The sequence below is a fragment of the Nocardia bhagyanarayanae genome (assembly GCF_006716565.1).
GTDB classification, from domain to species: Bacteria; Actinomycetota; Actinomycetes; order Mycobacteriales; family Mycobacteriaceae; genus Nocardia; species Nocardia bhagyanarayanae.
The window spans coordinates 575,719-691,061 of sequence record NZ_VFPG01000001.1 but is presented as its reverse complement, the minus strand read 5'-3'; the positions used below and the strand labels follow the sequence as shown (position 1 = coordinate 691,061).

Annotated in this window: 91 protein-coding genes, 2 tRNA genes and 1 pseudogene; 49 read left to right on the top strand and 45 right to left on the bottom strand. The window is 69.0% G+C overall.

From position 1 onward, the window contains the following. Window positions 1-211 precede the first annotated feature (211 nt). On the top strand, window positions 212-739 hold the full coding sequence (locus tag FB390_RS02490; protein ID WP_246123823.1) for an LppU/SCO3897 family protein: 528 nt from the start codon (window positions 212-214) through the stop codon (window positions 737-739). Here FB390_RS02490 and FB390_RS02485 read toward each other — a convergent pair whose 3' ends face one another. Continuing rightward, the gene (locus FB390_RS02485; protein ID WP_141807489.1) at window positions 740-3,037 is read right to left on the bottom strand and encodes a helicase-associated domain-containing protein; all 2,298 of its coding nucleotides are present in this window, start codon (window positions 3,035-3,037) and stop codon (window positions 740-742) included. 74 nt (window positions 3,038-3,111) lie between these two features. Here FB390_RS02485 and FB390_RS02480 point away from each other — a divergent pair, with 74 nt between their 5' ends. Further along, entirely contained in the window at window positions 3,112-3,300 is a 189-nt protein-coding gene (locus tag FB390_RS02480) for a hypothetical protein (RefSeq protein WP_067840224.1), read from the top strand. 144 nt (window positions 3,301-3,444) lie between these two features. Here FB390_RS02480 and FB390_RS02475 read toward each other — a convergent pair whose 3' ends face one another. Next, on the bottom strand, window positions 3,445-4,074 hold the full coding sequence (locus tag FB390_RS02475; protein ID WP_141807488.1) for a resuscitation-promoting factor Rpf1 domain-containing protein: 630 nt from the start codon (window positions 4,072-4,074) through the stop codon (window positions 3,445-3,447). 378 nt (window positions 4,075-4,452) lie between these two features. Next, window positions 4,453-4,695 carry a hypothetical protein gene (locus FB390_RS02470; protein WP_141807487.1) on the bottom strand — a complete coding sequence of 81 codons (243 nt, stop codon included), beginning with the start codon at window positions 4,693-4,695 and terminating at the stop codon, window positions 4,453-4,455. A gap of 203 nt (window positions 4,696-4,898) precedes the next feature. Here FB390_RS02470 and FB390_RS02465 point away from each other — a divergent pair, with 203 nt between their 5' ends. Further along, window positions 4,899-5,324 (top strand): cold-shock protein, encoded by a 426-nt coding sequence (locus tag FB390_RS02465; protein ID WP_185757196.1) that lies wholly within the window; start codon window positions 4,899-4,901, stop codon window positions 5,322-5,324. A 111-nt stretch (window positions 5,325-5,435) separates the two neighbouring features. Here the strand turns inward: FB390_RS02465 and FB390_RS02460 are convergent, their stop codons facing one another. The 3 genes from FB390_RS02460 to FB390_RS02450 all read right to left on the bottom strand — a co-directional run bounded on the left by FB390_RS02460 (window position 5,436) and on the right by FB390_RS02450 (window position 8,652). Beyond that, window positions 5,436-5,963 carry a DUF2771 domain-containing protein gene (locus FB390_RS02460; RefSeq protein WP_141807485.1) on the bottom strand — a complete coding sequence of 176 codons (528 nt, stop codon included), beginning with the start codon at window positions 5,961-5,963 and terminating at the stop codon, window positions 5,436-5,438. After that, the gene (locus FB390_RS02455) at window positions 5,960-7,789 is read right to left on the bottom strand and encodes an MFS transporter (RefSeq protein ID WP_246123822.1); all 1,830 of its coding nucleotides are present in this window, start codon (window positions 7,787-7,789) and stop codon (window positions 5,960-5,962) included. The genes FB390_RS02460 and FB390_RS02455 overlap by 4 nt, the downstream gene beginning before the upstream one ends. Window positions 7,790-7,878: 89 nt before the next feature. Continuing rightward, window positions 7,879-8,652 (bottom strand): glutaminyl-peptide cyclotransferase, encoded by a 774-nt coding sequence (locus FB390_RS02450; RefSeq protein ID WP_141807484.1) that lies wholly within the window; start codon window positions 8,650-8,652, stop codon window positions 7,879-7,881. A 17-nt stretch (window positions 8,653-8,669) separates the two neighbouring features. Between FB390_RS02450 and FB390_RS34705 the strand changes: the two are divergent. Next, window positions 8,670-9,557: pseudogene (locus FB390_RS34705) on the top strand (DUF3027 domain-containing protein); the annotation flags it as partial. A gap of 806 nt (window positions 9,558-10,363) precedes the next feature. Then, the gene (locus FB390_RS02440) at window positions 10,364-13,219 is read left to right on the top strand and encodes a sacsin N-terminal ATP-binding-like domain-containing protein (RefSeq protein ID WP_141807482.1); all 2,856 of its coding nucleotides are present in this window, start codon (window positions 10,364-10,366) and stop codon (window positions 13,217-13,219) included. A gap of 124 nt (window positions 13,220-13,343) precedes the next feature. Here the strand turns inward: FB390_RS02440 and FB390_RS02435 are convergent, their stop codons facing one another. Further along, window positions 13,344-13,958 (bottom strand): TetR/AcrR family transcriptional regulator, encoded by a 615-nt coding sequence (locus FB390_RS02435; RefSeq protein ID WP_246123821.1) that lies wholly within the window; start codon window positions 13,956-13,958, stop codon window positions 13,344-13,346. A gap of 126 nt (window positions 13,959-14,084) precedes the next feature. Between FB390_RS02435 and FB390_RS02430 the strand changes: the two genes are divergently transcribed. Further along, a complete protein-coding gene (locus tag FB390_RS02430) occupies window positions 14,085-16,127 on the top strand; it encodes a neutral/alkaline ceramidase (RefSeq protein ID WP_141807481.1) in 2,043 nt (680 codons plus the stop codon). Here FB390_RS02430 and FB390_RS02425 read toward each other — a convergent pair whose 3' ends face one another. Continuing rightward, the gene (locus tag FB390_RS02425) at window positions 16,128-16,370 is read right to left on the bottom strand and encodes a DUF2530 domain-containing protein (protein WP_141807480.1); all 243 of its coding nucleotides are present in this window, start codon (window positions 16,368-16,370) and stop codon (window positions 16,128-16,130) included. 27 nt (window positions 16,371-16,397) lie between these two features. On the opposite strand from FB390_RS02425, the gene FB390_RS02420 reads away from it, so the two are divergent. Next, window positions 16,398-16,871 carry a MarR family winged helix-turn-helix transcriptional regulator gene (locus FB390_RS02420; RefSeq protein ID WP_185756923.1) on the top strand — a complete coding sequence of 158 codons (474 nt, stop codon included), beginning with the start codon at window positions 16,398-16,400 and terminating at the stop codon, window positions 16,869-16,871. Window positions 16,872-16,912: 41 nt separating this feature from the next. On the opposite strand, the gene FB390_RS02415 is transcribed toward FB390_RS02420, so the two are convergent. Both FB390_RS02415 and FB390_RS02410 read right to left on the bottom strand, forming a co-directional pair. Beyond that, window positions 16,913-17,314 carry a YccF domain-containing protein gene (locus FB390_RS02415; RefSeq protein WP_141807478.1) on the bottom strand — a complete coding sequence of 134 codons (402 nt, stop codon included), beginning with the start codon at window positions 17,312-17,314 and terminating at the stop codon, window positions 16,913-16,915. Window positions 17,315-17,414: 100 nt separating this feature from the next. Beyond that, window positions 17,415-18,620 carry a GNAT family N-acetyltransferase gene (locus tag FB390_RS02410; protein ID WP_141807477.1) on the bottom strand — a complete coding sequence of 402 codons (1,206 nt, stop codon included), beginning with the start codon at window positions 18,618-18,620 and terminating at the stop codon, window positions 17,415-17,417. A gap of 136 nt (window positions 18,621-18,756) precedes the next feature. Between FB390_RS02410 and FB390_RS02405 the strand changes: the two genes are divergently transcribed. Both FB390_RS02405 and FB390_RS02400 read left to right on the top strand, forming a co-directional pair. Continuing rightward, complete coding sequence (locus FB390_RS02405; protein ID WP_425465836.1) at window positions 18,757-19,566, top strand: TrmH family RNA methyltransferase; 810 nt, start codon at window positions 18,757-18,759, stop codon at window positions 19,564-19,566. Window positions 19,567-19,577: 11 nt separating this feature from the next. Next, on the top strand, window positions 19,578-19,895 hold the full coding sequence (locus FB390_RS02400) for a DUF2537 domain-containing protein (RefSeq protein ID WP_141811496.1): 318 nt from the start codon (window positions 19,578-19,580) through the stop codon (window positions 19,893-19,895). Window positions 19,896-20,053: 158 nt separating this feature from the next. Here the strand turns inward: FB390_RS02400 and FB390_RS02395 are convergent, their stop codons facing one another. The 3 genes from FB390_RS02395 to serC form a co-directional block, all read right to left on the bottom strand. Beyond that, window positions 20,054-20,797 (bottom strand): DUF6928 family protein, encoded by a 744-nt coding sequence (locus FB390_RS02395; protein WP_141807475.1) that lies wholly within the window; start codon window positions 20,795-20,797, stop codon window positions 20,054-20,056. 265 nt (window positions 20,798-21,062) lie between these two features. Continuing rightward, window positions 21,063-22,178: a septation protein SepH gene (gene sepH, locus FB390_RS02390; RefSeq protein ID WP_141807474.1), complete on the bottom strand. Its 1,116-nt coding sequence runs from the start codon at window positions 22,176-22,178 to the stop codon at window positions 21,063-21,065. 391 nt (window positions 22,179-22,569) lie between these two features. Next, window positions 22,570-23,694, bottom strand: a complete 1,125-nt coding sequence (serC, locus tag FB390_RS02385) for a phosphoserine transaminase (RefSeq protein ID WP_141807473.1) — start codon at window positions 23,692-23,694, stop codon at window positions 22,570-22,572. A 155-nt stretch (window positions 23,695-23,849) separates the two neighbouring features. Here serC and FB390_RS02380 point away from each other — a divergent pair, with 155 nt between their 5' ends. The 3 genes from FB390_RS02380 to FB390_RS02370 all read left to right on the top strand — a co-directional run bounded on the left by FB390_RS02380 (window position 23,850) and on the right by FB390_RS02370 (window position 26,799). Continuing rightward, entirely contained in the window at window positions 23,850-24,542 is a 693-nt protein-coding gene (locus tag FB390_RS02380) for a hypothetical protein (RefSeq protein WP_141807472.1), read from the top strand. Window positions 24,543-24,622: 80 nt separating this feature from the next. Next, window positions 24,623-25,264 (top strand): TetR/AcrR family transcriptional regulator, encoded by a 642-nt coding sequence (locus tag FB390_RS02375; protein WP_141807471.1) that lies wholly within the window; start codon window positions 24,623-24,625, stop codon window positions 25,262-25,264. Window positions 25,265-25,359: 95 nt separating this feature from the next. Continuing rightward, the gene (locus tag FB390_RS02370; protein WP_425465891.1) at window positions 25,360-26,799 is read left to right on the top strand and encodes a lipase family protein; all 1,440 of its coding nucleotides are present in this window, start codon (window positions 25,360-25,362) and stop codon (window positions 26,797-26,799) included. Between the two features lie 90 nt (window positions 26,800-26,889). Here FB390_RS02370 and FB390_RS02365 read toward each other — a convergent pair whose 3' ends face one another. Next, entirely contained in the window at window positions 26,890-28,038 is a 1,149-nt protein-coding gene (locus tag FB390_RS02365) for a citrate synthase 2 (RefSeq protein WP_141807470.1), read from the bottom strand. Between the two features lie 157 nt (window positions 28,039-28,195). Here FB390_RS02365 and pdxH point away from each other — a divergent pair, with 157 nt between their 5' ends. From pdxH to FB390_RS02325, 8 genes are all read left to right on the top strand, one after another. Continuing rightward, a complete protein-coding gene (pdxH, locus tag FB390_RS02360; RefSeq protein ID WP_141807469.1) occupies window positions 28,196-28,951 on the top strand; it encodes a pyridoxamine 5'-phosphate oxidase in 756 nt (251 codons plus the stop codon). 67 nt (window positions 28,952-29,018) lie between these two features. Further along, the gene (locus FB390_RS02355) at window positions 29,019-30,302 is read left to right on the top strand and encodes an MFS transporter (protein WP_141807468.1); all 1,284 of its coding nucleotides are present in this window, start codon (window positions 29,019-29,021) and stop codon (window positions 30,300-30,302) included. 157 nt (window positions 30,303-30,459) lie between these two features. After that, on the top strand, window positions 30,460-31,761 hold the full coding sequence (locus FB390_RS02350; protein ID WP_141807467.1) for a citrate synthase: 1,302 nt from the start codon (window positions 30,460-30,462) through the stop codon (window positions 31,759-31,761). A 33-nt stretch (window positions 31,762-31,794) separates the two neighbouring features. Then, entirely contained in the window at window positions 31,795-32,157 is a 363-nt protein-coding gene (locus FB390_RS02345; protein ID WP_141807466.1) for an FKBP-type peptidyl-prolyl cis-trans isomerase, read from the top strand. Window positions 32,158-32,408: 251 nt separating this feature from the next. Then, window positions 32,409-32,987: a DUF3558 domain-containing protein gene (locus FB390_RS02340; protein ID WP_246123819.1), complete on the top strand. Its 579-nt coding sequence runs from the start codon at window positions 32,409-32,411 to the stop codon at window positions 32,985-32,987. 40 nt (window positions 32,988-33,027) lie between these two features. Beyond that, window positions 33,028-33,516 carry a hypothetical protein gene (locus FB390_RS02335; RefSeq protein ID WP_141807465.1) on the top strand — a complete coding sequence of 163 codons (489 nt, stop codon included), beginning with the start codon at window positions 33,028-33,030 and terminating at the stop codon, window positions 33,514-33,516. 2 nt (window positions 33,517-33,518) lie between these two features. Continuing rightward, window positions 33,519-34,667 carry a WXG100 family type VII secretion target gene (locus FB390_RS02330; RefSeq protein ID WP_141807464.1) on the top strand — a complete coding sequence of 383 codons (1,149 nt, stop codon included), beginning with the start codon at window positions 33,519-33,521 and terminating at the stop codon, window positions 34,665-34,667. A gap of 139 nt (window positions 34,668-34,806) precedes the next feature. Further along, window positions 34,807-35,607, top strand: coding sequence for an ESX secretion-associated protein EspG (locus FB390_RS02325; protein ID WP_141807463.1), 801 nt, complete (start codon window positions 34,807-34,809; stop codon window positions 35,605-35,607). Window positions 35,608-35,616: 9 nt separating this feature from the next. Here FB390_RS02325 and FB390_RS02320 read toward each other — a convergent pair whose 3' ends face one another. From FB390_RS02320 to FB390_RS02300, 5 genes are all read right to left on the bottom strand, one after another. Further along, a complete protein-coding gene (locus FB390_RS02320) occupies window positions 35,617-36,789 on the bottom strand; it encodes a YhgE/Pip domain-containing protein (protein ID WP_141807462.1) in 1,173 nt (390 codons plus the stop codon). A 73-nt stretch (window positions 36,790-36,862) separates the two neighbouring features. Continuing rightward, a complete protein-coding gene (locus tag FB390_RS02315) occupies window positions 36,863-38,248 on the bottom strand; it encodes a sensor histidine kinase (protein WP_246123818.1) in 1,386 nt (461 codons plus the stop codon). Between the two features lie 13 nt (window positions 38,249-38,261). Next, window positions 38,262-38,972, bottom strand: a complete 711-nt coding sequence (locus tag FB390_RS02310) for a response regulator transcription factor (protein WP_141807461.1) — start codon at window positions 38,970-38,972, stop codon at window positions 38,262-38,264. A 38-nt stretch (window positions 38,973-39,010) separates the two neighbouring features. Then, window positions 39,011-39,397, bottom strand: a complete 387-nt coding sequence (locus FB390_RS02305; RefSeq protein WP_141807460.1) for a hemophore-related protein — start codon at window positions 39,395-39,397, stop codon at window positions 39,011-39,013. Between the two features lie 206 nt (window positions 39,398-39,603). Beyond that, window positions 39,604-41,706 (bottom strand): AMP-binding protein, encoded by a 2,103-nt coding sequence (locus FB390_RS02300; RefSeq protein ID WP_141807459.1) that lies wholly within the window; start codon window positions 41,704-41,706, stop codon window positions 39,604-39,606. 317 nt (window positions 41,707-42,023) lie between these two features. Between FB390_RS02300 and FB390_RS02295 the strand changes: the two genes are divergently transcribed. The 6 genes from FB390_RS02295 to FB390_RS02270 all read left to right on the top strand — a co-directional run bounded on the left by FB390_RS02295 (window position 42,024) and on the right by FB390_RS02270 (window position 49,844). Next, a complete protein-coding gene (locus FB390_RS02295; RefSeq protein ID WP_141807458.1) occupies window positions 42,024-45,785 on the top strand; it encodes a sensor histidine kinase in 3,762 nt (1,253 codons plus the stop codon). Further along, window positions 45,782-46,195 (top strand): roadblock/LC7 domain-containing protein, encoded by a 414-nt coding sequence (locus tag FB390_RS02290; RefSeq protein WP_011207200.1) that lies wholly within the window; start codon window positions 45,782-45,784, stop codon window positions 46,193-46,195. The genes FB390_RS02295 and FB390_RS02290 overlap by 4 nt, the downstream gene beginning before the upstream one ends. Before the next feature lie 7 nt (window positions 46,196-46,202). Further along, the gene (locus tag FB390_RS02285) at window positions 46,203-46,577 is read left to right on the top strand and encodes a DUF742 domain-containing protein (protein WP_067785475.1); all 375 of its coding nucleotides are present in this window, start codon (window positions 46,203-46,205) and stop codon (window positions 46,575-46,577) included. After that, window positions 46,558-47,160: a GTP-binding protein gene (locus FB390_RS02280; protein WP_174414979.1), complete on the top strand. Its 603-nt coding sequence runs from the start codon at window positions 46,558-46,560 to the stop codon at window positions 47,158-47,160. Before FB390_RS02285 ends, FB390_RS02280 begins: the two co-directional genes overlap by 20 nt. A 95-nt stretch (window positions 47,161-47,255) precedes the next feature. Continuing rightward, window positions 47,256-48,854, top strand: a complete 1,599-nt coding sequence (locus tag FB390_RS02275) for an acetyl-coenzyme A carboxylase carboxyl transferase subunits beta/alpha (protein WP_141807457.1) — start codon at window positions 47,256-47,258, stop codon at window positions 48,852-48,854. Between the two features lie 138 nt (window positions 48,855-48,992). Next, a complete protein-coding gene (locus FB390_RS02270; protein WP_141807456.1) occupies window positions 48,993-49,844 on the top strand; it encodes an aldo/keto reductase in 852 nt (283 codons plus the stop codon). 118 nt (window positions 49,845-49,962) lie between these two features. Here the strand turns inward: FB390_RS02270 and FB390_RS02265 are convergent, their stop codons facing one another. Further along, window positions 49,963-51,078, bottom strand: coding sequence for an NAD(P)-binding domain-containing protein (locus tag FB390_RS02265; RefSeq protein WP_141807455.1), 1,116 nt, complete (start codon window positions 51,076-51,078; stop codon window positions 49,963-49,965). Between the two features lie 90 nt (window positions 51,079-51,168). On the opposite strand from FB390_RS02265, the gene FB390_RS02260 reads away from it, so the two are divergent. From FB390_RS02260 to FB390_RS33365, 5 genes are all read left to right on the top strand, one after another. Then, a complete protein-coding gene (locus FB390_RS02260; protein ID WP_141807454.1) occupies window positions 51,169-51,897 on the top strand; it encodes an enoyl-CoA hydratase in 729 nt (242 codons plus the stop codon). After that, window positions 51,897-53,039 (top strand): MBL fold metallo-hydrolase, encoded by a 1,143-nt coding sequence (locus FB390_RS02255; protein WP_141807453.1) that lies wholly within the window; start codon window positions 51,897-51,899, stop codon window positions 53,037-53,039. The genes FB390_RS02260 and FB390_RS02255 overlap by 1 nt, the downstream gene beginning before the upstream one ends. Window positions 53,040-53,090: 51 nt before the next feature. Then, a complete protein-coding gene (locus FB390_RS02250) occupies window positions 53,091-53,336 on the top strand; it encodes an antitoxin (RefSeq protein WP_141807452.1) in 246 nt (81 codons plus the stop codon). A 54-nt stretch (window positions 53,337-53,390) separates the two neighbouring features. Then, the gene (locus FB390_RS02245; protein ID WP_141807451.1) at window positions 53,391-55,787 is read left to right on the top strand and encodes an ATP-dependent DNA ligase; all 2,397 of its coding nucleotides are present in this window, start codon (window positions 53,391-53,393) and stop codon (window positions 55,785-55,787) included. 105 nt (window positions 55,788-55,892) lie between these two features. Then, entirely contained in the window at window positions 55,893-56,072 is a 180-nt protein-coding gene (locus FB390_RS33365) for an antitoxin (RefSeq protein WP_246123817.1), read from the top strand. A gap of 44 nt (window positions 56,073-56,116) precedes the next feature. Here the strand turns inward: FB390_RS33365 and FB390_RS02235 are convergent, their stop codons facing one another. Beyond that, a complete protein-coding gene (locus FB390_RS02235) occupies window positions 56,117-56,764 on the bottom strand; it encodes a cysteine hydrolase family protein (RefSeq protein ID WP_141807450.1) in 648 nt (215 codons plus the stop codon). Between the two features lie 186 nt (window positions 56,765-56,950). Between FB390_RS02235 and FB390_RS02230 the strand changes: the two genes are divergently transcribed. Further along, the gene (locus tag FB390_RS02230) at window positions 56,951-58,195 is read left to right on the top strand and encodes a lipase family protein (protein ID WP_141807449.1); all 1,245 of its coding nucleotides are present in this window, start codon (window positions 56,951-56,953) and stop codon (window positions 58,193-58,195) included. 178 nt (window positions 58,196-58,373) lie between these two features. On the opposite strand, the gene FB390_RS02225 is transcribed toward FB390_RS02230, so the two are convergent. From FB390_RS02225 to FB390_RS02210, 5 genes are all read right to left on the bottom strand, one after another. Continuing rightward, the gene (locus FB390_RS02225; protein WP_141807448.1) at window positions 58,374-59,009 is read right to left on the bottom strand and encodes a DUF8020 domain-containing protein; all 636 of its coding nucleotides are present in this window, start codon (window positions 59,007-59,009) and stop codon (window positions 58,374-58,376) included. A 377-nt stretch (window positions 59,010-59,386) separates the two neighbouring features. After that, the gene (locus tag FB390_RS34595) at window positions 59,387-59,521 is read right to left on the bottom strand and encodes a hypothetical protein (RefSeq protein WP_281292296.1); all 135 of its coding nucleotides are present in this window, start codon (window positions 59,519-59,521) and stop codon (window positions 59,387-59,389) included. A 57-nt stretch (window positions 59,522-59,578) separates the two neighbouring features. Next, window positions 59,579-60,316 (bottom strand): energy-coupling factor transporter transmembrane component T family protein, encoded by a 738-nt coding sequence (locus FB390_RS02220; RefSeq protein WP_141807447.1) that lies wholly within the window; start codon window positions 60,314-60,316, stop codon window positions 59,579-59,581. Further along, window positions 60,313-62,451 carry an ABC transporter ATP-binding protein gene (locus FB390_RS02215; protein WP_141807446.1) on the bottom strand — a complete coding sequence of 713 codons (2,139 nt, stop codon included), beginning with the start codon at window positions 62,449-62,451 and terminating at the stop codon, window positions 60,313-60,315. Before FB390_RS02215 ends, FB390_RS02220 begins: the two co-directional genes overlap by 4 nt. Before the next feature lie 45 nt (window positions 62,452-62,496). Further along, a complete protein-coding gene (locus FB390_RS02210) occupies window positions 62,497-63,963 on the bottom strand; it encodes a flavin-containing monooxygenase (protein WP_141807445.1) in 1,467 nt (488 codons plus the stop codon). Between the two features lie 85 nt (window positions 63,964-64,048). On the opposite strand from FB390_RS02210, the gene FB390_RS02205 reads away from it, so the two are divergent. Next, the gene (locus FB390_RS02205) at window positions 64,049-65,104 is read left to right on the top strand and encodes an AraC family transcriptional regulator (RefSeq protein WP_246123816.1); all 1,056 of its coding nucleotides are present in this window, start codon (window positions 64,049-64,051) and stop codon (window positions 65,102-65,104) included. 20 nt (window positions 65,105-65,124) lie between these two features. Here the strand turns inward: FB390_RS02205 and FB390_RS02200 are convergent, their stop codons facing one another. Both FB390_RS02200 and FB390_RS02195 read right to left on the bottom strand, forming a co-directional pair. After that, window positions 65,125-65,904, bottom strand: coding sequence for a metallophosphoesterase (locus FB390_RS02200; RefSeq protein ID WP_141807443.1), 780 nt, complete (start codon window positions 65,902-65,904; stop codon window positions 65,125-65,127). Window positions 65,905-66,097: 193 nt separating this feature from the next. Next, on the bottom strand, window positions 66,098-66,538 hold the full coding sequence (locus FB390_RS02195) for a MarR family winged helix-turn-helix transcriptional regulator (RefSeq protein ID WP_141807442.1): 441 nt from the start codon (window positions 66,536-66,538) through the stop codon (window positions 66,098-66,100). A gap of 52 nt (window positions 66,539-66,590) precedes the next feature. Between FB390_RS02195 and FB390_RS02190 the strand changes: the two genes are divergently transcribed. Further along, a complete protein-coding gene (locus FB390_RS02190) occupies window positions 66,591-67,235 on the top strand; it encodes a TIGR03086 family metal-binding protein (RefSeq protein ID WP_141807441.1) in 645 nt (214 codons plus the stop codon). An 11-nt stretch (window positions 67,236-67,246) separates the two neighbouring features. On the opposite strand, the gene FB390_RS02185 is transcribed toward FB390_RS02190, so the two are convergent. The 4 genes from FB390_RS02185 to FB390_RS02170 form a co-directional block, all read right to left on the bottom strand. Continuing rightward, complete coding sequence (locus FB390_RS02185; RefSeq protein ID WP_141807440.1) at window positions 67,247-68,014, bottom strand: RluA family pseudouridine synthase; 768 nt, start codon at window positions 68,012-68,014, stop codon at window positions 67,247-67,249. A 253-nt stretch (window positions 68,015-68,267) separates the two neighbouring features. Then, window positions 68,268-68,501 carry a hypothetical protein gene (locus FB390_RS02180; RefSeq protein WP_141807439.1) on the bottom strand — a complete coding sequence of 78 codons (234 nt, stop codon included), beginning with the start codon at window positions 68,499-68,501 and terminating at the stop codon, window positions 68,268-68,270. Window positions 68,502-68,740: 239 nt separating this feature from the next. Further along, complete coding sequence (locus FB390_RS02175; RefSeq protein ID WP_185757194.1) at window positions 68,741-69,742, bottom strand: adenylate/guanylate cyclase domain-containing protein; 1,002 nt, start codon at window positions 69,740-69,742, stop codon at window positions 68,741-68,743. A 141-nt stretch (window positions 69,743-69,883) separates the two neighbouring features. Beyond that, window positions 69,884-71,344, bottom strand: coding sequence for an aminotransferase class I/II-fold pyridoxal phosphate-dependent enzyme (locus tag FB390_RS02170; protein WP_141807437.1), 1,461 nt, complete (start codon window positions 71,342-71,344; stop codon window positions 69,884-69,886). Window positions 71,345-71,618: 274 nt separating this feature from the next. Here FB390_RS02170 and FB390_RS02165 point away from each other — a divergent pair, with 274 nt between their 5' ends. The 8 genes from FB390_RS02165 to FB390_RS02135 all read left to right on the top strand — a co-directional run bounded on the left by FB390_RS02165 (window position 71,619) and on the right by FB390_RS02135 (window position 91,852). Then, complete coding sequence (locus tag FB390_RS02165; RefSeq protein WP_141807436.1) at window positions 71,619-72,344, top strand: ParA family protein; 726 nt, start codon at window positions 71,619-71,621, stop codon at window positions 72,342-72,344. After that, on the top strand, window positions 72,344-73,363 hold the full coding sequence (locus FB390_RS02160; protein WP_141807435.1) for a hypothetical protein: 1,020 nt from the start codon (window positions 72,344-72,346) through the stop codon (window positions 73,361-73,363). The genes FB390_RS02165 and FB390_RS02160 overlap by 1 nt, the downstream gene beginning before the upstream one ends. Window positions 73,364-73,426: 63 nt before the next feature. Then, a complete protein-coding gene (locus FB390_RS33360; protein WP_185756921.1) occupies window positions 73,427-73,675 on the top strand; it encodes a hypothetical protein in 249 nt (82 codons plus the stop codon). A 280-nt stretch (window positions 73,676-73,955) separates the two neighbouring features. After that, the gene (locus FB390_RS02155; protein WP_425465890.1) at window positions 73,956-74,588 is read left to right on the top strand and encodes a C40 family peptidase; all 633 of its coding nucleotides are present in this window, start codon (window positions 73,956-73,958) and stop codon (window positions 74,586-74,588) included. A 117-nt stretch (window positions 74,589-74,705) separates the two neighbouring features. Then, window positions 74,706-75,527, top strand: coding sequence for a DUF1542 domain-containing protein (locus FB390_RS02150; protein ID WP_141807434.1), 822 nt, complete (start codon window positions 74,706-74,708; stop codon window positions 75,525-75,527). A gap of 68 nt (window positions 75,528-75,595) precedes the next feature. Then, window positions 75,596-75,668: transfer RNA gene (locus FB390_RS02145), tRNA-Arg, on the top strand. Between the two features lie 503 nt (window positions 75,669-76,171). Further along, window positions 76,172-91,600, top strand: coding sequence for a non-ribosomal peptide synthetase (locus FB390_RS02140; RefSeq protein ID WP_141807433.1), 15,429 nt, complete (start codon window positions 76,172-76,174; stop codon window positions 91,598-91,600). A 179-nt stretch (window positions 91,601-91,779) separates the two neighbouring features. Beyond that, window positions 91,780-91,852: transfer RNA gene (locus tag FB390_RS02135), tRNA-Arg, on the top strand. 178 nt (window positions 91,853-92,030) lie between these two features. Here the strand turns inward: FB390_RS02135 and FB390_RS02130 are convergent. The 3 genes from FB390_RS02130 to FB390_RS02125 all read right to left on the bottom strand — a co-directional run bounded on the left by FB390_RS02130 (window position 92,031) and on the right by FB390_RS02125 (window position 94,013). Next, window positions 92,031-93,230 (bottom strand): recombinase family protein, encoded by a 1,200-nt coding sequence (locus FB390_RS02130; RefSeq protein ID WP_185756920.1) that lies wholly within the window; start codon window positions 93,228-93,230, stop codon window positions 92,031-92,033. 8 nt (window positions 93,231-93,238) lie between these two features. After that, window positions 93,239-93,613 carry a recombinase family protein gene (locus tag FB390_RS33355; protein WP_185756919.1) on the bottom strand — a complete coding sequence of 125 codons (375 nt, stop codon included), beginning with the start codon at window positions 93,611-93,613 and terminating at the stop codon, window positions 93,239-93,241. 115 nt (window positions 93,614-93,728) lie between these two features. Continuing rightward, window positions 93,729-94,013 (bottom strand): hypothetical protein, encoded by a 285-nt coding sequence (locus tag FB390_RS02125; RefSeq protein ID WP_141807431.1) that lies wholly within the window; start codon window positions 94,011-94,013, stop codon window positions 93,729-93,731. Between the two features lie 294 nt (window positions 94,014-94,307). Between FB390_RS02125 and FB390_RS34805 the strand changes: the two genes are divergently transcribed. Further along, window positions 94,308-94,538, top strand: coding sequence for a hypothetical protein (locus FB390_RS34805; protein ID WP_246123815.1), 231 nt, complete (start codon window positions 94,308-94,310; stop codon window positions 94,536-94,538). Window positions 94,539-94,694: 156 nt separating this feature from the next. Here the strand turns inward: FB390_RS34805 and FB390_RS02115 are convergent, their stop codons facing one another. The 5 genes from FB390_RS02115 to FB390_RS02095 all read right to left on the bottom strand — a co-directional run bounded on the left by FB390_RS02115 (window position 94,695) and on the right by FB390_RS02095 (window position 102,519). Continuing rightward, window positions 94,695-98,087: a tetratricopeptide repeat protein gene (locus FB390_RS02115; protein WP_141807429.1), complete on the bottom strand. Its 3,393-nt coding sequence runs from the start codon at window positions 98,085-98,087 to the stop codon at window positions 94,695-94,697. Window positions 98,088-98,136: 49 nt separating this feature from the next. Then, the gene (locus FB390_RS02110) at window positions 98,137-98,463 is read right to left on the bottom strand and encodes a trypco2 family protein (RefSeq protein ID WP_141807428.1); all 327 of its coding nucleotides are present in this window, start codon (window positions 98,461-98,463) and stop codon (window positions 98,137-98,139) included. A gap of 416 nt (window positions 98,464-98,879) precedes the next feature. Further along, entirely contained in the window at window positions 98,880-99,860 is a 981-nt protein-coding gene (locus FB390_RS02105; RefSeq protein WP_221639200.1) for an alpha/beta hydrolase, read from the bottom strand. Window positions 99,861-100,627: 767 nt separating this feature from the next. Next, window positions 100,628-101,305, bottom strand: a complete 678-nt coding sequence (locus tag FB390_RS02100; RefSeq protein ID WP_141807427.1) for a response regulator transcription factor — start codon at window positions 101,303-101,305, stop codon at window positions 100,628-100,630. Continuing rightward, window positions 101,302-102,519, bottom strand: coding sequence for a sensor histidine kinase (locus FB390_RS02095; RefSeq protein ID WP_141807426.1), 1,218 nt, complete (start codon window positions 102,517-102,519; stop codon window positions 101,302-101,304). The genes FB390_RS02100 and FB390_RS02095 overlap by 4 nt, the downstream gene beginning before the upstream one ends. A 164-nt stretch (window positions 102,520-102,683) precedes the next feature. On the opposite strand from FB390_RS02095, the gene FB390_RS02090 reads away from it, so the two are divergent. From FB390_RS02090 to FB390_RS02080, 3 genes are all read left to right on the top strand, one after another. Next, a complete protein-coding gene (locus FB390_RS02090; protein ID WP_141807425.1) occupies window positions 102,684-103,112 on the top strand; it encodes a DUF6220 domain-containing protein in 429 nt (142 codons plus the stop codon). Next, window positions 103,109-105,070, top strand: a complete 1,962-nt coding sequence (locus FB390_RS02085; RefSeq protein ID WP_141807424.1) for a multicopper oxidase family protein — start codon at window positions 103,109-103,111, stop codon at window positions 105,068-105,070. The genes FB390_RS02090 and FB390_RS02085 overlap by 4 nt, the downstream gene beginning before the upstream one ends. A 124-nt stretch (window positions 105,071-105,194) precedes the next feature. Then, the gene (locus FB390_RS02080) at window positions 105,195-106,397 is read left to right on the top strand and encodes a family 20 glycosylhydrolase (protein WP_141807423.1); all 1,203 of its coding nucleotides are present in this window, start codon (window positions 105,195-105,197) and stop codon (window positions 106,395-106,397) included. Between the two features lie 38 nt (window positions 106,398-106,435). Here the strand turns inward: FB390_RS02080 and FB390_RS02075 are convergent, their stop codons facing one another. Then, on the bottom strand, window positions 106,436-107,047 hold the full coding sequence (locus FB390_RS02075; RefSeq protein ID WP_246123813.1) for a TetR/AcrR family transcriptional regulator: 612 nt from the start codon (window positions 107,045-107,047) through the stop codon (window positions 106,436-106,438). A gap of 54 nt (window positions 107,048-107,101) precedes the next feature. On the opposite strand from FB390_RS02075, the gene FB390_RS02070 reads away from it, so the two are divergent. Further along, complete coding sequence (locus FB390_RS02070; protein ID WP_141807422.1) at window positions 107,102-107,947, top strand: alpha/beta fold hydrolase; 846 nt, start codon at window positions 107,102-107,104, stop codon at window positions 107,945-107,947. A gap of 659 nt (window positions 107,948-108,606) precedes the next feature. Then, a complete protein-coding gene (locus tag FB390_RS02065) occupies window positions 108,607-109,812 on the top strand; it encodes an AI-2E family transporter (RefSeq protein WP_246123812.1) in 1,206 nt (401 codons plus the stop codon). Window positions 109,813-109,866: 54 nt separating this feature from the next. On the opposite strand, the gene FB390_RS02060 is transcribed toward FB390_RS02065, so the two are convergent. The 3 genes from FB390_RS02060 to FB390_RS02050 form a co-directional block, all read right to left on the bottom strand. Next, window positions 109,867-111,504, bottom strand: coding sequence for a long-chain fatty acid--CoA ligase (locus tag FB390_RS02060; RefSeq protein ID WP_141807421.1), 1,638 nt, complete (start codon window positions 111,502-111,504; stop codon window positions 109,867-109,869). A gap of 157 nt (window positions 111,505-111,661) precedes the next feature. Next, a complete protein-coding gene (locus FB390_RS02055) occupies window positions 111,662-112,597 on the bottom strand; it encodes a cation diffusion facilitator family transporter (RefSeq protein ID WP_246124222.1) in 936 nt (311 codons plus the stop codon). A gap of 218 nt (window positions 112,598-112,815) precedes the next feature. Continuing rightward, the gene (locus FB390_RS02050; protein WP_141807420.1) at window positions 112,816-113,208 is read right to left on the bottom strand and encodes an ArsR/SmtB family transcription factor; all 393 of its coding nucleotides are present in this window, start codon (window positions 113,206-113,208) and stop codon (window positions 112,816-112,818) included. Between the two features lie 115 nt (window positions 113,209-113,323). Between FB390_RS02050 and FB390_RS02045 the strand changes: the two genes are divergently transcribed. After that, window positions 113,324-114,787, top strand: a complete 1,464-nt coding sequence (locus FB390_RS02045; RefSeq protein WP_141807419.1) for a flavin-containing monooxygenase — start codon at window positions 113,324-113,326, stop codon at window positions 114,785-114,787. A gap of 115 nt (window positions 114,788-114,902) precedes the next feature. On the opposite strand, the gene FB390_RS02040 is transcribed toward FB390_RS02045, so the two are convergent. Further along, window positions 114,903-115,295, bottom strand: a complete 393-nt coding sequence (locus tag FB390_RS02040) for an SCO5389 family protein (RefSeq protein WP_097246832.1) — start codon at window positions 115,293-115,295, stop codon at window positions 114,903-114,905. Between the last annotated feature and the right edge of the window lie 48 nt (window positions 115,296-115,343).

Sequence of the window (115,343 nt, the reverse complement as noted above, 5' to 3'; positions counted from 1 at the left end):
CCGGTGAACTACTTTGGTCTGCAAATGCTCGGTCAGCTGCTCCCGCGTGTGCTGGGATTCGCCCTCCTCGGGATGTACGGCACCATTCTCTGAACCAGCTACGGCCTCGCGCGGGCCCCGCGCCGGACCGAGCTGATGCGGCCACCGCGATCGTGCGGGTATCCTCACCGCGTTCACGCCCGTGAACGTATTCGGTGAGAGAGGTTTTCCCGTGAAGTTCCCAGGAACGAGGCTGCTGGCACGTGTCGTGCTCGCCCTCCTGGCGGTGGCCGCCCTCGCGGCCGCGGTGACCGGCTGTTCGACGATCGACAACGCAACCAAGTCCGACGTGGCCAAGACGAAGGTCGGTGACTGCATCAACATCACCGACAACTCGCCCACCGCCACCGAGGGCGAGCCGGTCGAGTGCTCCTCGCCGAAGGCCGTGTACAAGGTGCACCAGAGCTTCGACCAGCAGACCGAATGCGCGTCGAAGGAATACACCAGCTACACCGAACAGCTGGCGGGCGGCGGCACCGCGTTCCTGTGCCTGGCGCCGAACTTCGCGCAGGGCAGCTGCTACAACGACGTGGGCACCTCGCCGTACAAGTGGGTCGACTGCTCTTCGACCGAGGCGACCTTCAAGGTTCTGCAGCGTGTCGACGGCCAGACCGACGAACTGCTCTGCGAGAGCGCCACGGAGTTCATCACCGTGTCCGACCCGAAGACCCTGTTCTGCGTGGGCAAGCCCAACAGCTGATCACTCCAGCAGCGCGACCGATGCGATCCGGTGCAACGTGAAGTGCCGGACCGCGCCCGTCACCGGGTCGAGCGCGTCGAGTTGCCCGTTGCCGACCTTCAACGGCTCGACGACGCGCTGGGACGCGACGCCCGAGGCGTCGACGTAGCCGATGTTGACCGGCCGCCGCACCCGTGCCGCCAATTGCAGCAGCGCGAGTGTGGCGGCCGTGCTCGTTCTGGTGCCGTCGGTTCGCACCGACTGACCCGAGCGGGCGCTCGCCGCCCGTTCTCCCGCCCTGAGTTCGGCGACGAGCAGCTCGAGTTGTTCGGTGCTCGGCGGTGACGGCCGGTAGGCCTGACGCGCGTTCGGCCGCACCGAGATCCGCGCGCCGCGCGTGCGCAGATCCACGATCGCGCCCGCCGAATCCTCGCCCGCAGGCGCGAATCCGGCCGCACGCAGCTGCTCGAGCACTTCGCCGAGCGGCGCCTGCGAGATCGCGACGGTCGGCGCCACCGCGCGCAGCGCGAGCGCGCCCGCGACCGGCGCCGCCAGCACCTGCGCGAGCAGCGTCGGGTCGTCGCTGCGCACGAACGATTGCGCCATGCCCGCGCGCAGCCTGCCGTGCCTGCGGGCCACGTCATCGATGAGATAGGTCAGTGCCTGCGGGATCGGCGTGCGGGAGTGCGTGGTGAACAGCGTGTGCAGCTCGGCGGCCGTCAGCCCGGCGTCGAGCGCGCGCCGCACCGAGTCCTCGCCGATGCGATAAACCGTTGCCGCACCCGCCGATTCGACGTCCGCGACGAGCGCGACCCGCTGTTGCAGCTCGGGTGTCAGCGGGCCGGGCGCGATCACCGTCAGGTCGGCCTGCACCAGGACGTGGTCGACCGGGGCGGGCAGCGCCTCCTCCATGGCGGCCTCGGCGTCCGCCGCGCTGGTCACTCCGCCGTGCAGCAGCGCACGGCCGGGCGAGCCGAGCGCGCCGCGTCCGACGAGACCGACCTCGGCCGCCTCGCGCACCGTGTTCTCGATCGCCTCGCGCCGGAAGTGCCTGCGCCAGCGCGGCTGTCGCCAGGCCAGGATGCGGCCGATGTCGGTGGGATCGAGCGCGCTGCCGGACGGGAACTCGGCGAGCAGTTCCAGAACGGCGCGCCGGTCCCGCGGCGCGGTCGGGGTGCGCAGTTCCAGGGAGAGCGCGGCGAGCGGTTTGTCGTTCGCGTCGCGCATGCCGATCATCCACGGCATCCGGTCCAGATCGAGCCACACCATCGCGAGCACGGTCCAGCGCCGCGCGGGGGGCCCGTCCAGCCAGGCGTCGGCGGCGGGCGTCGGCGCCCAGTAGTCGTCCACGGAGTCGAAATCCGGCGGTGGGTCCGGCTGGCCCTTCTCGATGAGCTTCGCGGCCGCGAGCAGTTCGACGAGCAGGCCGGCCCGCGTCTCGTCGACGCCGGTCTGCTTGGCGACTCGGCGCAGTTCCCGTACGCCGAGTCCGCCCGCGCGCAGTGCGGGTGCGGGCGTCTGCCCGAGCGCCTCGATGATGTCGGCGCAGTGGCGCAGCAGCTCGCCGACCTCGCCCGCCGCGACGGCGTTGACGTCGGCGGGTGCGTACTTGGCCGGCTCCGGCTTCGGGGGCGTGAGCGAGTGTGGATGGGTGACCGGCTCGCGGCGCAACACCTGGCCGACCGTGATCGGCAGTTCCACGGTCTCGTCGTCGATCCGGTGCAACAGCCTGCGCGCGAGCAGCTGCTGCACCGGACGGTCGGCCGGGGTGCCCGGCGCTGCGTCCCTGGTGCGGCCGCGCGGACCGGTGCTCGCCAGCTTCTCCAGCAGGGCGCGTTCGGCGGGCGAGACGGCGGCCAGCGCCGTGACGACCTCGGCTTCGGTGAGCGCGTCGGGCAGCTCGGTGGTGCTGCCGATCGGCCACGGCAGCGCCTCGGCCGCCGCTGCGACCAAGTGCAGATCGTCACCGTCGAGCCAGACCAGCGCGCGGGCCGTCAGACGGTCGAGCGATTCCTCGATCGCGGCCTTGGTCGCGCGTCCTTTCAATTGCGCGTGCAGCGCCTTTCGGGTCAGCGGCGTGCCGTCGCCCGGAGCCCGCGAGGCGCTGTGCACGGCAAGAGTTTCCACGATGGCGAAGTCGAGGGTGTTCAGATCGTCGGTGGCGCGCAGCACCGACGCGCGCTGTTCGGCCCTCGCCGCGAGCACCGCCATCGAGGAGGGCAGCGGCACAGCGAGATCGGGCCGCAGCTGCAACAGCTGCACCAGCTGGTCGTCGCTGCGCGCCCCGAGCCACGCGGCAAGGGCACTGGTCACGGTCATCCGATCCAGCCTAGTGCGGCGTCGCTTCCCCTGCCGGGCCAGGACACTTGTCCCGCGCCCGCTAGCATGAGGGCGTGGTGAACAAATCGAAGAAACCCTATGTCGACAACGGCTGGCCCCAGGTGGCCGATGGTGATCACGCGGTCACCGAGCTCTCGTCGACCCGTTCCGGTGGTCTGTCTCCCTACGGCGAGGACACCGAGTTTCCCGTCCCGGCCGAGCAGCTGGCCTACGTGCATCCGCACACGGTGATCAACCGCTGACCTCGCCGACACGGCCGCAGGTACGAACAAGGCCCCCGCATCCTCGTTGATGCGGGGGCCTTGTTCGTACTGCCGCACGAAGTCCGTCGATAGACGCGCGCGGCCGGAGCGAATGCGGAGGTACGCCTTGTGTGTGAACGAGACTCAGGAGGGCAGCAGGCCCTTGTTCGCCTCGTAGAAGTTCACGACCGCGGGGTCCAGCGTGACCCCGTTCGCCTTGGCGGCGTTGAAGAAATCGAGTGCGGGCTGCGGAATCTGCACGCCCTGCTGCTGCACCGCGGCGATCGCGCGGTCGACGGCCTGGAAGATCTCCTGGTTGGCGTCGGCGGCCTGGGCCTGCGGTGCGGACGGCTCGGGGTTCCAGCGCGGAGTCTCCGCGGTGGCCGGAGCGCTGCGCGGCGTCGGGGCGCTCTTCAGCCCCAGCTTGGCCGAGCACGACGGCCAAGCGCCCCAGCCCTGCGAGGCCAGGACCTTTTCGGCGACGACGATCTGCTCTTCGCGGGAGGCCTGGTTGGCGGTGGCGGCGAATTCCTGGCCGCCGTGCGAGTTCCAGGTGCTCGGGGAGAACTGCAGGCCGCCCTGGAAACCGTTGCCGGTGTTGATGCCCCAGTTGCCGCCGGCTTCGCACTGTGCGAGGCGATCCCAGTCGGAGTCGGGAGCCGCGCTGGCGTTTCCAGCGAGGGCCACACCTGCGGTGCCGAAGATCGCGCCGGTGACGGCGACCTTGGCTACGGTGCGCCCGGTGGAGGTCGGCTTGCGATGGCGTCCACTCATATCGGGTGTCTTCCTCTCGTCCGCACCTGCGAGGTTTCGCTCGGGTTCGGACTGAGAGGTCGTCCGTCCCGCCCTCGCCCCTGTTTCCGTCGGGGTCCGGTACCCGCGGGGCGAGGTTCGGTGCGGCGGGCCGGTGGTGCCGGGTGTCCCGGCTGGGATAGACCGTACGTCGATCCGCGCGAAAAATCACCATTTGATAACCGGCGTGTACGCGCGGGTCTCGAAGTGGTCTCGACGTGAGCCAGGTCGCTTCTGCGCAGCTAGAGAGGTACGCCACGCCGCTGGTCCGCCATCGTTGCCGCTCCGTGACCTATCCGTGATGTGACGAGGATCACACCTCGGAGTGGGTAACGAACCGGTCGGGTACCCAGTTCGCGGTCATCTGGACCGGCGGCCGGACCACAGCGCGAACACCAGCGCGCAGAGGAAGCCGACCGGCGCGAGCATCGCGAGCAGGTACAGCCACAGTCCCGGCAGGCCGTCGGTGAGTATCGGCGTCAGGAAGATCGCGATGATCGCCAGCAATCCGATCGCGAACAGAGCGAGCGCGAGCTTCAACAACCAATCTCCGGAGCGGCGCGGCGAGTCGCTCGGCGGCGGCGGCGCGGAAGGGTTCGTCACCTCTCGACCGTAAAACTGATGTGCTTCGGTTATTGCCACCGGGGTAGACTCGATGACAATCGCGTCCTACAGGCTTGTGGGGCGCGTTCTTTTCGCAAACTGACAGGAGCTGCTCCCGGCGGGGATTCGCCGCGCAGTTTCGAGCAGACGGATGTGCTCGGACCGACCGGGTCCGGGTGTCGAATGATGAACGGGTGAGCGCAGTGCCGACCGGCAGGGTGAAGTGGTACGACGTCGAAAAGGGCTTCGGCTTCCTTTCCCAGGACGAGGGTGAGGATGTCTATGTCCGCTCGTCCGCGCTGCCCGACGGTGTCGAAGGCCTGAAGCCCGGGCAGCGTGTCGAATTCGGCATGGCCGCGGGCCGTCGCGGGCCGCAGGCGCTGAGCCTGAAGCTGCTCGAGGCGCCGCCGTCGGTGCGGCAGGGCCAGGATCGCGACCGCAACGCCCGCAAGGAGCCCGCGGGCCCGCGCCGCACGCCCGACGAGCTGCACGGGATGGTCGAGGACATGATCACCCTGCTGGAGACCAAGGTGCAGCCGGACCTGCGCAAGGGCCGGTACCCGGATCGCAAGTCCGCCCGCACCATTTCCGAGGTCGTCCGGGCCGTCGCGCGCGAACTCGACCACTGATCGACACAGCGGACGTAGTCCGTCGATAGCCCGCGCATGGCCGAAGCGAAGGTGGGGTACGCATTTCGGCCGATCCGCCGGGATGCCGTGTGCGCCCGGCGGATCGAGCGGTCAGGCCGTGCGGATCGACCAGGCGGCGTGCGGAACGGTTGTCTCCCTGCCGCTCTCGTCGATCGCGGGCACCGGCAGCTGCAATTCCACACCGATGAGCCGGAGTTCGGGCAGCGGACGCGAATCGATGGTGAGCGCGAGGGCGTCGGGATAGTCGTTGTGGCTGATGACCCGATCCACGATGTCGCCGTTGGGCAGCGCGTAGACCAGCTGCGCCAGCCACGGCGCGTCCGCGATCGAGGACGGCAGCGACAGTTGCAGCGGATAACCGGGGGGCACCTCTAGATCAATGGATTCGCCCTGGCGGCAATTGGACAGGTCGAGCTGCTCTTCGCCGACGATCCTGATGTCGCAGTACTGGTACGGCGGCACGGTCACCGCCTTGCCGTGCGCGTAGGCGGTGATCTCGGGGTCGTGCTCGGGGGCGTTGCGCACCGCCACGGTCACCACGACGACGACGGCGGCGACGACGAGCGTCAGCGCGACTCCGACAAGCGCCGCGACGGTGCGGCCAGAGAGCTTGTTCACCAGATCGGATCTCCCGTTTCTCGTTGGATGCCGTCGCCGTGCGGTTTCCGCGCCGCGGGCACTTCCTGTTCCGCGTGCTGCGGCCGGTTCCCGCCGAAGCCGGGCAACAGCGAGTGGCCGCGGTAGCTGACGAAGGTCTGGATCAGTCCGACCACGAGTATTCCCGAAACGACCGCGAAGCCCTTCCAGTAGTCGGTCGGCAGCAGCACGCCCGCCGCGCCGCCGACCACCCAGCTCAGTTGCAGCACGGTCTCCGAGCGGCCGAAGCCGGAGGCGATCGACTCCGGCGGCAGATCGTCCTGGATCGACGCGTCCAGCGACACCTTCGCCAGCGCGCTCGCGCCGGCCGCGACCAAGGTCGCCACCGCCGCGCCGAGCAGGTTGTCGGCGAAGATCGCGAACACCGCGACCCCGGTGCACGCGGCGGTGCAGCCGAGCACGATCAGCGATGGCCTGCCGAGCGCGAGCCGGGCTCCGGTGGCGTTGCCGGTGAAGTTGCCGATGGCGGCGGCCGCGCCGACCACGCCGAGCATCGCCGCCTGTTGCACCGGCCGGTGCTCCGTCGCCTTGGCCACGAACGCCACGTAGAAGGTGAGGAAGCCGGTCAGCACGCGGATTGCGCTGTTGCCCCACAGTCCGGTGACGACCGCGCGGCCGAGCGGCTGCCTGCGTTTACGGGCGGGCACGGCGGACTGGGCGCCCTCACGCAGTATCTCCGTGTGCGCGTCGTCGCCGTGGTAGCTCAGGGTCGCGGGCACCTCGCCCTCGGTCACCTCCACCCACCGCGGGATGCGCAGGCTCAGGTAGGTCCCCCCGGCCGCGATCAGCACGGCGAGCACGAGCGCGCCCGTCGATCCCGCGATCGCCGCGATCAGCGCCGCGACCGTGCCCGCGCCGATGGTGCCGCCGACCAGACCGAAGACGGTGAGCCGGGAATTGGTGCGCACCAAGTCGATGTCCGGTGGAAGCACGCGCGGTGTCACGGCGCTCTTGAGCACCGAGAACGACTTGCTGCCGATCATCATGCACAGCGCGAGCGGATACAGCGCCCAGGTGTCGAACTGCAAGATCAGCACCACGGCGAGCACGGCTCGCACGCCGAACGAGGTGGCGAGCGCGAGCCTGCGGCCGCGCTGCAAGCGGTCGAGCAGCGGGCCGATCAGCGGCGCGATCACCGCGAACGGCGCGATGGTGATCAACAGGTACAGCGCGACGTTGGACTTGCTCTCCGCGGTGGCGCTCGCGAAGAACAGCGTGTTGGCCAGCGACACCGCGATCGCGGCGTCCAGCGCGAAGTTCGCCATCGTGGCGTAGGTCAGCGCGGTGAGGCCGGACTTGTCCGCGCCGTCGGCCTTGGCCGCGCGCTGGAAGGTGGCGATGCCCTTCTCGGTCAGCTCCCGGCCGCGCAGCGCGGCGACCCTGGTGACGGTCAGTTTGCGCGGCGTGCGCTGCTCGCTCTGCGGTGCGGCTGGTTCCGGCTGCGCCGGTTCGGGCGGCAGGTCCGGCGCCTCGAAGCGCTTGGTGTCGGCGGGCTGCTGCGGGAAGACGCGGCGCGAGGTCTTGCGTGTCGGCTCGTCGGGCTGCCCGCGGCGGCCGATCCTGCGGGTTGGTGCGTGCGGGTCGGGTTCCGGCGGCGGTTTGCGCAACGGGCCGAGCGGGCCGCGCTGCGGCGCGTTGCGGCTGGGATCGAGCGGCGGCAGCGGCCTGCGCCGGGCGGGCGCGTTGGGCGGGGGATACCGGTCGTAGCCGGGATGCCGTTCGATCGGCGCCTCCTCGCCATCCCATGGACCACGCTCGGGACCGAAGGGATCGCGCGGAGTAGTCACTCCTCAATTCTGTCGTACTACGGCGACGGGAACGCACCGGCGCTCCCCGTTGGGGGGCGATAGTGACGTTCCTCGCGTCCGTCCGCGACTCAGGCGGGCACGAAACGGACCTCGAAAACGGTCGGCCAGTACTTCCCGGTGATCAGGAACCGGTCGGTGCCCGGGAGCTGGGCGATGCCGTTGAGCACGTCTGCCTCGGCGCGCTGCTCGCGGGTGAGCAGGTCGGCGGCGTCGGCGATGCCGAGCACTTCGCCGGTGTCCGGGTCGATGCGCAGGATCCGGTTCGTCGGGTAGTCGTTGGCGTAGACGGAACCGTCCGCCGCGCAATCGAGTTCGTTCAGACGCGCGCCCCTGCGGTTCTTCAAGGTCACCGAACCGGTGGCGGCGAAGGTGGCCGGGTCGCGGAAGGTCAGTGTGTTCGTGCCGTCGCTCATGATCAACCGGCCGTTCCGCGCGCACAGTCCCCAGCCCTCGCCCTGGTAGGCGGCCTCGGCCCGGGCCGCGAGGGTGACCGGGTCGCGCGCGAAAGCGGTGCCGTCCTGCCAGGTGAGCTGCCACAGCGTGTCGCCCGCTTTGGCGATGCCCTCGCCGAAATACCGGGCGGGGAGTTCGGCGCGGGCCAGTTCGGTGCCGGTCCGCAGATCCGTCGCGCGGACGGTGGAGCGACCGCGCAGTCCGGTGCCTTCGTAGAGGACGTCGCCGTGCACCTCGAGGCCCTGGGTGAAGGCTTCCGTATCGTGCGGCCGGGTGCCGACGACCTCGATCCGCAGCCGCGGCGGCTCGGGCTCGTCGGCGCCGCAACCGCACGTCGCGAGCAGGCCGACGAGCACACCGATGGCCAACGCACGCCGATTCCGCTCCATACGGCAAAATGTAGGCCGTGAGCGCAGTATCTGTTTCGGAGCCCGACGTCCGGCCGGTCCTTGCCGAAGCCGCGGACCTGGCCCGCCGTGCGCTCCTGGAGTTGGAGCCCTCCGCCGTCGGCGCGCACCTCGGTGTGAGCGTCGAGGACGAGAGCGCGGCGACCCACCGTTTCGAGGCCACCCTGCCCGGCTACCGCGGCTGGCAGTGGGCCGTCGTCGTGGCGGCCCCGCCCGGCGCGGACCACGCGACGGTCAGCGAGTCCGCGCTGCTGCCCGGCCCGGACGCCTTGGTCGCGCCCGAATTCGTGCCGTGGGAACAGCGGATCCGCCCGGGCGATCTCGCGCCCGGCGACCTGCTCGCCCCGCCGCAGGACGACCCCCGCCTGGTGCCCGGCTACGTGACCAGCGGCGACCCGGAGGTCGACGAGGTCGCGCTGGAGATCGGCCTCGGCCGCACCAAGGTGCTCAGCGAGGAAGGCCGTATCGAGGCCGCCGAACGCTGGTACTCCGAATACGGCCCCGACACCGAGATGGCCAAGGCCGCGCCGTCCACCTGCGGCAAGTGCGGCTTCTACCTCCCGCTCGCGGGCGCCCTGCGCGCCGCTTTCGGCGTCTGCGGCAACGCGATGGGCGCGGACGGACACGTGGTGCACGTCGAATACGGCTGCGGCGCGCACTCCGATGTCGTCGCGCCGACGGGTAACGGTTCGCCGCTGTACGAGGCCTACGACGACGCGGCGTTCGACGTGATTCCGCCGGAGGAATTGGGCAAGGGGGAGCGGTCCGCTGCCGAAGAGGTTGCGGACGAAGGTGCTTCCGCTGAGGTGGCCGCTGTCGAAGTCGCCCAGTCGGTGCCGGAAACCGGTGTCGCGATCGAGGACGGCGCTGCGGACGCGAGCGCTGAGAAGGCCCCGTCGCTGCCGGAGACTGCCGCCGCACCGGAGAACGGCGCTGTCGACGTGAGTGCCGAAATCGTCCGATCGGAAACGGAGACTGTCGCCGCCGAGGCGGACGCTGCCGAGATGAGCGGCGAGGTGGCCCCGTTGGTGTCGGAGACGGCCGCCGACGCGGATGCGACCGCTGGCGATGTGAGGGCTGAGAAGGCCCCGTCGCTTGACGCTGGCGAGCCGGGAGTCGCGGACGCCGGGCAAGCGGCTGTCGAAGGCGAAGCCACGACGAGTGCTGTGGGCGTGGAGCGGGCGGAGTCGGATGCGGTCGCCGAAGCTGCCGCGGCCGAGGCGCAGCCGGAGGCGATTGCCGATGCGACGGCGGCCGAGGCAGTTGTCGCAGATGCGGTCGATGCCGAAAAGGGCGTGGCGCCGGGCGGCTCGGACGCCGGCGACGGGATGGCCGCGGAGTCCTTCGAAGACTCCTCGGTCGCGCAATCCGATGCCAACGCCGGTGTTTCGGCGGGCTCGACCGTAGCTGAGGCCGCCCCCGCACCCGTGTCCGACGCACCGGAGACTTCGGAGCCGAGCGCCGCCGAGTCGGTGACCGAGGCGGCGGAGTCGTCGCCGACGCGCGACCTTCTCGCCGCGGATGTTGCCGCGGCGGAGGGCGAGGCCGAAGGCGCTGCGAACGATGTTGCCGCCGGGTTCGATTCGAAGACCGACACGGGGCAGCCGTTGGCATCGGGTGACCTCGCCGCAGTTGACGACGCGGCGGAGAGCGAAACCGACGCGGGACCGGAGTCCGGGTCATCGCCGCGGAACTGACGGGCTCGGCCGACCTGTTCGGCACCGAGGGGCTGCGCGCCGCCGTCCTCACCTCCTGGCGTGATTCGCCGACCCGGCTGCGGGAGGATGCCGCCACCGAGGCGGATCTGGTCCGGGCCGGTTACCGCGATCGCCTGCTGACCGAGCTGGCGCAGAACGCCGCCGATGCCGCGGCCAAGGCGGGTGTCCCGGGGCGCGTCTCCGTCCGGCTGGACGGTCGCACCCTGTACATTGCGAACACCGGTGCGCCCTTGGAACTTTCCGGCGTCCACGCGCTCACCGCCCTGCGCGCTTCCGGCAAGGCGGAGCCGGCCTCCGTCGGCAAGTTCGGCGTCGGCTTCACCGCCGTACTCGCGGTGAGCGACGACATCGAATTCCGTTCCACCACGGGCTCGTTGCACTTCTCCCGCGCCAGGACGCGAGAGGCCCTGCGCCAGCAGGGGATAGCTACGCCGGACTTCCAACCTCCGGCGCTCCGGTTGACCTGGCCGCTCGAGGCCCTTCCCACGCCGAACTTCGACACCGAAGTCGTATTGCGCCTGCACGACGACATCGACGCCGACGCGTTGCTCGCCGCCATGCGCGAAGAGGCCGCGGATCTGCTCCTGGAACTGCCCGCCCTGCAATCCATTCGGATCGGCGACGACGAGTTCACCTCCGCGGCGCGCGAGCTCGGCGATGGCCTCCAGGAACTACAGGTGACGGGCCCGGATGGGCGCCGCCGAGCGTGGTGGCAGTTCCGCACCGCCCGCGCGCGATGGCTGCTGCCGCTGCGCGACGGCAAAGCCCACGCCGCACCGCACGACGTCCTGCGCGCACCTACGCGTTCCGACGAGGAACTGTCCCTCCCGGCCCTGCTGATCGCCGACATTCCGATGCAACCGGACCGGCGCCGCCTGCTACCCGGCGCCCGCGTCGCCGAACTGGCCTCCGGCTACGCCGAGTTCGCCCGGGCCTTGCCCCCGACCGACCGTCTCGTCCTGGTCCCCACACCGGGCTTCGCCCGCAGCGAGGTCGACGGCCTGCTCCGCGAGGCCCTCATCAGCGAACTGCAAACCCACTCTTGGCTTCCGGTGGTCGGCAAGCCCTCGACCCCCAGCCTCGCCGCCGATTCCGAACTCGCCGCCGAGCCGGGCCACGTCGCCGAAGCCCCGGAGTCCGGCCCCGGCGCATCCCCTGCCGTCGGCTCGAGCGAAATCCCGACGGCGGTACCCGCCCGCGCGAGCGTCTTCCCCGACCTCACACCGGAATTGGCCGACCTCCTCGACGACATCGCCGGCCCCTTGCTCATCCCCGAACTCTCGGGTCGCGCCCACACCGAGGCCCTCGCGGTCCTCGACGTGCACCGCCTCGGCCTCGCCCGGCTCGCCGAGCTCTCCGGCGGCGTGGAGCGCCCGCCCGCCTGGTGGCGGGATTGGTACGCGGCGCTGGAGCCGTTCGTCGTCGACCCGCTGTCCGCCGAAGAGCTCGGCGCACTGGCTGTTCCGCTGGCCGACGGCCGCCTGGTGACCGGTCCGCGCACGGTCGTCCTCGACGACATGCTCGAGGTCGCCATCCCGCTGCACTGGGCGCGCCTGGTCCATCCGGAGGCCGCGCACCCGCTGCTGTCCAGGCTCGGCGCCCGCTCGGCCACCGCTGCCGACCTGCTCGCCGACCCGGCGCTGCACGCGGACCTCGAAGACCATCCCGACGACCCCGACCTGGTCGACGCGGTGCTCCGTTTGGCCGCGTACGCCGATCCGGACGCGCTTCCGCCCTGGCTCGGCTCGATCGAATTGCCGGACACCACAGGCGAACTGCTGCCCGCCGACGAGCTGCTGCTGCCCGAGGCGCCGCTGTACGCGCTGCTCGTCGAGGACGCGCCGCTGGGCACCGTCGCCAAGGAGATCGTGGACGAGTACGGCGCGCAGGCGCTTCGGGCTGTAGGCGTCGGCTGGGATTTCGGCGTCGTCGCGGAGTCCGACCCGACCGGGCCCGATCACCATCTGGACGACGAAGAGGCCTGGTGGGCGAGCCTGCCCGAGGAGCCTGCCGAGTTCGCGGCCGTCCGCGACCTGGACCTGATCGACGACATCGCCTGGCCGGACGCGCTGCACCAGCTGCTCGCCGTACCGAAGACCAGGCGTCTGCTCGCCGATCCGGACGGCTACACCGCGTGGTGGCTGCGCAGGCACGCCCGCCTCGACGGCATCCCGCTCGGACACCATCTCCATCCGGGGGATGCCGAATTCGCCGGACTCCTCCCGCATTTCGCGGTGCCCGGCCTGAGCCACGGCGACCTGGAGGTGTTGCGCTCCGTCCTCGCTGATCCGGACCGAATCACCCCGGACCTCGCCGAGACGCTGCTCGCCGCACTGGCAGACCCCGCGAACAACCCTGAGCCGCAGATCGTTTCGCGCACCCACGGCCACCTGGCCGCCGCGGCGTCCCGTCTGGACCTCACCGAGCTGGTGCTGCCGGAACGGGTGCGCGCACTGTCCGGCGATGCCGTGCCTGCCGCCGACGCGATGGTGCTCGATCTACCGTGGTTCGGCCTCGTGCTGCCGCCGGATCGGTTGGTGCTCGGCGATGAAGAGACCGCCCCGAGCCTCGCGACCTTGCTCGACCTCCCCCTGGTATCGGAGTCGGTGACCGCCGAGGTGCTCGGCACCGGCCGCAGCACGTCCTGGTCCGCCGAACCGCTGGGAGTGGTACTGCGCCAACTGTTCTCGCTCGCACCGCAGGAGGGTGAGCTGGTGTTGCACGAGGACCTGCGCGTGCGGCTCTCGGGAGCGGTGACGGGAACAGTGTCGGTGCCCTGGTGGCGAGTGGGGACCGAGACGCACATCCGCGTCCCGGGCGTCATCGCCTAACGACACAGCCGGACGCAGTCCACCCGAAGCTCGCGCATGGCCGCAGCGGAGGCGGAGGTACGCCTGGTCGACACCAGCCGGACGCGATCCGCCCGCCGCGCATGGCCGCAGCCCGGAGGTACGCCTAGGTCGCGTACCCCGCGAGCATCTCGCTCAGCAGATCGAGCTGCACCCGCACCGCTTCGCTGTCGTTGTCGACCAACCAGCGCAGCACGATGCCGTCGATCACGTTGAGGGTGAACCGGCTCAAGGTCTGCACCGGCACCGACCACGCGGTGGCCGTGGCGTCGCGCGCGTGATCGAGGATGTCGGCGACCGTGGAGTCGTTGAAGGCGTACTGCTCCCTCGCGATCGCGAGTTTCTTCGGGGTCTGTTCCCCTTCGCGCAACGCATAAGTGGTTGTTTCGTAAGTGAGCAGTTGTCGTTCCGGTGTGGCTTCGATGTTCAGCCACATGAGTTCGAGTCCGGCGCGCACCAATTTTTGAAGCGCTTCTTTTCCACTTTCGACGTCTTGCCAAACTGTTTCATTGGCGTCGACGGAATCGCGTAATTCCATCGACAACGCCTTGACCAGCTCGGTCATCAGCGCGTCCTTATTTTCGAAACAGTAATGCACCACACCGAGCGAGACACCGGCTGCTTGAGCCACATCACGCGTGGTCACACCGGCCACGCCCTTTTTTTCGGCAAGGCCGATCGCGGCCTCGATAAGGTGGGCCCGTCGTTCTTCGACGCTCAATCGGGAGGACACCTCAGCGAGTTAAGCGCTCGCGGCGCGCGCAGTCAATTCGCGCCGCCGAAAAATCTGGACTGGACGTGCGTCCAGTTGTGTGGTTCGCTGCCAAACGGACGAAGGGAGGCTCGCATGCCGGTGTCACGCAGAACGGTGCTCGCCCGAACCGCAGCGGGTTCGGCCGCGCTCGCCGCTGCCACGACGATCGGATCGGGACCGACCGCGGGTCTCGCCGCCGCCGCGCCGGACTCGGGCTATCAGGTGGGCGTCGGCATCTCCGACATCACCGGCCCGGCCGCCGAGTGCGGGATGATGGGCTACTCCCAGCTGGAGCAGACCACCGCGGGCATCCACCTGCGCCCGCGGGCGCGCGCGTACGTGATCGCGGCGGGTGGGCGGCGCGTCGTCTTCGTCGTCGCCGAGAACGGCATGATCTTCCAGTCGGTGCACCGCGGCGTGCTGCTCGAACTGGCCCGCCGCTTCGGCGATCTCTACACCGAGCAGAACGTGCTGCTCACCTCCACCCACTCGCACGCGACCTGCGGTGGCTCCAGCCACGACTACGCCTACAACCTCTCCATCCTCGGCTTCCAGCAGCAGGTGTACGACGCCGAGGTGAACGGGATCGTGGAGGCCATCGCGGCCGCGCACGCCGATCTCGGGCCCGCCTCCCTCGCGCTCGGCCGCGCGGAACTGCACGACGCCAGCGTCAACCGCTCGCGCGTCGCCTTCGATCGCAACCCCGCCGCCGATCGCGCCTACTTCCCCGGCGCCATCGACCCGGCGGTGACCGCGCTCTCGATCACCAAGGGCGGCAAGCGGATCGGCGCGATCACCTGGTTCGCGACCCACAACACGTCCATGACCAACGCCAACCGGTTGATCAGCGGCGACAACAAGGGTTACGCCTCCTTCGCCCACGAGCACACCGACCACGGCGTCCGATACCTCGACGGCGCACCGGATTTCGTGTCCGCCTTCGCCCAGACCAACGCGGGCGACATGTCGCCGAACCTGAATCTGCGTCCCGGATCAGGGCCGACCGAGGACGAGTTCGAGAACACCCGGATCATCGGTGAACGCCAATACAGCGCCGCCAAGAACGCCTTGAACGCGGCGCGCGCGATGAGTGGACCCGTCGACTCCCTGCTCTGCTACATCGACCTGGCGAACATCGCGGTCGACGGCCGATTCACCCCCGACGGCCAACCGCGGCACACAGCTCCGGCCGCCGCGGGCGTCTCGCTGATCGCGGGCAGCGTCGAGGACGGTCCCGGCCTGCCTGGCGGCCCGATCCCGGAAGGCGTGCGCAACCCGTTCCTCGGCGCGCTCGGCGATCCGAACCAACCGGCGCCGGCCTGGCTCGCGGATGCCCAGGCGCCCAAGGCGATCGCCGTGCCGCTCGGTCTGCTCCCGCCGGTGCCGTGGGTGCCGAGCGTGGTGCCGATCCAGCTGATGCGGATCGGCGAGCTGTACCTGGCGGCCGCGGGCGGCGAGTTCACCATCGTGTCCGGGCTGCGGGTGCGGAGGGCCGTGGCGGAGGCGCTCGGCGTCGACCTGGAACAGGTGCTGCTCCAGGGGTACGCCAACTCCTATCACGAATACGTCACCACGCCCGAGGAATACGACGCCCAGCAGTACGAGGGCGCCTCGACGCTGTACGGCCGCTATACGTTGCCCGCCTACCAGCAGGAATTCCACCGTCTGGCAACAGCTTTGGCCGCAGGAACGACGGTCGCGCGCGGCCCCGCGCCGCGCGACGTGTCGAACCTGCAACCGAACTTCGTGCCCGCGCCTGGCCCGGACGCCACCCCGCCGGGCCGCGCCTTCGGCGACGTGCTGACCCAGCCCGCCTCCTGTGCGCGCGGCGAACGCGTTGTCGCCGAATTCGTTTCGGCGCATCCGAAGCACAACCCGCGACGCAACGGCACCTTCCTCGAGGTGCAGCGCAGCACCGGAACCGGCTGGGTGCGCGCCGCCAACGAGGGGGAGTGGGCGGTGCGGTATCACTGGAGCAAGCGCGGGTCCGCCGAATCGGTGGCCCGGTTCACCTGGGACGTTCCCGCCGACGCGGAGCCAGGGCAGTACCGGTTCGTGCACTTCGCCGACAGCCTCGGCGCCGACGGCGTGCTGCGCCCCTTCACCGGGGTGAGCGCGGAATTCCAGGTGAGCTGATCAGCGCAGACCGGTCTGCGCGCCTTTGTCGCCGCGCCGGGCGCCGCGGCGCTGGATCAGGAAGATGGTCGAGCCGATCAGGCCGACCACCAGACCCATCAGACAGACCGGAAGCGCCGACTCCCAGCTCTCGGGTCCGGCCAACACCACGAGGGTGGCGACCACCCACAGCGCGCTGCCGACGGCGAGCACCGGTCGCGGATCGGTCAGCCGCGGCGGGATCTCCGGCACTTTCTGGGTCACGGGCTCAGCGTAGCGGCGGGAACCGGCATGCCGCACCCAGCGGTTCCCGTATCGTTTGCCACTGTGACAACGTCATCGGATGTTCGAGCCCTCGCCGGTGAACTCTCGCTGGCGGTGGTTCGGCTGACGCGACATCTGCGGGGACGGCGCGCGGACTCACAGATCTCGCTGACCCAGCTCTCGGCACTCGCCACCTTGGCGCGCGAGGGCGCGATGACGCCCGGCGCGCTCGCCGCCAAGGAGCGGGTGCAGCCGCCGTCGATGACCAGGGTCATCGCGTCGCTGACCGACCTGAAGCTGGTGGAGCGCAAGCCGCACCCCACCGACGGCCGCCAAATCATCGTCTCCCTCTCGGAATCCGGCCGGGCACTCATCGCCGACGAGGCCAGCGCCCGCGAAGCCTGGATGACCGAACAGCTCGCCACCCTCACCGACGACCAGCTCGAGATCCTCACCCGAGCCGTCGCCATCATGAAGCAGATCGTCTCCGAATCGGAGTAGTGCGCTTCGCGCGGCCGTCCCGGCTGGGGAGAGGTGCGTCCCTACCTCGCGGCGAACGGCTGGTCGCTGTCGACGATCTCGCGCCCGAGGGGGAACAACGAGAGCGGGATGAACTTCAGGTTCGCCCAGCCGAAGGGGATGCCGATGATCGACAGGAACAGCGGGATGCTGGTCAGCAGGTGGCCGATGGCCAGCCACCAGCCCGCGACGATGAACCAGATGATGTTGCCGATCAGCGAGCCCGCGCCCGCGCCGGGCTTCTCCACCGTCGTGCGGCCGAACGGCCACAGCACGTAGGCCGCGATGCGGAACGAGGCGATGCCGAACGGGATCGTGATGATCAGGATGCAGCAGATGATCCCGGCCAGGATGTAGCCGAGCGCCATCCAGAATCCGGCGAAGATGAGCCAGAGAATGTTGAGGATCAGCTGAAGCGGCTTCATATCTCCAGAATGCCAGCCCCCGCCCGGCCGCGGGGAAGTTCACGGCCGGGCGCGTCGGCCTGCGGGACAGGCCCCCTTCGTCGGAAGAATCGGCCCGGCGTCAGAAGAACCAACCCAGCACCGCGTCCCGATCGGCGCCGAACGCCTCCTCCAGCGCGCGCAGCTTGCCGGAATCCTTGGCCTGCAACCGATTAGCCGCCGCGAATACGCGCGCCGGGTACGCGCCGAGGTACATGCTGCCGAGCACGTCGATGCCCAGTTCGATGTCGGCGGCCCGGTCGGTGGGCGCGCACTCGGCGCGTCCGTCGCGCACGGTGAGCGCGAAGACGCCGCCCGCCTCGCGGAACGGATCGGTGACGGAGAGGACGACGTCCAGATCGGTCCGGTAGTCGCGGGCCGTGAGGGCCGCGGGGACGTCCATGAGACGCAGCCAGAGGCCGTCGTAGCGGGCGGTGGTGCGGACCAGCCGCGGGTTCGTCAGCAGGTAGGGGAGCGGATCGTTGTCGCTGAGCTCCGCCGTGATCCGGGTGACGAGGTCCAGGCCGAACAGCGCCCGCCAGAGCGCGGCGTGCGCGTCGGCGGTGACCGAACGCATCTCGGCGACCTCGACGGTCATCTCCCTGGCTTCGTGGTGGTAGCGGTACAGCGCGTAGCCGTCCGGGTGCAGCAGTGTGAACAGATCGGACCCGCCGCCGCGGAACCGCTCCGGATCGGCGAACAGGTTGCCCCAGGACGCGTCCGGCCGTACCTGCGCGCCCGGCGTCAGCCTGCGCCAGCGGTCGTAGATCTCGCGGACCCGCTCGGTGACGTCCGCCAGCGCGACGAGCTCGACGCCGCCCGGATTCGGTGTGGTCGGCAGGAATTCGGCGAACCGACGGTCGATGGTGACCGCGTTCTGGCGCACCGCGGGACCGTAGCCGAACCGACCGTAGATGCCGCCCTCGCTGGCCGTGAAGATGGTCAGCGGCAGGCCCTGCGCCTCGGTGCGGCGATGCTGTTCGATGTACATCGCCCGCAGGATGCCGCGCCTGCGGTGCGTCGGCGCCACACCGACCCCGGCGATGCCGCGTGCCGACACCGTCCGCTCGCCCGGCACGGTCAGGATCATCTCCCGCGACCGCACATGCCCGACGACGCGATCACCGTCCACCGCCACGATCGAGTCCAGCGGCGCGAACAATTGCGCCGCCCGCTCCAGCCACGCCTCGTCCGACCGGGTTCCGAACGAGGTCTCGACGAGCAACCGAATCCCCGCGGCATCCGCCTCGGTCGCCGATCGAACGGTGATGCCTGGTACGAGCGTCATGGGCAGATCGTCCCATGAATGCACACCGCCGCGCACCGGAATTTCCTGCGCCACTGAGCCGGTCGGGGAACGCGGAACGCGGAACGAACGATTCGCGGGTGGCGGTTTCTGGCGGGGGTGCGGGGACGGGCAGGATATGGCGGTGGCCGAAGTGATCGATATCGATGATCCCAGCGATTCCCGGGTCGATGATTTTCGCGACCTGGCGTCGGCGGATCGTCGGCCCGACCTGCCTGGACGCAAGGGGTTGGTGATCGCCGAGGGTGTGGTGGTCGCGCAACGGATGCTGGATTCGCGTTTCCGGCCCAGCGCGCTGATGGGTGTCGCGCGGCGATACGAGCAGTTGGCCGAGGACCTGGCCGAGGTCGATGTGCCGTTCTACCGTGCCACGGCCGAGGTGATGGCGGAGGTCGTTGGGTTCCATCTCAATCGCGGGGTGCTCGCGGTGGCGCGGCGGCCCGCCGAGCTGACGCTGGACGAGGTGACCGAGGGCGCGCGGACCGTCGCCGTGCTGGAGGGCGTCAACGACCACGAGAACCTGGGGTCGATGTTCCGCAATGCGGCGGGGTTGGGCGCCGAGGCGATCCTGTTCGGGGACCGGTGCGCCGATCCGCTGTACCGGCGCGCGGTCCGGGTGTCGATGGGGCATGTCCTTCGGGTGCCGTTCGCGACGGTCCCGGACTGGCCGGACGGCCTGGAACTGCTGCGCCGCAAAGGCTTTCAGATCATCGCGCTCACCCCGAATCCCGCGGCGCCGAATCTGGCCGCCGCGATGACGGGCGAGCGGGTCGCGCTGCTGCTCGGCGCGGAGGGGCCCGGCCTCACCGAGGAGGCGATGCGGGCGACCGACGTCCGCGCGCGCATTCCGATGTCGCCGGGCACCGATTCGCTGAATGTGGCCACGGCCGCGGCCATGGCGTTCTATGAACGAGTGAGAACGTCGTGAGGGACGAGGACATGGTGGATCACCCGACGAACGGCGCGTACCGCGGCTATCCGCCCGCGCAGGACCCGACGCCATGGGCGGCGGGCATCACCGTGGTGGTGATGGTGGCGCTGCTCGCGGCGGTGGCCGTCTACGCGTTCGGGATCGCGCTCGCCGAGGTGCATCCGCTGCTGGCCGTCGCGGTGAACCTGGTCGCCGCCGGCGGCGCGGCGCCGACCGCGTGGCGCTCGCGGTTCACGCCGGTGACCAGGTGGGTGCTGCTCGGCTGCGGTGTCGGTGTGGTGCTCGGGTGGGTGGCGCTGATCGTCGAGGGCTTGTCGGCGCTGTGATGACGCGGCGCTGTGATGACGCGGCGCTGGACGCTCCGGCGCTGTGACTCCGGTACTGAGTGATCCGGCACGGGCGATCCCGCACCGGGCGATCCGCACCGGGCGATCCGCACCGGGCGATCCGGCGCCAGGACATTCGGCGGCCGAGACGGTGACCCTCAGCCGACGCGATCTCCGCCGCGCAGCCAACCGAACAGACCACGCCTCGGTTTGATCGCGGGCTCGATCACTTCCGGGCCGATCAACGTCGTGTGATCCGGCGCCTCGCCTTTCGGGTACAGCGTGAATCCGCACACCGCGATGTCGCCGGGCATCAGCGCGCCCTGCGGCGAGGGAGCGCGGTAGTGGAAGCCGAGCCATTCGTTGTTGGCGGCGTCGGCGAAATCGGGCGGGTCGAAGGGCAGCGTCTGCGGGTCCGGCAATTCTCCGGCATGCCACCGAACGGGATGCTCGCCCGCCCAGTACGGCCGCTCCCATACCAGCGGAAGTCCCTCGTCCTCCAGGATGTTCACCCTGGTCGAACTGAACGAGCGGCGGAATTCCCCGCGCTCCCAATGGGCGAACGCGCCCCAGCCGATGACGGTGTCGAACGAGATCAGATACGTGTGGTCGGAGGCGAGTGGGCGCACGAGCAATTCCGGCAAACGCGTCGGCCTCGGCAGCGCGACCTGCGCCGAACACAGCACTGTGACACCGGGATAGCAGCCGATATACACCTCGTCGGCGTCCGGGCCCGCGCAGCCGCCGAGCGTGCCGACCATTTTCGGCACCACATCGTGGTCGCCGTAGAGCTGTTTGGCGAGCGCCAGCGCGGCCTCGGGCTCCGGGTCGTGGTCGGCGCGCAGAACCGCCAACGGGTCGGGGGCGTCGACATACCAGAGAGACGAGGCTTTGGACAGCATTTCCGGCACCTCCCGATGGTCGCACGAAACTACTCCGCGAACTTCCAGCTACCGCCCGTGTCGGACAACGGCGCACGTCGTCTTCGACACATCGGAAAATCTACTCGCCTCGGACGACCCGCGACGCACCTTCGGCAACGGAACACGCCAGCGCGAAGAGAATTTCGGGGGCGCGGTCGAGATTTCCGGGTGAAACTACGAGCCAGCAACCTGGACTGGTAATCCAGCAAACTTCCGGGTGCGCCGAAAACCGCGGCGCGTTCGGTCAGTGACCCGAGCTGCGCACGCCGAGCAACACGTCCTCCCAGGACGGCATCGGCGCCTTACCGCGCTTGGTGCGGTTCGGCTTGGCGGGCGCGGACTTGCCGTTGCCCGCCTTGGTGTTCTCCTCGGTGGGCGCGGTGTTCGCGGCCGGAGCCGAGGTGTTCGCGGCGGCGGCCGGTGCGCTGGTGGTGGGAGCGCTCGCCGCCGGGGTGGCGTTCGTGCTCGCCGCGGGCGCGGTCTTGGCGCTGGCCGCCGGGGCGGTCTTGGCGCTGGCCGCGGGGGCGGTGTTGGTGTTCGCCGCCGGTGTCGCGGTGCCAGTGCTCGCGGCCGGGATCGCCGCCGCGCTACCGCCCGCGGCCACGGCCCGCTGCTCGAAGTACTCGTCCAGGGTCGGCTGCGGCTGCCGGGCCGTCGCGGGGCGCGCGGTGGGAGCGGCCGGAGTTTCCTTGCGCGGCTCGGCGACAGGCTCGGCGGGCGCCGGCGCCTCCAACTCGTCCTGCGGGGGCAGGACGGTCGCCAGGCCGCGCAGCGCGCGGCCGAAATCGGGATCGATCAGATCCGCGGCGGGATCGTCGAGCGGTGAGACCGAGCCGCCGTGCGCGTCGGGCTGGTAACGCCAGTGCGCGGCGATCTCGGAACGTCCGTTCTGCCACTGCAACTGGGCGACCCAGAAGCCCTTCTCGTCCTTCCACGCGTCCCACTCGGCGTTCTCGAGCGTGTGCCCGCGCTCGGTGAACGCGGCGGTGACGATATCGATCAGGGTTTCCACGGCGGGGCCGTCGGGGCGAACCGGGTGCGCCTTCTGGGCGAGTTCGGCGGCGCGGGCGCGCTCCAGCAGCACGGGATAGGCGAAACGCTCGACGCGGCTGGCGGGCATGCCGGATTCTTCGGTGACCTGTTCCACGGAGGCTCCGGCACGGATACGGGCCTGGATATCGCGAGGACGCATAGACGCTTCCATTTCGATCTCGATCTGGCCGAATCGGGCGAGGTCTCCGCGCGCGGCGGCTCGTAGCTTGTCGTCTGCGGGCAGCCGGAACTTCTGGCCGGACTCGGTGTCGATGCACACGATGTGCGTGGAGTCGGGCGTCACCCCGATCACTCGAAGTTCACGCACCGTTACCTCCTTATCGCGTCGGCTCGCGACACCGCCCACTTTCCGAAACAGTAGTGCACATTCGATGATCTCGAGGCAAGACACGCGGCACCAAAATCTGCCGCCCCTACGCAGAAAAGGCTAATCTGTGTTCTTTGCGCGCTGGCGCGCGCGTGTTCGCGGCCTGTTATGTCTCGCTTCCGAGCGGTCCGGACTAGCGACTGCGTCGCATGCGCTTCGACCGCTCGGAAGCCAGACGGCCGCGAACGGGCTCGTAAGACTCGCCCCCGATGGGGCTGGTAGAGCGTGGTTCTTCGGTTGTTCAGAGGGCTTTACCGCTTGAGTGCTCGCGGCGGTAATTCGAGCACGGTGCCCGTGGCCTTGTATAGACCACGGGCACCGGGGAATTCGCTCAGGACAGCTTTTCGACGACCCAGTCGATGCTTCGGGTGAGCTGACTCACGTCGTCCGGATCGATCGCCGGGAACATGCCGACGCGCAGCTGGTTACGGCCCAGCTTGCGGTAGGGCTCGGTGTCGACGATCCCGTTGGCCCGCAGCACCTTCGCGACCTGCGCGGCGTCCACCGAGTCGGCGAAGTCGATGGTCCCGACGACCTGGGAGCGGTGCGCCGGGTCGGTGACGTACGGGGTGGCGTACTCGCTCGACTCGGCCCACGAGTACAGCCGCGAGGAGGAGTCCAGCGTCCGCTTGACCGCCCAGTCCAGGCCGCCGTTGCCGTTCAGCCACTCGATCTGGTTGGCGAACAGCAGCAGGGTGCCCAGCGCCGGGGTGTTGTAGGTCTGGTCCTTGGTGCTGTTGTCGATCGCGACCGGCAGCGAGAGGAATTCGGGGGTCCAGCGGCCGCTGTTCTTGATCTCCTCGACCCGTTCCAGCGCCGCGGGGCTCATCAGCGCGACCCACAGGCCGCCGTCGGCGGCGAAGCACTTCTGCGGGGCGAAGTAGTAGACGTCGGCGTCGGTGATGTTCACCGGAAGACCGCCCGCGCCGGAGGTGGCGTCGATGGCGATCAGCGCGTGCTCCGAACCGGCTGGACGCTGCACCGGAATGGCCACACCCGTGGAGGTCTCGTTGTGCGCCCAGCCGATCAGGTCGGCCGCCGGGTCGGCCACCGGCTCGGGCGCGCTGCCCGGCTCGGACGAGACGACGATCGGGTCGCCGATGAACGGGTTGCCCTTGGCGACGGCGGCGAACTTGCTGGAGAACTCGCCGTTGGTCAGGTGCAGCGAGCGCTCGCGGATCAGGCCGAACGCGGCGGCGTCCCAGAACGCGGTGGTGCCGCCGTTGCCGAGGACGACCTCGTAGCCGTCGGGCAGGCCGAAGAGCTCGCGCAGGCCGTTGCGCACGCGCGCGACCACGTCCTTGACCGGCTTCTGCCGGTGCGAGGTTCCGAACACCGAGGCCCCCACCTTTACCAGGGACTCCAGCTGTTCCGGGCGCACCTTGGAGGGGCCGCAGCCGAACCGTCCGTCGGCGGGCTTGAGGTCGTCGGGAATGGTCGGGAACGCAGTGGTCATGGCCAATAGGGTAAAGCGTGTCCGACCTGCTCGGTTCGTGCGGGTGGGTGCCCGGCGGCCGTCACGTCCCGCAAAACGGCGAAGGTGTGATCAATAACTCATAGAGGCGGCGTATCGCTGTGGCGTACGACACAGTGCGGCTACCCTTTCCGGCCATGGGCATGGCGTCGGCGAACTCGGGGTGGCGGTTACGGGCACGGCGATCACGGAATTTCGCGCTGCGGGCCGGCGCGCTGTCGGGCGCGGCGCGGCGCGAATTACTGATCCACGGCACCGCGGGATCGGCGACCATCCTCGGGCGCAAGATCTCGTCGCCGTCGTTCGGCAGGCCGTTCGGCGGCCCCGGACCGCAGCCGCGACGGGGCGAGCCGGGCCACGTCTTCTGGGTCCGGGTGCAGATCGACGGTGCGCTCCCGTACGAGACACGGGTCCGGCAGCGGACGCGCGAGGAAGACCTGGAGTGGATGCAACCCGGCGACGTCGTCGCCTGCCGCGTCGATCCGGGCGACCGGGACCGGCTGGTGCTCTATATCCCCGACGCGGACGAGGCGACCAGGGTGAGCATCGCCAAGATCCTCGCCGACGGCCGTAGGGCCGACGCCACCGTGCTCGCCGCCGCTCCGGTGGCGGCCGATTACGCGGGCCACGACGATCCGGTGCTTCGCCTCGATCTCGAGCTGCGGGCCTGGGACGAACCGCGGCCGTGGCGGGTCCGGCTGATCCAGCCGGTGCCGCTGGCCGCGATCGGCCTCGTCGACCTCGGTCAGCATCTCGAGGTGGCGTTCTTCACCGTCGATCACGGCGAGTCGGTGGCGGTGGACTGGGCGGCCTCGCTCGGCGAGGAGTAGTGCGGTCGAGCGCACCGGCGTGCCACGAAACGGCTGGCTGAGACGCTGTGCGCCGCGCGGCCCGCACTAGGGTCGCCGGTGTGAGTGCGGCGCGGTCCAGACACAGTTACTCCGGGCAGTCGGTCGCGGAGCGGCAGGTCGAGCGCAGGGCGTTGTTCTTCGAGGCGGCGCTCACCGTCTTCGCGGAGAAGACGTACGCGCACAGCTCGATCACCGACATCTGCGCCGCGGCGGGCCTGTCGCGGCGGCAGTTCTACGAGCAGTACTCCGGCCGGGAAGAGCTGCTGGTCGAGGTATACGACCGGATCCAGGAGCAGGCGCGTGACGCCGTCGCGCAGGCGCTCACCGCGGCAGGCGCGGTCGAGGCGCGCGGTCTGATGGACGTCGCGATCCGCGCGTACACCGAGGCCATCGTGGGCGACATCCGCAAGGCGAAGGTCGCCTTCGTGGAAATCGTCGGTGTCAGCGAGGCGGTGGAGCGGCACCGCCTCGAGGTCAGGGATCGGTGGGGCGCCGTCGTGGAGACGGCTGCCTCGGCGCTGCCGGGGGTGCGGACGCCGCCGGGGGGTTGGCGGGTCGCGATGGCGGCCTTCATCGGCGCGGTCAACGGCCTTGTGCACCAGTGGAGCCTGGATGATCCGCGTCCGCCGGTGGACGTCCTGGTCGAGGTGCTCACCACTCTTCTCGTGGCACTCGCTCTGCCGGGCGATCCGGCGAACTGATTGCGACCGACACCACATCCGTGCCATAGTGTGGCCCACATTGAGACGCGGGAGTCTCAATCGTGGATGTCGAAGGATGTGGGTCGATGAGGACCATTACCGGACCGCGCTGGACGCGCCGGTTCCGCACTGTGTTGAGGAACGCCGGGGCGGTGTCGATGCGCACCGGAGCGGTGTTGACGATCGCCGCGGTGGTCACCGGGGTCGGCGCGCAGGCGGGAGCCGAGCCCGGCGCGCCGGCGGCTCCGCCGATCGAGGCCGCGCGGGCGCTGCCGCTGCCGCCCGAATTGGATCCCGGGTTCTATAACCGACCACCGGAGGTGCTCGCCGCCACCGCGCCGGGCGAGGTGATCGCGGCACGCCAGGTCAACGTCGCCAATTTCGGTCTGATCCCGCTGAACGTCGACGCCTGGCAGGTGTCCTACCGCTCCAACGACAGTCGCGACCAGCCGATTTCGGCGGTCGCCACCCTGATCAAGCCGCGCGGCGTCGCGCCGGAGCCGCGCAAGCTGCTTTCGGTGCAGATCGCCGAGGACTCGACGGCGGGCTATTGCACCCCGTCGTACGCCTTGCAGCACCTTTCGGTCGCGCCGCTCGTCGGCCAGATCGTCGCGCCGGGCGAGTTCATCTTCGCGCAGGCCGCGTTGCAGCAGGGCTGGGCTGTCGTGATTCCCGACCACCAGGGACCGAACTCGGCGTATGCCGCGGGACCGCTCGGTGGCCGGATCACCCTGGACGGCATTCGAGCCGCGACGGCCTTCGAGCCGCTCGGCGTCGGACCGGACGCCCCGGTGGGGATGTACGGCTACTCCGGCGGGTCGATGCCGACCGGCCACGCCGCCGAGTTGCACAAGACCTACGCGCCCGAACTGAACATCGTCGCGTCGGCGCAGGGCGGCGTCGGCGCCGATCTCGGGGCGACGCTGAACATGGCGAACAACCAGGCGACCTCCGGACTGGTCTTCGCGGCGGTGATGGGCCTCGCGCGGGAGTACCCCGACTTCGCGGCGTTCCTCGATCGCACCATCGACCCGCTCGGTCGCGCGCTGATGACCCTGAAGGCCCCGCTGTGCGTGCAGTACCAGTCGGCGCTGTTCCCGTTCCTGAACATGAAGGGCCTGCTGCGGACGCAGGGAGATCCGTTGCACGATCCCGTGGTCCAGGCGATGCTCGAGGACACCAGGCTCGGCAAGACCGTCCCGGACATGCCGATGTTCATCTGGCATTCGGCGTGGGACGAGATCCTGCCGCTCGGCTCCACCGACCAGCTGGTGAACACCTACTGCCAGGACCCGGATGCGCGGGTGCAGTACACCCGCGACCACGCAAGCGAACACGTCATCGCCGAAGTCACCGGCGGACCGGCGGCGCTGCTGTGGCTGCGTGATCGGCTGAACGGCGTGCCCGCGCCGTCCGGCTGCGCCACCACCGACATGCCGACCATGCTCGCCACGCCGGGGGAGCTGCCCTTCCTGGCCTCGGTCTTCGGTGAGACCGTGGCGTCGTTCTTCGGCAAGCCGATCGGCGCCCGTTAGACCCCAGCGTTGCCGGATACGGCGCGAGCCGGAAGCCTTGGCGGGCAAGGAAACCCGCCGTGGCGTCCGGCTCGCGAACGTGTTCGGTGCTCAGAGGTGGGCGATGGCGGACCAGCCCGCGACCTCTTCCGGCTTGCGCGCGGCGGGGCCGGTGTAGATCGCGGCCGGGCGCACCAGCTTGCCGAGCTGCTTCTGCTCCAGGATGTGCGCGCACCAGCCCGCGGTCCGGCCGCAGGTGAACATGGCGGGCATCATGTGCGCGGGGACCTCGGCGAAGTCGAGGATCACCGCGGCCCAGAACTCCACGTTGGTCTCGATGGCGCGGTCGGGACGACGCTCACGCAGCTCGGCGAGCGCGGCCTGCTCCAGCGCGGCCGCCACCTCGTAACGCGGCGCGTCCAGGCGCTTGGCGGTGGCGCGCAGCACGCGGGCGCGCGGGTCCTCGGCCCGGTACACCCGGTGGCCGAAGCCCATCAGCTTCTCCTTGCGGTCCAGGATGCCCTTGACCAGCGCGCGGGCGTCGCCCGTCTTCTCGACCTCTTCGATCATCGGCAGCACGCGGGCCGGTGCGCCGCCGTGCAGCGGCCCGGACATCGCGCCGATCGCGCCGGAGAGCGAGGCCGCCACGTCCGCGCCGGTGGACGCGATGACGCGCGCGGTGAAGGTGGAGGCGTTCATGCCGTGCTCGGCGGCGGAGACCCAGTAGGCGTCGATGGCCTCGGTGTGCCGCGGGTCCGGGTCGCCCTTCCAGCGGGTCATGAAGCGCTCGGTGACCGTGGTGCACTCGTCGATCTTCTTCTGCGGCACCGCGGGCTGGTAGATGCCGCGAGCCGACTGCGCGACGTAGGACAGCGCCATCACCGAGGCGCGGGCCAGGTTCTCGCGGGCTTCCTGGTCGTCGATGTCGAGCAGCGGCTGGTAGCCCCAGATCGGCGCGAGCATGGCGAGACCGGCCTGCACGTCGACGCGCACGTCGCCGGTGTGCACCGGCAGCGGGAACGGCTCGGCGGGCGGCAGACCGCGGCCGAACTCACCGTCGACCAGCAGCGCCCACACGTCACCGAAGGTCACCCGGCCCGCGACCAGGTCCTCGATGTCGACGCCGCGGTAGCGCAGCGCGCCGCCGTCCTTGTCCGGTTCGGCGATATCGGTGGTGAAGGCCACCACGCCCTCGAGGCCGCTGACGAAATCGCTCGGTACGGTGGCCTGGCCACCGGGAACAGCGGGGCTGGTAGTCATGTTGTGACTCTCCTTGCACTTCGGGTCGCATGAGTTCTCGTCGCCAGCGACTGCTCGCAGGTCGCTCGAAACAACCTGCTGAGGGGTATAGCTCCGCCGAGCACATGCCGATCACCAAAACCTTAGCTCCCTGCTACCGCGGAGTAACGTCTGGCCCATGCGTGACCTGGACAATTCAGCGTCGGATCCCGCCCTGTTCCCGCCGCACGCGAGCGGGGACGCGATCGAGCTCCCGGCGAACACCGATCTGTCCGCGATGCGGGTGGAGTACGGCGGCGCGCCGTTCGGCTCCGGCGAGGACATCGACCTGGACGAAACGTGGCTGGCCGGGGGCTGGGAGCCGCTGCTCCGGCACTGGATCGAGCAGGCCACCGCGGTCGGCATCGCCGAACCCAACGCGATGGTCCTCGCCACGGTGTCGCTGGTCGACGGCACGCCGCGGCCGGTCGCCAGAACGGTGCTGTGTAAAGGACTCTCACCCGAGGGTGTGACGTTTTACACGAATTACGACTCCGCCAAGGGCGCGCAACTGGCCGCGGTCCCGTTCGCCGCGGCGACGTTCCTGTGGCCCGCGCTCGGCAGGCAGGTGCACGTGCGCGGGCCGGTCGAGAAGTCCTCCATCGAGCAGACCGAGGTGTACTGGCGCTCGCGTCCGCGCGACTCCCAGCTCGGCGCTTGGGCCTCGCAGCAGTCCCGCCCGATCGGTTCGCGCGCCGAGCTGGATCGCGCGCTGGCCGAGACCACCGCGCGCTTCGCCGACGTGGACGAGATCCCGGTGCCGCCGCACTGGGGCGGCTATCTGTTGCGTCCCGACGAGGTGGAGTTCTGGCAGGGCCGAAGGGGTCGGCTGCACAACCGGATCCGGGTGCGGGTCGCCGAGGGACGCATGCGCGTCGACCGGCTGCAACCCTGACAACGGATAAATCATGTGATGAATCTCGCGTCGTCTCGCGGACCGGGAACTCGCTAATCTCCGGCCGGTGAAGCTGCTCGCCGATACCACCCCGCTGCGCAACCCCGACTACCGCAGGTTGTGGACGACCAACATCGTCACCGTCGTCGGGGCCCAGCTCTCGGTGGTCGCGGTGCCGCAGCAGATCTTCCAGATCACCGGCAGTTCCGGATACGTGGGCCTCGCCGGGCTTTTCGGCCTGATACCGCTGATCGTGTTCGGGCTGTGGGGCGGCGCGCTCGCCGACGTCATGGACCGGCGCAAGCTCATGGTGATCACCACCGCGGGCACCGGCGTCACCGCCGTGTTGTTCTGGGCGCAGGCCGCGGCCGGGCTGGACAACGTCTGGGTGGTGCTGATCCTGTTCGCGTTGCAGCAGGCGTTCTTCGCGGTGAACCAGCCGACCCGCAGCGCGGCCATCTCCCGCATCCTGCCGCCCGAACAACTCGCCGCCGCCAGTTCGCTGAGCATGACCGTGCAGCAGGTCGGCGCCATCGCGGGACCGGTGCTCGCCGGCGCGCTCATCCCGCTGATCGGGCTGTCCACGCTGTATCTCGTCGACGCCATCGCACTGCTCGTCACGCTGTGGGCGGTCTGGCGGCTGCCCGCGTTCCCGCCGACCGGCGACGCGCGCCGGGCCGGATTCCGCACGGTCCTGGACGGTTTCACCTACCTGGCCACCCAGCGCATCCTGCTCGCGTCGTTCCTCGTCGACGTCATCGCCATGGTGTTCGGCATGCCGCGCGCGCTGTTCCCGCAGATCGCGCACGAGACCTTCGCCGACCCGGCCAGCGGCGGCGTGGCGCTCGGCCTGCTGTTCGCGGCCATGTCGGCGGGCGCCGTGCTCGGCGGCGTGTTCTCCGGCTGGATTCCGCGCATCCGCCGCCAAGGGCTGGCCGTCGTCGTCTGCATCGCGCTGTGGGGCGTCGCGATGGTCGGCTTCGGACTCGCGGTCGGCTTGGCCGGTCACCTGTTCGGGCTCGGGGTCTGGCTGTGGATCGCGGTGGCGTTCCTGGCCTTCGGCGGCGCGGTCGACATGGTCTCCGCCGCGCTGCGCACCACGATGTTGCTGACGGTCGCCACCGACGAGATGCGCGGCAGGCTGCAAGGCGTGTTCATCGTGGTGGTCGCGGGCGGCCCGCGGATCGGTGATGTTGCCCACGGTTTTGCCGCGGCGAGCCTGGGTACCGCTGTCGCCGCGGCGGGCGGCGGAGTGCTCGTGGTGATCGGGGTCGTGCTGGCCGCCTTGGCCTTCCCGGCTTTCGTTCGCTACCGGGTCGCTCGCGCGCACACCGAATCGCTGCCCGCCTGACCGCCGAAACCTCACGTGACGACACGGCGTTTGTGAGGTCGTCCGGTGGGCACCCTCGTGGCCGGGCCGCGTGGACAGCGACTAGCGTCTAGGTAATCGCACCGCCGTGCCGACCGCACTTCGATGCCGACGGTCCTAGCCTGAGAGGGATCCTTCCGTGCCCGAGAACGACATCAACGACGCCAAACCGGTGCTGAGCTACCCGGGTGGCGAATACGCCATGACGATCACCGAAGCCTCCGAAGGCAACGACGGTGTCGACCTCGGCAAAATGCTGGCCAGCACCGGGTACGTCACATACGACCCCGGTTTCATGAACACCGCCCCGACCAAGTCGGCGATCACCTACATCGATGGCGAAGCGGGCATCCTGCGCTACCGCGGCTACCCGATCGACCAGCTGGCCGCGTCCTCGACCTTCATCGAGGTCAGCTACCTGCTCATCTACGGCGAGCTGCCGACCCAGGCCCAGCTCGACGAGTTCACCGACCGGATCCGCCGCCACACGCTGCTGCACGAGGATCTGAAGCGGTTCTTCGACGGCTTCCCGCGCAACGCGCACCCGATGCCGGTGCTCTCCTCCGCGGTGAACGCGCTGTCGGCCTACTACCAGGACTCGCTGGACCCGCGCGACCCCGAGCAGGTCGAGCTGTCCACCATCCGCCTGCTCGCCAAGCTGCCGACCATCGCGGCCTACTCGTACAAGAAGTCCGTCGGCCAGCCGTTCCTCTACCCGGACAACTCGCTGAGCCTGGTGGAGAACTTCCTGCGGATGACCTTCGGCTTCCCGGCCGAGCCCTACGAGGTCGACCCCGAAGTGGCCGCCGCGCTGGACATGCTGCTGATCCTGCACGCCGACCACGAGCAGAACTGTTCCACCTCCACGGTGCGCCTGGTCGGTTCCTCGGACGCCAACCTGTTCACCTCGGTGTCCGGCGGCATCAACGCGCTGTGGGGCCCGCTGCACGGCGGCGCCAACCAGGCCGTGCTGGAGATGCTCGACGACATCAAGGCCCAGGGCGGCGATGTCAAGGAGTTCATCCGCAAGGTCAAGGCCAAGGAAGACGGCGTGAAGCTCATGGGCTTCGGGCACCGCGTCTACCGCAACTACGACCCGCGCGCCTCCATCGCCAAGAAGCACGCCGACGCGATCCTGCGCAAGCTCGGCGGCGACGACGAGCTCTTCGACATCGCCCAGGCGCTCGAAGAGGCCGCGCTCACCGACGACTACTTCATCTCGCGTCAGCTGTACCCGAACGTCGACTTCTACACCGGCGTCATCTACAAGGCCATGGGCTTCCCGACCCGCATGTTCACCGTGCTGTTCGCGATGGGCCGGCTGCCCGGATGGATCGCGCACTGGCGCGAAATGCACAGCGAGCCGCTGAAAATCGGTCGTCCGCGCCAGATCTACACCGGATACGGCGCGCGCGACTACCGCGAGATCACCAACCGCTGACAATCCAACCCACCTATCGAAGGGGATAGCCGAATGACCAAGCCGGTTGTCGAATTCCAAGCGGGCCCCGCGCCCACCGAGCTCGTGATCAAGGACATCACCGTCGGCGAGGGCAAGGAAGCCGTGCCCGGCGGCACCGTCGAGGTGCACTACGTCGGAGTCGAATTCGACAGCGGCGAGGAGTTCGACTCGTCGTGGAAGCGCGGGGAGACCATCGTCTTCCCGCTGCGCGGCCTGATCCAGGGCTGGCAGGACGGCATCCCCGGCATGAAGGTCGGCGGCCGCCGCCAGCTCACCATCCCGCCGGAGCTCGCCTACGGCCCGGCCGGTGCGGGTCACCACCTTTCCGGCAAGGCCCTGGTCTTCGTGATCGACCTGATCGACGTCTTGTCGTAAGCGACGAGATCGTGGCCCGTACTCCCCGGAGTGCGGGCCACAGTCGTATCCGGCGCGATTCGGTGGAACCGGAACGCGTTTCGGTGCGTCGAAGAGAGTGTGGGCATTGTTCGGCGCCGTCGCTTCTCCGACGTGGGTGGCCGTCGCCTGCGCTTCGAGCCGCTGTCGTCGGACCGACTCGCGGTGTGGGCGTTGGTTATAGTCGCCGGAAGACCTACGCGCGGAGGGGAAGCAGGGTGAGCATGCGGGCGATGGACAAGGCCGTGCTGATGGTGGGGGTGCTCGCCGCGGGGGTTGGACTGGCGGGGTGCGGGGGGTCTACCGAGGGGGAGGCGCGGCCGAGTTCCGCGGCTACCAGCGCGACGACGGCGTCGGGGTTGGCGGTGGATGTGCCGAAGAGTTACAACCCGTGTACGGATGTGCCGGAGAGCGTTTTGAAGTCGGAGCGGTTGGTGAAAGCCTTCGCGGACAACAAGGCGAACGCGGATGGCCCGGACGGCACCAAGTGGCGAGGCTGCCGTTGGGTCGCCGGTGGCAGCGGCTACTCCGTCGCGATCCAGTCATCGAATCTCACCATTCCGTACGTTCGCGAGCACTACTTCAACGACGTCCGGGAAGTCACGATCGCCGGTCGTCCGGCGATCTCGGCTCGACGAAGCGATACCCGGGCCGCGGAGGTATGCAGTATCAACGTGGAGATCAAAGGCGGCACGCTCGAGTTCCACCTCGACAACCCGGCCTCGAATCGAGACACCGGACATATCGATACGTGTCAGCTGGGCATGACCTTGGCGGAGAAGGTCGTGCCCACGCTACCGGCGGGCGCCTGAGCAAACGGCGGCAGCCCGTGTTCTGTGGGAGGGAAAACCAATGAGCGAGAACGAGACGCGGCCAATCGCCAACTTGATCACGGATGCCAGAGAAGGCCGCCTCGGATTGCGGATGGAACCGGAAGACTTCGTCTACATAGACCGCGACTGTGAGCGATTCAAACTGGCGATTCGCGCGATGCAGCACGAGGCGCAAGCGATTTCGGAAATCGACAAGGCACAGTGGGGGATCGGCGCCGACAACGCGATTCTCACCTCAGCGCAAACCCTGGTCGACCGGTTTCGCACCAAAGGCAAAGGCTCCGACAACAGTATCCACGCGATACTTGAAGATCACTTCAGAATCGTCGAGGACATCCAAACGCTCCACCGCGAGATCCGCCAGCGCTACGTGGACGCCGATGCCGACTTCGCGGCGCGTGTGAACAAGATCTTGGCCCGTCTTCCTGAACAGCTGACCCCCATCGACCCCGCTCAAAGCAAGCCCGGTGTCGGTCAGCCCGAGGTCCTCGCGCCGGAAGGACCGTAGCCGTGAACGAGAACGAACCGGCCCGCATCACCGATGGCGGCGAACGTCCGAACAAATACAAGCATTTCGAGATCAGCGGCGCCTTCAATCCGCTCCAGCCGGCCAACGCGTACAGCATCGCGGGCCGATACAGCGACCTGTCCGCGCAGTGGGAGGCAGGCGTCGAGGTGTTCAACGCGAGTATTCAGAAGTCGATCGCGGGCGCTTGGGAAGGCAACGCCGCGAACAACGCTCGCGATGCCATTCAGCGGTACACGAAGTCGGCACACGACTTGACCACCCCGCTGAGCAATCTCAGCACCCGGGTCTGGGCCGCCGCCCAAGCCATCGTCGACACCAACAGCCGCCTCCCCGAGCCCGTCGAGGAAAAACCTTGGTGGCACAAGGACTCCTGGCCGTGGGTCGGCACCAACCGCGACGGTGTGATCGAAGACCGCCAGGAGGAAGCCCAGGCGGTGATGAAGGACTACTACGTCACGCCTTTCGTCGACCTCGACGGGCAGATCCCGGTATTGCCGAAGCCGATCGATCCGACCAATCCGCTCGACATCTCGGCGCCCACCAAAGACACGGGCGACGACGATGGGAATGGAAACGGAGGCCCGACGAACACGGGTGTGAACAACGGGGACGATCCGGAGGGTACCGAGGACCCCACCACGGGGGAGCCGGGCACCGAAGACGACCCGACCGACGAGCCGACGACCGAGGACACCTCGACCGACCCGACTTCCACGGACACCACGCCGAGTTCGACAACCCCGGCCGGTACCGATCCCACCAAGCCCGGCGCCAACCAGCCGACCGTGCCCACGGGCACCAATCCTGCTGGAACGCCGGGCGGTCCGGGTCCTGGCATCCCCGGACCCGGCACCGGGACGCCGTCGCCGGGGCGCGGTATCCCGGGCACCCCGGGTGCGCCGGGAGCGAGTCCGGCCGGAGCTGCCGCGGCAGCCGCGACCCCGGCCCGCGGCATGGCGGGTATGCCCGGCATGGGCGGACTCGGCGCCCGCCCCGGCGGCAAGTCCGAGGACGACGCCGACCACAAGATCCCGGAGTACTTGATCACCATGGAGAACACCGAGGAACTGCTCGGCGAGCTGCCGAAAACAGCGCCGGGCGGCGTGATCGGGGAACATCCGCCCGAGTAGCGGCGCGCGGCCGACCCGCACGCGCACGACCCGGCGCGCGGCCGCGCCACCAATCCTCCGCCTGACCGGCACGGCACGCCCCAGACCTTGGCGCGGCCGACCCGTCTCCCGATCACTCGCACCACCGAACGGACCCGACATGCCCGAATGGAACTGGGACCCCGAGGATTTCGCGGCGCTCTGGTACAGCGACGCCAACGACCGGTTCCCGCGCCCGCTCAAGTACCTCAGCCGTTTCGCCGTCCAGAACGATTTCGACCAGCACCGCCTCCGGGTGCGGGCGAGCTACACCGGCGACGAGCTGGAGGAGATCGAATTCGCCATGCACACACTGTCCACTTCGGACATGCGCATCGAGATCCTGGGTGGCTCGCGCAAGCACAAGAACAGCACGGGTGATGTCAAGCAGTACCGAATCGTCGGCGCCCGCAACAGCTCGCACGCGGTGGTCGCGTTCCAGACCGTCCTCGCTGAGGAGAACGGGCCGATCCGGCTACGGACCTGCGGTCCGGAATCGCTGGCCGTCCAGATCGTGAAAGCACTTCCGCCCTGCCCGCCGGGCAAGCGACCGCCCGCCACCTTCCATCCCGACGACCTGCGCCCGAACCGCGGCACCTACCTGCGGGACAACGCTCGCAACACTCCGCGCGAGCGGTATCAGCGGCTGCTGGGACGGCCCGCCGACGGCGGCGGCTCGGCCGGGCTGCGCGTCGGCCCACTGCACACCCGCCCGGAAGCGGAGGACACATTGCAGTGGTACGACATCGCCGAGGACGGCCGCTACACGGAGATCCGCGCTCAGCACGTCAGCGTGCGACCGACCACGCCCGGCGACCTCGCGACCACATTCGCGTCCTGGCTCGACCGCGCCGCGCGGCGGCTGCGGGACACCGAGGACGAGCAACTGGGCGCACCACGTCGGCACGGCTGGTCGGCGTGACGCGCGAGCTCATTCGCGGACGATTTCCACCGGGTCGGTGAGGGCGAGGGCGATCGCGGACTGCTGGGTGGTGCTGCGGACGGGTAGGGCGTCCATGGCCTTGCCGGTCTGGGTGTTGAGGTTGGTCACGATCTGCTGGAGCTGGGTGACGCCGCCGGTGAGCTGGCCGATCGCGTCGACCAGTTGCGCGCCGCCCTGTTCGGCGAGCCGGGGGAGTCCTTCTGCGAGCTCGGCGCCTTCGTTCAGCTGGGCGCTCGCGGATTGCAGGCGGCCGACGACGGTGCGCAGCAGGGCGCCGAGATCGGTGTTCGGGTCGACGGCGCCGCCGACCAGCAGGTCGAGGCCGTCCAGCTGGGAGCCCGCCTGGCCCGAGACGGCGCGCAGCGCTTCGAGTTTGCCGATGATGTCGGCCAGCGCCGGATCGTTGGCGAAGGGCAGCGCGCGCAGCAGCGGCAGGATCTGGTCCAGTCCGGAGCTGACGGTGCCCGCGGTCTGCTGTACCTGCGCGATCGTGATGCCGGTCGAATCCAGCGCCTCGGCGAGCTGATTCGCCTGCACGACCGCGCCGTCGACGGTGTCGTTGAGCATGGCGATGGCCGAAGTCAGCTGGGCGGAGCCCGCTTTCGCGAAATCCAGGAAGCCGAGCAGCTGGTCGGCGCCCGCGCTGAACTGGTCCGCGCCCGCGGCCGCGGCGTTCACGCCCGCGCCGAGCAGCTGGGCGGTGAACTGCACCCCGGTGAGCTGGCTGCGGGCCTGGGCGACGGCGGCGAGCGCCGCGTCCACCCCGGTCGCGCCGATGCGGTGCGTCACCGCCTGGATCGCCCCGTTAACCAGGTCGCCGTCGGCGTCGTCGTTGGCGGCGACGGTGACGATGGCGCGCTGCGGCACCGGACCGGCCAGCGTGCCCATGGACTCGGTGAGGTCGGCGGGCAGCGTGATGACGGCCGCGTAGTCGTCGGTGTTCGCCTCGCCCGGTTTCGCCATCGTCCACTCGTAGCCCGCGCCGTCCTGCTCGAGCGCCTGCACGATGCGCGCGCCGGTCGGTCCGCTGTCGGCGTTGACCAAGGCGATCCCCGACGGCGCGGAACCCGAGCTCGCACAGGCGGTGACTCCACCCCCGATCGCTCCTGCGGTGACGATCCCAACGGCGAGCAGGGCCCAGCGGGCGCGATGTCCGATCACGATCACCGACCATAAGGACCGCTGCTAACGGCCCCCTTGGCGTTTCTCTGAGAGTTCGGTAAGGGCAAGGGATTCAGCGGACGCGGGACCCGTTCGACGCGGGCTGATCGGTGCGATGCCGCTCCGGCAGTTCGAGGACCAACCGGGCGCCGCCCAGCGGACTTTCCTCGAAATACGCCCGCCCGCCGTGCAATTGGGCCTGCTGGGCGACCAGCGCTAGGCCGAGTCCGGAGCCGCCTTTGCTCGCTTGACTACCCCGGTAGAACCGCTCGAAGACCGCGGCGCGCTCCTCGACCGGGATACCGCGGCCATTGTCGTCGACGGCGATCACGATGTGCCCGTGCGGCGTCCGGTGCGCCGAGACCAGCGCCTCGGTGGCCCTGCCGTGCTTCACCGAGTTGGCCAACGCGTTGTCCACCGCGAGGCGCAGACCCGCGGGCAGGCCGCGGGTCACCAGTTCCGCGTCGGTCTCGATGCGCACGGTCAGGCCGGGGAAGTGGCGCATGGCGTCGTGCGCGGCCTGGTCGCAGAGGTCGCCGACGTCGGTGTCCACGTGGTCGCGTTGATTGGTGAGATCGCCGGTGGCGAGCCGTTCCAGCGCGGCGAGGGTGGTCTCCACCCGGCCCTGGCTGCGTTGCAGGTCGGCGAGGATCTCCGCGCGCTGCGCCTCGTCGAGGTCGAGGGTGCGCAACACCTCCAGGTCGGTGCGCATTGCGGTGAGCGGGGTGCGTAGTTCGTGGGCGGAGACGGCGGCGAAATCGCGCGCGGTCTCCAGCGCGGCCGCGGTCTCCTCCTGCGCCTGGTCGACCCGTTGCAGCATGCGGTTCACCGCGTCGGCGAGTTTCTCGGCCTCGCGCATGCCCTTCCCGTCGACCGGGGGATGCGGATTGTCGGGGTCGGGGAAGGCGCTGCGCGTGCCGACCTGATGGGTGAGGTCGACGATCGGGCGCACCGCGCGGCCCGCGAGCAACCAGCCGAGCGCGCCCGCCGCGGCCACCGCGAGCAGTGCGCCGCCCATCACCCAGCGCTGCTGCTCGGCGGTGGCACGGGCCGCTTCGTCGGCCGGAATGCCAAGGGAGACAGTGCGATCCGGCGGCTGATTCTCCGTCGTGGTGAGCACGCGGTACGGGACGCCGCCCACGGTCACGGTGCGCGATCCGGTGGCCAGGTTCGGCAGCTGGACCGGGCTGCTCGCCACCACGGACCCGCTGTCGCGCACCGTGATCGCCATGTCGTCGTTGAGTCCGGTCAAGCCGAGCACGCCCACCGCGATCACCGGGTCGAGCAGGACGAGGCGAGACGCGACCGCGAGTTGCTGATCGCTCTGCTGCAGATTGTTGCGCTCGATCGCCTGCACGGTGATCGCGCTGAGCACGGTCACGATGATGACGGCGCCGGCCGCCGCCGCACCCGCCACCCGGGTGCGAAGCGAGAAGGTCCTGCGCCCACGCGTTTTCACGGTACGTTCGGATTCATTTCGGCGCTCGCAGCACGAAGCCGACGCCGCGGATGGTGTGCAGCAGGCGCGGGGTGTCGCCGATCTCCAGCTTGCGGCGCAGGTAGCCGACGAAGACGTCGACCACGTTGGTGTCGGCGGCGAAGTCGTAGCCCCACACCAGTTCCAGCAGACGTTCCCGGCTAAGCACCACGCCCGCGTTGCGCGCCAGCGTGGAAAGCAGCTCGAATTCTCGCTTGGTCAGCTCGATCTCGGTGCCGTGCAGCAGCGCGCGATAACCGGCGACGTCGACCTCGAGCGGTCCGACGGTGATCGCGCCGGGTGTGGCAGGGGCGGGCGTGTCGGTGCGACGGCGCAGCAGCGCGCGAATGCGCGCGACCAGCTCGGCGAGCACGAACGGTTTCACCAGGTAGTCGTCGGCGCCGGATTCCAGGCCGGAGATCCGGTCGTCCACCGAGGCGCGGGCGCTGAGCACACAGATCGGCACTTCGTTGCCCATGGCGCGCAGCGCGGTCACCACGCCGGCGCCGTCCAGCACCGGCATGTTCATGTCCAGCACGATGGCGTCGGGAGCGTGCTCGCCGACGCTGCGCAGCGCCGCGGCGCCGTCCCGGGCGACCAGCACCCGGAAACCGGACAGCCGCAGCCCGCGTTCGACAGAGGCGAGCACGTCCTCGTCGTCGTCGACAACGAGGACGGTCGGCGTCGAGGGGGTCACGTCGTTCATTCTGCCGGTCGCGGGTGCGGTCGTCGGTCAGGAGTCGATCAGTAGTTGTGGCAGGTCGCCGCGACGGCCGCGATCGTCTGGCGCAGTCCGGCGGCGCGCGGATCGTTCTCCGCCTCGCGCGCGGCCTCCGGGTTCTCGGCGAGCAGGCGCTGGAACTCGGCGCGGCGCTGCTCGACCGGCTGGTCGAAACGGCGCTGCAATTCCGCCTTCTGGGCCGGGTTCGCGTCGAGCATCGCGGCCAGCTGCGGCGACTGGTCGTGCAGGGCGGCGTCGACCTGTGCGAAGGTGCAGTCCGAGTTCAGCAGCGGACCGACGAGTTCCGTCGGGTCTGCGGACGCGACGGCCGGAGAGAGGAGCACGGCCACCGTGGCCATGCCGCCCGCGGCCAGTGCGGCGAGACCGGTGCGGCGACGGAAAGAGTTCATCGGGAATGCCTCCAGTTCTTCGAGGGATAGAGCGAAAGCGCATCCGACGCTATTGCGAAGCGCTGGCACGCGTGTGAACGATCCCTGAGAAAGCTCTGAGGGGTGTTGCGCCGGGACGGCACGACGCGATGCGCCCGCCATCACGTCACGACGCGGTGCGTCAGGACGGCGCGACGCGGTGCGTCAGGACGCCACGACGCGGTGCGTCAGGACGGCGCGACGGGATCGGAGTCCGGCACGGTCGCGTCGCCGTTGTCCGACGCCGCGTTCGCCTCCTCGTCGGCCCGCGTGGTGATGATCTGATCCTCCAGCGCCGCGAGCACGGCCGGATCCTCGATGGTGGACGGCATGTCGTAGGGATCGCCCGCCGTGATCTGCCGGATGGTCTTGCGCAGGATCTTGCCCGACCTGGTCTTCGGCAGCCCGGCCACGATCACCGCGTCGTGCAGCGTGGCGATCGCGCCGATCTGCTCGCGCACCCGCTCGACCAGTTCCTCGCGCAACCGGGCCGGGTCGACCTCGACGCCCTCCTTGAGCACCACGTAGGCGATCGGGCGCTGACCCTTGAGCTCGTCGGGCAGACCGATCACCGCGCACTCGGCCACCGCCTCGTGCCCGGAGATCGCGGCTTCGATGCTGCCCGCGGACAGCCGGTGCCCGGCCATGTTGATCACGTCGTCGCTGCGGCCGAGGACGTAGAGGTAGCCGTCCTCGTCGAAGTAGCCGGAGTCGCCGGTCAGGTAGTGACCGGGGAAGGCCGACATGTAGGAGCGGCTGAACCGCGGCTCGTCCTGCCACAGCCCGGTCAGCGTGCCCGGCGGCATCGGCAGCCCGATCACGATGTTGCCCTCGGTGCCCACCGGGACGGGGTTGCCCTCGGCGTCCAGCACCCGAAGGCGGTAGCCCGGCACCGGGACCGAGGCCGAGCCCGGTTTGATCGGCAGTTCTTGCAGGCCGAGCAGGTTGGCGCAGATCGGCCACCCGGTCTCGGTCTGCCACCAGTGGTCGACGACCGGGCAGTCGGGCCGGTCGGCGAGTAGGGTCTCGGTGGCCCACTCGTAGGTGGCCGGGTCGAGCCGCTCGCCCGCGCAGAACAGCGCGCGTAGCGAGGACAGGTCGTAGTTGCGTGCCAGCTTGGCCGTGGCGTCGGCCTTGCGGATGGCGCGCAGCGCGGTCGGCGCGGTGAACAGCACGCGCACGCCGTGCTCCGCGATGACCCGCCAGAAGGCGCCCGCGTCGGGGGTGCCGATCGGCTTGCCCTCGTAGAGCAGCGTTGTCGCGCCGACGAGCAGCGGCGCGTAGACGATGTAGGAGTGGCCGACCACCCAGCCGACGTCGGACGCCGCCCACATCACCTGGCCGGGGCCGACGTCGTAGATGTTGCGCATCGACCAGGCCAGCGCGACCGCGTGACCGCCGTTGTCGCGTACCACTCCCTTCGGTTTCCCGGTGGTGCCTGAGGTGTACAGGATGTAGAGCGGATCGGTGGCCGCCACCGGCACCGGATCCGCGGGCTCCGCGTCGCGCACGGCGTCTTCCCAGTCCAGCCATTGCGCCACGACGGTCGCCGCCGAGCTCGGCAGCGTCTCGGTCGCGGCCTGGGGCGCGGCGAAGGTGATGGGGGTGAACTGGTCGGGGCGCTGCTTGACGATCACGTGCCGGGGCGCGGTGGTCTTCGCGATGTCGAGCGCTTGCAGGACGATCGGCGGGTATTCGATCTTGCGGCCCGGCTCGATGCCGCCGGAGGCGGTGATGATGAGCACAGGTTGGGCGTCATCGATGCGCGCGGCGAGCTCCGGCGCGGCGAAGCCGCCGAACACCACCGAGTGCACCGCGCCGATCCGCGCGCAGGCGAGCATCGCGATCACGGCTTCCGGGATCATCGGCAGGTAGATGACCACACGATCGCCCTTGCGGACGCCGAGCCTGGTCATCGCGCCGGCGAAGGTCGCCACCTCGTCGAGTAGTTCCGCGTAGCTGAAAACGACCTTGGCACCGGTCATAGCGGAGTCGTATATTAGGGCGGGCTGATCGGCCAGACCTCCCTCGTCCGCGGCGCCGCCGCGCACATGGCGGTCGAGGGCATTGAAGGAGGTATTGAGGCTCGCATCGGGAAACCACCTGGCCACGGGGCGGGCGGTGGTGTCGACGATCTGGCCGGGGGGCACCTCCCAGTCGATCGCTTCGGCGGCTTCGGCCCAGAACTCGGCGGGATCGACAAGGCTGGTCTGATAGACCGGTCGGTAGTCCCGCTTCGCGTGTCCCCGGCCACCGCCCCCCGCCGAATCACCCTGTGATGCTGTGCTCAAACCCGTGACTCCCTAGCTTGCCTCGATGCCCGCCTCGATAGATCTGCATGATTGTGGCAGACTTCACGCGACGCCCGGGTGGGTGCCGCGACCTCTGGTTTTGCCTGGAACGGGCAGGTCAAGGCCCGTAGCTATACTCGATGTCACCCAAGCTGTTATTGATCCGTTAGAATCTGATGTCACTTATTTGGGCCGTCGTAGACGCAATTTCTCGGCCAGCCGCAGTTCTCGGCCAGCTCCACCCGTCGAGCCAGCATGCGATTGTGGAGGTTCGCTGATGGCGCGTGGATGGGGCCAGTTTGGAAAGTGAGTGGGAGATGCGTGACGCCGCTAGGTCCGGCAAGAAGCGCTGGGCGCTCGGCAATTGGGACCTGCGCTGGAAGGTTACGGCGGTTCTGGCCGTGCCGCTGGCGGTCGCGGTGGGGCTCGGCGTGTCGAGGATTACCTCGGAGTTCACCGAGGCGAACCGCTTGGAAGGGGTCGCCGAGAACATCGAGGCGATCCCGGCCGTCACCGGCTTGAGTGCGAACGCGGCCACGGTCGCGGGTTCGCAGATGGTCTCGCTGTTGCCAGGCCAGAGCGTGGTGACCGACCAGAACCTCAGCGACCTCGACAAGGCGATCGCCGCCGCGCAGAGCGCGGTGAGCAACCTGTCCGGTCAGCCGAAGGCCGAGTCCGCGCTGCAGAACATGATCACCGAGGCCAAGGCGATCCTGTCCAGGGGCAAGGCCGCCGCCGACCCGGCGGAGGCGCTCGGCGGGATCGACCGGATCCGCAACGACAGCGTGAGCATCGTGGAGAGCACGGTCTCGCAGGTGTCCGACCCGGCGCTGGACGCCGCGAAGCTGCGCCTGGTCGACTCGCTCAACACCCGAGCCACCCTGGTCAGCGAGCTGGCCGCGTTCAACGACGTGCTGCACAGCACCGAGTCGGGCATCCAGTCCTTCCTGATCGCGGCGAACTCCGAGCGGCAGCTGCTCAACGTGCTCGCGCACCGGTTCCCCGACGGCGACGCCTCGATCGCGGATCTGCGCGCGGGCATCGACAACCGCGTCTCGCTGCTGAACAGCCCCGAGGCGCAGGCGGGCAAGATCCCGATCGGTGAGCTGAAGAACTCGCTGACCGGCAGCGTCGACGTCTACGAGCTCGTCGTCGCCAAGGCGACCAAGGACATCGACAGCGCGATGGACTCGCTGGCCGCCACGGCCAACCGGGACGCGTGGAGTTACACCGCGATCGTCATCGCGACCATCCTCGCGGCGCTGCTGCTCGCGGTGTTCGTCGCGCGCTCGATGATCGTGCCGCTGCACCGCCTTCGCCTCGCCGCGCTGCGCGTCGCCGAGAGCGACCTGCCGCACGAGGTCGCCCAGCTGCGTAACGGCGCCAAGCCGGAAGACGTGCCGCTGGAGCCGATGCCGGTGCGAAGCACCGAGGAAATCGGCCAGCTGGCGCGCGCCGTCGACGACATCCACGGCCAGGCGCTGCGCCTCGCGAGCGACCAGGCGCAGATGCGTCGCCAGGTGAACGATATGTTCGAGACCCTGGCCAGGCGCTCCAAGTCGCTGGTCGACCATCAGCTCAGCCTCATCGAGGCGATGGAGTACGACGAGAAGGACCCCCGCCTGTTGGAGAACCTCTTCCGGCTGGACCATCTCGCCGCTCGTATGCGCCGTAACGGCGACAACCTGCTGATTCTGGCCGGCACCAAACAGCGCCGCGCCAAGTCCGCGCCCGTCGAGATCGCCGACGTGCTGCGTGCCGCGATCTCCGAGGTCGAGGACTACGAGCGAGTCAAGCTCGGCGCCACGCCGCGCGGCTCGCTGAAGGAACCGGCCGCCTCCGACCTCGCGCACCTGTTCGCCGAGCTCTTGGACAACGCGCTGCGCGCCTCGCCGCCCGAGACGGACGTGAAGTTCACCTTCGCGCAGGCGCACGACCAGGGCATGCTCATCGAGGTCGCCGACCGCGGCATCGGTATGCCGCCCTCGGAGATGGCCGAGATCAACAGGAAGCTCGAGCAGACCGCCGAGCCGGGCCCCGATACCGCGCGCCACATGGGTCTGTTCGTGGTCGGCCGCCTGGCCGAGCGCCACGGCCTGACCGTGCGACTGCGCCCGACCTTCGACACCGCACGCGATCCCGGCGTGACCGTGACCGTGCACGTGCCGGTGGGTCTGATCGTCGCCGGTGGACCGATCTCGGACGCGCAGCCCGTGACGCCCACCCCGTCGCCCGCCGCGCCGCAGCGCCAGTCGTCGCAGTCGATGCAGATGCGTTCGATCACCCGCACGCCCGGCGGCAACATGATGGTCACCGTCGATCCCGGCGTGAGCGGCCCGATCCCGGTCGCCAAGTCCGCCGAGCCGAACGGCGACGCCCAAGGCGGACTTCCGCAGCGGCAGCCGGGCAACTCGATGGCGACCGGATTGCGCCAGGACTCGGCCCAGTCGAGTCCGACCCTGCGCCCGCAGCCCGGCCAGACGCCGCCGAGCGGTCCGCAGCGCGGCAAGCTAGCCGCGGCGAGCCTGCCCAAGCGCAACCTAGGCCCGGGCGGCCCGCAGCGGCCGCCCACCCCGCCGACCGGCACCGGTGCGAACACCGGCAGCGGGTCGCTGCCGCAGCGTGAGCCGTCGAACTCGGGCGATCTCCCGCAGCGTCAGCCGGGCACCAACGGTGTGCCGAAGCCGAGCGCGACGGGTCTGCCGCAGCGCCAGCCCGGCACGAACGGCGCGCCCGCACGGGATGCCGCTTCGAGCCTGGCGCCGCGTGATTCCGCTGCCCTCAAGCCGCCGGGGCGGGATGCCGCTTCCGGTGGTCTGCCGCAGCGTGAGTCGGCATCGGGTGGTCTGCCGCAGCGCGATCAGGCCGCGGGCGGTCTGCCGCAGCGCCAGCCCGGCGCCAACGGGATGCCGCCGCGTCAGTCTTCGGGCCTGCCGCAGCGCGAGGGCGCCGCGAACGGTCTGTCGCAGCGCGACGCGGCGCCGAGCGGCCTGCCGCAGCGGGAGCCCGGTGCGAACGGTGCGCCCGCACGCGATTCGGCCACTGGTCGGCCGCAGCGCGATCCGTTCGCCGGTCTATCGCAGCGTGAGTCCGCGTCGGGTGGTTTGCCGCAGCGTGATTCGGCTGCCGGTGGTCTGCCGCAGCGTGAGTCCGCGTCGGGTGGTTTGCCGCAGCGTGATTCGGCTGCCGGTGGTCTGCCGCAGCGTGAGTCCGCGTCGGGTGGTTTGCCGCAGCGTGAGTCCGGTGGTCTGCCGCAGCGCGATTTCGCCTCCGGTGGTCTGCCGCAGCGCGATCCCGCCGCGAATCGCCTATCCCAGCGTCCGCAGACCGGCAACGGACTGCCCTTGCGCGAACCGGGCGCCAGCGGCGCTCCGCGCCGGGAGCAGGCGCCCGGTGGCCTGCCGCAGCGGCCTGCCGCGTCGACCGGCCTGCCGCAGCGCGAGGCGCCGAGCGGTCTGCCGCAGCGTCCGTCGGCCGCGCCGTCGCCCGGCGGTCTGCCGCAGCGCGATCCCGGCGCGACGGTGATGCCGCAGCGCGAGGTACCGCCGGGAGTCGGCCTGCCGCAACGGGAACGGACCGTGCAGCCAGCCGCGACCGGCTCGGACAAGAAGGAAGCCGAGTCGAGCACGCCTACGGGCGGCCGCGACCCCGGCAAGCACAGCTACAAATCCAACCCGTCGAAGACGGCCTCGTTCTTCCAGACCCGCCTGCAGCCCGCGGTCGAGTCCGGGTCGCCGATGGACAGCCCGATCTTCGCCGAGATGATGTCGGCATGGCTGGCCGATCCGAACCCGGATCGGTCCCAGGTCGCGGCCTCCTTCGAGTCGCCGGGCGACGAGGGTTGGCAGGCCGCACGCCGGGCCAGCGAGGCGCAAGCCGAAACAAAAACCGCCGCGGGCTTGCCTCAACGCAATCCGGGCGGGAGGCTGGTCCCCGGCGCCGTCAGCGGCTCCGCGGATCGGGCGCCGCGCCGAGATCCGGAATCGATCAGGTCCAGCTTGAGCCGTCACCAGCAGGGCGTCCGGGATGGCCGTGCGATGAGAGAAATGAACCTAACCGGAGACAAAGGAGACCGATGAACCCCGATCTAGGTGGTACGAACCGTCAGCTGGATTGGCTGGTTTCGAACTTCGCCAACGAGGTTCCTGGCGTAGCTCATGCCGTCCTGGTCTCGGCTGACGGCCTACTCATGGCCGCGAGTGCCCAGCTGCCCGTCGACCGCGCTGAACAGCTCTCGGCGGTCACCGCCGGCCTTGCCAGCCTCTCCGTCGGCGTCTCGAACCTGTTCGAGGGCGGTACGGTGCTGCAGTCGGTCGTCGAGATGGAGCACGGATACCTACTGCTGATGGCGGTGGGCGACGGCTCCTATCTCGCGGTACTGACCAACACGTCCTGCGACATCGGACAGGTCGGATACGAGATGGCTCTGTTGGTCGAGCGTGTTGGCCAGACTGTGCAGGCCACGCCACGCGTCACGATGGGTTCCTGATGGTGGGATGGACATAGAAGATCACCGCGTGGGGAGCGCCGAGCCGAGCCTCGTTCGCCCATACTCGTTGACCGCGGGCCGTACCAGGCCCACGGTCGAGTTGGCGTTGGAGGCGCTCGTCGCATCGCATCCGGTCGCCCTGGAGCGGCAGTTCGAACTGACCAACATCGAAACGTCAATCGTGGAGTTGTGCAGAGAATCGCCGTCCGTTGCCGAAGTAGCGGCTCGACTGGGAATTCCGATAGGTGTGGCACGGGTACTCGTTGCCGACCTGATCGAGGCCGGTCATGTGCGCGTTTCCGCGACTTTGAAAGACGATTCCAGCGACGATGAACGTCGCGAGCTGATCGAAAGGGTTCTCAGTGGACTCCGGCGTATTTGATTCGACGGCGCAGGTCGATACCCGCACCAGCAAGCCCACGTCGGCGAAGATCGTGGTCGCTGGCGGCTTCGGTGTCGGCAAGACCACGTTGGTCGGTGCTGTCTCGGAGATCGTTCCGCTGCGTACCGAGGCATTGGTGACCAATGCCAGTACCGGAATCGATAATCTGACCGGCATTCCGATGAAGTCCACCACCACGGTGGCCATGGACTTCGGCCGGATCAGCCTCGCGGACGATCTGGTGCTGTATCTGTTCGGTACGCCGGGCCAGTACCGGTTCTGGTTCATGTGGGACGACCTGATCCGCGGCGCCATCGGCGCCGTGGTTCTCGTCGACACCCGCAGGCTGGAGGACAGCTTCGCGGCCGTCGACTACTTCGAGGCGCGCAACCTGCCGTTCCTGGTGGCGCTCAACGAATTCGACGACGCACCGCGTTACCCGATCGAGGACATCCGTCAGGCACTGGCGGTGCCCGCGGATGTGCCGATCCTGTCCATCGACGCGCGTCGGCGCGAGCCCGCCAAGCAGGCGCTGGTCTCGCTCACCGAATACGCCTTGCGCAAGGTCATGCAGGGGTACTGATCACGGGGGCGGCCGCGGTTCGCCGCGGCTGTCTCGTCACCGACCGTTCCGCAGCGGGCGGCTGTGCCGTCCGATCGTGCCGATATGCTCGCGCGATGCGGATTTCGGCGCGTGAGTGGCTCGGGCAATTGCTCGACGCGGAGTCCTTCGTCAGCTGGGACCGGCCACCGCTCGAGGTGGCCGCTTCTCCGCGTTATCGCGAGGATCTGCGCAAGGCGACGGTCGCGGCGGGCACCGACGAGTCGGTGCTCACCGGTGAAGGACTGTTGCGCGGTCGCCGGGTGGCCGTTGTCGCTTGCGAGTTCGGGTTTCTCGCGGGCTCGATCGGCGTCGCGGCGGCCGAACGCATCGTCGCCGCCGTCGAGCGCGCGACCGAGCTCGGGCTTCCCCTCGTCGCGTCCCCGACCTCCGGCGGCACCCGCATGCAGGAGGGCACCGTCGCCTTCGTGCAGATGGTGAAGATCGCCGGCGCGATCGCCGTGCACAAAGCCGTCGGACACCCCTACCTCGTGTACCTGCGCGACCCCACCATGGGTGGTGTGTTCGCGTCGTGGGGTTCGCTCGGCCACATGACCTTCGCCCAGCCTGGCGCGCTGATCGGATTCCTCGGTCCGCGCGTCTACAAGGCGTTGTACGACAAGGATTTTCCGGAGGGCGTGCAGGTCGCGGAGAACCTGTACCACCGGGGTGTCATCGACGGCGTGGTGCCGGTGCACGTCTTCCGCAGGATCGCCCATCGCGCACTGAGCGTGCTCAGCGGAGAAGTACGGGCGGACGACGCGATCGGGACCGGTCCTCGGCAGGCGGGACCGAAATCGACGATCGAGCGGCCCGGCACAGTGCTGCCCGCCTCCGAACCCGGCGTCGTCTCCCGCGAGAGTTCGAGCGGCCGAACCGAATCGGTCGCCACCGGCGCCGATCCGGACGCCGCCTGGCGATCGGTGCTCGCCTCGCGCCGCCCCGACCGGCCCGGCCTCCGCGATCTGCTGCGCCATGTCACGCAACGGGTTCCGCTCAGCGGCACCGGTCAGGGCGAGACCGATCGCAGCGTGGTGCACGCGCTGGCCAGGTTCCGCGGACAGCCGTGCGTGGTCTTCGGGCACGATCGCGCCGGACGCCTCGGCGAGACGATGGGACCGGCCGCGTTGCGCGAGGCGCGGCGCAGCATGGCGTTGGCCGAGGAGTTGCGGTTGCCGCTGGTGCTGGTGATCGACACCGTCGGCGCGGCGCTGTCCAAGGAGGCCGAGGAGCGCGGTCTCGCCCCGGAGATCGCCCGCTGCATCTCCGATTTGGTGACCTTGGACACCCCGACCGTCTCGGTGCTGCTCGGCCAGGGCACCGGCGGCGGCGCGCTCGCGCTGCTGCCCGCCGACCGCGTCCTGGCCGCCACGCACGGCTGGCTGGCCCCGCTGCCCCCGGAAGGCGCCAGCGCGATCGTCTTCCGCGACACCGAACACGCGCCGGAACTCGCCGCCGCCCAACGCATCAGCGCCCCCGCGTTGCTCGCCGACGGCATTGTCGACCGCATCGTTCCGGAACGCCCCGACGCCGCCGACGAACCCGTCGACTTCGCCCGCCGCATGGTCGCCGCCATCGGCGAAGAACTGAGCCGCCTGCGTGACCTGCCCCTGCACGATCTCGAACGCGCACGGCACCAGCGCTACCGCAGGCTCGGCCTTCCGGCGGGCCACTGAACCGTCCTTCCGGACCGCGCAAGACCGAGCGCGGGGACGCGTCGTCGAGCGAAATGGCTGGTTCGCGCGTTTTGGCGGGTGCCAACACGCGCGTAAGCGTCGTTGACGGTTCGCCCGCGCACTTCTACGGTCGATCGGGTGAGCTTCCGAAGCGAGACCTCCGCCGTGCCGTCGATCGTGCTGAACGACGGCAACGTCATCCCGCAACTCGGATTCGGCGTGTTCCAAGTGCCGCCCGAGGATGTGTTCGACGTCGTCACCGCCGCGCTCGAGGCGGGCTACCGCAGCATCGATACCGCCGCGATCTACGGCAACGAGGAGGGCCTTGGGCAGGCCATCCGCGCGTTCGGGCTGCCGCGCGACGAGGTCTACGTCACCACCAAGCTGTGGAACTCCGACCAGGGCTACGACGCCACGCTGCGCGCCTTCGACGTGAGCATGGACAAGCTCGGCCTCGACTACCTGGATCTGTACCTGATCCACTGGCCGGTGGCCATCGCCGACAAGTTCGTCGACACCTTCCGCGCCTTCCAGGAGCTCAAGCGACAGGGCCGGGTCCGGTCGATCGGCGTGTCCAATTTCACCGTGGCGAACCTCCGCCGGGTGATCGAGGAGACCGGCGAGATCCCGGCCGTCAACCAGATCGAGCTGCACCCCGGCCTCGCCCAGCGCGAGCTGCGCGAATTCCACGCCGCGAACGCGATCGCCACGGAGGCGTGGAGCCCGCTCGGCCAGGGCACCATGCTCGAGGACCGGACCATCACCGCGATCGCCGAGGAACTCGACCGGATGCCCGCCCAGGTGATCATCCGGTGGCACCTGCAGCTCGGCAATATCGTCATCCCGAAGTCGGTCACGCCGTCCCGGATCGCCGCCAATTTCGATGTGTTCGGCTTCGAGCTCACACCCGAGCAGATGGACGCGATCAACGCCCTCGACCGCGGCGGTCGTATCGGTCCGAACCCGGACACGTTCACGGCCGGTCTCTGAACTCGCGGGCGCTGCCGGTCGCCGGGTCGGGGCGCGGTCCCGGTCTTCGAGCCGGGGCTCGGCGCGGAACGCTGAAGCCGGTTCCTGGTCGGGTCAGCGCCGGTGGCCGAATCGCGGCTCAGCGGCGATCGCCGATGTTCAGGTACTCCGTCAGCTCGACGGCGGCGGCGCGGCCCGCGCGGTTCGCGCCGATGGTGCTCGCCGACGGGCCGTAGCCGATCAGGTGGATGCGTGGATCGACGGCGACCTGCGTCGCGAGCCGCCCGGCCATGGTGATCCCGCCGCCGGGCCCGCGCAGCCGCAGCGGGGCGAGATGGTCCAGCGCGCTGCGAAAACCGGTGGCCCACAGGATGACATCGGCCCGCTGGAAAGTGCCGTCCGCCCAGCGCACGCCGTCGGGTTCGATGTGGTCGAACATCGGCCGCCTGCGCAGCACGCCGCGCGCGTCGGCGGCGCGCAGGCGATCGTCCCAGCGCAGTCCGGTCACCGAGACCACCGAGCCGGGCGGAAGACCGTTGCGCACACGGTCCTCCACCATCGCCACCGCGGCCCGGCCCGCCTCGTCGGTGAACTCCGCGTCGCGGAACACCGGTTCGGTCCGCGTGACCCAGGTGGTCGCGGTGACCTTCGAGATCTCGTCGAGCAACTGCACCGCGGAGATGCCGCCGCCGACGATCACGACGTGCTTCCCGGCGAACTCCTCGGCGGTCCGATAGTCGCGGGTGTGCAGCTGGCGTCCCGCGAAGCTCTCCTGACCGCGGTAGCGCGGGATGAACGGCCGCTCCCAGGTTCCGGTGCCGTTGATCAGCCCGCGCACCCGGAGCGTGCCCGCGCTGTCGGTCTCCGCGTTGAGCACGGTGCCGCGCCCGTCGCAGCGCTGCCCGTCCTCGGTGCGGTCGCAGACCACCTCGACCGACACCTGCCTGCGCACCCGAAGATCGAAGCGCTTCTCGTACAGCTCGTAATAGTGCGGGACGGCGGTGGCGGCGGGCGCGCTCTCCGAGCCGGGCGGCAAGGTCTCGGCGAACGACATGCCGGGCAGGTCGTGTACCCGGTTGACGGTGGTCAATGTCAGCGAGGGCCAGCGGAACTGCCAGGCGCCGCCGGGCCCCGGCGCGTGGTCGACGATGAGAAAGTCACGTTCGGGGCGCAACCCGAGGCGGCGCAGGTGGTAGCCGGCCGACAGCCCCGCTTGACCAGCGCCGATCACCAGGATGTCGAAGTCGGTCGGCACAGCCGCCGATCGTATCGCCTTCGGGGTCTCCCGCCGTCGCCTGTGGCAGAGTGAGAGTAACCAAACGACACGTTCAGTTGGGGAGGATGCATGCTCGGTGTTAGCCGAGATGGTGATGTCGTCACCATCGAATTACAACGCGAGGAGCGACGCAACGCGCTCAACAGCGAACTCGTGACCCGGCTACGCGAGGCCGTCCTAGCCGCCGTCGCCGATGGGGCACGGGTGATCGTGCTGACCGGGCGCGGCCCGATCTTCAGCGCGGGCGCCGATCTGTCCGGCGTCTACTCCGACGATTTCCTCTCCGGCCTGCTCGACATGCTGCACACCATCGAGTCGGCGCCGGTGCCGATCATCTCCGCCATCAACGGCGGCGCGCTCGGTGCGGGCGTGCAACTCGCGCTCGCCTCGGACCTGCGGGTCATCTCGCCGGAGGCCTACATCGCCATCCCGGCCGCCAAGCTCGGCATCACCGTCGACCGCTGGACCGTGCGACGGCTGGTCTCGCTGATCGGCGGCGGCCCGGCGCGCACGATTCTCTTTGGCGCCGAACCGATTCAGGCCGAAGACTGCTACTCGTTCGGTTTCGCCAACAAGATCGGCACCCTGGCCGACGCGCAGGCGTGGGCCAAATCGATCGCGGATCTGGCGCCGCTTTCGCTGCGGCACCTGAAATTGGTGTTCAACGACGACGGCACCCGCGATCCGGAGTCCGCGCAACAGCGCGCCGCCCTGGAGGCCGCTTGGACCAGCGCGGATGCTCAGGAGGGGCGTATGGCACGGCAAGAGAAGCGCCCGGCGAAGTTCGTGGGGCGATGATGCGGATCAAACGACTGCTCGGTTACGCGGCGGGCGCGGTCGGGCTCACCTGGGTGGTGCGGGCCGCGTGGGACATACCGTCGTCGATCGGCGCCTCGATGTCGGCCATCCAGCCGTACGCGGCCGGGTCGGTGAGCTACCGTGGTCGCCAATTCCACAACACCGAGCCGAGCACCCAGATCGTCGCGGGTTCGGTTCCCTCCCTGCTGTATTCGGCGTTCACCAAGCGCAATATCGGCCGCCCGCGCGGGGTGGTTCCGCTGCAGAAGCCGCAATCGCCCGCCGAGGCCGCCGATCTGGCGGTGACCTGGTACGGCCACGCGTCGGCGCTGATCGAGGTGGACGGGTACCGGATTCTCACCGATCCCGTATGGAGCGAACGGGTTTCGCCTTCCCCGCTGATCGGGCCCGCGCGGCTGCATCCGGTTCCGGTGCCGCTCGAGGAACTGCCGCAGGTGGACGCGGTGATCATCTCCCACGATCACTACGACCACCTCGACAAGGAGACCATCCGGGCGCTGGTGGTCGGTCAGTCCACGCCGTTCCTGGTGCCGATGGGCATCGGCGCGCACCTGCGGCACTGGGGCGTTCCCGAGCACCGCATCGTCGAATTGGATTGGGGCGGTTCGGTTTCCCTCGCCGCCCTCGGCCGCGAACGGGACGGCACCGACCTGGTGCTCACCTGCACCGAGGCCAGGCATTTCTCCGGCCGCGGACTGGTCAGGAACACCACGCTGTGGGCGTCCTGGTCCATCGTCGGCCCGACCCGGCGGGTCTACTTCGGCGGCGACACCGGCTACACCAAGGCGTTCGCCGAGGCGGGCGCGGCGCTCGGGCCCTTCGATCTGACGCTGCTCCCCATCGGCGCGTACGACGAGCGCTGGACCGACGTGCACATGAACCCCGAAGAGGCGGTGCGCGCGCACGCCGACCTGTGCGTCGGCGATCCGGGCCACGGCCTGCTCGTGCCGATCCACTGGGCGACGTTCAATCTGGCCTTCCACGGATGGTCGGAACCGGTGCACCGGATGGTCGACGCGGCGCAGCAGGCGGGCACCGCGGTCGCGGTGCCGATGCCGGGACAGCGCGTGTTGCCGCATGCGCTCCCTCCCCGCGATTCGTGGTGGGAAAATGTAGGTTGACCTGTCGGTACCTCCGACATCCCGATTGGCGACAGGAAAGGAACGACGGCGATGAGTCTGGCGGACACTTTGAAAGGCCTGGTCGGTAAGGGAAAGGACGCGGCGGCCAAGAACGCCGACAAGATCAACCAGGCGGTCGACAAGGCCGGTGACTTCATCGACCAGAAGACGCACGGGAAGTACACGGACAAGATCGAGAAGGGCAAGGAGGCCGCCAAGAAGGTGGTTCCGCCCGAACACCCCGGCCAGCCAGGGCAGCCCGGCCAGCCGGGTCCGGGTCCGACGCCCAAGCCCTGAGGACGCGCGGCCGGGGACCGCCCACCTGTCGGTCCCCGGCCGTACTATCGAGTCATGGTGCGCCGCCGTGCATTCGGTGGTGGTCCTGGCCGACCGAGTATCGAGGTCGAACTCAGCAACCTCGACAAGGTGCTGTATCCGGCGACCGGGACCACCAAAGGCGAGGTGATCGCCTACTACGCGGCCATCGCCCCGGCGATGCTGCCGCATATCGCCGGGCGCCCGGTGACCAGGAAGCGCTGGCCCAACGGGGTCGACGAACCCTCCTTCTTCGAGAAGAACCTGGCCGAACACGCGCCGTCATGGATCGAGCGCCGCACGCTCGCGCACTCCGATCGGCGGGTCGCCTATCCGTTGATCGACTCCGAGGCGGGCCTGGCCTGGATCGGGCAGCAGGCTTCGCTGGAAGTCCATGTGCCGCAATGGCGTTTCGACGGCGACGAGATGGGCCCGGCCACCCGTATCGTCTTCGATCTCGATCCGGGACCTGGCGTCGGTCTGCCGGAATGCGCGACGGTCGCGCTCGCCGTACGGGAGATGGTCGAGGGGATCGGTCTGCACGCGTTCCCGGTCACCAGCGGCAGCAAGGGTATTCACCTGTACGTCCCGCTGGACCGGGTGCTGAGCCCCGGCGGCGCGTCGACGGTGGCCAAACAGGTGGCCACCAATCTGGAGAAGCTGCACCCGGAACTGGTCACGGCGACGATGGCCAAATCCGTTCGGCGCGGCAAGGTTTTCCTGGACTGGAGCCAGAACAACCCGGCCAAGACCACCATCGCCCCCTATTCGATGCGCGGCCGCACCGAGCCCAATGCCGCGGCGCCGCGCACCTGGGCCGAGATCGAGAATCGGAAGAAGCTGCGGCACTTGCGTTTCGAGGAGGTGCTCGCCCGCTGGCGAGACGACGGCGATCTGCTCGCCGAGCTGGACCCGCCGGATTCCCAAGGCGGCGCCGATGCGCTGAGCAAGTACCGCTCGATGCGCGATCCGGCGCGCACACCGGAGCCGGTGCCGTCCGCGCCGCCCGCCCCTGGCACCGGTGACCGGTTCGTGGTGCAGGAGCACCACGCGCGCAGATTGCACTGGGACGTCCGGCTCGAACGCGACGGCGTGCTGGTGTCCTGGGCGGTGCCGAAGGGTCCACCGACGTCGTCGCGGCAGAACCGCCTTGCGGTGCACACCGAGGATCATCCGCTGGAGTACTTGCACTTCCACGGCGAGATCCCGAAGGGGGAGTACGGCGCGGGGGAGATGACCATCTGGGATACCGGCACCTACGAGACCGAGAAGTGGCGCGACGACGAGGTGATCGTCCGCTTCCACGGTGAGCGGCTGACCGGCCGCTACGCGCTCATCCAGACCAACGGCAATCAGTGGCTGATGCATCTCATGCGCGATCAGCAGCAGAGCGCGGAGGGCGATGAGGAGCACCGGGATTCGGTTCGCGGGCGAGCGGCGTCCAACGGATCCGACGGCGAGCCGGAAGCCGCGGCTGAGCCGGTCGAAGAGGTCGCGCCGCACGTCGAGGCCGCACCGGACGAGAAATCAGCACCGGCAAGCCGTTCCGCGCCCTTTCCGTGTGGTCTCGCGCCGATGCTCGCGATCTCCGGCGACGTCGCCGAGTTGGACGACGTCGAATGGTGCTTCGAGACGAAATGGGACGGCTTCCGGCTCATCGCCGAGATCGATTCCGGCGCGGTGACTTTGCGCAGCCGCGCGGGAAATGTGGTGACCTCCCGATACCCGGGCATCGGCGTGCTGGCCAAGGAGCTGGACGGACACCGGGTCGTGCTGGACGGCGAGGCCGTGGTCTTCGACGATCACGGCGTCGCGAACCTGGGCCTGCTGCAAGCGGATGCGGCTCGCGCCGTCTTCGTCGCGTTCGATGTGCTGTATCTGGACGGCACCTCGCTGATCCGCAAACGCTATTCGGACCGTCGGCGGGTGCTCGAGGCGTTGGCCGCGAACGCGCCGTCGATGCGCGTGCCGCCCCGGCTGGACGGACCCGGGGCCACCGCCCTGCGCTACAGCCAGGAGCAGGGGATGGAAGGCGTCGTCGCCAAGCGCAAGGATTCGGTATATCTGCCTGGCAAGCGCGGACATTCGTGGGTCAAGCAGCGCAACTGGCGCACCCAGCGGGTGGTGGTCGGCGGCTGGCGGCGCAGCGAGGCGCGCGAGTTCAAGTCGCTGCTCGTCGGCATTCCGTACCAGGACCGGCTGATCTATGTGGGCCGGGTCGGTACCGGTTTCGACGACGCCGGCATGCGGGACATGGCAGAGCGGCTGCGCAAACTGGAACGCAAGACCAGTCCGTTCGACAATCCACTGACCGCCGAAGAGCGCAAGGAAGCGGTGTGGGTCTCGCCGAAGATCGCGGGCACCGTGCGCTTCATGAATTGGACGGAGACGGGACGGCTCTGGCATCCGGGCTGGGTCGGCGAATCCGGCTGACGCCCGCGCTGTGACAGCGATCGCTAGATGTTTGCCAGGCCGGTTGGGCGAGGGCTGGGTATCGTGAGTCCGCGGTTGTTTCGACTCGAGAACGGGGAGTGCACAGTGGACTTCAAGAACCTCGCCGCCAAGGCGATGGACCTGGCCGAGCAGAACGCGGACAAGGTCGACACGGTGATCGACAAGGCGGGCGACCTCGTCGACGAGAAGACCGGGGGCAAGTTCGCGGGCCACGTCGACACGGCCCAGGACGCCGCGAAAAAGGCCATCCGAAAGGAAGGCTGACCGATCCCCGTCGTCCCGGCGCGCGCCGGGACGACGGGGCGGGTTCAGTCCTTCTCGCCCGCGAGCAGCGGCATGATGGTCGCGGAATCCGTCACGATCGCGTGCCCCTGGAACTCGAAATCCGCGTAGGCGCGCGCGATCGCGTCCTGATCGCGGCCGCCGCACGCGTCGCTGATCACCACCGGGACGAAGCCGAGATCGGTGGAGTGGGTGACGGTCGGCGCGATGCCTATCTCCATCGCGACGCCCATGATGGCGTACGCCCCGATGCCGAGGTCCCGCAGCGTGCTCGCCAGCGGTGTGCCCTCGAAGGCCGACATCGAGGTCTTGTCGAAGACGACCTCGTCGGGCCGCGGCCGCAGCTCCGGCACCAGCTCGAAGGGCGGGGTGTCGCGCTGGAGAATGGATTTCAGCTCGTCGACCGAGTCGACCCCCTGCCAGCTCATCGCCATTCGCAGCGCGAACTTGCCGCTGAGCCGGTGCGGGAGGAAGAAGTGCCGCAAGAAGATCACCGGGTAACCGCCACGCCGCGCCGCTTCCACCACGGGCACCACCCGCTGGATGATTTCCGGGCCGTCCGGCAGCTGTGACAGCACGCCCACCTGCATGTCGTAGACGATCACCGCCATCCGGTCCGGACCGCACACGTCGGCGAGCCCCTCGGGAATGTCCAGTCCGTTGCCGTACCGCATGGTCAGCTCTCCTTCTCGATGACCGCGTCGCCGGGCCTCGTGGGGTGGCGATTCGGTTGCGCCGAAAGCACTTTCGCACCACTGTAACCAGGCGTGCCGCGGAGGTTGCCGGGCGGCCGCTACGGCAGTACCGTCGAGTGACTCGAGGCGAGGTCGAGTGCGCCTCGGTGAACTCTGGAGCTCGAGATGAGGACGAAGAACGGCCTGTCGGTTCTGGCTTTCGGTGCGCTTCTGAGGGGGTTCGCGGTCGCCGCGATGGTGTCGCTCAGTCTGCTCGCGCATGCCGCTCCGAGCGCGGCGATACCGCGGCCCGACGCCGATCCGTTCTATGCCGCGCCCGCCGATCTCGCCGAGTACCCCGCGGGCGCCGTCACCCGCTCCCGGCCGATCGCGCCGCTCGGTCTGCCGCTGCCGATTTCGGCCTGGCAGGTGCAGTACCGGACGAACGACGCGGGCGGCGGGCCCATCCCCGGTATGGCCACGGTGCTGGCGCCGATCCTGCCGTGGTGGGGCCAGGGCGAGCGGCCGCTGCTGTCCTATCAGGTGCCCGAGGACAGTCTCGGCAGCCACTGCGCGCCCTCCTACGCGTTGCGCGGCGGATGGGAACTGAGCGGCGTGACCACCTATATCGACACGCCTTTCATCGCGGACGCGCTGCGCCGCGGCTGGGCGGTTGTGGTCAGTGACTACGAGGGACCGGGGTCGCGCTTCCTGGACGGCGTGAATTCCGGGCGCGGTGTGCTCGACGGTATCCGGGCGGCAAGGGCGTTCGGCGCCGGCGGCGTCGGACCCGCGAGTCCGATCGGCGCGTACGGGTACTCGGGTGGCGCCTTCGCCACGCTGTGGGCCGCGCAGCTGCAACCGGACTACGCACCGGACGTCCGGTTCGCCGGCATCACCTCCGGCGGCGTTCCCGCCGACTGGCCCGCCATCGCCCGCGGCGTGGACGGCGGTGTGCAGGCCGGGCTGGCGTTGCTGATCGTGCTCGCGATCGCCCGCGACCACCCGGAGTTCGGCGTCGCGGAGCTGCTCAACGAACGCGGGCACGCGATGCTGGCCGAGGACGGATCGGCCTGCGGGTCGGACCTGGTGCTGAAGTACAGCGGCACGCGCGTCGACGACTTCGCGATCGAGCCGGACCTCCTGGCGCACCCGGCGTTCCGCGCGGCGACGGACGCGCAGGAGCTGGGCGCGAGCGCGCCGCGGGTACCGGCCTACCTCTACCACAGCACCACCGACGACGTGATTCCCGTCGCGGGCTTCACCGCGCTGCTCGACCGCTACTGCGCGCTCGGCGCGGACATCACCTTCAGGCATTCGATGCTGCCCGGCCACAATCCGACAGCGGTGGTCGAGGCGTTCGGGGCGATGGACTATCTCACCGACCGGTTCGCGGGTGTGCCGGTGGCCGCGGGGTGCCACGCTCGTTGAGCCGCGTATCGCCCGGCGACGAAAGCGGCGGCGGCTGGGCGGAGATCGTCCGGCCTCGACGAGCGCGTCGATGCAGCCTCTGCGAAAGTCGCGGCTGAACGAAGAGCGGCGCGCACCGACTCGAGGGGTCGTCGGTGCGCGCCGCGTCCGGAAAGGGTGGCTCAGCCGGGCGTCCGGCCTACTCCGCCCACTTGGTGGTGCCCGGCTGGGCGGCCAAGGTGCTGATCAGGTCGATACCGGCGACCAGCAGTGTCGGACCGCCCACCACGATGGTGCCGATGATGCCGCCGACCGCGGCACCCGCGATCACGCTGGCGATCACGCCGGGACCGGCGACGATGCCGGTGAGGCCGATGAGAGCGCCGAGCGCGGTGCCGATGAAACCGCCGACGGCGGTGGCGATTCCGAACTGGGAGATGAACGCGTCCATCGCCCGCTGGTCCTCCACCGGGGAGGCGACGGGGATCGCCTGCGCCGGACGCGCCTGCGCGACGTTCTTGACCGCCGTCAGCTCCAGCACCCGGCCGCCGTCGCGGATCTCGTGCGGCAGCGGGAATTCCAGTCCGTCCTGCCGAACCGAGAGCGGCAGGGTGAGGACCGCGTTTCCGGCGGAGTCGTTGATGTCCACCGAGTTGCCGGTCAGCTCGAAGGAGCCGTCCGTGAGTGTGGTGATGATCTTGTCGCCGACCAGCTTCGCCTCGTACCCGATGTTCGGGACGGAGGCGGCGGCCGGTTGTGCGTGCACAGTGCCCGCGCCGACGGCGACGGCGGCGACGAGCGGTACGACGGCCGCGGTGATCTTGCGGAGAATCATTTCCGAAGTTCCAATCTGCATCAGGTTTTCATGCCCTACGAACAACCCGCACGCCGAAAAACCTTCCCCCTCAACACGTGCGGAGCCTGGATGTGATCTAGAGAACAGCTGCGCCGTCTGCCACACTACTGGGCTATTGCTTGTTTAGACCCCGAAATCGGTGGGTATTCCTGATTCTTGTCCTTATCGGTTGCCATGCCATTGCCGAAGGCGCTATGCCACTTGGTTATACGGGCACGTCAAAGCGTCGTCCACGGCGCAGCGGCCGGAAAAGGCGAAGTCCGTAGAAGACGCGCACGCGCGGAGTGGCGCGAAGGCATGTCGTACTGAAGGTTTGCTACAACATGCGATACGTGACTCGGCGAAGGGGCTTACCCCTATTCGACGGAACTCTCGAGCTTCTCGATCGCCTTGGCGTTGAGCTCGTCCTCCTGCTGGAAGGCCGACGCGATCGCGTCGACGCCGCCGCTCAGCGCCTCGACCGAGGCCGGTTCGGGGAACAGCGAATTCATCTGGTCCTCAGTCTGCCGTGTCGCGGTTCGCGCTGTCGTCCCAGCCGTCGAGACCGCTCAGATGAGCACGTCGAGCAACACCGAGCCCGCGCACACGAGCACGACGAGGCTGAGCGCGACCGCGTCGCGGCGACCCGGCGCGCTCGGCCGCGCGGTGAGCTGTCCGGTGCCGCCGCGGGCGGTGATGGCCTCGCCGAGCTCGGTGGCGCGGCGGGTGGCGACGGCCATGGCCGCGGTGAGGATGTCGATGATCGGGCTGTCGGACGCGCGGTCCAGCAGCCGGTCCTTGGGCCGCAGCTTGCGGGCCGCGCGCAGCACCCGGATCTCCTCGAGCAGCAGCGGCAGCCCGCGCAGCGTCAGTGCCACCACGACGGCCCACTCGTCCACCGGGACTTTGAGTTTGCGCAGCGGCGCGCCCAATTTGGCCAGCGCGGGGGCGATCTCGCCCATGGGCGTCGTCCACGCGATCAAGAACGAGGCGGCCACCAGGATCAGGCCGAAGACCATCACCTGGGTGTAGCGCAGGACCGCGGCGCCGCCCACCGGAAGGTTGATCAGCGCACCCGCGCCGAGCAGCGCCCAGAACCACCACGGCAGCCTGGGCAGCGTGCCGAGCGGCAGCCGGGCGAGCAGACCGATCGCGAGCAGGAAGACGACCATCGCGCCGAGCACTGGCCAGGTCGGCCAGAACATCAGCAGCAGGCTGATCAGGAACGCGGCGATCATCTTGGTGCCCGCCCAGAGGTTGTGCACGGGGCTGGACACCGGCACTTGGCGAAGCAGGACAGTGCTCATTCGACACCCCCGTGTCCGAAGCGCCACGCCGTGTCACCCGGCCGCGGCGGTGCGGCCGAACGCGGGTCGCGGTGCGGATCGATGCGATGCGCCGCGGGCGCGGCGTCCGTGACCGGCTGCGTCTCCAGGATGCGACCCGAACTCAAGTGCACCGTGCGATCGCACACGGCGGCCATGTCCGCCACGTCGTGCGAGATGACGATCAGTGTCAGCCCGGAGTCGCGCAACCGGGCGAGCAGTTCCACGATGTCGGCGCGGCCCTCCGGATCCAGTCCGGCCAGCGGTTCGTCGAGCACGACGACCTGCGGGTGGCTCGCCACGATGGCGGCGAGCACGACGCGCTTGGCCTGCCCGCCGCTGAGTTCCTCGATGGAGCGGGCGGCCAGCGCGCGGTCCAGGCCGACCGCGTCCAGAGCTCGGCCGACCGCGCCCGACCCGGTGGCCCGCCCACCCCAGTCGGAGATCTCCGCGCCGACCGTCTGCTTCTGCAATTGCAGCCTGGAGTGCTGGAAGGCCAGCTCCACCCGGCCGATCTGGCGCGTCACCGGACGGCCGCCGAGATCGCAGCGGCCCGAGGTCGGTTGGATCAGGCCGGCGATGATCCAGGCGAGCGTCGATTTGCCGGACCCGTTGCCGCCGACGACGAGCAGCGCCTCGCCGCGGCGCACCACCAGGTCGACGCCGTGCAGGGCGGGCGCCTCCCACGGCGTGCCCCGGTTGTAGGTGTGCCGGATGTCGCGCAGTTCGAGGATCGTCTCCCCGACGGGCCTGCGGCGGGTGTCGCGCACCGGCTGCGGCCAGAAGGGCAAGTGCTCGACGGTGCGCCCGCCCGCCAGGTGCACCACGCGGTCCGCGGCCGCGGCATCGGCCTCGTGGTGAGTCACCAGCACCACCGCCATCGGATGGCGGCGCGGCAGTTCGCCGAGCAGCGCGACGAGTTCGCGGCGGCCCTCGGGATCGATCATCGAGGTGGCCTCGTCGGCGATGAGCAGCGCGGGACGGCGGGCCAGCGCCGCCGCCACGGCGAGGCGCTGCTGTTGCCCGCCGGAGAGGGTGGCGGTCTCGCGATCGCCCATGCCCGCAAGGCCGACCTCGCCGAGCAGCGCCTCGGTGTCGACTTCGGCGGCCAGATCCGGGGGAAGTCCCCAGACCACGTCGTCGGCGACCAGGACGCCGAGGGTCTGGCTCTCGGGTCGTTGCAGCACGAGGGCCGTCCCGCCCAGGTGGCCGAGGCCCGCGGAGCCGGGACGGTGCACCGTGCCCGAGGTGGGCGGCAGACCGGCGAGCAGCCGGGTGAGGGTGGACTTGCCGGAGCCGTTGTGGCCGACGATCGCGACGAACTCGCCGACCCGCACGCTCAGGTCGATGTCGCGCAGCGCGTCGGTGCGCGAGCCCGGATAGCGGAAGCCCGCCGCGCGCAGCGTCACCGGAAGCGGCGCGATCGGTCGATCGTCCACCGGCGCGTCGAGACGGTCCCGAGTGGGCAGCCAGGCCAGCCGGTCCAGCACCGAGCCCAGCACGAACCAGGAGAACAGCGCGCTCACCACCACGCCGAGCAGGACGCCGCCGCCGACATAGACCCACCACCAGGCGAGCACGGCGTCGGTGACTTCCGCCGCGGCCCGCCCGAGCGGCTCCAGCGCGGGCTGTCGCGCGGCGATCCGTTGCACGCCGTTCGCGGTGTTGCGGATGGTGTCGAACAGCAGCTCGCGGGTCTGTCCGGCCACCAGCAGCGACCCGATGGAGAACGCGCCCCACAGCGCGCCGGCCAGCACCGCGAGCACGAAGACGGAGATCAGCCCGCCGCCGCGGCGCTTGACCCCGCCGATGATGCCGCCGATCGTGGCCGACCCGACCACGCCGAGCGCGGGCATGATGCCCGCCGCGACGAAGGTGACCAGGGTGGCCGAGGCGGTCGCCGTGACCAACGCGCGTGGCCGGTAGCGGTGCGCGAGCATGCCCATCGGCACGGCCGCGACGATTTGCAGCGCGGCTGCCAGCGGAACCACGGACCCGACCGTGACCAGCCCGACCGTCACCCCGCCCAGTACCGCGCCGGTGGCCAGTTCGATCGGGCGCAGCGGCCCGCGCTCCTCGACACCGGTCCGGCCGTCGGCCGTGGGCAGATCACTCACGTGACAAGTCTGCCAGGGGCGGCGGCGGAGGGCGGGTTCGCCGGATCAGGCGGCCCTGGTGAGGGTGTAGTCGTCGCGGTTCAGTCTGCGGGTGCGGCGGCGGTAACTGGACACCGTTCCCGGCCAGTTGTTGGTGATGCGTCCCGAGGCGGTGCGGTACCAACTGGTGCAGAAGTTCCACGGCGTGCGGGCCAGCCGTCGCTGGAGCGCGTCGTTGAATTCGCGCTCCAGCTCGCCGCGCACCTCGAGGCAGTGGCCGGGATTGTCGGCGAGCAGCCGCACGGCCTGGCGGATGTAGCGGGCCTGGGATTCGATCATGTAGATGATCGAGCCGGCGGCGAGGTTGGTGTTCGGACCGTAGACCAGGAAGAGGTTCGGGAAATCGGGCACGGCGATGCCGAGGTAGGCGTGCGCGCCGTCGGCCCACGCGTCGGCGAGTTTGCGACCGCCGCGGCCGTAGATCTGCATCGGCCAGAGGAATTCGGTGCCCTTGAAGCCGGTGCCGTAGATGATCACGTCGGTCTCGTGCAGTCGTCCGTCGGCGGTGCGCACGCCCTCGGGCACGATCTCGCTGATCGCGGTGGTCTCGACCGTGACATTGGGCTGGGTGAGCGCGGGGTAGTAGTCGTTGGAGAACAGCCCGCGCTTGCAGCCGATGGGGTAGTCGGGGGTCAGTTTGGCCCGTAGCTCCGGATCGGGGACCTGCTTGCGCAGGTGTTTTTCGGCGATCTTGGCGACGCCGCGCGCGATCGCGGGGAACTCGACCAGCCCGAGCGATACGAATTCCCCGGTCGACCACCACCCGAACCGCTCCACCAGCAGCGCGCCGGGCAGCTTGGCGAACAGCTTGTGCTGGAGCGGGCTGTAGTCGGTGTCGAACTTGGGGATGACCCAGGCCGCGGTGCGCTGGAACAGCGTCAGGTGCTCGACCTTCGGCTGGATCTCGGGGATGTACTGGATGGCGCTCGCGCCGGTGCCGACGCAGAGGACCCGCTTGCCTTCCAGTTCCACGTCGTGGTCCCACTCGGCGGAGTGGAAGGAGGCGCCCGCGAAGGTGTCGATGCCGGGAATGTCCGGCAGCGCGGGCCGGGAGAGCTGGCCGACCGCGGAGATCAGCACGTCGGCGGTTCGCGCGGTGCCGTCGGCGGTGCGGACCGTCCACCGGCCGGTTCGCTCGTCGAATTCGGCGTCGGTCACCTCGGCGCCGAAGACGATGTCGTCGAGCAGGTCGTGCCTGCGCGCGACGCCGCGCAAATAGTCGTGGATGGCGTCGCGGCCGGAGTAGCGCTGCGGCCAGTCCGGCTTCGGTTCGAAGGAGAAGGAGTAGAGCGGCGAGGGCACGTCGCAGGCGGCGCCGGGGTAGGTGTTCTCTCGCCACACCCCGCCGAGATCGGCGGCCCGCTCCAGGATCGTGATGTCGCGGATTCCGTTGCGCCGCAGCTCGATCGCCATGCCGATGCCGCCGAAACCCGCGCCGATGATGAGAACCGATGGCCGGTCACCAGTTGTCATGTGACCCTCCTCACAGCATCCGACTGACTCCACTCTAGAACCGGCGCCGCGGGGTGCATCGAGACTTTCGGCCATAATGTGGGCTGTGGAGCGGGTGCTGGCTACCGGAATCCGCGACTGGAACTTCCCGCGCGGCATCGCCAGCGTGGCCCTGATGGTGGGGTACGCGGGCGAGCACGGTGTGCCCGCGGCACGGATGCTGGCCGGTACCGGACTGACCGAGCCCCTGCTACGCGATCCCGACGCTCAGATCGACGCGCACACCGAGCTCGCGGTGATTCGCAATCTGGTCCGCGAGGCCGACGCGCCCGCGCTGGGCGTCGAGCTGGGCAGGCGGTACCGGATCACCACCTTCGGCATCTTCGGCTTCGCCTGCGTGAGCAGCCCGACCCTCGGCGAGGCGATCTCCTTCGCGCTGCGCTTCCTCGATCTGAGCTTCACCTTCTGCCTGCCGGTCGCGCACTGGGAGGCCGGGGAGTTCGTCGCGCGGGTGCACGACGAGTCGGTGCCCGCCGACGTGCGCCAGTTCCTCGTCGAGCGCGATGTCACGGCCATGTACCAGGTGATGAGCGATCTGCTCGGACGTCCGGTGCCGCTGCTGCGGGCCGAATTCCGTTTCGCCGAACCCGAATACGCCGACCGGATGACCGAGGTGCTCGGCGTCCGCCCCGGCTTCGGCCGCCCGCACAATGTGTTCACCATCGACCCGGAGATGCTGGAACAGCCGCTGCCGCAGGCCAACGAGCACACCTGGGCCATGTGTCTCGCGCAGTGCCGTCAGCTGGTCGACCGCCGCCGGGCCCGCACCGGCATCGCGGCGGAGGTGCGCGAACTGCTGGTGCCCGGCGGCGCCGACGGTTTCGCCGCCCCACCCGGCATCGATCTGGTGGCGCGCGAATTGAACATGAGCACCAGGACTCTGCGCAGGCACCTCGACGCCGTCGGCACCAGCTACCGCGCCCTGCTGGACGAGGTGCGCCGCGCGCTCGCGGAGGAAATGCTCACCGCCACACCGCTTTCGGTGAGCGATGTGGCGATCCGGCTCGGCTATGCCGAGTCCTCGACCTTCATCTACGCCTTCAAGCGCTGGACCGGCGTGACGCCCGCCGCGTACCGGCGCGAGCGGATTTCGCTGCGCTGAGCGATCCGGCCGACGCCGAGTCAGTCCGGCTGAACGCCGAGATAGCCGCCCATCGGGACCGGCCGGAAATGCGTAGTCAGATTGTGGTTCTCGTCGATGACGTGCAGCGCGACCGCCGGGTCCGGCGCGTAATCCATGACGTGGTGCGGCAATTCGAGCTCCCATTCGCCGCCGAGCACCGAGGCCGTGCTCGGCGCGACCAGCAGCGGGCGGCCGCCGAACGTCGTCGTCGCCGCGGAGTGGGCGTGCCCGGTGAGCACGCCGAGGATGCGCTCGTCCCCGGCCACCAGCGCGGCGAGGCGCTCGGGGTCGGCGAGGGTGATGCCGTCGATGATCGGGCTGTGCAGGTGCACCGGCGGATGGTGCATGGCGAGCAGGATCGGTCCGTCGGCGGGCGCGTCGGCGAGCACGCCGCCCAGCCAGTCGTAGGTCTCCTCGCTCAGCGCGCCGCCCGCCTCGCCGGGCACGCTCGAATCCAGCAGGGCGACAGTCAATTCACCGATCCGGTGGGCGTTGTTGATCGGGGTGGTCGCGGCCGGTTCACCGAGCAGCGCGGTGCGGAAGTTGGCGCGGTCGTCGTGGTTGCCCGGCATCGGATAGACGGGGATGTCGGCGGCCAGCGCGACGCGCGCCTCGGCGTACTGCTCGGCCTTGCCGGAGTCGGTGATGTCGCCGGTCACCAGGATGGCGTCGGGTTTGCGGCGTAGGTCGGCCAGGAAGGCCATGACCCGCTCGACGCGTTCGGCGTTGCGGGCGCCGAGATCGAAGTGTGTATCGCTGACCTGAGCCACCAGGATCATCGGCGTTCGCTTTCTCTGAGGGATCGCTCCGTTGCGTCAGAGGGGTGCCCATATTGTGTGCTCGGCACTGTCCCAGGCTAGATGACCTGCGCATTGTCCGTCTTCATGAGGCTCGCCACCGCGCCGCAGGACCCCGTTCGGTAGTGGTGGCGGTCACAGTCGGCGCTCTTGTGCCGTGCGCGTCCCCGGCGGTCTACGAGTCCCGCGCGGCGGTGGCGTTCGACCACAGGGTGTGCAGCGCACGGAGAAACGCTTTGCGATCCGCCTGGGGGAGTGCCGCCAGCAGTTCGTCCTCTTGTTCGCGGATCTCGCGCTGGGCGCGGGCGCGGACCGCCTCGCCTTCCCCGGTGAGCGAGACGAGGTTGACGCGCCGGTCGGCGGGGTCGGGGGCGCGTTCGATGAGGCCGCGGCGTTGCAGGTCGTCGAGGACGCCGATGATCCGGGTCTTGTCCGCGCCGATGGCCTTGGCCAGCGCGGCCTGGGTGTACACCGGCTCCCGTTCCAGGCCGAGCAGCACTCCGTAGGCCCACATGGTGAGGCCGTTGCGTTCCAGGACGGGCAGTTCCGCGGCGACGAGGGCGCGGCCGAGCGGCACGACCATCGCCGCGAGATCCGGTCGGTCGGGGTCTGGCATGCCTAGAAAAATACTGCTTGGCAGATGATATGCGTCTGCTTACTATAAGCGCATGAGTACGACATTCGAAGGAAATGCCGGCACGACCGAATCGAACGAGCGGCTCCGCCGGCTGCACGCCGAGGCCGTCCGGCTGTGCGCGGAAGTTGTCTCGCGCGTGGACGCCGACCAGCTGGGGTCCGAAACGCCTTGCGCGGGATGGGATTTGCGCGCTCTGCTGGCGCATATGGCCACCCAGGACCGCGGCTTCGCGGGAGCGGCGCGGGGTGCCGAGGATCCCGGCGCGTGGGAGGTGCGAATCGCGGCGGATCCGGTCGCCGACTACCTGGCCGCCGCGGCCGAGGTCGCCGCCGCCTTCGCCGAGCCCGACGTCTTCGAGCGCAGCGTGTTGCTGCCGGAACTGTCCAGCGAGCATCGGTTTCCCGCCGCGACCGCCATCCGGTTCCACCTGGTCGACAGCGTCGTGCACGCGTGGGACGTGGCGCGCTCGATCGGCGAGAAGATCGACCCGGGCCAGGAGTTGGCGCTGATCGCGCTCGAGATCGCGGAGGCGGTTCCCGACGGGCCCTTCCGATCGCAGCCGGGCGCGGCGTTCGCGCCGGTGGTCGCCGGGGGCGATTCGGGTTCGATCATGGATCGGGTGTTGCGGCAGCTCGGCCGCTCGCCCGAGTGGGAGCCGACCGCATCGCGCGCGTGAATCCGTTGTGGTCAGGAATTCACGCGGAGCAGTTCCGTTGCGCGGTCGAGGAGTTCGCCGGGGTCGGCCGGGGATACCGGAGCCCAGAAGTCCTCGCCGGGGGAAGCGTCCAAATGCAACTCGGGCGGGGTGCGCCAGGAAGCGGCCAGGCCGAGTCTCCACGAATGCAGGTGGGCGCGCGGATAGGCGCCGGACTTGTCGAAGAGCGGATCACCGAGGATCGGGTGGCCGATCCAGGCCAGGTGCACGCGGATCTGATGGCGGCGGCCGGTCACCGGGCGCAACGCGAGCACGGTGCGCCGCTCGGTGCGCAGCACGGTCGCGAAGCGGGTCAGCGACGGATAGTTCTTGGTGGCGAGCAGATCGGCGTCGTCGACGAACCAGCGGTCGTCCTCGGTCTTGATGCTTTCGCGGGGCGCGGCGATCCGCACGCGGTTCTTCCGGCCGACGCTCAACGGCAGCTCGATGACACCGTGCTCCGGCAGCCCGGTCGAATCGACGACAGCCAGGTACGCCTTCTCCGCCGTCTGCTTGTTGAACTGCCTGGTCAGCTGGCCGTGCGCGCCCAAATCCTTGGCCAGCAGCACCAACCCGGAGGTCACCTTGTCGATCCGGTGCACCGGGTACAGCGTCTCGCCCGCCGCCGCGGCCAGCTCCACGATGTCGGTGTCGTGCCGCTCCCCGGTGACCGAGATCCCCGCGGGCTTGTTCAGCGCGAGGATCGCCTCGTCCTCGGCGATCACGCAGCGCTCCCGCAGCCGCAACCATTCGGTCTCCACCCGCACGACCTTACGTCGCCGCGCCCCTCCCACCTTTCGGGCATACGCCGCACCGAGGGCCTGGGAACCGCGTACGGAACATACGGCGAACCGAGCCGCGACGGCGCTACGGCACAGCTGAGTGCTCGACCGCAGTGCGGTATTCACCCGTGGCCCAGTCCTGGGTCCGGGGGAGTGCTCAACCGTGTTGCGTGCTGGGCTGCGATGCGGTGCTCGGAGTTCCCGGGCGTAGTGCTGAGCGCCGGCGTTGTGCTCAGGCCATCGCGGTGCTCTGCCGTGGCGTAGTGCTCGGCGGCGACGCGGTGCTGTGCCGGGGCGTGATGCTGAGCGCGGCGCTGGGCCGCGATGCGGTGCTCGGCGGCGAGGCAGCGCCCGGTTGCGGCGCGGTGCTCAGCGTCGGTGCGGCGCTCAGCGGCGGTGCGGTGGCGAGCGTCGGCGTGGCGCGGCGTCGAAGTGTGGCGCGGTGTTCGGCTGCGGCAATGCTCACGCGCCGCCGTGCGCGGCGGTGGGGAAATGCCAGGGAGCCGCGTAGTGCTTGGCGTCGGCGCAGTGCTGAACAGCGACGCGGTGCTGGGGCGTGGGCGCGGTATTCGGCAGCGGAGTAATGCTCAGGGCGGCGCTGAGCCGTGGCTCGATGCTGGCCGTGGCGCGGTGTTCGGCGGCGAGGGCAGTGCTCAGGGGCGGCGCTGGGCTGGGCCCGTGGTGCGGTTCTGGGCCGGGTGCGGCTCAGGGGCGGCGTAGTGCGTGTGGGCGGAGTCGGTTGAAGCCGCGGACTCGGACGCTGCGCAGGTGGCGCACGGTGAACTCCGGGTCGTCGGCCAGTTGCGCCGCGGCCCCGTCGTCGATGAGGACGGTGCCGGGACGGGCGACGCCGGTGAGGCGCGACGCGATGTTCACCACCGAGCCGTACAGGTCGCCGAATCGTTGCAGCACCGGGCCGTAGGCCAGCGCGACCCGCAGGTCCGGGGTGCCGCCGACCATCATGGTCGACTCCTGGATGGCCAGCGCGATGCGCGCGCCCGCCTGCGCCGTCTCCGCCGCGAACATCACTTCGTCGCCGACGTGCTTGATCACCCAGCCGCCGTTCTCGCTGATTGCCTCGGTCGTCGTCGACTCGAACGCCTCCAGCAGCGTGGACAGCTCGTCGGGATGCAGGTGCCTGGTCAGCCTGGTGTAGCCGACCATGTCGGCGAAGCCGACCGCCAGCTCCCGCGTGGAATCTTCCGCGGGGCTCTCGTTGTCGAAGGAACGGGCCAGCGCGGCGACCAGGTGCCTGCGCCAGGCGTAGGTCTGCAACTCCTCGAGCACCGAGACCGTCTCCTCGGTGGCGATCCTGGCGATCTCGGCCGGGTCGGTCGCGCCGTCGCGGGAGGCGTCGGCGACCTTGGCCGCGATCTCGGCCAGCACCAGATCGGCCTGCCATTCCGCGAGCCGGGCCATGGACTGGCCGAGGGTGCGCGCCGCCGCGGCCTGCTGGCGCACATCGGAGGCGGCGACCACCTTCAGCCCACGGAAGTGCCGCACCGCGTCGACGTCGGCGTCGGTGTAATCGACGGCGTCGTCCGGGTTTTCGGGAAAGCCGAGCGCCGTCCACAACCGCTTGGAGATCGACGGCGACACCCCGGACCGCTCGGCCACCTCGGCGCGGTTGTACCTGCGCTCGCCGTCGAGCAGGTACGCCTCCACGACGGACTGGACGAGCTCGGAAATCTCGGTCGTCGACATGATCGCCACCTTACGGCCACGCCGCGCGCGGGTGGAGTCCGTAGTCGGAGCATTGGGGGACGTCACAGGAGCACGCGGGCGGCGTCGTGCCGGCCCTGCGTCACCATGCCGATTCGGCGGTTCGCCCGGCGGAGCCGCGGCGCCTCACTCGCGAACGACGCGCACCGTGTCGAGGTTGGAATCGGCCGCGTCCGGCACGTTCATGCCCGCTTCGTGACCGGACTTCAGATAGTCCACGACCGCCTCGTTGATCCGCTCGCCGGGCACCACCGCCGGAATACCCGGCGGATACGGCGTGAGCTGCTCGGCCGCGATCCGCCCCGGCGCCTTCTCGATCGGGACGACCTCGACCTCGCCGAAGAACGCGTCGCGCGGCAGTTCGACGGTTTCGAGCTGCAACTCTTCGGGCGAGGGCAGCCGGATGTGCGGCGGCCGCGGGTCTTCCAACTGATCGCGCCACGCGGTCATGCCCTCGACCAGCGCGGTGATGGTGTCCTTGTCGTCGGCCATCGACAGCGTCGCGAGGACCCGGCGGTGATCGGCCAGCCCCATATCGATGTTGCGGTGTTCGCGCAGCCAGTCGGCGGCGTCGTAACCCATTGCGCCCGTGGCGGATACGTCCATCAGCACCTGGAGCCGATCCAGATCGTGCGAGGCCTCCACGCCGAGCAGTTCGTCGTCCATCACCTCGATGCCCGGTATCCGGTCGAGCTCGCTGCGGGCCTGGTCGGCGACGCACAACGCGGCGTCGAGCAATTCGCGCCCGTGCTGCATCATCTGCCTGCGCCAGCCGTCCAGCGCGGTGTAGACGAGCACGCTAGGGCTGGTGGTCATCAGCAGGTCGGCGCAGGCACTGAGCCGCGCCGAGTCGACCAGGTCGCCTTGCAGGTGGAACACCGAGCCCTGCTCGAAGCCGGCGCCCATCTTGTGCACGCTCACCACGCACAGATCCGCGCCGACATCCATCGCCCAGGTGGGCAGCTCGGGATGGAACGGCAGGTGGGCGCCCCACGCCTCGTCGACGATCAGCGGCTTGCCGCGCTCGTGGCAGACCGCGGCGATGCCCGCGATATCGGCGCAGGTGCCGTACGGGCTCGGGCTGACGATCAGCGCGCCGGCCGCGTCGGGATTGCGCTCCCATGCCTCGCGCACCTGCTGGGGCGAGGGCGGATGCGAGAAGTGCCGCTCGGCGTCCCAGCGCGGGGTGATCCAGTGCGGCCGCACGCCCGCGAAGATCAGGCCGGCGACGATGGACTTGTGACTGTCGCGGGCCACCAGCAGACCGCCGCCCTGGCCGCCCGCCACGGCCATCATCGCGGCCTTCACGGACAGCGAGCTGCCGCACGTGGAGAAGAAGGCGGTGTCGGCGCCGACCGCGTCGGCCATCAGCGCCTCGGCCTCGCTCAGGTAGCCACCGCGGGCCAGGCGGTCGTCCAGACCGGGGCCGACCAGTACATCGGAGCGGAAAGCGTCCCGCCCGATCGTGTCGAGCACGCGCTCGTCGACACCGCGTCCCTGCCGGTGAGCCGGCGGGGTGAACCCGTACCGGCCCGCGCGGTGATACGCGGCGAGTGCGTCCACCAGGGGAGCTTGTGAGTGGTCCATGGTCGGGAGCTACCCGCTGTGTTGCGGGCTAATCGCTGGCTGACCGGGGGCCGAGGGCTAATTGTTAGCTTTGCTAATTAAATCGGCCAAGAGCATTCGATCTCTGCCGGACGGTTTTCGGCCACTTCGATCGTTGACCGGCCGTCGGGCCGCTGTGTCCAATTGGACACGGTCGTCGAAAAAAGACGTGTCTCAATCAACGGTAGTTCACTCGAGCTGTGTAAGACTCGTTCCGCCAGAGTTTCTTGCACTCCTCACACTCGGAGGACTGTCCATGACGAATTCTGTTGCGCCGTTGGAACTGCCCAAACCCCTCGTGATCACATTGGGGAATCTCAAGGGCGGTGTCGGAAAAACAACCTCTGCCTTCTTCTTGGCCTGCTATTTCGCCAGGGTGCACGAGCTGCGGGTACTGGTCATCGACGCGGACCCGCTCAGCCAGACCGGATATTCCTGGTATCGCAGGCTGCTCAAGGGGCGGGTCGAAGTGCCGTTCGAATTGATCGCCTTTCCGTCCCGGCACGTCGACGACTGCATCCACGACAACGCGAACAAATACGACGTCGTCATCGTCGACGCGGGCGGTGAATCAGCCGAGATATTCAAGGCGGCCATTCCGGCAAGCGACGAATTGGTATTGCTGACCAGTGTGAGTCCGTCGGAGGTGAAGCGCGTGCCCAGCACCTATCGGGCCGCCGCGGAGGCCGCCGCCGGAACCGACCGGGAAATCCGGGTGCGAGTGCTGATGACGAAGGTGCCGGTCACCATGAAGAACGGCGTCAACGTCTCCACCGAATACCGAACGCAGCGCGGCAATTTGGAAGACGCCGGATACGACGTGTTCGCGTCCTATCTGAGCGCGTGGAAGTGGTATCGCGAGGCCGCCGACGGTGAGGTCGGCGACGGCGCCGAGAACCCGATCGCGGATCTCGGCGAGTATCAGCAGGTGGGCGACGAACTGGTCGCTCCGTACCGGGTCGCGGTGGAGGTGTCGGCCTGATGCCTCCGCAACGTAGGAAGGGTTCCATCGGCGGGTCCGCGAATCCACTGTCCGACAACGCCGAACACACACCGCCCGTCTCGCCGCTGCGCGACGCCGAATGGCGATCCGAGCGCCTCCGGCCGGTGGCGGAGGTGCTCGCGGAATCGCGCGGCACGGAAGCTCCGCCGGTTACCGCGAATGCGCCTTCGCGCGGGTCGGAGCCGGTGGCGGAGCGGCCAGGCGGGGCGCAATCGCTCCGCGAAGCCGCGCCCGTGCCCAATAGTCCCGCACCGAACGTGGGCGTCACCGTGGATTCGCCGCCGGTGCAGCCGGTGATCGCGAATCCGACGTCGACGGCGACGGAGAAGCTGGCCGACGTGCTCACCATGCCGCTGCCCGCGGCGGGCGACGGTCCGCTGAACCGGCGCGAACAGGAACAGCTCAGCGCGTGCGAGTCCTCGATCGACTCGCTGCGCATCGCGTTCTGGGCGGCGGGCCGCGCGCTGCAGATCGTGCGGGACGGGCGCCTCTACCGCGCTCGGTACTCCACTTTCGACGATTACGTCGAGCAGCGCTGGGATATGCAACGGTCCTACGCGCACAAGCTGATTCGCGCGTGGCCGCTGGCCGCCCGGCTGCACCCGGTCGCGCCGACGATCAACGAGGGGCAGGTTCGCGAGCTGCTCCCGGTGGCCGCGGAGCACGGCGAGGACGCGGCGGTCACCGTGTACACGACGATCGCGGGCGCCCCCGGCGGGAAGGTCACGGCCGGCAAGCTGCGCGAGGCGATCGCGTTGCTGCCGGAGCGTTTCGACGAGGCCGAGGTGGTCGAGCGATTGCAGGCGTGGCTGCGCGGTGAAGTGACCGAAACGGGCGGCGATCGGTCGGTCGATCTGTTCTCCACGATGGAATCCCGGCTGGTCGCGCTGACCAGGCGAGTAGTGAAGGGTTCCAGTGGTGATCCGGCCGCGGCCCGCGAATTCGCGGCCCGATTGCGCACGCTCGCCGAACAAATCGAGGAGCAGATCACCGCCTGATTCCTCGCGAAACGGCGCCCCGCTACGGGAAATCGATTCCGTGCGGGGCGCCGTCGTATTTCGGTGGCAGAAAAATTGTTTCCTTTGGTTATTGTTTTGTTATCATCAATTTGCGTGTTGGGGTTTACGAACACCATTTATCTGTGCAAGATGGACGCTCGAATCCGCTGGACTGAACACCGTGATGGTTTTCGAATCGAATTCGAAGGTCTAGGTGATGTCCTGCCCCGCCGGAGCGCCGGCGCCGCACGATATGAGCCGAAGGTCTTCGATATGAGCATCGGAGGACCGCATCATGGCATCAACCGCTGAGGGTCGATATTCGCGCTTTCTGCGACGCGCGATTTTCTGGAGCCTGGCCGCCGCCGCGGCGGCGATCGGCGCCCTGTTCCTGGGCGCCGGACAGGCATCGGCCAAACCGATCGAAATTCCCGGCATCGGCGCTTTCGAAGTTCCGGATGTCATCCCAGTACCGCCCAATTTCTCCCAAATCGATTATCCAGATATTCAGGTGGACCCGGCCGACGTTGTTCCGGCCGTCGTGGATCGCTCCACCGACATTCCCACGCTGATCGAAATCCCGGCCGCCGATATGCCGGCGGTGGTCATGTCGGACATCATCTACGTGGCGGAACCGCCCGCCCTCCCGGTGACACCGGCGCCCGCGCTCGCCGAACCCGGCGAGGTCGTCTACACCACGCCGATCGCGGTGATCGAATTCGCGGCAACCCCGGGAGCCCCGGCGACACCGGTGAAACCGGAGACCGTGCCGACGACGCCCGTCGATCTGTTGCGCACCCATCTGCCGTACCTCGCCGAACTGCTCGGACCGGTGCTGCCCGCGCCGTTCGCGCCATTCGCGCCGCAGGTCGTCGAGGAACCGTCGCCCGGCGAGGTCGCCGTCGAGGCCGCGCGCAGCAAGATCGGCTCGAACTACAGCATGGGCGCCACGGGCCCCGACTCCTTCGACTGCTCCGGGCTGGTGCAATGGTCTTACGAGCAGGCAGGCGTGGACGTGCCGCGCACCAGTTACCAACAGTTGTCCGCGGGCACGCCGGTGTCGCGGGACGAACTCGAACCGGGTGACATGGTGTCCTTCTACGGCGGCGGCCACTCGGGCCTGTACGCCGGGGACGGCCAAGTGATCCACGCGTCGACGTACGGCACGGGTGTCGTGATGTCGCCGATCTCCTCGATGCCCTACGCGGGCGCCCGCCGATACTGATGGTCGCCTGGTGGCTCGGCTTGTGGGCAGTGCGGGGCGTGGACGCCCATCCCCCAATCAGCAAGCCGTCAGTAAACTCGGTTTCGGGGCCATCCGTGTACGGAAGGCGGGCGAACAATGGAGTGGCTGCTGGTTTTGATAGTGGTCGTGGCCGTAGCGATCTTGCTGCTCATGCGTGGGCGCGAGGGGAAGCAACGGACGGCGACACAGCTGGCCGACGCGCTCGCCGACGCCAGGCAGGTGAACGAGCGGCTCGCGGGTCAGATCTACAACCTGAGCGGCAGCAACGATGCGGCGAAGCAAGCTCTCGTGGACGCCTCGGAGCGACACGCCGCCGCGGGTTCGCAGCTCGACCAGGCCGCAACTCCCGCCCAGGCCAGGCTCGCGAAACAGACTGCGCTCGAAGGCCTCTACTACATCAGGGCCGCCCGCTCCGCGATGGGAATGGACCCGGGCCCGTCGATTCCCGAGCTCGACGGCCAGGCCGTGGCCGGGCGGGTGAGCGAGGATCGGGTCATCGCCTACGAGGGCAGAGAGATCGCCGCATCGCCCAATCCGTCCTCGGCCACGCCGAACTACTATCCCGGCGGCCGCGTCGCCGGACGGCCGGTGCCCGCGGGCTGGTACTCCGAACCCTGGTGGAAGCCCGCACTCATCGGCGGCGCGTGGGGAATCGGCTCCGCGCTCTTGTTCACCTCGCTGTTCGCGGGAATGTCGGGCGTGGGGTACGGCGCGCAGGGGTTCGAGAGCGGTTACGGGGAGGGTTATCAGGATGGCGTCGCGGCGGGTGACGAATGGGGATCGGATACCGCGCCGTACGACGGGGGCGGATACGACGCCGGGTACGAGGGTGGCGGCTATGACGGCGGCGGCTATGACGGCGGGGGCTATGACGGAGGTGGCGGTTTCGACGGTGGTGGCTTCGACGGCGGATTCTGAGGGAGCGATCGGCGCGATGCTGTGACCGAGCGCCCGACCCGGTAGACTGCGACCGTCCCGCCTAATCGGCCTTCGTAGCTCAGGGGATAGAGCACCGCTCTCCTAAAGCGGGTGTCGCAGGTTCGAATCCTGCCGAGGGCACCCTGGACCGCGCCACCGCCCGACGCGGTAGCGCCGGTCGTGACCCCACTGCACCTCACTGCGCGGGTGGCACTGTGGTTCGCGCGACCGCGCTGCGAAAAGTATTGCTACGCAAGTATTCTCGCGCACACTGTCGCCAAACCTGTATCTGTGGGCGCATACTCGTCGGTTCGGCCGATTCGGAATCCGGCCCGCGGAACCGAGTGTGGCCGGCGGCACCTGTCGCCAGCCGGTCCGGGCTGTCGAGCCGCGCGGTGGTACGCTGCCTCGCGAAGTTGCTCGAAAGTCGCTCTGCTGGTAGGAGGTTCCAGCCGGGGTGTGCATACGATCCGCGCGGTGGCTGTGATTCATCTCATAACCGCCGCGTTTTCCCAGCGTATGCGACCTCACCGGCACAGCCCGGATGCGCTGGATGCCTCGTCAAGTGTCCTGGATAGGATTTATGGGTACCCCGTGGCTTTGCGCCATTGGCGGGGGATGGGGAAATCAAGGAGTGACACCTGATGAGTACTGTTCGCCGTTCCGCGCGTGGAGCCAGGCGTCGCCGTTCCGGCACCCTGTCTTTCGGGCAATTGCTCACCGCGGCGGTGGACTCGGCGGCGGACTCCATCGCGGTCCGGTTCAACCCCACGGGGGACCCGGCCGACCAACGCCAACTCACCTACCGGGAACTCGACGAGCGGTCCTCGCAGCTGGCGCGCGAGCTGATCGAGCAGGGGGTCGGCCCGGGTGACCTGGTCGCCATGGGAATCGCGCGCTCGGTCGAATTCGTGCTCTCGGTGTGGGCCATCGCCAAGACCGGCGCGGCCTACCTGCCGGTGGATCCGAACTATCCGGCCGACCGTATCGAGCACATCCTCACCGATTCGGGCGCGACCCTCGGCCTGACCACCGTGGCGCATCGCGGTTCGCTCGGCTCCTCGATCGACTGGATCGAGCTGGACGATCCGGTGCGACGGGAGAGCATCGCGGCGCGGCCCGCGCACCCCATCTCCTACGCCGACCGGGTGCGGCCGCTGCACGAGCAGCACCTCGCGTATGTCATCTACACATCGGGCTCCACCGGTAAGCCCAAGGGCGTGGCGATCACCCATGCCGGTGTGGGCGCACTGGCGGCGCAGCGTGAGAGCCGTCAGGTGACCGGTGAGTCGCGGCTGACGAACCTGACCACGCCGAGCTTCGACTTCTCCATCGTGGAGCTGCTGTACACCTTCTCGGCGGGTGCGACGCTGGTCGTGGTGCCGCCCACCGTCTTCGGCGGCGACGAGCTGGCCGAGCTGCTGCGGCGGGAGCGGGTCACGCACCTGTGCATCACCCCGGCCGCGCTGGAATCACTCGATCCGACCGGGCTCGACGATCTGCGGGTCGTGATGAGTGGTGGTGAGCGCGTCAGCCCCACGCTGGTGGACCGCTGGGCCGTTGGCGGCCGTGCCTTCCACATCGAGTACGGCCCCTCGGAGGTCACCGTCATCGCCACCGGGACCGATGCGCTGCGGCCCGGCGGGGGTACGCACATCGGCGCCGCGCTGCCGGGAATCGGCGCGTTCGTGCTGGATTCGCATCTGCGGCCGGTGCCGACGGGTGTGGTCGGCGAGTTGTATCTGACGGGTGCGGCGCTGGGACGCGGCTATCTGAACCGTCCCGACCTGACGGCAGAACGGTTCGTGGCCAACCCTTTCGGCGCGGAGACCGAGCAGCCGGGCTCGCGGCTGTACCGCACCGGCGACCTGGTGCGGCGCACCGAGGACGGTGTCTTCGAATATCAGGGCCGCACCGACTTCCAGGTCAAGATTCGCGGTCTGCGCATCGAACTGGGTGAGATCGACTCGGCGCTCACCGCGCATCCGGATGTGGATTTCGCCGTGACACTGGGCGTTACCCTGCCCACCGGCGCCGCCGCGCTGGTGGCGTACGTGCTGCCGCGCTCCGGCGGCGAAGTCGATCCGGCGGCGCTGGCCGCCTTCGTCGGAGAATCGTTGCCCGCCTACATGGTTCCGGCATCGATCATGGTGCTCGACGAGATCCCGCTGTCCCCGGCGGGCAAGCTGGACCGGAATCGCTTGCCGGAACCGGCGTTCGCGGCACGTGAGTTCCGTGCGCCGTCGACCCCGGCCGAGACGGTCGTCGCAGAGATCTTCGCGGCGTTGCTCACCCCGCCCGGCGCCGATCCCCTCCGGGTCGGCGCGGACGACGACTTCTTCGAACTGGGCGGCAACTCGCTGCTCGCCACCAGGGCCGTGTCGCGGATCGGGACAGCGCTGGGCGTGCAGGTGCCGGTACACGTGCTGTTCGACGTCTCCACCGTTGCGGCGCTGGCGCGCTACGCCGAGGCGCAGGAGGCCGCCGCGGGTCCGGCGCTGCGACCCATGCCGCGCCCCGAGCGCATTCCGCTGTCGTTCGCGCAGCAGCGCATGTGGTTCCTCAACCGCTTCGATCCGGCCAGCGCGATCAACAACATCCCGCTGGCCGTGCGGCTTTCCGGCGCGGTCGACCTGCCCGCGCTGCGCGCCGCCGCCGCGGATCTCGTCGAGCGGCACGAGGTGCTGCGCACCCGCTATCCCGAGGTGGACGGCGAGGGGTTCCAGGAGGTCCTGGCTGCCTCGGATCCCATTGCGGCACCGGATATTTCGGTGATCGACTGCGCCGAGAGCGAGCTGTCGGCCCGGATCGCCGCCGCCGTTGTGGCTGGCTTCGACGTCACGGCCGCGCCGCCCGTCCGGCTGCGCGTGCTGCGCCTGGACGACACCGAGTACGTCCTCGTGTGCGTGGTGCACCACATCGCCGGTGACGGCGCTTCGCTGGTCCCGCTGACCCGCGATCTGATGACCGCGTACGCATCCCGCGCGAATGGCGTTGCGCCGCAATGGAATCCGCTCGAAATCCAGTACGCCGATTTCGCGCTGTGGCAGCGCGAGGCGCTCGGCTCCGAATCCGACGAGAACTCACTGCTTGCCCGTCAGATCGCCTACTGGCGCGATGAGCTGGCCGGTGTTCCGGAGCAGTTGGACCTGCCGTCGGACCGCCCGCGGCCCGCGACGGCGTCCGGGCGCGGTGCGGCCTTCGACTTCGAGATCGACGCCGATCTGCACGCCGCGCTCTACGCCTTGGCGCAGCAGCACAATACGACGCTGTTCATGGTGGTGCACGCGGCGCTGTCGGTGCTGCTCGCACGGTTGTCGGGTACCGACGACATCGCCATCGGCACCCCGGTGGCCGGTCGCGGCGAAGCCGAACTGGACGACCTCATCGGCATGTTCGTCAATACCCTCGTGCTGCGCACCAAGGTGGATCCGGCGCTCGGCTTCGACGAACTACTGCGCGAGGTGCGCCGCGCCGACATCGCCGCCTTCGCGCATGCAAACGTGCCGTTCGAGCGACTGGTGGAACTGCTCGAGCCCGCCCGTTCGGCGGCTCGGCACCCGCTGTTCCAGGTGATGCTGAGCTTCCAGAACCTCACTCCCACCGAACTGGAACTGCCCGGACTGACCGTCACGGGTGTGGACATGGACGTGCCGCTGGCGAAGTTCGACCTGGACTTCACCGTGGCGCCGCGCGAGACCGACGGCAAGCCGGAGGGCATGTCGGCGTCCATCACCTACGCGGTGGACCTGTTCGACGAATCCACCGTTGCCCTGCTGGCGCGGCGGCTGCGGGATCTGCTCGTCGCCGTGGCGGCCACGCCGGAGCGCCCGGTCGGCGACCTGGAACTCCTCGCCGACTACGAACGCCGGCGAATGCTGGTGGAGTGGAACGACACTGATCATCCGGTCGTCCCGGAACTGCTGTTGGACGGCTACCGCAGGGCGGTCGCGGCCCATCCGGACCGGATCGCGGTGGCCTACGAGGGCAGCGAGCTCACCTACCGGCAATTCGACGAGCGGGTCAATCGCCTGGCCCGGCTGCTCATCGCCCAGGGCGTCGGCGCGGAATCGCTGGTCGGTCTGGCGGTTCGGCGTTCGCTCGACTTGGTCGTCGGCATGTACGCCATCGTCACGGCCGGAGGCGCGTACGTACCGCTGGACCCGGACCATCCGGCCGAGCGCATCGCGCACATCCTCGATACCGCCCGGCCCGCCTGCGTACTGACCACGACCGCCGACGCCGTCGCGATGCCGGGCGAGACGCCGGTGTTCTACCTGGACACCCTCGATACGGCCGTCGTCGACGCCGCTCCGGTGCGGGCGGAGGAATTGCTGCGCCCCGTGCGCCCCGAGAACCCCGCGTACGTGATCTTCACGTCGGGCTCGACCGGTCGGCCCAAGGGTGTGGCGGTCTCGCATGCCGCCATCCACAATCAGACCGAATGGATGCTGGCGCAGTACCCGCTCGGTCCCTCGGACGTGTACTTCCAGAAGACCGCCACCACCTTCGACGTCTCGCTGTGGGGCTACTTCATGCCGCTGCGGGCGGGCGCGAAACTGGTCGTCGCCACCCACGACGGCCACCGCGATCCGGCTTACATCGCCGAAACCATTGCCGCGCACGGCGTTACGGTCACCGACTTCGTGCCGTCCATGCTGACGGTCTTCGCCGCGCACGTTCCGGCGGGCAGCGTGCCGACGCTGCGCGACATCTTCGTCATCGGTGAGGCGCTGCCGCCGGAGACGGTCGCCGCGGTGCACGCCATGTCTCAGGCCCGCGTGCACAACCTGTACGGCCCCACCGAGGCCGCGGTGTCGATCACCTATTGGCTCGCCGACGGCCGCGACACCCGTACCGTGCCGATCGGCCTGCCGCAGTGGAACAGCCGGGTGTATGTGCTGGATTCGCGCCTGCGCCCGGTCCCCGCCGGTGTGCCCGGCGAGCTGTACCTGGCCGGTGACCAGCTGGCGCGCGGCTATGTGCGTCGCCCGGATCTGACCTCGGATCGCTTCGTGGCCGACCCGTTCGGCGTCGGTACGCGCATGTACCGCACCGGCGATCTGGTGGTGTGGCGGGCGCCGAGCGGCGAGCTGCCGCCGCGGCTGGAGTACATCGGCCGCACCGACTTCCAGGTGAAGTTCCGCGGCCAGCGCATCGAACTCGGCGAGATCGAAACCGCCCTGCTGGCACAGCCTTCGGTCTCCCAGGCCGCGGCCCTCGTGGTGGCCACGCCGCTCGGCGAGCAGCTGGTGGCGTACGCGGTGCCCACACCGGGACAGGCCATCGATCAGGCCGAGCTGACCGCCCGTATCGCGACGGTCCTTCCCGCGTACATGGTCCCGGCCGCCATCGTGGCCTTGGCGGCGTTCCCGCTGAACGCGAGCGGCAAACTGGATCGCAAGGCGCTGCCCGCACCGACCTTCGCGGCCCGTGCGTTCCGCGCTCCCGCGACGCCGGTCGAGGAGGCCGTGGCTGCCGTCTTCGCCGAACTGCTCGGTGTGGAGCAGGTCGGCGCCGACGACGACTTCTTCGCCCTCGGCGGCAATTCGCTGCTGGCCACCCGCGTGGTTGCGCGCATCGGTGAGGCGCTCGGCGCGCGAATCGCCGTGCGAGAACTGTTCGAAGCCTCCACCGTGACCGCACTCGCGGCCCGCATCGTGCCCGGTGCGGGTGACGAAGCCCGGCCACCCCTGGTCGCGGCCCCGCGCCCCGACCGTCTTCCGCTGTCGCTGGCCCAGCAGCGCATGTGGGTGATCAACCGCATCGATCCCGAATCACCCGCCTACAACCTGCCTTTCGCCATTCGGCTCACCGGCGCGCTCGACGCCGCCGCGATGCGCGCGGCGGTCGCCGATGTGCTGGAACGGCACGAGGCGCTGCGCACCCGCTTCCCCGCGGACGAGTCGGGTTCGCCGCACCAGGAGATCCTGTCGGCGGCCGACGCGCTGCCCGGCGGACTGCCGGTGCACGACGGCGCCGCGAACGTCATGGAAGCCGTGGCGGCCATGATGGCGAGCGGCTTCGACGTCACCACCGCGCCGCCGCTGCGCCTCGCGCTGTTCACCGATCCGGCCGTGGGCGAGCACCTGCTTGTCCTCGTGGTGCACCACATCGTCGCCGACGGTTCCTCGCTGGCTCCGCTGGCGCGGGATCTGGTGACCGCCTACATCGCCCGCACCGCGGCCACCGCTCCGGCCTGGCAGCCGCTTTCGGTGCAGTACGCCGACTTCGCGCTGTGGCAGCACGCGGTGCTCGGCTCCTACGACGACGAGACCTCCGTCGCCGCACAGCAATTGGCGTATTGGCGGGAACAGCTGTCCGGGATCCCGGAGCTGCTTCCGCTTCCGCAGGACCGGCCGCGTCCCGCCGTCGCCTCGATGCGCGGCGCCGCGGTGGAATTCACCGTGCCCGCGCCGGTGCACGCGGGATTGGCCGACATCGCCCGCGAGCACAACTCGACCCTCTTCATGGTCGTGCACGCCGCGCTGGCGGTGCTGCTCGCGCGCCTCTCGGCGACGTCCGACATCACCATCGGAACCCCGATCGCGGGTCGTGGCGAGCGGGCGTTGGACGAGCTCGTCGGCATGTTCGTCAACACCCTCGCCCTGCGCGCCGAGGTGGACCGCGGCGCCGCCTTCGACACACTGGTGGAGCGGGTTCGCGATATCGATCTCAACGCCTTCGCCAACGCCGATGTGCCGTTCGAGAAGGTCGTGGAGGCGGTCGCCCCCGACCGCGCGGGCGCCCAGGCCGCGCTGCTCCAGGTGATGCTGGCCTTCCAGAACACCGAACAGGCGAGCCTGGAACTGCCGGGTCTGACCGTCGCCGCCCTCGATACGGGTGAGGTCGCGGCCAAGTTCGACCTTCAGGTCAATGTCGAGCCCCGTCTCGGCGCCGACGGTGCTCCCGGCGAGCTGGCCGTCGTTTTCGCCTACGCCACCGACCTTTTCGACGAATCGACGGTCGGCGCTTTCGCCCGTCGCTTCGAGCGTATCCTCACGGCTGTCGTCGCCGATCCGCGAATCGCCGTGGGCGACATCGACATTCTGGACGCCGAGGAGCGGCGACCGGCCCTGGCCGCCGTCGCGCCGAGCGCCCCGGTCGCATCCGCGCCCGTACGCCTGTTGCCGGATCTGCTCGACGCGGCCGTGGAGGAGAACCCGGACGGCGTGGCCGTGATCTTCGCCGACGCCACCGAAACCCTCGCCGAGATCGACTATGTCGAACTCGACGAGCAGTCCACCCGTCTGGCCCGTCTGCTGATCGACCGCGGTGTCGGCCCGGAGACCATGGTGGCCGTGGGCATTCCGCGCTCGATCGAATCGGTGCTCGCGGTGTGGGCGGTGGCCAAGGCCGGTGCGGCCTTCGTGCCGGTGGACCCCAACTACCCGGCCGACCGCGTCGCGCACATGGTCACGGACTCCGGTGCGGTACTCGGGCTCACCGTCTCCACGGTGCGCGCCGACCTGCCCGAGGGCATCGACTGGATCGATATCGCCGCCGCCGACACCGACGGCTATCCGGCCACGCCGGTGACCGACGCCGATCGGGTGCGCCCGCTGCGCGCCGCCCATCCGGCCTACGTCATCTACACCTCCGGTTCCACCGGTAAGCCCAAGGGCGTAGTGGTCACCCACGCCGGTCTGAGCAGCTTCTGCGCCGAACAGCGGGAGCGCTACCGGGTCACCACCGGTTCGCGCACACTGCATTTCGCGTCGCCGTCCTTCGACGCCTCCGTGCTCGAGCTGCTGCTCGCCGTGGGCGGCGCGGCCACCATGGTCGTCGTCGCACCCACCGTCTACGGCGGCGCGGATCTGGCCGCGCTGCTGCGCAGGGAGCGGGTGACGCACGCCTTCATCACGCCCGCCGCGCTGGCCTCGGTCGACCCCGATGGGCTCGACCGGCTGCGTGTGGTGGTCGCCGGTGGCGAGGCGTGCCCGCCGGAACTGGTGCGGCGCTGGGCGATTCCCGCCGGTCGCCGTATCCGGGAGTTCTTCAACGGGTACGGGCCCACCGAGACCACCATCATGACCAATATCAGCGCGCCGCTGACGCCGGGCGATCCGGTGACCATCGGTGCGCCCATCCGCGCGGTCACGGAGTACGTGCTCGACGACCGGCTGCATCCGGTGCCCGACCGAATCGCGGGTGAGCTCTACATTTCCGGTGCGCAGCTGGCGCGCGGATACCACGAGCGGCCCGGCCTGACCGCCGCCCGCTTCGTCGCCGATCCGTTCGGACCGCCCGGCTCTCGGCTGTACCGCACCGGCGACCTCGTCCGTCGGCTCGTGACGGGGGAGATCGACTACCTGGGCCGCAACGACTTCCAGGTGAAGATCCGCGGCTTCCGTATCGAACTCGGCGAGATCGACGCGGTGCTGGCCGGACACGACAGCGTCGATTTCGCGGTCACCGTCGGGCACGCCCTGGACACCGGCGCGACCATCCTGGTGTCCTACGTCCATGCCGCGCCGGGTGCGCGCGCGGATGCCGACGAGCTCACCGAGCATGCCGCTCGTCGCCTGCCCGCCCACATGGTGCCGACCGTCGTCACGGTGCTGGACGAGATCCCGTTGACCCCCGTCGGCAAGCTGGATCGCGCCGCGCTGCCCGCGCCCGTTCTGCGCGCCAAGGAGTTCCGCGCTCCCAGCGGTCGGATGGAGGAACGGGTCGCGGCGGTCTTCGCCGAGGCGCTGGGCCGCACCGAACCGCTCGGCGCGGACGACGACTTCTTCGAACTCGGCGGCAACTCGCTCATCGCCACCCAGGTGATGGCGCGACTCGGCGCGGAGCTCGACGCCCGGGTGCCGGTGCGTCTGCTGTTCGAGGCCGCCACGGTGGCCGAGCTCGCGGCTCGCCTCGGTGAACTGGCCGGCGCCGGTGATCGAAAGGCCCTGGTGGCCGGGCCGCGTCCGGAGCGCATCCCGCTCTCGCTGGCGCAGCAGCGCATGTGGTTCCTGAGCCAGTTCGACACCGATACCTCGGCCGCCTACAACGTGCCCGTCGCGGTGCGCCTGACCGGCGCGCTCGATATCGGCGCGTTGCGCGGCGCGCTCGCGGATCTGGTCGCGCGCCACGAGATCTTGCGGACCGTCTACCCGCAGACCGAGGACGGGCCGGTGCAGGTGATCCTGCCGGTCGGCGAGGTGACCGTCGAACTTCCCCTGCGCGCCGTGGCCGCCGCGGAGCTGGAATCGGCTGTGCTGGAGTTGTTCTCCACCACCTTCGACGTCACCGCCGAGGTGCCGCTGCGCGTCGCGATCTTCCGCATCGAGGACGCCGCCGACGAATACGTGCTCGCCATGGTGATCCACCACATCGCGGGCGACGGCTCCTCCTCGGGGCCGATGACCCGCGACCTCATGGTCGCCTACTCCGCGCGGGCCGCCGGACGGGAGCCCGCCTGGGAGCCACTGCCGGTGCAGTACGCCGATTACAGCATCTGGCAGCGCGAGCTGCTGGGTGACGAGAGCGATCCGGAGTCGCTGTCGGCCAAGCAGATCGGCTACTGGAAGCAGGCGCTGGCCGGACTGCCGGACCAGCTCGAACTGCCTACCGACCGGCCGCGCCCGGCCGCCCAGTCCTTCCACGGCGGCAGCGTGGCGGTGCGGATCTCCGCCGAAACCCATGCAGCCCTCGCGGGCTTGGCACGCGAACAGAACGCCACCATGTTCATGGTCGTGCACGCAGCGCTGTCGGTACTGCTGGCCCGTCTCTCGGGCACCGACGACATCGCCGTCGGCACGCCCATCGCCGGACGCGGCGAACGCGAAATCGACGATCTCATCGGCATGTTCGTCAACACCGTCGTCTTCCGCACGCAGGTCGACGCAGGGGCGAGCTTCACCGATCTGCTGACGCGGGTGCGCGAACAGGACCTCGAGGCCTTCGCCAACGCCGATGTGCCGTTCGAGCGTCTGGTCGAGGTGCTGAACCCGGTGCGCTCCACCGCGCGGCACCCGCTGTTCCAGGTTGGCCTGTCCTTCCAGAACCTGGCCGAGTCCAGCCTGGAACTGCCGGAACTCGCGGTGTCCGGGCTCGACATCTTCCCGGAGATCTCGCAGTTCGATCTGCACTGGGTCGTCTCGGACGGCTACGACGAGTCCGGCGCACCGCGCGGTATCGGCGGCGCCGTCACCTACGCGTCCGCGCTGTTCGACCGGGAAACGGTGCAGGGCTTCGTCGATCGTTTCGCGCGGCTGCTGGAGGCCATCGTCGCGGCGCCCGACGCGCCGGTGGGTGAGCTCGAACTGCTGGCCCCGGACGAACGTGTGCGCATCCTCGACCGCTGGAACGACACGGCACATGCCGTGGACACCTCCGCGACGCTGGCGTCACTGCTGGCGGCGAGCACCGCGGCCACGCCGCACGCGGTGGCCTTGGCGGCGGATACGCCCGAGGGTTCGCTCGCGCTGAGCTACGGCGAACTCCAGAAGCGCGTCAACCGCCTCGCCCGGTACCTGATTTCGGTCGGTGTGGGTCCGGAGACGCGGGTCGCGCTGGCGTTGCGGCGTTCGGTGGACCTGGTTGTCGCCATGTACGCGGTGTCGGTCGCGGGTGGTGCGTATGTGCCCGTGGATCCTGATCAGCCCGCCGAGCGGACCGGGTACACCCTAGAGACCGCCGCGCCCGTGTGCGTGGTCACCGATACCGCGTCCGGCTTCGCGACCGATCTCGCGCCGGTTGTGCGCTTGGACGAGTTGTCGCTGGAACCCTTTGCCGCTGAGGCTGTCACGGATTTCGACCGGGTCGCGCCGTTGCGTCCGTCGAATACCGCGTATGTGATCTTCACGTCGGGTTCGACGGGGCGGCCGAAGGGTGTTGCGGTGCCGCACTCGGCGATCGTGAACCAGCTGCTGTGGAAGACCGCCGAATTCGGTCTGGGTTCGGATGATGCGGTGTTGCTGAAGACCGCCGCGACATTCGACTTGTCGGTGTGGGAATTCTGGTCGGCGGCCGTGTCGGGTGGTCGTCTGGTGATCGCGTCCGTCGACGGGCATCGCGATCCCGGGTACCTGAACGAGTTGATGGCTCGTGAGCGGGTGACGACGTTGCATGTGGTGCCGTCGATGCTGGATGCGCTGTTGGTCGAGTCCGGTGGAGTGCTGGCGGATTCGTTGCGGCGGGTGCTTGCGATCGGTGAGGCGTTGCCGTCGTCGGTGGCGCAGCGGTTCCGTGCGGCCAACCTGGATGCTCAGCTGTTCAACCTGTACGGCCCGACCGAGGCGGCGGTGTCGATCACCTCGCATCTCGTCTCGGATGCGGATCAGGGTTCGGTGTCCATCGGTGCGCCCGAATGGAACAGCCGCGTCTACGTGCTCGATGCCCGGCTGCGGCCGGTGCCGGTAGGCGTATCCGGCGAGTTGTACCTCGCCGGTGCGCAGTTGGCGCGCGGCTACTTCGCACGTCCGGATCTGAGCGCGGATCGTTTCGTCGCGAATCCCTTCGCCGGCGACGGTTCCCGTATGTACCGCACGGGCGACCTGGTGGCCTGGACCGGTGACGGTGAGCTGGAGTATCGGGGGCGTACGGATTTCCAGGTGAAGATTCGTGGTTTCCGTATCGAGTTGGGTGAGATCGAGGCGGCGTTGTTGGCGTTGCCGGAGATCGCTCAGGCGGCGGTGGTGGCGAAGTCGGATCAGCGCACCGGTGATCGGTTGGTGGCCTATTTGGTGCCTGCTGTGGCGGATGTCGATGTGGCGCAGGTGAAGTCGGTGTTGTCGGCGGTGTTGCCGTCGTACATGGTGCCGTCGGCGTTCGTGGTGTTGGAGGCTTTGCCGTTGAATGTCAACGGCAAGCTGGATCGTAAAGCGCTGCCGGAACCCGAGTTCGAGTCGACCGCCTTCCGCGCACCGTCCACTCCGGTCGAGGAGATCGTGGCGCGCGTGTTCGCGGATGTGCTCGGCGGCGACCGGGTCGGCGCGGACGACGATTTCTTCAGTCTCGGCGGTAACTCGCTGCTGGCCACCCAGGTGGCCGCCCGTATCGGTGCGGCGCTGGATACGCGGGTGCCGGTGCGGGCGCTGTTCGAAGCCTCCACCGTGGCCGGACTCGCCGCGCTGGTCGGCAAGCTGGCCGGTGCGGGCGGACATCGCGCGCTGACGTCCGTCACTCGCCCGGAGATCGTCCCGCTGTCGCCGGCGCAGCAGCGTATGTGGTTCCTGAACCGGCTCGATGGTCATTCCGCGGCCTACAACGTGCCGGTGGCAGTGCGGTTGACGGGTGCGCTCGATGTCGACGCGCTGCGTGCCGCGGTCGCGGATCTCATCGCGCGTCACGAGATCCTGCGCACCGTGTACCCGCAGACCGACCGTGGGCCCGTGCAGTCGATTCTGGCTCCCGGGCACTCCGTCCCCGAGTTGACGGTGCGTGTGGTGCCCGCCGACCGGATCGAGCGGGCGGTGCGGGAGCTGGGCGCCACCGTCTTCGACGTCACCGCCGAGGTGCCGCTGCGGGTCGAGTTGTTCCAAATCGACGGCGCGGTGGACGAATACGTGTTGGCGATGGTGGTCCATCACATCTCCGCCGACGGTTCGTCGGTGGCTCCACTGACTCGCGATCTGATGATCGCGTACGCGGCGCGGTCGGCGGGTGCGCAGCCGGGTTGGGCCCCGTTGCCGGTGCAGTACGCCGACTACAGCGTCTGGCATCGCGAGCTGCTGGGCGACGAGAGCGATCCGGAATCCTTGTCGGCCAAGCAGATCGGCTACTGGAAACAGGCGCTCGCCGGATTGCCGGACCAGTTGGATCTGCCGTCGGATCGGCCGCGTCCCGCGGTGCAGTCCTTCGCGGGGGAGCGCGTCGAGGTGCGGGTCGACGCCGAAACACACGCCGCCCTCGCCGAATTGGCGCGCGGACACAACGCGACCATCTTCATGGTGGTGCACGCCGCGCTGTCGGTGCTGTTGGCTCGGTTGTCGGGTACCGGCGACATCGCCGTCGGCACGCCGATCGCCGGGCGTGGTGAGCGTGAACTCGACGACCTGATCGGCATGTTCGCCAATACGTTGGTGCTGCGCACGCAGGTGGACGCGGCCGAGAGCTTCGTCGATCTGGTGGCACGGGTGCGCGAAGGCGACCTCCAGGCGTTCACCCACGCCGATGTGTCGTTCGAGCGGTTGGTGGAGGTGCTCAACCCCGCGCGGTCGATGGCGCGGCACCCGCTGTTCCAGGTGGGGTTGTCGTTCCAGAACCTCGTGCGCTCCAGCCTCGAGCTGCCCGGCCTGACCGTGTCCGGCGTGGACGCTTTGGCCGATGTGTCGCAGTTCGATCTGCACTGGATCGTGGCCGATCACTACGACGAGTCGGGCGCGCCGTGCGGAATCGATGGCTCGGTCACCTACGCGACGGCCCTGTTCGAGCGCGAGACGGTGCAGGGTTTCGTGGATCGGTTCGTGCGTCTGCTCGGTGAGATCGTCGCCGCGCCGACGGCCCCGGTCGGCGATATCGAGCTGCTGGCCGCGGCCGAGCGGATCGAGCTGCTCACGGCTCGCAATGCGACCGCGCACCGGACCGATGCCGGGGCGACGTTGGCGTCGATGTTGGCGGCGACCGTCGCGGCCGAGCCGAACGCGATGGCTCTGGTCGGGCCCTATGGCCCGTCGTTGACCTACGACGAGCTCGGCCGACGGGTGAATCGCCTGGCGCGGTACCTGATTTCGCTGGGTGTGGGTCCGGAGACGCGGGTCGCGCTGGCGTTGCGGCGTTCGGTGGACCTGGTTGTGGCCATGTACGCGGTGTCCGTCGCCGGTGGTGCGTATGTGCCGGTGGATCCGGATCAGCCCGCCGAGCGGACGGGCTACATCCTCGAGACGGCCGGTCCGGTGTGCGTACTCACCAACGCGGCAGCGGGATTCGCCACCGAGGCAGCGCCGCTGATCTCGCTCGACGAGCTGGATCTGGCCGGTGTGTACGGCGGCGCGGTCACCGATTTCGAGCGGGTCGCGCGGTTGCGTCCGTCGAATACCGCGTATGTGATCTTCACGTCGGGTTCGACCGGGCAGCCGAAGGGTGTTGCGGTGCCGCACTCGGCGATCGTCAACCAGTTGGCCTGGAAGACAGCGGAATTCGATCTCGGCGTGAACGACGCGGTGTTGCTGAAGACCGCGGCCACGTTCGATCTTTCGGTGTGGGAGTTCTGGTCGGCCGCGGTGTCGGGTGGTCGGCTCGTGATCGCTTCGGCTGAGGGGCATCGTGATCCGGGGTACTTGAACGAGTTGATGGCTCGTGAGCGGGTGACGACGTTGCATGTGGTGCCGTCGATGCTCGATGCGCTGTTGACCGAGTCCGGTGGCGTGCTGGCGGATTCGTTGCGGCGGGTGCTTGCGATCGGTGAGGCGTTGCCGTCGTCGGTGGCGCAGCGGTTCCGTGCGGCCAACCCGGATGCTCAGCTGTTCAACCTGTACGGCCCCACCGAGGCGGCGGTGTCGATCACTTCTCATCTGGTGACCGATGCCGATTCCGGTTCGGTGTCCATCGGTGCGCCCGAGTGGAACAGCCGCGTCTACGTGCTCGATGGACGGTTGCGGCCGGTGCCGGACGGGGTTTCGGGTGAGCTCTATCTCGCCGGTGCCCAGCTGGCGCGTGGTTACTTCGGTCGCGCGGAGCTGACGGCGGATCGGTTCGTTGCCGACCCGTTCGCGGTGGGTGAGCGGATGTATCGCACCGGTGATCTTGTCGGTTGGCGCGGCGATGGTGAGCTGGAGTATCGGGGGCGTACGGACTTCCAGGTGAAGATTCGTGGTTTCCGTATCGAGTTGGGTGAGGTCGAGGCGGCGTTGTTGGCGTTGCCGGAGATCGCTCAGGCGGCGGTGGTGGCGAAGTCCGATCAGCGCACCGGTGATCGGTTGGTGGCCTATTTGGTGCCTGCTGTGGCGGATGTCGATGTGGCGCAGGTGAAGTCGGTGTTGTCGGCGGTGTTGCCGTCGTACATGGTGCCGTCGGCGTTCGTGGTGTTGGAGGCTTTGCCGTTGAACGTCAACGGCAAGCTGGATCGGAAGGCGTTGCCGGAGCCGGAGTTCGCCGCTCGGGAATACCGTGCGCCGAATACCCCGGTCGAGCACGCCGTGGTGGCTGCCTTCGCGGAAGTCCTTGGCGTTTCGGAAGGTCTCGGCCTGGACGACAACTTCTTCGAATCCGGCGGCAACTCGCTGTCCGCGACGACGCTCGTCGCTCGCCTCCGTGCCGACCTGGACCGGCCGGTCACGGTGATGGACATCTTCCTCGCACCCACCCCGGGCGCCCTGGCCGATCGGTTGCGCGTCGCCGGTGGTGTCGACACCTCGACGGCATTCGACATGCTGTTGCCGCTGCGCGTCGGCGGGACGCGCGAACCGCTGTTCTGCATCCATCCGGTCGGCGGCATCTCGTGGTCGTTCGCCGGGCTCGCGGCCCATATCCACCCGGATCGTCCGATCTTCGGTTTGCAGTCGCCCGCCTTGGCGGACGAGGACATGCCGGAGTCGGTGGACGAGTGGGCGCGGCTGTATGTGAAGGAGATGCGTTCGGTTCAGCCCGAGGGTCCGTACCACCTGCTCGGCTGGTCGCTGGGCGGTGTGCTCGCCCACGCCATCGCGGTGCAATTGCGCGACGAGGGGGAGTCGGTGGCGCTGCTCGTCATGCTGGACAGTCACCTGCACTCCGTGACGGAGGCCGAGGCGGTCGGCGGTACCGAGGCGACCGTCGCCGAACTGCTCGGCGGACTGCTCGGCGAGCACGCGGCCGACTTCGACTTCGACGCGAACCTCGATGCGGCCGGGCTCGGCGAGAGGCTGGCCGAACTGGGCGAACCCTTCGCCTCCTTCGGCGCGGAACGCCTCGAGCGAGTCGTCGACGCCGCGGTGCGATCCCTCGAACTGGCCGCGGCCTACCGGCCCCGCTCGTATCGCGGTGAAGTGCTGTACTTCAACGCGGCCCAGGACGACCCGACCGCCACCCGCGGCCCGGCCAGCTGGCGCGACGCCGTCGACGGTCCGGTTCGCGTCGAGCAGGTGCCGGTCACGCACTGGCGGATGACGGCACCGGAAGCACTCGCCGTCATCGGCCCGCGCCTCGCCGAACTCCTGGACTGACCCGGAGGTAGTCGCGCGGTGCCGCCGCGCGACTACCGGAACGGGACCGATCGTCGGTCATCGGACCGGACTCCGAACGCGATCGCCACGCGCGGCCCACCCCGAACCGTCCATGCTGTTCCTCAGCCCCTCACCCGGTAGACTCCCCGCCGTCCGGGTCGACACACACCACCTGGTCAGCCCTCGTAGCTCAGGGGATAGAGCACCGCTCTCCTAAAGCGGGTGTCGCAGGTTCGAATCCTGCCGGGGGCACGTAGAACATGGGCAACTGTAGTAGCGGTTTCCCGTGGCGTGCCGGGTTGTCCCGTACCGCCGCCCCCGTGGGCTGGTGGCGGTACGGGCCCCGGTTCCGGGGGTGTGGTGGGGGTCAGGATTCCGGCGGCTGTGGCGGCGTCGGGGAGTGCTTCTTCGGTCAGTGTGGCGTAGATGGTCACGTGTTTGCCGGTGGTCGTAGACGATCTTGATGCTGAATGACTCGTACAGGTCGCGTTGCAGGACGTCCGGGGGCGCGGGCGAGATGCAGCGTCAGCCGGGGCAGGTGGTCCAGGAGAGCGGGTTCGTCCGGTTGCTGGCGGGCGGTCTGTTCGCGCAGGGTCTCGAGCTCGGTGTTCTTGGTGCGGCGTTGCTGTTCCAGTTCGGTGTAGCGGCGGCGGAGTCGTTCGGCCCAGGCGTCGGACAGTTCGTCGCCGATGGTGGTGGGACGGGATTCGAGTTCGGTGAGCAGGTTGTCCTGCCGTCGGGTGATGTCGGTGAGGGTCTTCTCGATCGCGGTGGTCCGCTGCTCGAGGTCGTGGCTCTTGGTGGAGGACTGTCCGTGTAGCTGGTGGCGTAGCAGGGTCGCGCGGTCGGGGCCGAAGACCCGCTCGTTGAAGAACGTCTTGAGGCAGTCGAGGAGCCGGTCTTCGCGCACGTACACCGCGCGGGGGTGGTCGGCGTATTCCTCGGGTTTGCCGACGAGGTCGAGTTTGGGTTGGCAGGTGTAGTAGCCGTAGCCCTTGCGTGTTTTGCCGAACATCCGTTTGGCGCACTGCTGATGGCGCACGAACGAGCGCAGCACGTAGGTGCGGTGGGTGTCGGGGTGGGTGTTCTTCACGCTCATCCGCGACCCTTGGCGGGCGGTGCGGTTCTGCTGCACCGCTTCCCATACCGCGCGGGTGATGAGGGGTTCGTGGGTGGGTTCGGGTGCCCACACCCATTTCTCGGGTGGGTTGAGCGCGCCGCCTTTCTTGCTGGCGCGCCGGTTCCACACCATGTGCCCGGTGTATTTCGGGTTGATCAGGATTTCGCGGACCGATGACCCCGACCAGCGGCCCCGCGCGCGTTTGCCGCTGTTGGGTTGCGGGGGCGGATAGCGGTCGGGGTCGGTGTTGAGCCGGTCCGCGATCACCTGGTAGGCGAGGTTCTCGTCGTAGCGTAGCTGGAAGATCCGCACCACGGCGGGTGCGCGTTCGGGGTCCACGACGAGCCGGGATTTGGTGCGCCCTTCCTCGCGTTTCGCCGCGACCGGGTGCGGGAGTTTCTCGTTGTGGTAGCCGTGGCAGGCTTTGCCGATGTTCCAGCCCTGTTTGGTGTGTTCGCGGAACCCCTCCCACGATTGTTCGAGGGTGTGGCGCAGGAACCATTCAGCCACACCCTGTTTCACGCGGCGGACCAGGATCTGGGTGGCGCGTTTCTCCGATAGCGAGATCGGGCCCTCGTCGGCGGCGAACAGGGGGATGCCGACGGTTTCGAGTTCGTGTCGAGCTGGGTGGATTGCCGGGTCCAGCGGGCGGCGCGTTCGATCTCCTCGACCACGACCGCCTCGAACCGGCGATGCGGGTGGCGGGCTTCGGCGAGCAGATCGGCCAGGCCACCGTCACGCGGGATGGGGATGTCGAACGCTTCGTGCGCGCTGCCCAGGCCACGTTGTTCGAGGTCCTTGCGGGAGGATTCCACGTCGTAGAAGAACGCGACGATCACGAACCCGGGCGGCAGCACCTTGCGGCAGTTGTCGAGCTGGCGCGGCAGCGACAACGTGGGGTCTTGCAATCCCGGGTAGAGGTACGTAGGAACACTGCGACCGGGACCGGGGACGCACCACCCATCCCGAGCAAGTCGGGGCTGTCGGGTCCGACGAATGCGGGCAGGCTCACGCCGCCTCCTGCCAATCGGTGGTGATGGCGTCGAGGTCGACCGGTTCGGTGGGGGCCGGGTCGTGGTTGTCGAGCCAGCGCAGCAGCGCCGAGATCGCGCGGGCTTGGCGGTCGGCGACACGTTCGGCCTCGGCCCCGGTGACGTAGCGGATCTGGAACGACACCGTCACACCACCTGCGCGGGCGTCGACGTGCACCGGCACCGCGTGGTGGGTGTGTGAGCGGCGAGCGCGCCAGTTCAACGGGATCACCACGGCCTCGTCCGAGATTTCCTCGTCCATGGAATGCCTCTCTCTCTGTCCTGTGCCACCCGTCCCGATGACCGGGCGGCGGTGGCTGTTTTCGCCGGTTGTTGGAACTGTGCGGGACCGCTGGGTCCGCGTGTAGCGGGGTCCATGAACGCTCCGTAGCGGCCGGTGCGTCAACTGTCTTCTCGTGGCGCTCGATTCATCGACGCCGAAGCACTCGCGGCACAGACCGGATATCCCGTTCGGTCGGAGTTCAAGGTCCCGGGCACCAAAGACCTGCTCCTGCCACCCGACGCGGTCATCGCCGCGCCGTTGACGACAAGTTCCATGGCGAAATGGGCAGCAGGAATCGGCGACACGCTGCCACTGGCGCTGCTGGTCGAAACGGTCGGAGCCGGGCTACCAGTCGTAGCGGTTCCGCACGGACGAGCAGCTCAATTCCAGTTCCCGCCAGTCGCTGCCGCACTGTCAAGCCTCACCGACTGGGGCGTGCGTTTCATCCGGGTCAACGAAGGCGAACCGGTGCCGTGGGCGGCAGCCCTGAAAAGCCTCGACTGAGACTCAGCCGAATTGGTACAACCGGCACTCACGTACTCGCCGCTGTCGATGACCTCGATCGCCTGCACACCGATGAACTCGTGGCAGTCCAGAAAGCGGCACGACTGCTCGGGCGCTTCCGTTCGGGATGGCGGACTACCCAAACAGCGTCAGTTGTCATAGATCGAACTTGTCGCGAACACGTCGCGCTTGGTCCAGTAAGGCGTCGTAGGTGCCCGGGCTCTCGATGATGAGCCCTTCGTAGATCGTGAGGGCTTCAGCAATGGCATCGAGCCCTGCTGACCGATCCCCAGCTTTTCCCCGGTATCGGGCGAGATTGGTGAGGAATGCGGCCAGGTTCGAGCGCGAGCTTTGGCTGTCTTCCGCGACGCTGCGTTGCAGCTCAACTGCTTCTGTTACTGACCCCAGAGCTAAACTCAGCTGCCCGGTGCGCTCTTGTATCCGTCCAAGGGTGTTCAAGCATGCAGCAAGCGCCTCAGGATCATTTATTGGATTCTGCCTGGAAAGGCGGCGGTGAATATCGACAGCCTGCACGGCCGATTCACGAGCCTCCGGCGCCCGGCCCAACTCGATGAGTATGTACGCGAAATTGTGGAGACATGAACCAAGAAGAGGTTCGTAAGCCTCCAAATTTACTTCTGCCAGTTGACGTAAAATATTGAGCGACTCACACGCAGGACCATACGCCTTGTCGAATTCATTCTGTTCGATGTACCTTACCGCTAGGGTTTGGAGGCTGGATCCCAGGTAGTTAAGATTGCCGTCGGGGTACTTCGTGGCGAGATCACGGTGAATTTCAATGGACTCTTCTATCGATTGAATCGCATCGCCGTGACGTCCCGCTGCGCTCAGAAAAATTGACATATTGTTAAGTGCCATTGCATGTTCGCCCGCATACGCGTCTGGCCTACTTTCGGCCAGTTCACGGTAGATATCCAAGGCTTCGGCACCCGCCTCCAGTGCGTTGGTGTGCCGTCCGGCGGCATAGTGTTCGACCCCGACGGCAATGAGGCACGCTGCGAGCCTTGATCGAGCAGTGCTTGACCGCTGTTCTTCCACCAGACTGCGAACCATCACGATCCCCTCGGTAGCGGTATCGAGCGCCGCCGCCGCACCTAGTCCGGATTCCCTCATCTGGCGGGTAAGGACATAGAGAGCCGCGACAAAGTCGATCAGATGGGTCTCTGGATCACGGCCGAAGAGGCCGCGAAAGATTTCGACGGCTTCACTAGCCGCCGGCAATGATTGGTCGTATCGACGCAGATCCCCGAGAACAGCGGCTTGGGTTGTGAGGGCCTTCGCGAGACCCGCCATCTGATCTACTTGTTGAGCACCATTCAGCTCTCTGTTGATAGCAACCGCTTCGGTCGCTGAGGCGAGCGCGTCACCCAGGTAATCCTTTCGACGCTGCCATTGCGCCGTCTTGGCTAAAACTGTGGCGAGCTTGACGCGGTCGGCTGCCGCGGTGCCTGCGAGATCTTTCAAGCGGACGATGAGCTCGTTGCCGATAGTGATCGCCGGGGCTGCAAGGACTTGCGTATCGGGTGGGATAGCTTCCAAAAGCTTGTCGAGTAGATCGATGCCAACTCGCGAGTCGACCCCAACTCGATCGAGCGCGGCAATCAGCGGCGCGGGGTTCTCGACCTGGGGCGCGATCCGCACAGCGGCTGGGAGCAGCATGTCGGGATGGTTAACGCAGATTTCAGTGAGGCTCTCGCCAGCCGCAGGCATCAGGGAGGGGTGCGCGGTGGCGCGAGTGCACACTGTCAACAGGTGTTCGGCCTCGACCTCATCAATGATGGCGGCCAAGGATTCGACCACACTGTCGCGGGTCAGGTCGAGCATGGAGCGTCCGACAAGTTGTTCAGCCAGACGATCGGGTGTCGGCCCGGCGTAGATACCGTGGGTATCGCCGGGATAGAGGCTCATCAACCAGGTTTGAACCTTCGTACGAGTAAGGCGTGGTTGGTCGGCAAGGTCGGGAATCCGCGCCAACGCCTTCTCAAGCTCTTTGCTGGTAGTGGCGGCTAGGACGATCGTGGCGACGAGGGCGTCTTTGAGCGTGGTCATCCCCAGACTGTCAAGACCGTCGCGGGTTGCTGTCGCAGTCCAGTAGCGGTGTTCGTGCTCAAGGACCCGATCCTCGAGACTTTGTCGCCCTATCGATGTAGGGCTGTCATGGCCGATGTCGAGTAGGTCAGCAAGCGCGTTCATCTGCACCCCGAGGACCGTTGTGTTGTCTCCGAGATCCCGATATGGCTGCGTTAGCACGCGGTGGGCAGCCTCCTCCCATTGGACCGTAGTGGGATCACCGAGCACAGGCAGAGTTGCCGCCATGGCTCGGACGGTGTCGCGGTAGGTCGCTTCACGGGCCTCGGGACCGTCATTGAGCGGGGGTAGAGCAGTGACTCGGGCGCGAGCGGTGACGTCGCCGACCGTGTCGCTGGCAGCGCCCAATTGGGTCCACCACTCTCCAACGGTGCGGGCCAGTAGCAACACTTTGACCGGGCGGTCCCCGACGTGAGTGACGAGTTCGGCGAACAGCGTTCCGGTCTGAGGAACCCGGGCCTCGGCGTAGTCGATGATCACGAGCAGTGGTGTCACCACCTGCCCGAGCACTCGAAGCTGTTCGGCAGTGACGATTGCGGGGTCGAGCCACAGTACCGACCAGCGTCGTGCGGCGAGTTGGGTGCCAAGATGATGAGCCAGACGGGTCTTGCCCTGCCCACCCGCACCATGAATCAGCCACGCACCCACCCCAGGCTCATCGACCCAATCCCGCAACTCGTTCAGGAGATGGTCGCGGCCGCGGAACTCGACCACCGCTCGCCGCGCGGTCAGCAACGTCGCCGGGGTGCCCGGCGTGGTCGCGGCACGGGTCGGCGATTGGTGATCGGCCAATTCCTGCAATTCCACAGGCGCCCACTGCAACCCGACTGTCCCACAATGCTGTTCGACCACTTCCCGGAATCCCGGTTGGGCGAGCAAGACATAGGCGGGAACGATCCCGAGCGCGGCGTGGTCGCGGTGAGCAGGGTCGGTGGCAACCACACCGGTCAACAAACTTTCACAGTAGACAGCGGCCCCTGAGATCCCTTTCCACGGCGACTCGCCGAGCGCAGTGGGTGGATGCTCGATCAGGTGGATGATGTGCTGGCGGCCGTAGCTGTCGCCGGGGTTGAGGGTCCCAGTCGGCTGCTCAGTGTCGGTGGCCGTGCCTTCACATTGGGCGAAGTCCGGCAAACCCCAGGTCCGGCATTTGATTCCGGGTTGCTGAGTGACGATCCGGCCCCAAACAACCGGTCGCATCTGTGGTGGCATCCACGCCGGGTCATCGACTTCGACGAGAGCGGCATCGTCGATGCCGCCCGCGTGTCCGCACCAAGCGACCTTCGCGGAGTACACACCGCATCGGCCCGGTCGTATCACCGTCACCTCGGTGGTGTCCTCGCCTACAACATGCGCCGAGGTCAAAACCAGGCGCGGCGCGATCAGATAACCCGACCCCGTACCCGAACCGGTGACACCGACCAACTGCTCCCACCGCACCCGCCGTCATCCCCTCTCACACCGCCAGCCCACGACCCGAAGCCTGTGGCTACGGCTCGTAGCGATCTTCATCCGCGTCGGGCACCCTTTGCTGCCGGTTACTGTTGACCTGCACACCTTCACCATTCGGCATTTTCGGTGTCAGGGTCAGGCTGACGCGCTGTTTGCGGGTATGCCCGGCTTTGGCTTCCGCGTCACCCGTAACCACCCACGCCTTGAACCCGGCTTTAACGGACGCGTCCCGGCGCAGTTCTACCTCGAAGGACAACTCGATTGGCCCCACTTCGAACCTCAGGCCCGCCCCGTCGCCCTTCGCCGCAGCCGCGAGCAACTCATCGCGCAACACGGCGACCGCATCCGCCAACTCGATCTCCATGAATACCCCTTAACGCCATGAGCAACGGAACCGCTACACAATCCCGTCTATCGTGCCCCGAGAGTGACAGAACGCAAAAAGTATGCACGGAAACCTGTTTCGCCATCACCAGTAGCCCTTTGTCAGCCCACCGACAGGCGCAGCCCACCACCCAGCACGTCCGCACCCGCGTCACGGCGTACAGCCACGCACCCAGCGCGGGCCAACTCATGACAAGCAGAACCACAGGCGACCAGTGGAGGCCAACTCGATTCAGGTCAAGTAGCGACCGACGATGACCAGGCGTTTTCCGGTTGCCCATGTTTTGTGTGTCCTGCCGACGGCACCGAGCACGATCCGCTCTCCAGAATTGGCGTTTATCAGGTCGCCTGGGGATTTCTGGTAGCAACCTCGCGCGGCCTGTCAGCTCAGCCGAGTTACGCGGACCGCACGCTGGGGCGTTCCAGTAGGTGGGTGTGGAGGTGGGTGAGGATTTCGGTGCGGGCCGGGCGGGCTGCGGGGACCAGTCCCGGCATGGATAGGAAGGCGTGGGTCGCTTTCGGGTAGCGGGTCAGGGTTGCGGCGACTCCTGCCTGGCGAAGGCGGTCGGCGTAGGCCGGTGCCTGGTCTTCCAGTGGGTCCAGGCCTGCGGCTTGGATCAGCGCGGGGGCGACTCCCGTGAGGTCGCCAGTCAGTAATGGGGAAAACGTTGTGCGGTCGGAGGGTTCGGGGCTCGCTAGGCGCACCATGGCGCGGCAGAAGGCCGGTGTCGGGCTTGGTGCGTCCGCGTTCTCGGTGAAAGAGGGATAGTCGAAGAGGCGGTCGGTCCAGTCGAGTTGCGGATTGATCAGTACCTGGGTGCGCACCGTTAGTTCGAGTTCCCGCGCGTGGATCGCGGTGAGCGCCGCGAGCGTGGCTCCCGCGCTGGAGCCCAGCAGGGCAATCCGACCGGGATCCGCTCCGAGCTCCGGGGCCGATTCGGCAAGGCGGACCGCGGCATCGTAGGCGTCCTGCACGATTGCGCCGATCCGATGTTCTGGCGCGAGCCGATAGTCGACCGCGGCGACCACGGCCGGAAGGTTCGCCGCCAGATGGCTGAGCAGCCAATCGTCCTGATCCGGTGCGCCAACGAGGAATCCGCCGCCGTGGAACGCGATGATCAGAGGCAGCGCCGAATTCTCCTGTTCGGGTCGGTAGACGCGAACGTCCAACCGGCGCTCGGGCAGATCGAGTGTGCGCGTGGTGATTCGTGCGCCACGATCGGGTTTGCTGGTGACGAGCCTGCCGAGCGCGGACCCGCGCTTGCGGGCCTGCGCTTCGCGGACCTCGATGATCTGATCGGGGGTGATCGAATCCCAGTCCGGCTCGGCGGCGAGCGCGGTCAGAATACGAACTCGCAGTGGAACTTTGCCTCTCATGCCAACGATTCTCGGCCCGGCCAGGACTGCCCGGCGTCCGTCGGCGGGCGGCGCTGTGCACGTCGATACGCGTACGCGACGCGCGTTCGGCTGCGCCGGTCGTCGTAGTCGAACGCGCGTCGGTGACACCGTCCGCATCACATGTCGGCGACAGCGCCCGCATCACGTGTCGGCGGCGCAGCCCGGATCGCATGTTGGTGGCACCGCCCGGATCGCGCGTTTGCGGCGCAGCCCGGATCGCGCGTTGACGGCGCAGCCTGGATCGCGTGTCGGTGACACCGCCCGCATCACGTGTCGGCGGCACCGTCCGGATCGAGTCTCGGCGGCACCGCCCGAATGGCGTGTCGGCGACCGCCCGCGTCGCGCGTTGGTGGCGCAGCCTGGATCGCGTGTTGGCGACCCCGCCCGCGTCGGGCGTTGGTGGCGCAGCCTGGACCGCGTGTCGGCGGCACCGCCCGCATCTCACGGGCGTCACCCCGCATCGCGTGTCGGCGACCCGCTCGGATCGCGCGTTGGGGCGCAGCCTGGATCGCGCGTTGGCCACCCCGCCCGCATCGCGCGTTGGTGGCACGGCCTGTATCGCGTGTCGGTGGCGCAGCACGGATCGCGTGTTGGCGACCCCGCCCGCATCGCGTGTCCGCGACACCGCGCGCATCGCGCGTTGCGGCACAGCTCGGATCGCTTGTCGGCGAACATAACTCGCATCGCGCGCATGGATGCGGGGCGCGTGCCGCTGGCCCCGTGAGAGCCCGCGACGGATAACACCACTACGCCGTGAACTGGCTCAGCCCCGTCTGGTACGCGATGACAACCAGTTGCGCGCGATCCCGCGCACCCAGTTTCGCCATCGCCCGGCTGACATGCGTGCGTGCGGTGGCCGGGCTGAGGAACAGGGCGGCGCCGATCTCGTCGTTGCTCATGCCCTGACCGACCAGTGCGAGTACCTCGCGCTCCCGGTCGGTCAGCACGGCGAGCCGGTCCTCGGCGGATTTGGCGGCCTTGCGTTGCGCGGTGAACTGGCTGATGAGGCGGCGGGTGATCCGGGGAGCGAGGAGTGCGTCACCGTTGGCGATCACGCGGATGGCGTGCAGGAGTTCGGCGGGTCCCGCGTCCTTGAGCAGGAATCCGCTCGCGCCCGCCTGTAGCGCCTCGAAGACGTTCTCGTCGGTGTCGTAGGTGGTGAGGATCAGGACTTTGACCTGTTCGAGCCCGGGGGTCTCGGCGATGCGGGCGGTGGCGCGGATACCGTCGAGCGATGGCATGCGGATGTCCATGAGGACGACGTCGGGGCGGGTGGCGCGCGCCAGTTCGATGGCTTCGGCGCCGTTGGTGGCCTCGCCGACCACCGCGATGTCGTCCTCCAAGTCGAGAAGGACTTTGAAGCCGGACCGCACGAGTCGTTCGTCGTCGGCGAGCAGCACCTTGATCGGCGGCCTCGGGTTCACAGGCGCGATCCCATCGGGGCGAGCGGCAGGTGGGCGTTCACCTCGAACCCACCCCCGGGGCGGGCCCCGGCATCGAGTTCGCCGCCGAGCAACCGGCAGCGTTCCCGCATTCCGGTGATCCCGCGGCCGGTCGCGGCGCTGCCGGTGCGAGCCGGGCTAGCCGTGGGTGTGCGGCGGCCCTCGTCGATCACCCGTATCCGCAAGGCGTCGATGCCGGGTTCGAGCGCGACCGTCACCCGGGTCGGGCCGACATGGCGGATCACATTCGTAATCGATTCCTGCACAATCCGATATGCGGCGCTGCCCACCGCACTCGGCAGCGGAGTCACCGGCGGCGCCTGCTCGATCTCGATCTCCAGCCCGGCATCACGGGCCTTGCTCGTGAGCTCTTGAATCTGGTCGAGGCCGGGGTAGGGTTCGCGCTCGTCGCCGTCGCGCAGCACGCCGAGGATGGCGCGCATCTCGTGCAACGCCCGCGAGCTCGTCTGCTCGATGGTGCGCAGCGCTTCGCGGGCCTGTTCCGGTCGTTTGTCGAGCACGTGGGCGGTGACACCGGCCTGCACGTTGATGATCGCGATGGCGTGGGCGACGGTGTCGTGGACCTCGCGGGCGATGCGCAGCCGTTCGGCGTCGACCCGCGCTCTGGCCTCCTCGTCGCGGGACCGTTCCGCGAGTTCTGCCCGTTCCTGCGCGTCGGCGGCGATGACCCGGCGGGATCGGACGTTCTCGCCGAGGGTCGTGCTGATCACCGAGGCGCCGATCCGGAAGAACACCCAGCCGATGGCTGTGCTCGGCTCGACGTCCGCTCCGGCGATCAGCCAGCCGACGGCGAGGACCGTGATGCCGCCGCCGGCGATCATCAGTGATCGGCGCCCGTCACCATAGGCGGCGAGGGTGTACAGGGCGACGAACAGGCCGAGATAGGAAAGCCTGTCGGGGAAGTCGAAGCCGAAGTAGACGAGGCTGGCCACCGCCGTCACCAGGAAGACCAGGACCGGGTGCCGACGGCGCGCGGCGACGGCCACGCCGCTCACGATCAGCAGGGCGTATCCGATGCCGGAGACCGGATTCGAGACCGGCTCCAGCGGGACCGCGATAGCGGCGCTCTGTACCTGGATCACGGTGACGAACAAGGCGAGCAACACGTCCGGAAACCACGAGGGTCGATGTGAGAACCAGGCAGACAGCTGCCCCGATACCGTCCGCGGATCCATGCCGCGATCGTACGATACCCACCGGCGCCGAGGCCCCCGTGCGGCGGCGCGACCGGCTACGCCGATCGGCGTAGCCGACCTCGAATTTCATACGCGTATCGGCGTATTCGGTGTCGTCCGTCGCCGGAGGCGGAGCCGGCCCGGTTGGCGCGACGATCGGCGGCATGAGAAAAGCCTGCACCGGTCTGGCGGCACTGCTGCTGGTCGCCGTCGTCGCACAGTTCTATCTGGCCGCCGGCGGCGCGTTCGACACCGCGCCCGTCGAGGAATCGTTCCAGCCACATCGCACACTCGGAAACCTGATCCTGTTCTTGGCGTTCGTCCTCACCGTCGCCGCGGCCGTGGCCCGGATGCCCGGACGGCTGATCGGGCTGGCGGGCTTGGTCGTCGGACTGGTGCTCGGGCAGTCGGTGATCCGGGAAGTCGCCAGGGCGTTGGGAGCGGATTCGAGCGCCGGTCCGGTCGTCTTCGGGCTGCACGCGATCAACGGGCTGGTCATCATGGCCGTGATCGCGACGATCGTGCGGCGCTCGCACCGGATTTCGAGGACGCCGTCCGGTCAGCCGACAGCCACCGTCCGGCCCTCGTCATGACCACAGCCACCTGGATCAACCTGGACCATGCCGTCGCACTGCTGAGCGTTGTCGCCTGGTTCGCGGCAGGCGTCACGATGTCAGTGCGCCGAGCTCGGCTCGCGCTCGCGCTGCTCGCGGTGGCGCTGCTGGTGACTGCGCTCCGGGTGGCCTCGGTGACGATGCTGGCGGGCCGGGGCTGGTGGTTCGTTCAGGAGAAAGTGCTGTTCGGGCTGCCGATGCTCGCGGTGGCCGGGCTGGTCGCCGCGGTGATCGCGGGACCCCGGTTGCTGGCGCAGGCCACCGGTAACCGTGGACAGGAAACCGTCGATGCCGCAGGCGTTGTCACACTGCTCACCGCCGCCTATGCCGCGGTGGCGGGTTTCGCGGTGACCGTCCTGATCGGATACCCGCTCACCCCCGGCATCGTGCTGATCACGATCGCCCTCGTACTCGCGGGCGCGCTGCTGACCATGCGAGTGCTCGCCACACCGGACACTCACGCCGAACCCGCCGCCGATCCGAAGTGGCCGGGCGTTTCGCGCCGCCGGTTCCTCGGCGCTACCGGTGTGGTGGTCGGTATGGCCGGTACCGGCGCAGGCCTGTCGATGCGTTCCGCGGTCCCGGTCACCGATGGCGGTGGTCCCGGCCCGGTATCGAACGCGGCCGTGTCGGTGACCGAGCTACGGGGCGCGGACACCCCGGCGCCGGGTGGCGTCCGGCGCGAATACGTGCTGACCGCGCGAAAAGCCGTGACGCGCTCGGCGTCCGGACGCGATGTCGACGCGTGGACCTTCGACGGCACGGTGCCCGGTCCGCCGATCACGGCCGTCGAGGGTGACCTGATCGAGGTCACACTGATCAACCACGACATCGACGGTGGAGTGACTCTGCACTGGCACGGCTACGACGTCGCCTGCGGGGAAGACGGTGCGGCGGGCGTCACCCAGAACGCGGTGGCCCCGGGTGGCGAGTTCGTCTACCGGTTCCGCGCCGACCAGGTCGGAACGTACTGGTACCACACCCATTACGCATCACACATCGGCGTTCGCCGGGGGCTCTACGGCGCGTTCGTCGTGCGGCCTCGCGCGGAACTCGATCCCGCACAACTGGATCTGACGCTGTCCGTGTGCACCTGGGACGGAGCCGCCACGATCGCGGGCGGCCTCGAGCACCTAGCACCGCCGGGCACCGCGGTCCGGCTGCGACTGATCAACTCCAGTTCCGATCCGCACCGATTCGCGCTGGCGGGCACCTTGTTCCGGGTCGCCGCCGTCGACGGCCGCGACCTCGTGCAGCCCGGCGAGATCAGCCGGACCGGGGTGCGCCTGCCCGCAGGCGGGCGCTACGACCTCGTGTTCGTCATGCCGGAGACGGCCGTGGCACTGGTGCTCGACGACGACCGCGCCACCCCGGTGTGGTTGCGCCCCAAGGCCGATGGGCAGGACGGCGAGCCCGCCGTCGTGGATACCAAGGAGTGGCCGGAACTCGATCTGCTGACCTACGGGATCCCGGTTCCGGTCGCCTTGCGCACCGCTGCCGCCGACCGGCACTTCACTCTGGTTCTGGACCGCGGAATGGCCATGGTCGACGGAGCGCCGGCGTACGCGCACACCGTCAACGGCCGCGGGCACCCCTCGATTCCGGATCAGCTCGTCGCCGAGGGCGATATCGTGCGGCTCACCGTGGTGAACCGGAGCCGCGAGACCCACCCCTGGCATCTGCACGGTCATTCGGTGCTGGTCCTGTCCAGGGACGGGCGACCGGCGACGGGCAGCCCACTGTGGGTCGACACCTTCGATGTGCGGCCCGGAGAGGTCTGGGAAGTCGTATTCCGGGCCTCGAATCCGGGCATCTGGATGAACCACTGCCACAACCTGCCGCATGCCCACCAGGGGATGATGCTGCAACTGCGCTACGACGGTGTGACCACACCCTTCGGCGGGATGCGCGGTGCCGGATCGAGCCACCACCATTGACGAGCGTGGGTTCCGGCGCGTTTCGGGCGGGCGTGCTGTCGAGCGGCAGTACGCTGCTGGGCATCTCGGCGTTCGGTGGGTGCGCCGCGCGGCTTCACCGACATGGCGCGACGGAGGGCGGTGCATGGTGGATCGCAGGGGGTTCTTGGGACTGGGGTTGGGTGTTGCGGTGGTGCCGGTCGTGGGTGTCGCGCGGGCGGAGCCGGGCCGGATGTGGTCGGTCGGGCGACGCGGGGTGTTGATCGATGTGGGGCGAAAGCACTTCGGGATGCCGTGGCTGCGGCGGTTCGTCGGATACCTGTCGAATCTCGGACTGAACGAGCTGCACTTTCATTTCTCGGAGAACGAGTGCGTTCGGATCGCCAGTGAGCGGTATCCGGAAATCAATGGCGGGGTGCAGTATTCGAAGGCTGAGGTCCGGGAGTTGGTGCGGTTCGCGGCGGGTCGGGGTGTGGCGGTCGTACCGGATTTCGATATGCCGGGGCACATGGGGTCGGTGCTGCGGCTGCATCCGGAGTTCCAGTTGCGCAACAGGTTCGGTGTGCCGTTGGAGAGTGCGCTCGATATCACCAGCGAGGCGGCGCTGGGGTATGCGGAGGGCCTGCTCGACGAGTACGCGGAGGTGTTCGCGGAGGCCGGGCGGTGGGGGTTGGGGTTCGACGAGTTCCTCGGGGCCATTCCGATCGAACAGCTGTATTCGAATCTCGATGATCGGGCGCGGGAGTTGTTCGGGCCCGATGCCGATCAGCATGATCTGACCGCCAGCGTCGCCAATCGTTTCGGGCGCAAGATGAAAGTGCTCGGGTTCGAGGTGAGCGTGTGGAACGACGGGATGCTCAAAAGCCGGGTGGTGCCTTTGGATACGGATATCGCCGTGCACTACTGGACGCACTGGTCACCCGGTCACGCGCGCGTTCGCCAGTTCGTCGACGCCGGGTATCGGCTGACGAACTTCAACGATCGGCAGCTCTATTACGCGCTCGGCAACAACCTCGTCTACCCTTACCCGACTGCCCGGAGCATCCTCGAAAGCCGGTGGAATCCAGGGGAGTTCAGTCCGCTGTGGCCGGTGACGCAGCCGAGTCCGATTCCGCCCGACCTGGCCGGTCGGCAGACCATCGCTGGGCCGCCCTATCCGGACTGTCTCGAAGGCGCGGTGTTCTCCATCTGGTGTGACAACCCTTCGGCGCAGACCGAGGACGAGGTCTTTCTCGGCGTGAAAGAACCGCTCGCCGCTTTCGCATTGCGGTGCGCAGACCCGCACTACGACGGAACCGTCGCCGACGTCCGAGCCGTCGCGGACGCCGCCGCCGCGAACCTGCCATAACGCTGACGCCGCCTTTCCGCAGTCGTACCAACCGGCTCCTACCCCGGCCGGACCCCCGCATCTGCTGCGGCCAGCACCTCCTGAACCCGTGCCCCCATCGCCCGCCCGGCCGAATGCAACGGATCCGCCGATCGCAGCGTCCGGCTCAGCACGAACGCGCCCTCCAGGGCGCTGAGGATCGCCAAGATCAGGTCGCGGGCCGCGCCGGATTGCACGCCCCGGCGGACGAAGTAGTTCGTCCCTTCCTCGATCCAGAATCCGATGACCTCCGCCGCGACCTCGCGCAACTCCGGCTCGCTGTCGGCGATCTCGCCCGCGACGGTGCCGACGGGGCACATGTTGATCCAGTCGGTCTGCTCGATCTGTTCGGCGGCGGCGGTGAAGGCGGCGGGCACCGCCACGCGCAGGTCGTCGTAGGGGTCCATGAGGAGGGGGAGCAGCTGGATGTAGGCGGCGCCGGAGGTGCGCAGGGCCGCGGCGGCGATCTGCGGCTTGCCGGCGGGGAAGTGGTGGTAGAGCGAGCCCATCGGCGCGGCCGCCGCCACGGTGATCTGTTTGACGCTCGTCGCGCTGTAGCCGCGGGTGCGCATCAGTTCCGCCATGGCCGTGACGAGGCGCTCGCGGGTGCCTGTTGACATCTTCTCGGTCACCGTTCCAGACTAGAGCAAATACTCTAGAGCGATCGCTCGAATGGAGGGATTCCGATGCCGACGGTCGATCTTCCCGCTGGTCAACTGCACTATGTGGAGCGCGGCGATGGGCCGCCGGTGGTGCTGCTGCACGGGCTGCTGATGAACCACACGGTCTGGGACACGGTGCTCGACCGGCTGCCCGCGGGGTTCCGGTACGTGCTGCCGGATCTGCCGCTCGGCTCGCATCCGATTCCGCTGAAGCCGGGCGTCGACCTGAGCTTGCGCGGATTGAATCAGCTCATCGCGGACTTCCTCACCGCGCTCGACCTGCGCGATGTGACCCTCGTGCACAGCGACTGGGGCGGCGGCCTGTTCCTCACCGCCTACGGACTCGATGAGCGCGTCGGCAGGCTCATCGTGTTGCCGTGCGAAGCGTTCGACAACTTTCCGCCCGGCCTGCCCGGGAAGATGGCCACGATCGCGACCGCCGTTCCCGGCGGAACAAAGCTGGCGCTGCGGCAATTACGCGTGCCATGGTTGCGCGCCTCGCCGCTGCTGTTCGGCTGGATGGCGCGCACCCCGCTGCCCGACGATCTGGTGCGCGGCTGGACCGAGCCCGGCCTGCGCGACAAGCGGATCCGCCGCGATCTGCTCGCCTACACCAAGTCTCGCCGCCCCAAGACGGAGCTCATCGCGAACACCGAAGCGCTGCGGCACTTCTCGGGCGACGCGCTCATCCTGTGGTCCTCGGCGGGCAAGGTGATGCCGCGCGAGCACGGCCGCCGATTGGCCGAATTGATCCCGCGCGGGCGGCTGGTCGAGATCGAGGACGCCTACGTGCTGTCGATGCTCGACCAACCCGACGCGGTGGGCGCTGCCATCTCGGCATTCCTGACGGGCGACCGAGCCAAGCGGTAGGGCCCGCGATTCGGCGAGCCCGCGCCGCTATCAGGCGAGTCCGCGCAGTCGGCGAGCCCGCGGGTGATTCGGCGACCCCGCGCAGCGATCCGGCGAGCCCGCGCCATGATGCTGCGAGCTCGCGCCATGAGTCCGCGAGCCGCGCCGCGAGTCCGCGAGTCCGCGCCGCGAATCCACGACCCTGTGCCGCGAGTCCGCAAGCCCGCGCCGCGAATCCACGACCCGCGCCACGATTCGGCGACGCGCGTGGCGGCCGAACGAGACCGCCCAGCGGCCAACTGGCGTGGCGGAGCGGCCAGCTGGCGTGGCCGAGCGGCCGTGTGGTGTGGCGCAGCGGCCGTGTGGCGTGGGGGGAGCGGCCATGTGGCGCATCGGAACAGCCGAGTTACACAGCAGAGCAGCCGTGTGGCACAGCGGAGCAGCCGTGTGGCAGAGCGGAGCAGCCGTGTGGCAGAGCGGAGCGGCCGTGTGGCACGGCGGAGCAGCCGTGCGGCAGAGCGGAGTGGCCGTGTGACAGAGCGGAGCAGCCGTGTGGCAGAGCGGAGCGGCCGTGTGGCAGAGCGGAGCGGCCGAGTGACACGGCGCAGCCGTCGCGAACGCCCCGAATCCGGCGCGGGTCGCAACCCGGGATTCCCGGCGGGATCGATCACACTGGGCTCGTGGCCGCCCACCCGCCCGACGCCGAGCCGGGTCCCGAGGCAGCGGAGCCCACGGGCTCCGAGGTCGCGGCGCGCGAGGAGCCGGTCGCCGCGCGAGACCGTGCCCGGATGCCCGCCTGGCTGCCGAGGGCGCTGGTGCTCGCCTTCCTGTTACTCGGCGCGTTTCAACTGCTCGACTGGGCGGCGCACCGGCTGATCGGGTTGTTCGTCGTGCTGTTCGTGGCGTTCTTCGTCTCGCTGGCGATGGAACCCGCGGTGGACAGCCTGGCCGCGCGCGGCATGTCCCGAGGGCTCGGCACCGCGGTGGTGTTCGTGCTGGTGTTCCTGTTCGTCGCGGGGTTCGTCGTCGCGCTCGGAATCCTGTTGGTGGAGACCGTCCACGACCTGGTGATCGAACTCCCGCGGCTGGTGGACGACCTGGTCGACTGGGTGAACCGCACCTTCGACCAGGACTTCACCCTGGACCAGCTGCGCGGACAACTGACCAAGGACACCGACACCCTCACCGGCTACGCCGAGCGCGCCGCCAACCACGCCTGGGGGCTGTCCGCCACGATTGTCGGCGGGCTCGCCAAACTGCTGCTGATCGCCCTGTTCAGTATCTATCTCACCGCGGGAGGGCCGAGGTTGCGGCGGTCGCTGTGCTCGCTGCTGCCGCCGACCAGGCAGGACGCCGTGCTGCGCGCCTGGGATCTCGCCATCCAGAAGACGGGCGGCTATCTCTACTCCCGCGCGCTGCTCGCGGTGATCTCCGCGGTCGCGCACGGCGTCTTCCTCGCGGTGCTCGGTGTGCCCAACGCCATCGCCATGGGCGTGTGGTTCGGCGTGGTCGCCTCGTTCGTGCCGACCGTCGGCACCTATCTCGCCGGCGTGCTTCCGGTGCTGGTCGCGCTCACGATCCGGCCGCTGGACGCGGTCTGGGTGATCCTGTTCGTCATCGTCTACCAGCAGTTCCAGGACTACGTGCTGCAACCGAAACTCACCGCGCGCACCGTGGACGTCAATCCGGCCGTCGCACTGCTCGCCGTGCTCGCGGGCGGTGCGCTGCTCGGCGCGGTGGGCGCGCTGCTCGCCATCCCGGCCACCGCGACCGTGCAGTCTTTCGTGAGTCTCTACCTGAAACGCTATGAGGTGACGGAAGATCCGCGCATCGACCGCGCGAAGGCCAAACGCGCGCGCCGTGCGGGGTCTGAACCTCCCCCCTGACGGCACGAAGCCCGATTCCGCTGGCGCGCAATGGAACCGGGCTTCGTGATCGACTCAGGAGAGCGTGGTGACGGTCAGGTCGCCATCCGCGTACTGGGCCCGCAGCCGCTTCTTGTCGAACTTGCCGACGCTGGTCTTGGGCACCTCCGCGATGAACGTCCACCGCTCGGGCAGCTGCCACTTGGCGAACTTGTCGGCGAGGAAGTCGCGCAGCTCCTCGGCCTTGGCCTCGGTGCCTTCCTTCAGCACGATCGCGACAAGCGGCCGCTCGTCCCACTTCTCGTCCGGCACGCCGATGACGGCGGCCTCGGCGACGGACGGGTGGCCCATGACGGCGTTCTCCAGGTCCACCGAGGAGATCCACTCACCGCCGGACTTGATCACGTCCTTGGAGCGGTCCACCAGCGTGAGGTAGCCGTTCGGGCTGATCTTGCCGACGTCACCGGTGCGCAGCCAGCCGTCGTCGAACTTGTCCGGGTCGATCTCCGCGCCGTCGGGGGAGTAGTAGGAGCCGGTGATCCAGGGACCGCGAACCTCCAACTCGCCGAGCGATTCTCCGTCGTTGGGCACCACGTTGCCGTCGTCGCCGACCAGCCGCGCCTGCACGCTGGCCGGGAAACGGCCCTGGGTGTAACGGAATTCCCACTCCTGCTCGCCGGTGACGCCCGCGGGCGGGTGCGCGACGCTGCCGAGCGGCGAGGTCTCGGTCATGCCCCACGCGTGCAGGATGCGCATGCCGTGCTGCTCCTGGAAGGCGCGCATCATCGACGGCGGCACCGCCGAACCGCCGACCACCGCGGTGCGCAGGTGCGAGATGTCCTGCGGCTTGGCGGCCAGACCCGCCAGCACGCCGCCCCAGATGGTCGGGACGGCCGCCGCGAAGGTCGGCTTCTGGTCGGCCATCATCTCCAGCAGCGGTCCCGGCTGCAGGAAACGGTCCGGCATCAGCACGTTCGCGCCCGACATCAGCGCCGCGTAGGGCAGGCCCCAGGCGTTGGCGTGGAACAGCGGCACGATGGCGAGCACGTAGTCGGCTCCGGTGAAGCCCATGCCCATCGGGGAGCAGACCTGCATGGCGTGCAGCCAGTTGGAGCGGTGCGAGTACACGACGCCCTTCGGGTCGCCGGTGGTGCCCGAGGTGTAACACATTGCGGCGGCGGACTTTTCGTCGATCACCGGGAAGTCGAAGGTGTCGGGCTGGGCGGCGAGCAGCTCGGTGTAGGAGTGCACCTGCACACCTTCGGGAGCCTGCAACGCGGACGCGTCGCCGTTGGCGACGATGACGTGGCGCACCGTCTTCAGGTTCGGCAGGTACTGGGCGAACATCGGCACCAGGGTGCCGTCCACGATGACGACCTGGTCCTCGGCGTGATTGGCCACGTAGACCACCTGCTCGGGGAACAGCCGGATGTTGAGCGCGTGCAGCACGGCGCCCATAGCGGGCACGGCGATGTAGGCGACCATGTGCTCGTTGTTGTTCCACATGAAGGTGCCGACCCTGTCGCCGACGCCGATGCCGAACCCGCGCAGCGCATTCGCCAGCCGAGCCGCCTCGACGCCCATCTCGCGGTAGGTCATGGTCCGCACGCCCGTGCCGGTCCAGGTGGACACGGTGCTGTCGCCTTGGAAGGTGGCGGCGTACTTCAGCAGCGTCGCGAGCGAGAGCGGCTCGTCCTGCATGGTGCTCAACATCGGGTACTCCTTATCCTCGTGGCCGGCATGAGCCACGTCACATCGGCGATGCTACCGAACCGTAGTCACACCACGACCGGCCGTGACCTAAATCAAAAGGCGGGGCATATGCCCTCAGTTTTCCCAGGTCAGCGCGGCAGTCGAAAAACGTGATCTGTCAACGAGTATGGGCCGGATAAGCGTGTACCAAGGCGGTGTCGAGCTTCGGGACGGCGTGCGTGAGGGTGTGCTCGGCCTCGTGCGCGAGGCGGTGCGCGTCGGCCAGCGTGATGGTCGGCGCGACGTCCAGTTCGACGTCCGCGTGCAGCCGGTGCCCGATCCAGCGCATGCGCACGCTGCGCACGCCCTCGACGCCGGGCTCGGCCGCGAGCGCCCGCTCGGCGCTCGCCACCAACCCGGGTTCGACCCCGTCCATGAGCCGGTGGAAGACATCCCGCGCGGCGGTGCGCAGCACGGCCAGGATGGCCAGTGTGATGAGCAGGCCGACGATCGGATCGGCGAGCGGGAAGCCAAGTGCCACACCGCCTGCGCCGAGCAGCACGGCCAGCGAGGTGAAACCGTCTGTGCGCGCGTGCAATCCGTCCGCGACCAGAGCCGCCGACCCGATCCGCCGCCCGACCCGGATGCGGTAGAGCGCCACCGTCTCGTTGCCGAGGAACCCGATCAGCCCGGCCAGGGCGACCCAACCGAGATGGTCGATCGGCACCGGATCGATGAGCCTGCGCACCGCCTCGAACCCGGCGATCAGCGCGGAGAGCGCGATCATCGCGACGACGAAGAGCCCGGCGAGGTCCTCGGCCCGGCCGAAGCCGTAGGTGTAGCGGCGGGTGGCGGCCCGCCTGCCGAGCGCGAACGCGATCCACAGCGGCACCGCGGTGAGCGCGTCGGAGAAGTTGTGGATGGTGTCGGCGGCCAGCGCCACCGACCCGGAGGCCGCGACGACGAGCGCCTGGAGTACGGCGGTGCAGCCGAGGACCACGAGGCTGAGCTTGACGGCGCGGATGCCGACCGCGCTGGCCTCGAGCGCGTCATCGATGCTGTCGGCGGCGTCGTGGCTGTGCGGGACGAAGATCTCGCGGAGCGCGCCGCGCAGGCCGCTGGTGTGTCCGTGCCCATGCCCATGCCCGTGTGCGTGCGTGTGGCCGTGCTCGTCCCCGTGCGAGTGAGCGGCGTCGTGCCGATGGTCGTGACCGTGCCCGTGCGCGTCCCGGTGACTGCTTTTCTCCCAGTGCTGGTGCTCGCGGCGCTCGCCCTCGTGGTCCACGCCGGTGGCCGACGAGGAGCCCTGTCCTGCTTGCCTTTTCGTATGACTCACCGCGCCGCTCGATTCCGATTCGGCAGTTCGAACACCGCGCCGTCGCCGCGGTGGTGCGGCGGGACGCCGGGTCCGGCGTGCTCGGCGTTGTACACCGCGTCCACCACCAGCTGGCGGACGTGCTCGTTCTCCAAGCTGTAGAAGATCGTGGTGCCCGCCCGCCTCGGCCGCACCAGCCGGGCCATCCGCAGCTTCGCCAGGTGCTGGGAGACCGACGGCGCGGGCTTGCCGACCGCGCCCGCCAGGTCGTTCACCGAGAGCTCGCGATCGACCAGCGCCCACAGCAGCTGCACGCGGGTCGGCTCGGCCAGCATCCGGAACACCTCGACGACCAGCCCGACCTGGTCCTCGGCCAGCGGCAGCCGCGGTTGCTCGCTATCTGCATTCATACGCAGATAATAGAACAGAATGCACCGGTCGTAACCATGCGGATGTGGCCGAAAATGTCGATTAGGTGACCGCTGATGTCTCGGTGCCCGACGTCGCCCGCTTTACGCTCGAAACATGTCAACGCCGTCCATCATCATCATCGGAGCCGGGTTCGCGGGGCTCGGCATGGCGCTCGAGCTGCGGCGCGCCGGGCTGGAGAACTTCACCATCCTGGAACGGGCCGCCGATCTCGGTGGGGTCTGGCGGGAGAACACCTATCCGGGCGCCGCCTGCGATGTGCCCTCACCGCTGTACTCGTGGTCCTACGAGCCCAAATCCGATTGGCCGCGGCGGTTTTCCGAGCAGCGCGACATCCACGACTACATGCGCGGCGTCGCGCGCAAGCACGACCTGGCCCGCTACATCCGCTTCGGCACCGAGGTCACCGACGCCGAATTCGACGAGGGCGCCGGCCGCTGGCGGATCAGCACCGCCGACGGCGCGCAGTTGAGCGCCGACATCCTGATCCCGGCGGTCGGCCAGCTGTCCCGGCCCGCGCTGCCCAACCTGCCCGGCATCGACACCTTCACCGGCGTGGCCTTCCACTCCGCCGAGTGGAACCACGACATCGACCTGACCGGCAAGCGGGTGGCCTGCATCGGCACCGGAGCCAGTGCGATCCAATACATTCCGCGCATCCAGCCGAAGGTCGAGCACCTCACCCTCTTTCAGCGTTCCGCGGCCTGGGTGCTGCCCAAGCCGGATGTCGAGTACAGCGCACTGCACCACGCCCTTTTCAAGTACTTTCCGCCGAGCCGGTGGGCCGAGCGGTTCGCGATCTGGTCGTTCTTCGAGGTGCTCGCGCTCGCGCTGACCGACATTCCGGCCATCAAGTCCCCGGTGATCGCGCTGGCCGACCGGCACCGCGAAAAGCAGGTCCCCGACCCGGAATTGCGCGCGAAGCTGACGCCCGATTACGCGGCGGGCTGCAAGCGCGGCCTGTTCTCCAACGAGTACTTCCCCACACTCGCCCAGCCCAACGTCACGGTGGAGACGACGGCGATCGAGGCCGTCACGCCGACCGGCATCCGCACCGCCGACGGCGTCGAGCACCCCGTCGACGTGATCGTCTACGGCACCGGTTTCAAGGGCACCGAGTTCCTCGCCCCGATGAACATCTACGGTCTGGGCGGCCGCAAGCTCGCCGATGTCTGGGGCGACGCGGGAGCCCGTGCGTACCTGGGCCTTTCGGTACCGCACTTCCCGAACATGTTCATGATGTACGGACCGAACACCAATGTCGGCTCGGGCTCGATCATCTACATGCTGGAATCGCAGGCCCGCTACATCCGGCAGGTGGTGGAGTATCTGGCCGAGCATCCTGGCCGCTTCATCGCCGCCCGCGCGAAGGTCGAACAGCAGTGGGACGACTGGCTGCAACGGCGGCTGAAGGACACCCCGTGGAACTTCTGCTCCAGCTGGTACCGCAACGCGGCGGGGCGCATCACCAACAACTGGCCCGGCGCCACGGTCCTCTACCGCTGGAAGACGAGGACTTTCGATCCGTCCGACTACGAAGAGGCTCGCGTCGGCGCCTGAACGCGCGAAACGCCCCCGCTCGGTCGTCCTCCTGCACCGACCGAACGGGGGCGATTCTCGTGCCCGACGGGCGCTGTCGACCCAACCCGCCGACAGCGCCGCGCGTTCGGGCCTCTCAGCAGTTGCGCAGTTCCGGGCTCTGGTTGAGTAGCTGCGCCCTGGGGCCGATGAAGGTGCGGTAGGTCTCGCCGCCCACCGCGGCGATCGGGAAGGCCGCCACCCGGTGGCAGTTCTGGAAGGCGAGCTTCACGCCGAAGTGCCGCTCCAGGCCGCCGCGGATGGCGTCCGAGGCCAGGGCGCGCAGCAGCTGGCCACGGGCCACCTCGTCCGGCGGCGGGACCACGTTGTCGGCGAATTCGGCCGTGCCCGACTTCAATTCACCGGCCACCCGGCTCACGACTTCCCAGGCGTAGGGCAGCGAGTTCCGGACACATTCGACGAATTCGGCGTCGTCCACTTCGCCACGCTCGGCGCGTTCGAGCAGTGCGGCGGGAACATCGAGGGACATAGCGCTCTCCTCCTTGGGAAGGTGTGGATGGCGGTGCGATGCCCCTGA

What these genes read in the sequence shown, in the direction of transcription:
- FB390_RS02485 (WP_141807489.1), bottom strand. Translation starts at nt 3,037, where the DNA reads ATGACCGTGACCAGTGCCCTTGCCGCGTGGCTCGGGGCGCGCAGCGAC.
- FB390_RS02475 (WP_141807488.1), bottom strand. Translation starts at nt 4,074, where the DNA reads ATGAGTGGACGCCATCGCAAGCCGACCTCCACCGGGCGCACCGTAGCC.
- FB390_RS02450 (WP_141807484.1), bottom strand. Translation starts at nt 8,652, where the DNA reads ATGGAGCGGAATCGGCGTGCGTTGGCCATCGGTGTGCTCGTCGGCCTG.
- FB390_RS02430 (WP_141807481.1), top strand. Translation starts at nt 14,085, where the DNA reads ATGCCGGTGTCACGCAGAACGGTGCTCGCCCGAACCGCAGCGGGTTCG.
- FB390_RS02420 (WP_185756923.1), top strand. Translation starts at nt 16,398, where the DNA reads ATGCCGCACCCAGCGGTTCCCGTATCGTTTGCCACTGTGACAACGTCA.
- FB390_RS02415 (WP_141807478.1), bottom strand. Translation starts at nt 17,314, where the DNA reads ATGAAGCCGCTTCAGCTGATCCTCAACATTCTCTGGCTCATCTTCGCC.
- FB390_RS02410 (WP_141807477.1), bottom strand. Translation starts at nt 18,620, where the DNA reads ATGACGCTCGTACCAGGCATCACCGTTCGATCGGCGACCGAGGCGGAT.
- FB390_RS02405 (WP_425465836.1), top strand. Translation starts at nt 18,757, where the DNA reads ATGGCGGTGGCCGAAGTGATCGATATCGATGATCCCAGCGATTCCCGG.
- FB390_RS02400 (WP_141811496.1), top strand. Translation starts at nt 19,578, where the DNA reads ATGGTGGATCACCCGACGAACGGCGCGTACCGCGGCTATCCGCCCGCG.
- FB390_RS02395 (WP_141807475.1), bottom strand. Translation starts at nt 20,797, where the DNA reads ATGCTGTCCAAAGCCTCGTCTCTCTGGTATGTCGACGCCCCCGACCCG.
- serC (WP_141807473.1), bottom strand. Translation starts at nt 23,694, where the DNA reads ATGACCACTGCGTTCCCGACCATTCCCGACGACCTCAAGCCCGCCGAC.
- FB390_RS02380 (WP_141807472.1), top strand. Translation starts at nt 23,850, where the DNA reads ATGGGCATGGCGTCGGCGAACTCGGGGTGGCGGTTACGGGCACGGCGA.
- FB390_RS02365 (WP_141807470.1), bottom strand. Translation starts at nt 28,038, where the DNA reads ATGACTACCAGCCCCGCTGTTCCCGGTGGCCAGGCCACCGTACCGAGC.
- pdxH (WP_141807469.1), top strand. Translation starts at nt 28,196, where the DNA reads ATGCGTGACCTGGACAATTCAGCGTCGGATCCCGCCCTGTTCCCGCCG.
- FB390_RS02345 (WP_141807466.1), top strand. Translation starts at nt 31,795, where the DNA reads ATGACCAAGCCGGTTGTCGAATTCCAAGCGGGCCCCGCGCCCACCGAG.
- FB390_RS02340 (WP_246123819.1), top strand. Translation starts at nt 32,409, where the DNA reads ATGGACAAGGCCGTGCTGATGGTGGGGGTGCTCGCCGCGGGGGTTGGA.
- FB390_RS02335 (WP_141807465.1), top strand. Translation starts at nt 33,028, where the DNA reads ATGAGCGAGAACGAGACGCGGCCAATCGCCAACTTGATCACGGATGCC.
- FB390_RS02325 (WP_141807463.1), top strand. Translation starts at nt 34,807, where the DNA reads ATGCCCGAATGGAACTGGGACCCCGAGGATTTCGCGGCGCTCTGGTAC.
- FB390_RS02310 (WP_141807461.1), bottom strand. Translation starts at nt 38,972, where the DNA reads ATGAACGACGTGACCCCCTCGACGCCGACCGTCCTCGTTGTCGACGAC.
- FB390_RS02305 (WP_141807460.1), bottom strand. Translation starts at nt 39,397, where the DNA reads ATGAACTCTTTCCGTCGCCGCACCGGTCTCGCCGCACTGGCCGCGGGC.
- FB390_RS02295 (WP_141807458.1), top strand. Translation starts at nt 42,024, where the DNA reads ATGCGTGACGCCGCTAGGTCCGGCAAGAAGCGCTGGGCGCTCGGCAAT.
- FB390_RS02290 (WP_011207200.1), top strand. Translation starts at nt 45,782, where the DNA reads ATGAACCCCGATCTAGGTGGTACGAACCGTCAGCTGGATTGGCTGGTT.
- FB390_RS02285 (WP_067785475.1), top strand. Translation starts at nt 46,203, where the DNA reads ATGGACATAGAAGATCACCGCGTGGGGAGCGCCGAGCCGAGCCTCGTT.
- FB390_RS02275 (WP_141807457.1), top strand. Translation starts at nt 47,256, where the DNA reads ATGCGGATTTCGGCGCGTGAGTGGCTCGGGCAATTGCTCGACGCGGAG.
- FB390_RS02260 (WP_141807454.1), top strand. Translation starts at nt 51,169, where the DNA reads ATGCTCGGTGTTAGCCGAGATGGTGATGTCGTCACCATCGAATTACAA.
- FB390_RS02255 (WP_141807453.1), top strand. Translation starts at nt 51,897, where the DNA reads ATGCGGATCAAACGACTGCTCGGTTACGCGGCGGGCGCGGTCGGGCTC.
- FB390_RS02250 (WP_141807452.1), top strand. Translation starts at nt 53,091, where the DNA reads ATGAGTCTGGCGGACACTTTGAAAGGCCTGGTCGGTAAGGGAAAGGAC.
- FB390_RS02245 (WP_141807451.1), top strand. Translation starts at nt 53,391, where the DNA reads ATGGTGCGCCGCCGTGCATTCGGTGGTGGTCCTGGCCGACCGAGTATC.
- FB390_RS02235 (WP_141807450.1), bottom strand. Translation starts at nt 56,764, where the DNA reads ATGCGGTACGGCAACGGACTGGACATTCCCGAGGGGCTCGCCGACGTG.
- FB390_RS02230 (WP_141807449.1), top strand. Translation starts at nt 56,951, where the DNA reads ATGAGGACGAAGAACGGCCTGTCGGTTCTGGCTTTCGGTGCGCTTCTG.
- FB390_RS02225 (WP_141807448.1), bottom strand. Translation starts at nt 59,009, where the DNA reads ATGATTCTCCGCAAGATCACCGCGGCCGTCGTACCGCTCGTCGCCGCC.
- FB390_RS34595 (WP_281292296.1), bottom strand. Translation starts at nt 59,521, where the DNA reads ATGAATTCGCTGTTCCCCGAACCGGCCTCGGTCGAGGCGCTGAGCGGC.
- FB390_RS02220 (WP_141807447.1), bottom strand. Translation starts at nt 60,316, where the DNA reads ATGAGCACTGTCCTGCTTCGCCAAGTGCCGGTGTCCAGCCCCGTGCAC.
- FB390_RS02210 (WP_141807445.1), bottom strand. Translation starts at nt 63,963, where the DNA reads ATGACAACTGGTGACCGGCCATCGGTTCTCATCATCGGCGCGGGTTTC.
- FB390_RS02200 (WP_141807443.1), bottom strand. Translation starts at nt 65,904, where the DNA reads ATGATCCTGGTGGCTCAGGTCAGCGATACACACTTCGATCTCGGCGCC.
- FB390_RS02195 (WP_141807442.1), bottom strand. Translation starts at nt 66,538, where the DNA reads ATGCCAGACCCCGACCGACCGGATCTCGCGGCGATGGTCGTGCCGCTC.
- FB390_RS02190 (WP_141807441.1), top strand. Translation starts at nt 66,591, where the DNA reads ATGAGTACGACATTCGAAGGAAATGCCGGCACGACCGAATCGAACGAG.
- FB390_RS02170 (WP_141807437.1), bottom strand. Translation starts at nt 71,344, where the DNA reads ATGGACCACTCACAAGCTCCCCTGGTGGACGCACTCGCCGCGTATCAC.
- FB390_RS02165 (WP_141807436.1), top strand. Translation starts at nt 71,619, where the DNA reads ATGACGAATTCTGTTGCGCCGTTGGAACTGCCCAAACCCCTCGTGATC.
- FB390_RS02160 (WP_141807435.1), top strand. Translation starts at nt 72,344, where the DNA reads ATGCCTCCGCAACGTAGGAAGGGTTCCATCGGCGGGTCCGCGAATCCA.
- FB390_RS02155 (WP_425465890.1), top strand. Translation starts at nt 73,956, where the DNA reads ATGCCGGCGGTGGTCATGTCGGACATCATCTACGTGGCGGAACCGCCC.
- FB390_RS02150 (WP_141807434.1), top strand. Translation starts at nt 74,706, where the DNA reads ATGGAGTGGCTGCTGGTTTTGATAGTGGTCGTGGCCGTAGCGATCTTG.
- FB390_RS02140 (WP_141807433.1), top strand. Translation starts at nt 76,172, where the DNA reads ATGAGTACTGTTCGCCGTTCCGCGCGTGGAGCCAGGCGTCGCCGTTCC.
- FB390_RS02125 (WP_141807431.1), bottom strand. Translation starts at nt 94,013, where the DNA reads ATGGACGAGGAAATCTCGGACGAGGCCGTGGTGATCCCGTTGAACTGG.
- FB390_RS34805 (WP_246123815.1), top strand. Translation starts at nt 94,308, where the DNA reads ATGGCGAAATGGGCAGCAGGAATCGGCGACACGCTGCCACTGGCGCTG.
- FB390_RS02110 (WP_141807428.1), bottom strand. Translation starts at nt 98,463, where the DNA reads ATGGAGATCGAGTTGGCGGATGCGGTCGCCGTGTTGCGCGATGAGTTG.
- FB390_RS02105 (WP_221639200.1), bottom strand. Translation starts at nt 99,860, where the DNA reads ATGAGAGGCAAAGTTCCACTGCGAGTTCGTATTCTGACCGCGCTCGCC.
- FB390_RS02095 (WP_141807426.1), bottom strand. Translation starts at nt 102,519, where the DNA reads ATGGATCCGCGGACGGTATCGGGGCAGCTGTCTGCCTGGTTCTCACAT.
- FB390_RS02090 (WP_141807425.1), top strand. Translation starts at nt 102,684, where the DNA reads ATGAGAAAAGCCTGCACCGGTCTGGCGGCACTGCTGCTGGTCGCCGTC.
- FB390_RS02085 (WP_141807424.1), top strand. Translation starts at nt 103,109, where the DNA reads ATGACCACAGCCACCTGGATCAACCTGGACCATGCCGTCGCACTGCTG.
- FB390_RS02080 (WP_141807423.1), top strand. Translation starts at nt 105,195, where the DNA reads ATGGTGGATCGCAGGGGGTTCTTGGGACTGGGGTTGGGTGTTGCGGTG.
- FB390_RS02070 (WP_141807422.1), top strand. Translation starts at nt 107,102, where the DNA reads ATGCCGACGGTCGATCTTCCCGCTGGTCAACTGCACTATGTGGAGCGC.
- FB390_RS02060 (WP_141807421.1), bottom strand. Translation starts at nt 111,504, where the DNA reads ATGTTGAGCACCATGCAGGACGAGCCGCTCTCGCTCGCGACGCTGCTG.
- FB390_RS02050 (WP_141807420.1), bottom strand. Translation starts at nt 113,208, where the DNA reads ATGAATGCAGATAGCGAGCAACCGCGGCTGCCGCTGGCCGAGGACCAG.
- FB390_RS02045 (WP_141807419.1), top strand. Translation starts at nt 113,324, where the DNA reads ATGTCAACGCCGTCCATCATCATCATCGGAGCCGGGTTCGCGGGGCTC.
- FB390_RS02040 (WP_097246832.1), bottom strand. Translation starts at nt 115,295, where the DNA reads ATGTCCCTCGATGTTCCCGCCGCACTGCTCGAACGCGCCGAGCGTGGC.